The organism is Amycolatopsis sp. QT-25, from assembly GCF_029369745.1.
GTDB lineage: Bacteria > Actinomycetota > Actinomycetes > Mycobacteriales > Pseudonocardiaceae > Amycolatopsis.
Map to the genome: position 1 here is coordinate 7028543 of NZ_CP120210.1, position 115343 is coordinate 7143885.

Below are 115343 nucleotides of genomic sequence, written 5' to 3' on the forward strand. Positions count from 1 at the left end.
GCGGCAAACTCGTCGACGGCGGGCCGGGGCTGTTCCGCCGCGCGGAACTGATCTGCCACTGCCTTCTGCTGGAGACCGGCACCGGGCTCGTGCTCGTCGAAACCGGCGTCGGCACACCGGCCGTCAGCAGGCCCGCTCACTGGCTCGGTGCCGGTTTCGTCCGGCTCGTCCATCCCGACCGCGACGACGACCTGAGCGCCACCACCCAGATCCGCGAGCTCGGCTTCGACCCGGCCGACGTGCGCGACATCGTGCTCACCCACCTCGACCTCGACCACGCGGGCGGGCTCGTGGACTTCCCGCAGGCGCGGGTCCACGTCCACGCGCGCGAACTCCAGGCACTGGAGAAGCCGATCGACCGCAAGGAGGCGAGCCGCTACCGGAAGGTCCAGTTCAGTCACGGCCCGGACTGGAAGTCCTACCGGGCCGACGGCGAGCCGTGGTTCGGCTTCGACGCCGTCCGCGAGCTGGACGGGATCCCGGACGTCCTGATCATCCCCCTCGCCGGGCACACCCGCGGGCACGCCGGGGTCGCGGTCGACACCGGTGACGGCTGGCTCCTCAACGCCGGTGACGCCGTCTTCCACGGCGGCGAGCTGGACCGGAACCCGCACATCCCCTTCGCACTGGGCTTCTTCGAGTCGTACATGCAGACGGAGAAGACCGCACGACTGGACAACCAGCGCCGGCTGCGCGAACTTGTCAGTAACAACGGTGACGAGGTGACGGTCTTCGCCGCGCACGACGCCACCGCATTCGCACGGCTCAGCCAGAGGAGCAGGTCATGAAGGTGCACCACCTGAACTGCGGCACGATGCGCGCACCGGGAGGCAGGCTGCTCGACGGCCAGCCCGGTCTGCTGCGCCGCTCGGAGCTGGTGGCACACTGCCTGCTCATCGAGACCGGCGACGGCCTGGTGCTGGTGGACACCGGCTTCGGCCGCGAGGGCGTCGCGAATCCCGGTGCTTGGCTCGGTACGCCGTTCACGAAGATGGTCGGCGCGAAGCCCGTCGAGACGGAGACGGCGGCCCACCACGTCGAGGCGCTCGGCCACCAGCTCGAAGACGTGCGGCACATCGTCTGCACTCACCTCGACGTCGACCACGCGGGCGGGCTCGCGGACTTCCCGAACGCCGTCGTGCACGTCCGCACCGCGGAGCACGACGCGGCGACGTCCCCGTCCAACCAGAGCGAGAGGTTCCGGTTCCGCGCCAACCAGTTCGCCCACCGTCCCTTGTGGAGCCATTACGACGAGGCCGGGGACGAGTGGTTCGGCTTCCGGGCCGTCCGAGCACTCAAGGGGCTGCCGCCGGAGATCCTGCTGGTGCCACTCGCGGGACACACCAAGGGCCACACCGGGGTCGCGGTCGACACCGGCGACGGCTGGTTGCTGCACGCGGGCGACGCGTACTTCTTCCACGGTCAGCTGGATCCGGTGAAGCCGCACTGCCCGCCGGGGATGACCGCGTTCCAGAACCTGGTGCAGACCCTGCGCAAACCGCGACTGGAGAACGTCGAGCGGCTGCGGGAGCTGAGCCGGGACCACGCCGACGAGGTCACCGTGTTCTCGGCCCACAGTCCGGTGGAGTACCAGGCACTCAACCGCGGTCGTGGGTGATTCGGGTCGTCGGCTCCCTTCACCGCATCAGACACGGTGAAGGGAGCCGTCACCTCGGCCACGACCCGAAGCACCCACGACCCGGCGAGGTCAGCCGACCGGCGGTTCGAGGGGCTGCCGGTCCTCTTCCTGGTGCGTGGCCCGCATGACGAGCCAGTTGATCCCCCACAGCACGATGCCGACGCCGAGCAGGATCGCGGCGACCTTGTAGTCGCGTGCGGGCCGTCCGGACAGGGGCGTCACCAGGTAGAGACAGAAGATCGCGGCCAGCACCGGGATGATCGTCGGCGCCCGGAAATGCTTGTGCGTCACCTTCTCCTTGCGCAGTACCAGGACAGCGACATTGACGATGGCGAACACCGCCAGCAGGAGCAAGGCCGTCGTACCGCCGAGCACACTGATGTCCACGAAGGACACGAGACCGATGGCGATGACACTGGTGAACACGATCGCCACCCACGGGCTGCGGCGGAACGGGTGGACGGTGCCCAGCTGCTTCGGGATGATCCGCTGGTTCGCCATGCCGTAGAGCAGACGGCTGGCCATCAGCATGTTGATCAACGCCGAGTTGATGACCGCGAAGAGACCGATCGCGGAGAAGATCTCGCGCGGGAATCCGGGCGCCCCGACGTCGAGCACCTTCAGCAGCGCGCTGCTCTTGGCGGCCTCCAGTTCGTCGGCGGGCACCAGCAGCGAGGAGGTCACGGAGACCAGGATGTAGATGGTCGCGGCGATGACCATGCCCCACAGCATCGCCTTCGGGAAGATCCGGATCGGGTCCTTGCACTCCTCGGCCATGTTCACCGAGTCCTCGAAGCCGACCATCGCGAAGAACGCCAGCGACGTCGCCGAGGTGATCGCCACCAGCATCGTCTGGTTCTCGGTGTCGAACTCGACCAGCCGTGCGGCGTCCCCGTTGCCGTTGAGCACCGCCCACACCCCGACCCCGATGATGATCAGCAGACCGCCGATCTCGATGCAGGTCAGCACCACGTTGGTCTTCACCGATTCGGAGACCCCGCGGAAGTTGATCAGCGCGAGGCCGATCACGAACAGGATCGCCACCAGTGGCATCGGCGCGGTGATGAACTCCTTGAGGTAGGTGTCACCGAAGGCCTTCGCCGCCGACGAAGCCGACGTGATCCCCGAGCACATCACCGCGAACGCCACCATGAAGGTGAGGAACCGGATCTTGAACGCCTTGTGCGTGTAGAGCGCGGCCCCCGCCGCCTGCGGGTACTTCCCGACCAGTTCCAGGTAGCTGAACGCGGTCATGATCGCGACCACGAACGCGATCAGGAACGGCAGCCACAGCGCGCCGCCCACCCGGCCGGCCACCTGTCCGGTGAGCGCGTAGACGCCCGTGCCGATGATGTCCCCCACCACGAAGAACAGCAGGAGCTTGGAACCCATGACCCGTTTGAGGCTCGGCTGACCGGCCGGGCCGGTCTGTTCTGTTGTCATCGTGTCCGCCATGCGGCAAGAGTGTGCCGTATCACGTCAGTGGCCGACAGTCCGCTTTGGTCAGTTCTTCGTCACGGGTTGACGAAGAACGCCTATGGGTAGCTCGTTCAGTTGGCGTCGACCGCGGTCTTCACGAGCGGGGTCATCATTTCCCGCGTCATCTTCGCCGGGCCGGTGTAGTTGATCAGCACGGGCACGTCGCCCACGAGTTCGGCGGCCGCCAGCGTCGCGGTCTTGTTCTCGTCGACGTAGTAGAGAGCGCCCTCGCCGATACCGGTGACGTCCGTCGAACCCGCCTTCGCCTTCTTCATCGCGGCGACCATCTCGGCGGGCTTGAGCTTGTTGCCCTCGAACCGGGTCACCGCGAGCGCGCCGATCTGCTTTCCGGCGGACGAGTAGACGCAGCTCTTGGCCTTGCCACCGTTGGCGGCGTTGTCCTGCGCCGGGCCCGGCGCCGACGTCACGCCCTGAAGGGAGACCGCCTTGCCGACCGCCTCGGCGGGCAGCAGCGCGCACGGCTCCTTCGCATCGGCGCCACCGGTGGGAACGGCCGAAGAGCTCGGCGCGGCGGAGGAAGCGGGAGCCTGGCTCGACGGCTTGGCCGCGTTGTCCGGCTTCTCGTCCCCGGACGAACAGGCGGAGACGGTCGCGATGACAGCGACGAACAGGACGATCGCCCGTGAAATACGCATGGGCCCGACGATAGACCGGACAACTCAGTCCGCCGGGGCCCGGTACCGCCAGAACGACGGGATCAGGAAGGCCGCGGCGACGACCAGCACGATGACCAGCACCCCGCCCCCGGAGGCCGCGGCGGCGGTGCCGACACCGGCGGCGGCCCAGCCGTGGGTGAGGTCGGCGATCCGCGGACCGCCCGCGACGACGACGGTGAACACGCCTTGCAGCCGTCCGCGCATCTCGTCGGTGGTGGCGAGCTGAAGGATCGACATCCGGTAGATCGCGCTGACCATGTCGGCCGCACCGGCGAGTGCCATGAAGAAGACCGCGAGCCACAGCGAGTTCGCCAGGCCGAACCCGGCGACGGCGGCACCCCAGACACAGATCGAGACGATCACGCCGACACCCTGTTTGCGGATCCTGGTCAGCCAGCCGGAGAAGAGGCCGATCAGCATCGCGCCCGCCGGGAGCGCGGCGTAGAGCCAACCCAGCGCCGGACCGCCGCCGGGCGGGTCGCCGAAGGTGCGCTCCGCCATCTCCGGGATCAGCGCGCGCGGCATGCCCGCGACCATCGCGATGATGTCGACGAGGAACGAGGCCAGCAGGATCTTCCGCGTCGCCAGATACTGGAAACCGTCGATGATGTCGCGGAGCCCGGCCCGGCGCGCGATCTCGCCGAGCGGCGGGATCGGGGGCAGTTTCCAGACCGCGACGAGGGTCAAGGTCAATGCGATGACGTCGATCAGGTAGAGCGTCGAAAGACCGAGGACCGGGATCAGCGAACCGGCGAGCAGCGGGCCGAAAACCGCGCCGAAGGTGGCCATCGTGCTGCTCAACGCGGTCGCGGACGCGATCAGCTTGTCCGGCACCAGCCGGGCGACGACGGCGCCGCGGGTCGGCATGTTGATCGCGAAGAACGCCTGGTTGACCGCGAGCAGGCCCAGGACGAGCCAGACGGAGCCGAGGTTCAGGAACGCCTGGAGCCACAGGACCGCCGAAGTGACGGTGACGCCGACGTTGGTGACGAGCAGCAGTTTGCGGCGGTCGACGGCGTCGGCGATGGCGCCACCCCAAAGGCCGAAGACGAGCAACGGGACCAGGGCGACCAGGCCGGTCAGTCCGACGTACGCCGACGAGCCGGTGAGGTCGAAGACCTGTTTGGGGACCGCGACGGCGGTGAGCTGGCTGCCGACGGCGGTGACCGCGGTGGACAGCCAGAGCCGCCGGAACGCGGGGATCTTGAGCGGCCTGGTGTCGACGACGATGGAGCCGAACAGCTTGCGGACACCTTTGCGCTGGTCAACCCCCACGTCGTCACTCACAACCCGACAGCTTAGCCGCGCTAACTAACCTTCCGCGCGCGATTTACCTCACCCTCACCCCGAAGGCCGCCTGGGGACGCCGCGAAACACCCTCACGCACACCGCCGACCCGAACCTGAAGCCCGGTATCCGAAACCCCGGCGACCCCACGCTGACAACCACGCCCCACGCCAGCGACCCAACGGTCTCCCGGGAGCGCGCCGGCGCGACGGGGAGACTTCACCGTCGAGCGCCCTCTTTCGGGCCGAAGGCCCACGAAAACGCGATGAAGGGGCACCCTCCGCTCCCCACGCGAGTGGTAAGCGGCCCGAGTGCCCCTTCGGCGCGCTTTTCGTCAGCGCTCGACAGAGAACACAGCGCTCGACAGAGATCAGGGCGCGACGCGTTTGATCTGCCATCCGTCGTCGGTGCGGACGTAGCGGAGCCGGTCGTGCATGCGGTCTTCGCGGCCTTGCCAGAACTCGACGACGTCGGGCCGGATGCGCCAGCCGCCCCAGTGCGGCGGGGACGGGATGTTCTCGACGTCGGCGAAGCGGCGCTCGATGCCGTGAAGCGCGGTCTCGAGGGCGCGGCGGCCGTCGACGACGCGGGACTGCGGCGAGGCCCAGGCCCCGAGCTGCGAGCCCCGCGGGCGGGAGGCCCAGTACTCGGCGGTCTCGGCGACGTCGACCTTCTCGACCTCGCCGCGCACGTGGACCTGACGCTGCAGGGCGTACCAGGGGAAGGTGACCGACGCGTAACGCGTCGCGGTGAGGTCGTGGCTCTTGGTGGAGGTGTAGTTCGTGTAGAACACGACGCCGCGTTCGTCGAGGCCCTTGCACAGCACGGTCCGGGAGGACGGCCTGCCTTCGGGGTCGGCGGTGGCGAGCACCATCGCGTTCGGCTCGGGGATCCCGGCGGAGACGGCCTGGTTCAGCCAGTCCTGCAACTGGGCGGTCCAGTTCTCCGCCAACGCGGACTCGTCGAAGGCGGCGCCTTCGTAGGCCACCCGCATTCCGGGCAGGCGAACGACAGCGTCGCCAGCGTCCTCGACGCCGACAGCGCCGGCGGCGTCATTCTCGATCTCCGGCATCATCCGCCAAACCTCCGTACCCGATCGGGGCCATGACTTCGGCTTTGCCGCCGACGGTATTGCCTGGAACGCGGCGGCGGAACCCACTGAACGGTGACACCCGCCACCCCTGCCCGATCATCGGTGTGCAGTCACCGGACCGCAAGCCGTTACCTCCTGGTTACCTGGCCGAGCCTGATCGATCCAGGGCGAGGATCGGCCCCCCAGGCAGGCTCACCCGCCGACGAAATCGCGTTCGATCGCCCGAAGCGGACCCAATTCGCCCTTGCGGAAATAGGAAAAGGCCTGGACAGGCCCGGTCCAGGCTCGCCGAAAGGGAATTGCGGCCACCGAATACGACCCTGTTCTCATCGCCTTTTCGCACTATTCGAATTCGACGGCTCCGCATACTCGGCGGCCGCCCATCCGCCACCGGAGACAATTCTGTCGTTTGACAGAAATCAGTGGCGGCGGAAACCCCGCCGGCACACTTCCGAGAGATGTGCCAGAAGCGCGGCCGAGGCCGGCTCCGGGACGGCAATTGTGTCCCGAAACCGGCCTCCGCTTCTTCTGCCCGGTTGTCAGTTCGTGACGGTGAAGTCCGCGCGGACGATCCAGCCCCAGCAGTCGTACGACGCCGTGTACCGGCCCGGAGCCGTCCCGGCCGGACCGTCGCCCCGCAACGCGACACCGATGCCGCCGGTGCCGCCGTCTCCCACCACCCGCAAGGGAATCGGCGCGGCGAGACCGTCCGCGACCAGGGTCGTCGCGAGTTCGCCCGCCCCCGACGGGCGCAGGCAGTAGATGTCCGCGGTGACCGTCCCACCTGCGACGACGGCACTCGGGCGCAAGACCAGACTGGACGGTCTGGTCGCGTCCGCCTGCCCCGCACCGGCCAAGGTGGACAAGAGCGTGGCCCCCGCGACGCACGACACGGCCGATCGAAAATTCATCTTCTGCTCCCTCCAGAAGACGGGCGAAGTTTTCACCCGTCACCCGATGGACGCACGGCGCCGCGCGCGGGGTTGCCCACCACCCGAGACTCGGCCCATTGAGGCGAACGGCCGGATTCGGCGGAATGTGACCGTGAATCGGGCAAGAGCCGATGATCACACTAGGTAGACCTTGCGCCACTCGATAGGATCGCCGCCGAGAGCAACGGGGTGATCACCTCTATCCAGAGTTTCCGGAGGGTTTGTCGGGACGGCCGGGTGTGCGGCCGCTCCGTCCGCTATTGCCGGCCGGGCTTCCGCGAGGGAGCTCGACACCGGTCGATCAGTCCTGCGCTCGCACCGCCGGAACTTTCCACGCCCGTGTTACTCCCCTTCCCCAGGAGTGCGTTGTGATTTCCCGTTCCCGCCGTCTCATGACGGCGCTGTTGTGCGCCCTTTCGCTGGCAGGCGTGACCGCCCTTTCGGCTTGTTCCGGCAGCACGGCCGCCTCCGGCAACAAGGTCACCATCGGTTACAGCGCCTGGCCGGGCTGGTTCCCGTGGGCGGTCGCCCAGGAGAAGGGCCTGTTCGAGAAGAACGGCGTGAACGTCGACCTGAAGTGGTTCGACAGCTACACCGAGAGCATCAACGCCCTGTCCTCCGGCGCGATCGACGCGAACAGCCAGACCCTGAACGACACCCTCGCGTCGGTCAGCGGTGGCTCGAAGCTCTCGGTGGTGCTGGTCAACGACAACTCCACGGGCAACGACAAGATCATCGCCCGGCAGGGGATCACCGGCATCGCCGACCTCAAGGGCAAGAAGATCGCCGTCGAACAGGGCACCGTCGACCACTACCTCCTGCTGCTCGCGCTGCAGGAGGCGAAGCTGACCGAGAAGGACGTCGAAATCGTCCCGCTCCTGACCGACGCCGCCGCGGCCGCCTTCGTCGGTGAGCAGGTCGACGCCGTCGCCGCCTTCGCACCCTTCACCTCGAAGGCGCTCGAGCGTCCCGGCAGCCGCGCGATCGCGACGTCCGCCGAGTTCCCCGGCGCCATCCCGGACCACCTCGTCGTGTCCGAGCAGATGTCGAAGGAGCGCAAGGCGGAGGTCCAGGCGCTGGTGAGCACGTGGTTCGAGACGATCGGCTGGATCAAGCAGAACCGGGACGAGGCCGTGCGGATCATGGCCAAACGCGGTGCGGTTTCGATCGAGGAGTACCAGAGCTACGACGCGGGCACCACGATCTTCACCAAGCAGCAGAACCTCGACGCCTTCACCCCCGGCGTCACCCCCGCTCACCTGAACTTCCAGGCGGGCAAGATCGCCGACTTCATCGTCTCCAACGGGCTCGCCCAGCAGCGGCCGAACTTCGACGGGCTGTTCGACGACCAGTACGTGAAGGCGGTGAAGTGAGCACCACGGACGCGGCGAAGCAGGCCACTCGGCGGGCGGAAGCCGCTGACGAGGCCGAAGCACTCCGTCTCGAAGACGAGCAACGGCTCGCCGAAGCGCAGGAAGAACGGGGCGGCTCGCGGCCGGACTGGTCCCCGCTCCCCCGCCGGGCGGGCCTCAAGCCGAACGCGTCCCCGTTGTTCTCGCTCCGGACGCCGATCCCCGCGCGGTGGCGGTGGACGCTGGCGGTGGCCTCGTTCGTGATCCCGCTGCTGATCTGGGTGACGCTGAACGCGCTGGGCACCATCAAGCCCACGTTCCTGCCCACCCCGGTCGCGGTGTTCGACGCGCTGCTGAAGATGATCGAGTCGGGTGAGCTGTTCAGTGATCTCTGGGCCACCACCCAGCGAGTGCTGCTCGGTTTCGGGCTCGCGATCCTCGTCTCGGTGCCGCTCGGCATCGTGATGGGGACGTTCGACGCGGGACTGGCGCTGTTCGAGCCGGTCATCGCGATGCTGCGCTACCTGCCGGCGAGCGCGTTCGTCCCGCTGCTGATGATCTGGCTCGGCCTCGGCGAACCGTCGAAGGTCGCGGTCCTGTTCCTCGGCACGGTCTTCTTCAACACGCTGATGATCGCCGACGCCGTCCGCGGGGTGCCGCGGTCGCTGATCGACGTGTCGTACACGCTCGGCGCGCGGCGCGGCGAGGTCCTGCGCAAGGTGATCGTCCCGCACGCGCTGCCCGGCATCATCGACGCGACCCGCGTCAACGCCGCGGCCGCGTGGAACTTCGTGGTGGTCGCCGAACTGATCAACGCCACCGCCGGGCTCGGCCTGCGGATCATGCGGGCGCAGCGGTTCACCCAGACCGACCGGATCTTCGCGCTGCTGATCGTGATCGGCCTGCTGGGACTGGTCATCGACATCGCGCTCCGGCGGCTGCGGGCGCGCGTCGGGAAGTGGGCGGCATGACGCTGCGGCTGAAGGCCGTCGCCAAGGACTACCCGGTCCGCGACAAGACCACCCGCGCGCTCGACGGGATCGATCTGGACATCGCGCGCGGCGACTTCGTCTGCGTGGTCGGCGCGAGCGGATCCGGCAAGTCGACCCTGCTGTCGCTGATCGCGGGCCTGACCGAACCCACCGAAGGCCTGATCACCCTCGACGGCGACACCGTGACCGGGCCCGGCCCGGAACGCGGGCTGGTGTTCCAGCACGGCGCGCTGTACCCGTGGCGCACGGTGGAGGGCAATGTCGCGTTCGGACTCGAACTGCTGAACCTCGACAAGGCCGAACGCGCGCGCCGGGTCGACTGGTATCTCGAGGAGACCGGGCTGGGCCGGCTGCGGAAGTCGTTGCCCAAGCAGCTTTCCGGCGGGCAGAAGCAACGGGTCGCGATCGCGCGGGCGCTGGCGTGCGAGCCTGACGTGCTGCTGCTGGACGAACCTTTCGGCGCGTTGGACGTCCAGACCAAAGAGGACATGCAGGTCCTGATCCGCCGGATCTGGGCCGACACCCACACCACGGTGCTGATGGTGACCCACGACGTCGAAGAGGCCGTGTTCCTCGGCGGGCGGGTCGTGGTGCTGGCCTCGGATCCGGGCCGGGTCGCCGCCGACATCGTGGTCGACCTGCCCGATGACCGCGAACTCGCGGTCAAACGCGCGCCTGAGTTCGTCTCGCTGCGCGCGTCCATCGAAGATCTCGTCCGGGAGCAGCACCGCGGACACCTCGGGCGGAGCCGGGGAGAAAGGTGATCATGAGGCACGGGAAGACCCGGCCCGAACGCGGGTCGCGGTCCGGATTGCTCGGCAGGCTCGGCATCCGGGGCAAGCTCAACCTGCTCCTGATGTTGCCGCTGACCGCTGTGGTCCTGGTGTCGGTGCCCTACGTCGCCGGGGAGATCGACGACGCCCGGTCCGCGCGCACCACCGCCGACGTCGCGTCGCAGGCCCGCGCGCTCGGCACGCTGGCCTGGGAATTGCAGCGCGAACGGCTGCTGATGGCGCACTACATCGCGTCTTCGTCGGCAGGCAGTTCGGCGATGCTCAAGCAGCAGGGCGTCGTCGCGGAAACGGTGAACCGGATCCGGGCGCAGCTGAGCGCCGACGCGCCGGAAGAACTCGCCGCCGCGCTGGTGCGGATCGGGTCGCTGAACGAGATCCGGGAGAGCGCGCTCCGGCGCGGGGCCTCACTGGACAGCGTGGCGCGGACGTATCACGCGGTGATCGACGCGGTCGTCAACTCGCTCCGGCTCGTCCCGCAGCAGACCAGTGACGCGGCGGGCACCCAGCAGTTGACGGCGCTCGACGCGCTGCTGCGCGCGAACGAGGAGAACTCGTTGCGCGGTATGGCGTTGATCATCGTGCTGGTCACCCCCGAATCCGGGGCGCCGGTGCTGGCCGACGCGAAGCAGCAGTCGTCGCTGTTCCTCGAACGGTTCGTGCAGCAGGCCGAAGTCACCCAGGCCACGCAGGTCGTCGCGGTCGAGCAGGGCGAGACGGGCCGCCGGGTCGACGCGCTGGAGGCCAGGCTCCCGGAGGCCCGCGGCCCGCAGGCCGTGCAGAACCTGCTTCCGGACATCCTCGGCGCCGTCGACGCCCAGTCGAACCAGCGACGGCTCGCCCAGGACGCGGTCACCACCGGCATCACCGACGCCGCGACCGCGCGAGCCGACGCCGCGCAGAACCTGGCGTGGACGATCGGTATCGGCGCCGGCGTGTTGTTCCTGCTGGTCGGCGGGCTCGCGATCGCGGTCAGCCGGTCGATCGCGGATCCGCTGCGGAAGCTGACCACGGCGGCGACCTCGGTCGCCGACCTCGCGAGCACCGAACTGGTCCGCGTCACCGACACCGAGCAGGCCGAAGAGCTCGCGCCGCGGCTCGCCACCATCGACGTGTCCTCGCAGGACGAACTCGGCGAACTGGCCGAGGCGTTCAACCGCGTGCAGGCCACCGCGGCCGAACTGGTGGAGCGGCAGGCCGTCACGCGGCGCAACGTCGGGCTCATGTTCGCCAACGTCGCGAAGCGGACGCAGAACCTCGTGGGCAGGCAGCTGGCGCTGGTCGACGAACTGGAGCGCAACGAACAGGACGTCGCCCTGCTGGCCAGCCTCTACCGGCTCGACCACCTCTCCACCCGGTTGCGCCGGAACGCGGACAACCTCCTCGTCGTGTCCGGAAATCGCGACGAGGCACGGATTTCCGGTCCGATCGAGCTGTCGACGGCGCTGCGTTCGGCGCTCGCCGAGATCGAGGACTACCAGCGGGTGCGGCTCGGTTCGATGGGCGACGTCCTGCTGTCGTCGCCGTTCGGCTCCGATCTGGTGCTGATCTTCGCCGAGCTGCTGGAGAACGCGACGTCGTTCTCCCCACCGGAGTCCTTTGTGGACGTCAGCACGAAGATCCTGCCCGACGGCTCCTGCCTGATCGTGATCGTGGACCAGGGCATCGGCATGACCGCCGAACGGCTCGCCGAGGAGAACCGGCGGCTGGTCGAACGCGAGCGGCTCGAACTGGCGCCGACCAGTGTGCTCGGACTGTTCGTGGTCGGGCGGCTCGCGCGGCGGCACGGGCTCGAGGTCGAACTGACCGAGACCGAGCCGGGAGCGGGCATCACCGCGCGGCTCACCATCCCGCCGAACCTGCTGACCCTCCGGCAGCCCGCGCCGAAGTCCGTCCCGGCACCGCCGGTGTGGCCGACCGCGGAACCGGTCGACGAGCCGTCGCCGCCGTCCCTGCCCGCGCCGCGGGCGAAGAAGTCCGGGCAAGAGCCGCCGGCGCTGGCGATCGCCGGGATGATCCCGCGTGACGGTGTGCGCCCCAAGGACTTCCGGTGGTTCCGCAAGACCGACGGGGAGCTCTCGGAAGCCGCGCCCCCGGTACCGCCGCCGTCGCCCGCACCCGAACCGGTGCCCGCGTACCAGGCTCCCGCGCCGGCGCTCACCGCCGCCGATTCCGGGGAGACCCGAGGCGGGCTGCGGCGGCGGGTCAAGGGTGCGCAACTGCCGGGTGCCCCCGAAGCGCCGTCGCGGCTGAAGTCCAGGCATGATCCAGAAGCGGCCAAAGCGGCCTTCGACGGCTTCGAGGCCGGACTCGCGAAGGCCACCCCACCGCCGGCGGCCGCCCCGGCGCCGATGCCGGCCCCGACACCGGTGCCCGCCGCCTCGCGCGGTGGTCTCACCAGAAGGGTCCCCGGTGCGCAGCTGGCGCCGGGACTGGCGAAAGGACCGGCCGCGCGGCACCAGACCGCGCGGGCGGCGCTGAACACCACCAAGCCCAAGGGCATGCGTGACCCCGAGGCCGAGCGTGCCGCGTTCGACGCCTTCAGTGACGGGTTGGAGAAAGCCGTCAACCCGGAGATGGAACAGAGAGAGAAGAGCAAGAGATGACGACCGGAGTCAGCGTCGAAGCCCGGAACTTCAACTGGTTGGTGACGCGCTTCGCCCAGAACACGGCGAGCGCGATGGGCGCGATCGCCGTCTCGGCCGACGGCCTGCTGATCGCGATGTCGTCCGAGCTGGAACGGGCCAACGCCGACCGGCTGGCCGCGATCTGCTCGGCGATGCTCGGCCTGGCGCACGGTGTCTCCGAGAGCCACCCGCTCGGTTCGCCCGACAAGATCATCATCGAGCTGGAGCAGGGCTATCTGCTGGTCTGCACGATCAGCATCGGCTGTTCGCTCGGCGTGCTCGCCACCAAGCAGGCCAGCCTCGGCACGATCGCCTACGAGATGGCGATGTTCGCCAACCGGGCCACCGAGGTGCTCACCCCCGCGCTGATCGAAGAACTCAAGAAGAGCGTCGGCAGCTGAACTGACGAGGGGACAAGGGAATGAGCGACGACCAGGTACCTCAGCCGCGAGGCGCCGAACAGGGCATCTCGCCGCTACGCCCGTATCTGCTCACCGCCGGCCGTGCGCAGCCGGTGGACGGCACGCTCGAAATCGAGGCTCAGGTGCTCACGAGCAGGCTCGGCGCGGCTTCGCACCTGAGGCTGACCTTCGAACGACGGGAGATCGTTTCCCTTTGCCGGGACACGAAATCCGTCGCCGAAGTGGCGGCGATGCTCGGCCTGCACATCGGCGTGGCCCGTGTCCTCGTGGCGGATCTCGCCGCGCTCGGCTACGTCGTGCTCCGTCGCCCTGCCGGAGCCTTCACCCAGGACCTCGGCATGATCGAAAGGGTCATTCGTGGACTCGAATCAATTCGCTGAACCGGTGTCGCGCAAACCGCCGACACCGGTCAAGATCGTCATCGCCGGCGGGTTCGGCGTCGGCAAGACGACCACCGTCGGCGCGATCTCCGAGATCAAACCGCTGACCACCGAGGCGGCCATGACCTCGGCCGGCGCGGCCGTCGACGGCACCGGAGGGAACGTGCCGTCGAAGACCACCACCACGGTGGCGCTGGACTTCGGCTGCATCACCATCGACGAGGAGGTGAAGCTGTACCTCTTCGGCACGCCGGGGCAGGACCGGTTCGGGTTCATGTGGCACGACCTCGTGCTGGGGGCGCTGGGCGCGCTCGTCATCGTCGACACCCGCCGGCTCGACGACTGCTACCCGGCCGTCGACTACTTCGAGAAGGCCGGATTGCCGTTCGTGGTCGGGGTGAACGTCTTCGACGGCTCCCTCAAGCACGATCTCGAGGACGTGCGCTGGGCACTGGCGGTGGGCGAGGAAGTCCCGCTGATCACCTTCGACGCACGAGCTCGGCTGTCGGTCCGTGACGCGCTGCTCGCCGTACTGCACAACACCTTCCGGCGGGCTTCCGCCGCTTCCTGACCGGCCCCGCCCGCGCAATTCGGCACCTGCTTGCGGTGGTTCGAAGGCGAACCACCGCAAGCAGGTGCCGAATTGCGGCGGGGGTCCGGGGTTCAGGCGGGCCGGGTGATGGCGGCCAGCATGAGGGCGCGGAGTTCGGCGGCGACGTCGGCGACGGGCAGCGGCGGGGTGTGCGCCTGCCACTCGCGCAGCAGTCCGGTCGCCGCGCCGACGAGCGCGATCGCCGTCAGGTGGTAGTCGCGGTCCGGCGCCACGCCGTGCTCGGCGGCGTGCCGGGCCTCGGCTTCGATGAAGGCGGCCCACCGGTCGACCCATTCCCGGTGCTGCCTCTCCAAGGCGGCGCTGACCCCGACGGCCTCGACGTAGTTGAGCCGCGGCATCCGGGGATCCGAAGTCACCGTGCTGACGAAGACCTCCAGCAATGTCCCGATCCGGGTGACCGCGTCCGCGTCCGCCAGCCGTTCCAGTACGCCGGTGACGTGCTCCAGCGCGAGCGTGTTGATGCGCTCGTGCAGGGTCAGCAGCATCTTTTCCTTGCTCTCGAACTCCTCGTAGAAGTTGCGCGTCGAGACGCCGGCGCGGGCGCACAACTCGGTGATCTTCGCCTGCTGGTAGCCCGTCGACGTGAACAGGTCCAAGGCCGCGGCGAGCAGGCGTTCACGGCGTTCGGCGCGCCGTTGCTCGGGCGCGACCCCGCCGTAGGTGCGGGCCACTCGACCTCCTCCGATTCGGTAACAGGGATTGCCAGATGCTACCCACTCCACCTACATTGCGAAAATCGCAATTACCAAACTGGAGACGGCAATGACGCTTCGGACAGTTCTGGTCTCAGCCCTCACAGCCGCCCTGATGGGCGCGCCCGCCGCGCAAGCCGCGCCGAACGCCCCCGGGGATCTCGTCGATTACGAACCGGTCGTCGCCACCGCCCCGGCGAAGGCCTGGAAACTCGACTACCGCTCCACCTCGGCGACGGGACAGCCGAACACGGTGTCGGGCATCCTGCTGGTCCCGCACACGCCGTGGACGAAGGGCGCGCGCCCGTTGGTCAGCTACGCCGTCGGCACCCACGGCCTCGGGGACCACTGCGCTCCGTCGACCCGGCTGACGAACGGGTCCGAGAACGAAGTCCTTCTGATGAGCCAGGCGCTTTCGCGCGGCTGGGCGGTCGTCGTGACCGACTACGAAGGCCTCGGCACCCCTGGCACGCACACCTACGCCGTCGGCCAGTCCGAAGGCCGGGCCGTCCTCGACGCCGCCCGCGCCGCCTCGAACGTGCCCGAAGCGGGCCTGTCCAAGACCGGGCCGGTCGGCGTTTTCGGCTACTCCCAAGGCGGTCAGGCCGCCGCCTTCGCCGGTGAACTCCAGCCGTCCTACGCACCCGACGTCAACCTGGTCGGCGTCGCGGAAGGCGGTGTCCCGGCGGATCTGAACGCGGTCCTGAAGTTCAACGACGGCGGCCCGGCGTTCGGCCTGGTGCTCGGCGCCGCTGTCGGCTACGCGACGGCGTACCCCGAACTGCCGTTCGACGACGTGCTCACCGCGAAGGGCGAGAGGATGGTCGCGAGGGTCAAGGAAGCGTGCACCGTCGAACTCGGCGCGGCGGCGCCTTTCGCACGGCTCAACGACTTCACCACCGTGCCGGACGTTTCCTCGGACCCGCGCTGGCAGGCCCGGCTCGGCGAGAACCTCGCCGGCAAGACCAAACCGGGGGCGCCGGTCTACCTCTACCACGCGTCGCTGGACGAACTGATCCCGCTTTCGGTCGGCAAGGGCCTGCGCGACCGCTACCGCGCCCTCGGCGCCGACGTCACCTGGCAGGAATTCCCGCTGCTGGAGCACATCGGCGGTGTCGCGACGGGCGGACCGGTCGCGATGACCTGGCTGGGCACCAAGTTCTGACGTGGACCGAAAGGGCCTTTCAGCCCTCTTCGACCAACCGGAGCGCGGTCACGGCATCGGGCGCCAACGAAGTCGTGAGGGCCTCACCGGCGGCCAAAGGCGTCCGCGACCACCACTCACCCGAAGCCGCGAGGAGCACCGGCTCACCCACGACAAGGTCGGTCACCGGCCCCCGTCGTCCGGCGAGGTCGGCGAGGTCGGCGAGGTCGGAGTCCAAAGTGGAGTCCGGATCGCCGGTTTCCGCCCCGTGGATTCTCGAAACACGGGATCGACCTCGTCGATCGGTACACGCAAAGTGAACGTCGCTGTAACTCTTCGCGTACGAAGCGCGTTTTCACTGAATCGTTCTCGTAATCGTGACCGAAAGCACCACATCTTTCGATTGCCCCGGGCCCCGACGTGGAGCAAGGTTTGTCCATCCGTGCGATGAGGCGCGCCTACGCTGCGTGTATCCCGTCCACGCGTGAACACAAAGCCGGGGAATGCGCATCGAAAGGTTTCACCACAGTGAGTACCTCCACGATCAGCACCAATCAGCCGTCGGACGAGGTCGACGACGGTTTCCGACCGGGTCTCGAGGGCGTGGTCGCCTTCAAGACCGAAATCGCCGAGCCCGACCGGGACGGTGGCGCGCTGCGCTATCGCGGTGTCGACATCGAGGATCTCGCCGGCAAGGTGACCTTCGGTGACGTCTGGGGGCTTCTCGTCGACAGCCGCTTCGGGCACGGGCTACCGCCCGCCGAACCGTTCCCGCTGCCGGTGCACACCGGTGACGTCCGGGTCGACGTCCAGGCCGCGCTGGCCATGCTCGCCCCGATCTGGGGGTACCGGCCGCTGCTCGACATCACCGACGAGGAGGCGCGCGACCAGCTCGCCCGTGCCTCGGTGATGGCGCTTTCGTACGTCGCCCAGTCCGCGCGCGGCATCGGCCGGCCCGCCGTCCCGCAGACCCGGGTCGACGAAGCGCAGTCGATCACCGAACGCTTCATGGTCCGCTGGCGCGGTGAGCCCGACCCGGCCCACGTCAAGGCCATCGACGCCTACTGGGTCTCGGCCGCCGAGCACGGTCTCAACGCCTCCACCTTCACCGCCAGGGTCATCGCCTCGACCGGCGCCGACGTCGCCGCGGCGCTGTCCGGCGCGATCGGCGCCATGTCCGGCCCGCTGCACGGCGGCGCGCCGGCGCGAGTGCTGCCGATGATCGAAGAGGTCGAGAAGACCGGCGACGCGGTCGGCCTGGTCAAGGGCATCCTGGACCGCAAGGAACGGATGATGGGCTTCGGGCACCGCGTGTACCGTGCCGAGGACCCGCGGGCGCGCGTGCTGCGCCGCACCTGCCAGGAGCTCGGCGCGGCGCGTTACGAGGCGGCCGCGGAGCTGGAGCAGGTGGCGCTGAAGGAGCTGCGCGAGCGGCGTCCGGATCACCCGATCGAGACCAACGTCGAGTTCTGGGCGGCCGTGATCCTGGACTTCGCCCAGGTGCCGCCGCACATGATGCCCGCGATGTTCAGCTCGGCGCGCACCGCGGGCTGGGCCGCGCACATCCTGGAGCAGAAGAAGACCGGCCGCCTCGTGCGCCCGTCGGCGAAGTACGTCGGCCCGGAGCCGCGTAAGCCGGAGGACGTCGAAGGCTGGGACCTGGTCGCGAAGCAGTCCTAGCAGCGCGCTATGAAAGGTCCTTTCCTTGCGAAATTTGCCAGGAAAGGACCTTTCATAGCATCCGCGGGACCGAAGAATCGTGTCGCGCCGTCGCCGAAAGCATGGCCGTGAGCTGATCGACCAGCCACCCGTCGAGCATCTCGCGCGGCACGGCACGCTCCTGGAGCCAGCTCAGCAGCGAACCCTCCACCACCGCGGTCCAGCAGCGCAGGGTCAGCAGGAGCATGGGCGAGGGCTCCGACACTCCCAGCGCGTCGAGGATGAGCTCGACGGCACGATTGCGGACCTCGTCGATCGCCGCGTCCGTCTCCGAGGTCGCGATCACCGAACCGCTGCGCAACAAGGCGACGTAGCCCGCGCGATAGTGGTCGGCGACGTCGATCAGTCCGCGGACGGCGGCCCGCAGCCGCGTTTCGGGCGGCCCTTCCTCGAGTCCGGCAAGGCCGTCGATGAGCCCTTCGGTGACCGTTTTCAGTGCTTCGACCTGAAGTTCCCGCAGACTCGAGAAGTACCGGTAGAACAGCGGCCGCGAAACCTCGGCGTGGGCGATGATGTCGTCGACCGTGACGAGTTCGGGGGCGCGCGAACCGAACAGGTCCAGCGCGGCGCGGATCAAGTCCTCGCGGCGCGCTTCCGCCGACATCCGGCGAGGACGTCTGACAGAGGTCACGGGGTGACGTCCAGTTTCGCCGCCGCCCGCAGCAGTCCGGGGGTGAGCCGGGAGAGGACGAGCGCGGCCTTGGCCTCCGGCGTCGACGGCTGGATCGCCTTGTCCTTCTCGACGGCGCGCAGGATGTCGCGAGCGACCTTCTCCGGGCCGAAACCGCGTTTCGCGTACAGCTTGCTGCTCGACTTCTGGCGCCGCCTCTGTTCGACGTCGTCGACGCCGACGAAGCGAGTGGTGCTGGTGATGTTCGTGTTCACGATGCCGGGGCAGATCGCGGTGACGCCGATGTTCTCGGCGGCCAGCTCCGCCCGCAGGCACACGCTCAACGTCAGCACGGCCGATTTCGTGGTGGCGTAGGCCGAAAGGATCTTCGACGGCAGGTAGGCGGCGGCCGAGGCGACGTTGACGATCTGGCCGCCTTCGGCCCGCTCGCGCATCTGCCCGGCGAAGACGCGGCAGCCGTGGATGACGCCCCACAGGTTCACGTCGATGAGGCGTTCCCAGTCCTTGACCGTCGTGTCGAGGAACGGGCCGGACAGCCCGATCCCCGCGTTGTTCACGACGATGTCCGGGACCCCGAACTCCTTCTTGACCCGCAGGGCGAACTTCTCGACCGCCTCGGTGTCAGAGGAGTCCACTGTGTACTCCCCGACGGTGGCACCCTTGTCACGCAGCAGTTTCGCGGTCTCCGCCGCGGCCGGGCCGTCGATGTCGGTGATGATCAGGTCGGCGCCCTTGTCCGCGAACGCGAGCGCCGTCGCGCGGCCGATCCCGCTGCCGGCGCCGGTGACCACGACGAGCCTGTGCGCGAAACCTTTCGACCTGGCCCGCTTGAGCGCGCGGCTCTCTTCACCGCCTTCGACGTGGTCGATCAGCTCGGCGGTGGCGGCGGCGATCACCTGCGGCTTCTCGCGGACCACCCAGTGCGTGCCGACGATCCGGCGCACCCGCAGGTCCGGCGCCCAGCGCTCGATCTCGGTCTGCAAGGGTGTGGTGACGAACTTGTCGCCGGTGGGGGCGAGCACTTGCACCGGGATCTCGGCGTTACCCGGCCGGGGCCGGGAGAGCCGCGTGAACATGTTGGCGCGGTAGAGGTTGAGCCCGTACAGTCCGTCCGAAGTGGACGGTTTCGCGGCCGCTGGATCCATTCTGCCGATGAGCGCGCCCATCGCGCCGGTGCGCCACAACAGCTGCGGGATCAGCGGGAGCTGGAATCCGAGGATGTACGTCGAGTGCACTCCTTGCACGAGCGCGTTCTTGAGCCGCTTCGGGCTCGGGCGCAGCTGGGCGCGGAACCACGCTCCGGCGTGATCGAGACTCGGCCCGGAGATCGACGTGAAGGACGCGAGCCGTTGCCGCAGCCTTTCGCCGGTGACCGAATGCCACGTCTGGATGGAGCCCCAGTCGTGGGCGAGCAGATGAACCTTGCCCTCGGACTGGACCTCGTCGATCACCGAAGCGAGGTCATCGGACAGCTGGTCCAACTTGTAGGACACTCGTCCCGAAGGCTTGTCCGAGCGGCCGGCGCCGCGGACGTCGTAGACGACGACCCGATAGCGGCGCTCCAGCAGGGCGGCGACGCCGTCCCACATCGAGCCGTTGTCCGGGTATCCGTGGACGAGCACCACCGTGGGCGCGTCGTCGACCCCGGTCACCCGGACCGAGAGGCGGACACCGTCGCTGGCCGTCACCCACGTATGAGACATGGTGTCATGTTAGACAACATGTCAACAAGACGGCTTCTTCAGCAGCGCGCGACCGGCCGTCCATCCGGTGTCGATCACCAGGACGAAGGTCCAGATCCGGCCGAGGTTCAGCAGCCAGTGACCACTCGAGTTCCAGAACCAGTCGGCCGCGTGAGGGGCGCCGAACAACGCCTCGACGGGCCAGCTGTACCCGGTGACCGCCAACGCCGCCTGCGCGACGACGTACACCACGACATGGATCGTCCAGGCGCGGAGTGGATTCGAGCGCTTGTTCGCCTCCTCCGTCACCGATTCGGCCGCTTGCGGACGTTCCCCGATCGTGCGGGTGGCCGGCTTTTCCTTTTGTGACACCGTTTTTCGTGGTTCCACGGGAAACTCCGCAACTCCGACACGCCGTACGGCACCACGGACCACGAACGATCCGAAGAGCAGGAGCGCCGCCGCGCCGAAGCAGGCGACGCGCCATCCAGTATCCGAACCATAGAGCTGACCCGCCACGAAGGTCCCGGCCGTCGCTCCCAGTAGCGTCGCGCTCTCGTAGATGCCCATCGCCCGGCCGAGGCTGAGCCCGGCCGCCTCGGCGACCACCGCCTGCTCCACCGGAATGGCCGCCGCGAACGCCGCGGCGGACAGCACCCACATGACCGCGAGCATCGGCGGACTCGGTGCTAACGACAGGCCCGCGGCGAAGGTCGCGCTCGCCACCATCGCCAAGGCGAGCACGCGCGTCCGGCCGACCTTGCGGACGAAGCCGTGCAGATGGTCCGGCAGCAGGCTGTAGACGATGAAGCCGGGGATGAACACGGCGGCGATTTCGCCGAGTTGCAGTCGATGCCCGCGTTGCAGATGCATCAGGAGCAACAGGGCGACCCCGGCCTCGGCCATCGCGGTCAACGCGACCAGCGCCAGCATCGGGCGCATCCTCTTGCCCAACTGGGAAAGCCGTGGCGCGCCCGCTTCGCGCACCGGCGCGGACGGCGCGTTCAGCAGGACCACCGCGGCCACCGCACAGGCCGCCGCGCCGAGCCAGAACACGCCCCGGTAATCGATCCAGGCGATCGCGGTCAGCGCGACCACGAACGCGATCCACGTGCCGCCGCCCTCGGCCGCGAACAGCTTGCTGAACGCGCTGTCGTCCCTCGCGAGCCCTTCCCCCACCCGAGCTCGCAACGCGACCCAGAACAGCGCTCCACCCGTACCACCGAGAACCGCGGCCAGGTAAGCGACTTCGATGCCCGGGGTCACCGCGTATACCACAAAGGACAGTCCATACAGGATCGCGCCGATGGCCGAGATCCGGCCGCGGTCGAACCGGTCCGCGAGCGAGCCCGCGATCGGCCGGACCACGAACGACACCAGCGTCTCCACGGCGGTCAGCGCCCCGACCTCGGCCGCCGACGCGCCGAGCCGGCTTCCCACCCACAACGGCAGCAGGAAATCGAGAACCTCCGCCGGACCTTTGGTCAGCGCGGCGGCGAACCGGTTCTCCTCCGCCCGCCGCCGGTGTGCGATTTCTTCCACCCCGGTACCCCCTGTCGAATACGACTGTATTCCAAAGAGAGCCGGGTGGGCAAGGTGGCAGCCGAGGGGACCTCCGACGTCCGGGAGTCCGCACGGTCGCCAGTCCGGGGCCGAATTGCGGGAGGGTGACGGTCCGCGCCCGGACACGACACGTTCGCCCTCCGGCTCAACGACCTTCTCCATCGCTCACGACCCCCTCGCGAACGACACCGATCAGCCAAGTGGGGCACAGTTGCCCATCACGTCACCTTCGACCATCAGCCGAGCGAAGAGGAGGATGTGTCCGTGCCGAAGATCGTCGACCGGGCCGAACGCCGCCGGGAAATCGCCGGCGCCCTCCTGCGCATCGTCGCGCGCGAAGGCGTCGAGGCCGTGAGCGTGCGCTCGGTCGCCGTCGAAGCCGGGGTATCCGCGGGTGCGGTGCAGAAGTACTTCTCCACCAAGGAAGATCTGTTCCGCTTCGCCCTCGACATGACCAGCGAGTTCCTGGAGCAACGCTGGCAGAACCTCGATCGGTCCGGGAATCCGCTCGACCTGTTGCTGCGCCTGCTGATCGAAGCGATGCCGCTCGACGAGCAGCGCCGCGCGGAGGTGATCGTCGTCAACGCCTTCACCGCCCGCGCCGCCGTCCGGCCTTCATGGGCCGAGTTCGTCCGCACCGGCTACGACGAACTGCAGGAACTCACGACGCGGTACCTCAGGGAGGCGCAAACGTCCGGCCATGTCCGCGACGACCTCGCGGCGAGCGACCTGGCCGATGCCGTCCTCGCCCTGTCGGACGGCTTCGCGAACCGAATGCTCACCTCCGCCGATCCGGCTGCCCTCCTGCCCTCCCTCGAAACCTCCGTCCACACCCTGCTCGCGCCCACCCACCGCAATTAGTCACCTACTTGCGCCGGTGAAGCGAGGTGTCCACAGGCGAGGAGCGTTGTGGACAAGTGAGGCGGAATTGATCTTGAACCGGGCTCGCCGCCGGACGCGGATGGCATCGTCGGATCATGTCCAGAAGCCACTACGCGGAGGTCGCCGACTTCAACGGTCCCTTCCTGGGCAGCCGCGCCATCAGCGAAGGTGACATCACCCGCTCACAGCTCCGATCGGGGCCCTACGACCGGCTGTTCCAGAACGTCTACGTCCCCGTCCGCATCCCGCAGGATCATGTGCTCCGGTGCAAGGCGGCGATCCTCACCGCACCCGCCGGCGCGGTACTGACCGGCTGTTCGGCCGCGACAGTGCGCGGCTTCCCGTTCACCCTCGACAACGATCCGGTCGAGTTCGTCGTACCCGAGGAGGAAGGATTCCACTTCCAGCGTGGGATGCCTTTGAAACGATCCAGGTTGATCGGCGAGGATTTCGAGCCGTGGCGAGACGGCCGCATCGCGAGTCCGCCGCGCATGACCATGGACATCCTGGCCAACACCCGGCTCCGTCGCTCGTTTCCCCGGGTGGTCGGCCTGGTCGACGCGCTGCTTCATGCCGGATACATCGAACGTGAGCAGCTTGAAAACTACTTCGCGCACCGCCATGACCACGGCATCGTCAGAGCACGGAAAGCGCTGGCGCTCTCCGACGCGAGAGCCGAATCCATTCCCGAATCCGAGGTCCGGATCTGGCTGCGGATCCACGACATCGAGGCGGAGCCCCAGGTGGAGGTGTATCGCGGTCGACGGTTCCTCGGACGGCTCGACCTCGCGACCCGGGAGGCGAAACTCGCCATCGAGTACGACGGCGCTTGGCATCTCGAAGGAGAGCAACCCCTCTTCGACTCCGAACGACGGGCACTCATGGAAGCCGATGGCTGGACGTTCGTCGTGATCACGAAAGAAGAACTCTATGGTGATCCGAAGGGCGTGGTCGCTCGCGTCAAGACCGCACTCCGGGCAAGCCGACGCAAGTAGGTGACCAATTGCGAAGAGGGAGTGACACCGGCGACAACCGGGTTCAGCCCCGCGGAGCTGGCCGGTGCGATCCAGGCGGCGTCACGCGGCGAGACGGTTTTGGCGCCTTCGGTCGCCGGGAAGCTGGTGGACCGGGTGCGCGACCCGACGGCACCGCCGTTATCGGCGCGCGAGATCGAGGTGCTCCGGCTGGTGGCGAGGGGAACCACGAACGCCGACATCGGCCGGACGCTCCACATCGGCGAAGCGACCGTCGAGACCCACCTGCTCCGGACGTCCGGCGAACTGGACGTTTCGGACCGTACGGCCGCTGTGACCACCGCTATGCGACTGAGCCCGCTCGGGTAGGCAGAATGCGTCTCATGCTTGCCTCGACCGAATTGGCGCTGCTACGCCGCCTCGCGCACGAGCAATCCTCGTGCCGCGCCCCGTCCATCGTCGCCGCCGTCGTCCGCGACGGCGAAATCGCCTGGTCCGGAGGACGCGGACGCGTCGACGGCGAGACACCCGGGGACGACACGCAGTACCGCCTCGGCTCGATCACCAAGACACTCGTCGCGACGGCCGTCATGCGGCTGCGCGACGAAGGCAAGCTGGACCTCAACGACCCGCTCGAACAGCACCTTCCCGGCACCGCCTTCGGTTCGGCCACCATCGCGCAGCTGCTCTCCCACACCTCGGGCCTGACCGCGGAATCGCCCGGTTCCTGGTGGGAGCGCACGGCCGGGGCCGACTGGGACGCACTCGTCGAGAGTCTCAAGGACGGCGCGACACGGTTGCGGCCGGGCAGCAAGTTCCACTACAGCAACGTCGGCTACGGAGTACTCGGCGAGCTGGTCGCCCGGCACCGCGGTCAGTCGTGGCTCGACGTCGTCCGCGCCGAGATCCTCGGCCCGCTCGGCATGACCAGGACCTCTCCGCATCCCGAAGGCGCGCACGCGAACGGGTTCGCCGTGCACCCCTTCGCCGACCTCCTCATGCCGGAACCGTCGCCGGACGCGGGCGCGATGGCACCGGCCGGGCAGTTGTGGTCCACGGTCACCGACCTCGCCCGCTGGACGGCGTTCCTCGGCGGCCACACCGGCGGCGTGCTGAGCGAGCAGACCGTCACGGAGATGCGCGAAATGGTCACGGTGGACGACGGTGACGCCTGGACCACCGGATTCGGTCTCGGTGTCATGCTGGTCCGCACGGAGGGCAGGCGGCTGGCCGGGCACACCGGATCGATGCCGGGCTTCCTCGCCTGCTCGCTGGTCGACGGAGGCGCCGGTATCGGCGCCCTGGTGCTGACGAACTCGACAGCGGGCGTCGGCATCACGCAGCTGTGCCTCGACCTGATGAACCTGACCGAACAGCACGAGCCCTCCATGCCCGCGGAATGGCGACCATCCACGGTGGACCCCAAGTTGCTGGAGCTGACCGGGCTGTGGCACTGGGGCCCGACGCCGTACCACCTGCGGCTGCTCCCCGGCGGCCTGTTCTCCCTCGCGCCGGCCGACGGTGCCGGCCGCGCGTCGCGGTTCGCGCCGGTCGGCGAAGACACCTGGGTCGGTCTCGACGCCTACTACGCGGGCGAAACGCTGCGGGTCGGGCGGGACTCGACGGGGAAGCCGAACCATCTCGACCTCGCGACGTTCATCTTCTCGCGGACGCCGTTCGACCCGGCCGCGCCGATCCCCGGCGGCGTCGACCCCGACGGCTGGCGCTGACCGGTCCAGTGGGTCGTGAGTGGCGATTCGGGCCGGAACCCGAATCGCCACTCACGATCACGTCAAGCGGCCGGGGTGTGCCCGACCGCGACGCCGACGGCCGCGCTGAAGTTGCGTGCGATGCGCTTGCCCTCGCCCCAGTCGACGAAGCCGAACTTCAGGCTCGTCTGGATCGCCAGCCCGGAGCCCTCCTGCGTCCGCTCCACCTTCACGGTGACCGTCTGGCCGTAACTGAGCCAGCCCATCTTGGTCGAGAAGGTGACGTACCCGGCCGCGGCGTCGTAATAGGGGGCCTGCCCCTTGACCGCGTCGACCCCGTGCGGGAGGGCCTGCCACAACGCCTCGGGGGGCACGGGGAATCGTTCGTGCACTGTCGCCATGAGGCGAGAAGCTACCCGGCGGTCGGCACCGGTGGCAGCCGGTCCGCCCATCCCACATCCCGGACACGCGGCACCGTCTGTCAGCAGGGCCGTCCCGACCTGAGAGACTGGGCACATGACCGACGCACCTGAGTTGACCCTCCCTGCGGACCTGAAGCCTGCCGATGGCCGCTTCGGCTGCGGACCGTCCAAGGTCCGTGACGAGCAGCTCGCCAACCTGGCGAAATCCGGTGCCGCCTACCTCGGCACCTCGCACCGCCAGAAGCCGGTGAAGTCCCTCGTCGGCCGCGTGCGTGCGGGTCTGTCCGAATTGTTCTCCCTGCCCGAAGGCTACGAAGTGGTCCTCGGCAACGGCGGGACGACCGCGTTCTGGGACGCCGCCGCGTTCGGGCTCGTGCGGGAGCGGGCGCAGCACTTCACCTACGGCGAGTTCTCCTCGAAGTTCGCCACGGTGACCAAGGGCGCCCCCTTCCTCGCCGACCCGATCGTCGTCAAGGCCGACCCGGGCAGCGCGCCCGAGATCACCTACGAGGCCGGCGCCGACCTGGTCGGCTGGGCGCACAACGAGACTTCGACCGGTGTCGCGGTGCCGGTCCGCCGCCCCGAGAACCTCACAGCCAGTGATGGCGCGTTGGTCGCCATCGACGCCACCTCCGGCGCGGGTGGCCTGCCGGTCAAGGCCGAAGACTTCGACGTCTACTACTTCGCGCCCCAGAAGTCCTTCGCCTCCGACGGTGGCCTTTGGATCGCGCTGGCCTCGCCCGCCGCGGTCGAGCGCATCGGCGAGATCGGCGCGAGCGACCGTTGGATCCCCGAGTTCCTGTCGCTGACCACCGCGCTCGACAACTCCCGCAAGGACCAGACGTACAACACCCCGGCGGTGTCGACGCTGTTCCTGCTGGCCGACCAGATCGAGTGGATGAACTCGAACGGCGGCCTCGAGTGGACGACCGCGCGCACGCGCGATTCGTCGACCCGGCTGTACGAATGGGCCGAGAAGACCGGCTACACGACGCCGTTCGTCAGCGACCCGTCGCTGCGTTCGCAGGTGGTCGGCACCATCGACTTCGCCGACGAGGTGGACGCCTCGGCGGTCGCGAAGGTGCTGCGCGCCAACGGGATCGTCGACACCGAGCCCTACCGCAAGCTCGGCCGCAACCAGCTGCGCGTCGGCCTGTTCCCGGCCATCGACCCGGACGACGTCACGAAGCTGACCCAGAGCATCGAGTACGTCGTCGAGCGCCTGGGCTGACCTAGCTGTCCGTGAAGGCCTCCTTGAGGGTCCATCCATGCCCTCGCCGCCACCCTCAACGGGGACGCTGCGCGCCACTGCGTGGATTGAAGTCCATCGAGGAGGCCTTCACGGACTTATGGCAGACAGCGGCCAGCGTCAGCAGCAGAAGGCCATACAGCACGTAAGACTCCGTCGCCAGCCACCAGCCGAAGCTCCCGGCCGGCCGCGGCGCGAGCCACATCGGCGCGATCACGAACAGCGCCACCGTCCCGGCCGCGAGCGCGGCGGAAACGATCGTCCTGGTCCGGATCAGCAGCACGAGGACCGGCACGCACCAGATCCAGTGGTGCGTCCAGGACACCGGCGAGGCCAGCAGCCCGCCGAGCGCGCACGCCGTCAGCGCGAACACCGGCTCCGCGACGCGCACGATCACGAACGCGGTCAGCGCGACCACCACCAGCGCGGCCGGCACCCAGACGACGTCTTCCGCCGAGCCGAGTCCGAACCGCGCGAGCAGCCCGCGCAGCGACTGATTGCCCACGTAGCCGCGATCGCCGATCCGGCCGGTGTCGAAGAGGATGGTCGTCCAGAACTTCGCGGACGCGTCCGGCGCGGCCAGGAACATCAGCGCGCCCGCGCCGAGGAAGCCGGCCACGACCCGCGCGGCCGAGCGGAAATCCTTGCGGAACAAGAAGAACAGGATGAAGAAGGCCGGGGTCAGCTTGATCGCCGCGGCGACGCCGATCAGCAGGCCTTTCGTCCGCGCGCGGCCAGGGAGCAGAGCGTCGAGGACGACCGACAACATCAGCAGGGTGTTGATCTGACCGAAGCCGAGCGTCGAGCGGACCGGCTCCATGATCCCGCCGACGGCCTGCGCCCCGATCGCCGCCAGTACGGCGATGGCGCGGCCCCGTACCGCGGAACGGTCGGTGAGCGAGCCGTTGAGCGTCGCGACGAAGAGGTAGACGACGATCCCGCCCGCGATGATCGACGCCAGCCCGACCACCCTCGTGGCCAGCGCGGCGGACAGCAGTGTGCCGGGCAGGAACACCGCCGCCGCGAACGGTGTGTAGGTGAAGGGCAGCCAGCCCCCGTGCGTCTGCACCCACGTGCCGTACGGGTCGCCCGACTCGACGAGGAGCCGCGCGCCGCCGAGGTAGACCTCGAGGTCCTGGCCGTCGAACACCTTGGCCGCGAACAGCACACCGACCACGACGGCTTCGAGCGCGAACAACGCCCCCGCGAGTTTCCGCCCCGCCAATCCCACCAGCACCCGGCGAGATTACCCACCGCGACCACGCAATTCGGCACCTGGTTGCGGTAGTACGCGATGCGCACTTTCGCAATCAGGTGCCGAATTGCGTGGTCAGGCGAGGGCTTGGGTGGGTGGGAGCCGGGCCGCGCGCATCGCCGGGTAGGCGCCGGCCGCGGCACCGACCAACGCCGAGACCCCGACCCCGCCGAGCAGCGCGCCGACCGGGAGCACCGCGGGCCAGCCTTGGCTCAGCGCGTATCCGGCCGTCACGAGCACGCCGACCAGCACCCCGGCGATCCCGCCGAGCCCGGACAACAGCACCGACTCGGCCAAGAACTGGCCCCTCACCTGCCGTTTCGTCGCGCCGAGCGCGCGGCGGAGACCGATTTCCCGGCGCCGCTCCAGCACCGAGATCACCATCGTGTTGGCCACCCCGACGCCGCCGACCAGCAACGCCACCCCGCCGAGCCCGAGGAACAACGCGCTGTAGGTGCTCTCCGTCAGCTTCTGCGCCGCCAGGGCCTCCGACGGCCGACGCACCTCGACCTCGTTCGGCGCCTCCGGGTTCATCGTCTGCGCCAGCACCGAACGGACGTTCTCGACCTGGGAGTCCTCCGCCCGGACGTACACGGTGGTCGGATACCCCTCGAAGCCGAGGAGCCGCTTGGCGACGTCCCAGCCGACCAGCGCCGACCGCTCGATCTCGGGCGCCAGCGGCGTCGGCCCGAGGATGCCGTCCACGGTGAACCACTGACCGCCGACGAACACCTGCGGCGGCTCGGCCGGATCGATGTGGTCGATTCCGAGCCGCGCGGCCGCGACCGCCCCCAGCACGGTGACCGGATAGTCGCGGGTCGCGTCACGGAGGAAGCGCCCGGTGCGGACGGCACCGCCGATGACGTCGAGGAGATCCGGCGTCGCCGCGTAGACGGAGAGGCCGGACGTCTCGTCCGGGGCGATCTTGTCCGTGCGCCGCACCGTCCCGTCGGTGGTGCCGGTCGCGGACGCCGCCGTCACCGGGGCGATCCGCTTCGCCATCGGCACCGCGCTGTCCGGCAACGTGGCGTCGCCACCGAACATCGTCTTGCCCGGACCCGCCGAAAGCAGGTTCGTGCCGAGCGCGGCCAGCCGGTCTTGCAACGCCTTCGCGCCCGACGCCGGGATCGCGAGCACCGCCACCATCGCGGCGATCCCGATCCCGATGCCGAGCGCGGACAGCACCGCGCGCATCGGCCGGGTCCGCATCCCGTGCGCGCCGAGGTTCAGCACGTCACGCGGGCCGAGCCTGGCCGGATTCGGCGTCGGCGTCTTGTCGAGGACGGGGGCGCTCACCTCAGCACCCCCGTCCCGGTGTCGAGCCGGATCCGGCCGTCGCGCAGCTCGATCCGCCGCGGGACGCCCGCCGCGATCTCCCGGTCGTGCGTGATGAGCACGACCGTCGTCCCCTGCGCGCTCAGCGTGGCGAGCAGGGTGAGGATCGCCGCGCCGTTGCCCGTGTCGAGGTTCCCGGTCGGCTCGTCGGCCAGCAGGATCGACGGCGAGTTGACGACCGCCCGCGCGATCGCCACCCGCTGCCGTTCCCCGCCGGAGAGCTCGTTCGGGAAATGCCCGGCCCGATGCGCGAGGCCGACGCGGTCGAGCGCGGCCAGCGCCCGTTCGTGCCGTTTCCGCCGCGGCACCCCCGCGTACAGCAGTCCCGTCGCGACGTTGTCGACCGCGCTCACCCCCTCGCTGAGGAAGAACTGCTGGAACACGAAGCCGATCCACCGTGAGCGCAACGCGGAAAGCTTGCGGTCGGGCAGTTTCGCCACGTCGTGCCCGCACAGTTCGATGACGCCGCTGGTCGGCCGGTCGAGGGTGCCCATCAGCTGCAGCAGCGTCGACTTGCCGGAGCCGGACGGACCGACGATGGCGACCATCTCCCTGTCCTCGATGGACAGTGACACCTCGTGCAGTGCCCGCACCCCGCCGGGATAGGTGCGCGAGGCGGCGCGCACGTCCAGTACCGGGGTCATGAGGTGGTCACCACCCGCATCCCGGCGGCGAGGCCGGTGCCGGTGATTTCGACGCGGCCGCCAGAGAACAATCCGGTCTTCACCGCGACGAGGCGCCGATTGCCGCCTTCGTCGACCTCGACGGCGTATCCCCCTTCGGCGAGCGCGAGCAGCGCCCCGACGGGAACCGCCAGCACTCCACTGTGGAGTTCCTTGGTGAACCGCACCGAGACGGGTGTCGAATCGAGCGACCCCGCCGCGGCCGGATCGTCCAGCTTGATCTTCACCTTGATCTTCGGCTTGCCGTCGTCCTGTCCACCGGAATCCTTGCCGGTCTCCGCGACCTTGCCGACTTCGGTGATCACGCCGGTCGTGCGCTTGCCGCCGGTGATGTCGATCCCGACCTTGTCCCCTTCCTTCGCGATGGCCTGCTTGGCGGCGTCGAGCTCGACCTCGACGACGCGTTCGGTACCGGTGTACTTCAAGAGCTCGCCGCCCGCGGGGCCGCCGAGCTGCGCGGTGACCTGCGAGACCCGGATCTCCCCGGGGGCCAGGGCGGCGTCGCCCTGGCCGAAGGCGCCGGTCTGCTCGACACCCAGCGACTTCTGCCATTTCCCGATCGCGGCGGCGGTGGCCGAGGTGAACTTCTTGTCCGGGGTACCGAACCCGCCGAAACCGAGCGCCTTCAGGTTCTCTTCCAGCTGCTTGACGTCCGGGCCGTCCGCGGCCCCGTCCGCGAGGTCGCGGAAGAACGGCAACGTGCCGTGGAACAACGGCACCGGTCTGGCGTCGACGCCGTACACGGCCTTGCCGCGGGTGAGCACCGCGCCGGTGTCCGGCAGGGACGTGATGGTGCCCTGTTTCCGGCCGGTGAGGGAGCTTTCCGCGCCGTAACCCAGAGTCCCGTCCGCCTCTTCTTCCTCCTGCAGATCGGTCCTTTCCACCTTCGCGGTTTCGACCGGCGGCGGTGCCTGCCCGACCTGCTGGGCCTCGGAGGTGACCCTGGTCAGCACGACCACGGACATCGTCCCCGCCACGACGACGAGCACCGCCGCGACGACGAACCAGCGCGCCCGGCGCGAACGCCGTGCGCCGCCGGGTCCTTCGTGTTCGCTCATTTCGCCGGGGCCGCCCTCATGGTCATGCCGAGACCGCAGGCCTTCGCCGCTTCTTCGAACTTCTTGGAATCGGCCATGTCCATCGCGATGGCGCCCTTGCCGCCGGGATCGGGATCCGGGAAGTCGATACCGTGCTCGCGCATGCACTTCGCTTCCGTGCGCATCTTGTCGAGCTGTTCCGGCGTGGGCGGCTTGATCTCGCCACCGTTCGGCAGCAGCTTCCGGCACGCGTCGCTCGCGGCCTTCATCTTGTCCCCGTCGAGCCTGCTCTTGTCCGCCTCGATGGTGATGCCGCCCCGCTCGCCGCCGCCGGTCTTGGGGTCCGGCATGTCGATGCCGTGCTCGCGCATGCACTTCGCGAAGTCGCGCATCCTGTCCTCGTCGGACACGTTGTCGGCCTGTTTGCCGTCACCGGCGGCGCCGGAAGCCGGCGGTGACGAGATCGAGGCGACCTTGTCGCCGTCGTCCCCACCACCGCCGCAGCCGCCCACCAGCGCGAGGACCGTTCCGGCGATCAGTGCCGCCATCGGTCGTTTCCGCATCGCTGCTCCTTCGGTCGTCTTGGCACATCGATTTCTACGGAGCGGGCGATTCCGGCGCGGTAAGCGAAGTCGCTTATCCCGCGCTTACCCCCATCCGGGGCAGACTGGCCAGGTGAGAGTGCTGGTGGTGGAAGACGAGCGGCTCCTGGCGGACACGATCGCCGAGGGCCTGCGACGGTTCTCCATGGCCGTCGACGTCTGCTACGACGGCGCGCAGGCCCTGGACCGGGTGGGGGTGCACGGCTACGACGTCGTCGTGCTAGACCGGGATCTCCCCGTCGTGCACGGCGACGAGGTCTGTGCGGCGGTGCTGAGGACCGGCGGCGAGGCGCGGGTCCTGATGCTGACCGCGGCGGCCGACGTCGACGACCGGGTCGCCGGGCTCGGCCTCGGCGCCGACGACTACCTGACGAAACCGTTCGCGTTCGCCGAACTCGTCGCGCGGGTGCGGGCGCTGTCACGGCGCGCGCGGCCGGCGTTGCCGCCGGTGCTGGAACGCGGTGGTGTCGTGCTCGATCTGCCGCGTCACCAGGCGTCCCGCGACGGCCGGTTCCTTCCGCTGTCGCCCAAGGAGTTCGCGGTGCTGGAGGTGCTCATGCGCGCCGAAGGGACCGTGGTCAGCGCGGAGGAACTGCTGGAGAAGGCGTGGGACGAACACGCCGACCCGTTCACGAACGCCGTCCGGGTGGCGATGATGACGTTGCGGCGCAAGCTCGGTGAACCGCCGCTGATCGAGACGGTGCCCGGCGCCGGTTACCGGTTCGGATCGTGAAACCGCTCCGGCTCTCCGTCCGCACCAAGCTGACGGCGCTCTACGGCGGGGCGTTCCTGCTCGTCGGGCTCGCGTTGCTGGTCGTCAACTACCTGCTGGTGAGCTCGACGCTGCCGGATACGGCGGCGTTCGCGAGCAACGCCGCGGGGATCGCGGTCCAGCGCGCGTCTCCCTTCGACACGACGACCATCCTGCCCGCGAAGCGCGCCCAGGCCACGCAACTGGTCGCGACCTCGCTCACCGAGTACCGCTCGGACGTCCTGGCGACGCTGCTGTGGCAATCGCTGGTCGCGCTGGCGATCGCCGGCGCGCTCGCGGTGCTGCTCGGCTGGCTGATGGCGAGCCGCGTGCTGCGGCCGCTGCACCAGATCACTTCCACCGCGCGGAAACTCGAGGTCGAGAACCTCGACCGGCGTATCGATCTCGACGGCCCCGACGACGAACTCAAGGAACTCGCCGACACCTTCGACGGCATGCTCGACCGGCTCGCCGTGTCGTTCGACAGCCAGAAGCGTTTCGTCGCCAACGCTTCCCACGAACTGCGGACCCCGCTCGCGGTGCAGCGCACGCTGGTGGAGGTGGCGATGGCCGATCCCGACGTGAGCCCCGACCTCCGGAAAATCGGCGAGCACCTGATCTACACCAACGAACGCAGCGAACGGATGATCGAGGGTCTGCTCGTCCTCGCCCGCAGTGACCGCGGCCTGGCGGCGCGCGGCCCCGTCCGGCTGGACGAGGTCGCGACGACGGTGATCCGCTCGGTGGCGGCCATGGCCGAGGAAGCGGGGGTCACCGTAGAGTCGCGGCTGCGGCCGCGGACGGTGTCCGGCGATCCCGTGCTGCTGGAGCGGCTGGTCACGAACCTCGTGCACAACGCGATCACCTACAACCGCGAGGGCGGCTGGGTCCACGTCGACATCGGCGGCGCCCCGGCGCTCGTGGTGCGCAACACCGGCCCACAGGTGCCGTTGGACGCCGTCCCCGCCCTGTTCGAGCCGTTCCGGCGGCTTTCGGGCGACCGGACCGGCGACTCCCGCAACGCGGGGCTCGGGCTGTCGATCGTCCGGTCCATCGCGCAGGCGCACGGCGGGACCGCGGGCGCGGAACCGGGCGGACGCGGCGGCGGACTGGTCGTCCGCGTGCGGCTTCCGTAGATTCCCCCGATCGTGACTGTGCGTGTCCAGCGCGTCACGCGGCGAGCGGCGGGGCGCTGGTACAGAATGCACTTGCCGTCATGAAGAAGATGGTGGACAGGGCACGAGACCTCGGCGCGCCTCACACGTCAAGGCGACGCGCCGTTTTACCATGGACACCCACAAAGGTGAAGAAGTCGGGGAGGCGAGAATGCGAGCGCTACGGGTGGTCGGGCTGCACGAGGACGGTAAGTCCATCGTGTGTGAAGACCCGGCGAGCCGCACGCGTTTCCTGCTCCCCGCGGATGAGAGGCTGCGAGCGGCGGCGAGGGGTGACATCACCCGTCTCGGCCAGATCGAGATCGAGTCGGAGAGCCAAATGCGGCCACGCGAGATCCAGGCGCGAATCCGGGCCGGTGAGTCCGTGGAGCAGGTCGCGAGCAGCGCCGGCGTCACCGTGCAGCGCGTCGAGCGGTTCGCGTACCCGGTCCTGCTCGAACGATCCCGCACCGCCGAACTGGCCCAGCGGGCGCATCCGGTCCGCGAGGACGGGCCCGACGTGCAGACGCTCGGCGAGGTCGTGGCGCACTCCTTCGGACAGCGCGGGCACGACTACAGCCAGGCGACCTGGGACTCCTGGCGAGGCGACGACGGCAAGTGGGTCGTCGTGCTGAGCTGGAAGGCGGGCCGGTCGGACAACCGCGCGCACTGGTCGTTCTCGCCCGGTGCGCACGGCGGCACCGTGCAGGCCCTCGACGAGAACGCCGAAGTCCTGCTCAACCCCAACGCCTACCGCGCCCCGCGCACGGTCCGGGCGCTGGACCCCGGCAGGGAAGCGGTCGTCCAGCCCACTCTCGACTCGGCACCCGACGAGCCGGTCGCGAAGGTGATCGACGCGCCGATCACGGAACCCGAAGAAGACGTCGAGCCACCACTTCCGGCTGACGAGCCGGAGGAAGTGGCGGAGTCCGCTCCACGGGCGAAGGGGAAGAGAAGCCACCCCATCGTCCCATCCTGGGAAGACGTCCTATTGGGCGTCCGCTCCCAACGAGGTTGAATTCGCACGTGATGGCCCCTTCCGGTGGAGGGGCCATCACGTGCGTCCGGGTACCTGCGCGCTCGAGGCCGCCTGAGGGGAATCGGCCAGGGAGCCCACCCTAGAAGACGACGATCAGCACGCCGATCCACGCGATCACGATTCCCGCGGCCGCCCCGAAGGACGCCCACCGCACGATCGGCACCCGGCGCGCGAGCCACAGCGACGGCGTGATCCCGGCGGTGACGACGACGGACGCCAGCAGCGTGAGCCAGCCGTTGGTCTCCCGCGCGAGGGTGTTCGCCAGCGCCAGCATCGCCACGACGACCACGGCCGCGACGAACGCGGAGACGGTCAGCCCGGTCAGCCACGGCGTCGGTTCCCCGGCGGGATCCGGCGTGCCGAAAAGCCGCCGCGCGAGTTCGTTGCGGGGCGCGGGGGCGGGCGGGTCCACGATCACGCCGTCGCCGGAGACGGGGTCGACGTAGCGCACCGAGGTGCCCATCGTGGCGGCGACCCGCTGGGCGAGCTGGCGGCCCCGCTGGGAGACCACGGAAGCGGCCTCCGCGCCGGCGGAGCCGACGGCGGACGCGACACGGGCCCATTCGTGCAACGCCTGCGCGAGGTCCGAACCGAGGGCGAGTGAATGCGGGTCCACCTCGTGCGCGCTGTCGCCGCCTCGCCCGGCCAGCACCGCACGTCCCTCACGGATCCGCAATTCCATGGGTTCTCCTCGTGATCGGGTCGAGTGCTCACGATAGCGGTGGACGCGTCTCGTAGAACGCGATCGCGCCCGCCGTGGCGACATTCAGCGAATCGACGCCTTCGGGCATCGGGATCCGCACCGCGACGTCGGCGGCGGCGATGGCCTCCTCGGTCAAGCCGGGGCCCTCCGCGCCCAGCATCAGCGCCACCTTCTCCGGTGCCTGGTCGCGCAACCGGCGCAGCGAAACGGAATCCGCACGAGGAGTGAGGGCGGCGATACGGAAACCGCGCTCCCGAAGCAGTTCCAGGTCGCCCGGCCAAGACCCGAAGGCCGCGAACGGCACGCGCAGGACGTGCCCCATCGAAACGCGGACGCTGCGCCGGTACAGCGGGTCCGAGCAACCGGCGCCGAGAAGGACGCCGTCGACGCCGAGCGCGGCCGCGTTGCGGAACAGCGCACCGAGGTTCTCGTGGTCACCGACGCCTTCGAGGATGGCGAGCACTCGTGCGCCGTCGATGACGCCTTCGACCGTCGGCGGCGGGACCGGCCGGTCCGCGACGGCCAATATCCCGCGATTCAGGTGGAAACCGACCACGTCGGCCATCGTCTCGGCCGACGTCACGTAGCCGGGGACGTCGACTTGGTCCAGGTGCTCGCCCAAGTCCCGGAAGCGCCGGTCCACGCCGAGCAGGGCGCGGACCGGATAGCGGGAGTTCAGCAGGCGTTCGACCACGACGGTGCCTTCGGCGATCACGAAGCCCCGCCCACCCGGCCGGTCCGGTCGACGATCGGCGGTGGACAGGTCGCGGAAGTCGTCGAGCCGCGGGTCGCCGGAATCGTCGACGGTGATCAGTTGAGCCACCCGGAGAGTGTGTCATCGCACCCACCGCGCGCCGTTTGCGTCCGATCGTCGGCGGGTAGGTGCTGCGAACGGACGTATTTTGCTGTCAGTTAACCCCTAGTGACGGAGAGCACCAGTTTGGCCGCTAGCGAGGCGACAGCGAGGCGTGAAACCGTTGGGCCGCCTGGCAGTCCCGCCTGGATCCCGCGGAGCGTGGCCAATGAGGAGTTCGACGAACATGGGTAAGAAGCTTTCGGCGGACCCCTGCGAACCGCAGGATCGCGGACGTTATCGCCGGAAGGTCCAGCGCTGTCTCGACACCTTGGCCAGAATGCTCACCGATGGCAGTTTTTCCTTCCCCCGCAAGAATATCGGGCTCGAAGTGGAACTCAACCTGGTGGACGCGGAGCTGCGCCCGTCGATGACGAACACGACGGTGCTCGAGGCGCTGAACGACCCGTCGTTCACCACCGAACTCGGTCAGCACAACCTGGAGCTCAACGTGCCGCCGCGGCCGCTGGCCGGCGAGTCCGCGCTGCAACTGGAGGACGACCTCCACGCGTATCTGGGCGCCGCCTCGCGCAAGGCCGAGGAATCCGGCGCCTCGCTGGCGATGATCGGCATCCTCCCGACGCTGCGGCACGAGCATTTCGATCAGAAGTGGCTCACCAACAACGCGCGGTATTCGCTGCTCAACGACCGGATCTTCGCCGCGCGCGGTGAGCGCACCGTGCTCTCGATGGAGGGGGCGCCGCTGCCCGGCAGGCAGCCCGAGCGGCTGCGCAGTTACTCGGAATCGATCCTCCCCGAGGCCGCCTGCACCTCCGTCCAGCTGCATCTGCAGGTGGCGCCGGAGGAGTTCGCGGCGCACTGGAACGCGGCACAGGCACTGGCGGGCGTCCAGATCGCGGTGGGCGCGAATTCGCCGTTCCTGCTCGGCAAGGCGCTCTGGCACGAGACGCGGATCCCACTGTTCCTGCAGGCCACGGACACCCGGCCAGAGGAGCTGAAGAACCAGGGCGTGCGGCCGAGGGTGTGGTTCGGCGAGCGGTGGATCACCTCGATCTTCGACCTGTTCGAGGAGAACGTCCGGTACTTCCCCGGCCTGCTGCCCGAGACCGACCGCGAGGATCCGATCGAGGCGCTCGACTCCGGGCAGGCCCCGAAACTCACCGAACTGCGGATGCACAACGGCACCGTCTGGCGCTGGAACCGGCCGGTCTACGACGTCGTCGACGGCCTGCCGCATCTGCGGGTGGAGAACCGCGTGCTGCCCGCGGGCCCGACCGTCGTCGACATGGTCGCCAACGCCGCCTTCTTCTACGGCGCGCAACGGGCCCTCGCCGAGGCCGACCGTCCAGTGTGGACACAGATGTCGTTCCAGGCGGCCGAGGAGAACATGTACGCGGGGGCGCGCCGGGGTTTCGACGCGCAGCTCTACTGGCCGGGTATCGGCTGGATCCCGCCGGACGAGCTGGTGCTGCGGGTCCTGTTGCCGCTGGCGCACGAGGGACTACGCCGATCGGATGTTTCGGACCAGGCGAGAGAGCGTTATCTGGGCATCATCGAGCAGCGCTGCCTCACCCGGCGGACCGGCGCGGCGTGGCAGCGGGAGTACGTCCTGCGCGCGGAGGAGCGCGGCGCCGAGCGGGAAACCGCGCTGAACCGGATGTTGGGCCGGTACCTGGAGCTGTCGGCCACCGAGACGCCGGTGCACACCTGGTCGCTGGAGGCTTAGAGTCATCTCCCAGGGAGGTGGCTCGTGCCCAAGATCATCGGCCGGTCGCTGGAGGAGCACCGGCGCGAGGTCCGCAGCAGGGTGTTCGACGTCCTGCGCGGGCAGCTGTACGAGCGCGGCTTCGACGCGATCACGCTCGCGGGTGTCGCCGCCGAAGCGGGCCTCGGCCGGACGGCGATGTACAACCACTTCCCGGACAAGGAAAGCCTGCTGGTCGCCTTCGTCGAGGATGAGGCGACGCGGTACGTCGAACGGTTGAAGGCGGCCGTCGCGACGGCCAACACCCCGGTCGCGAAGCTTGCGACGTTCGTCCGCCTGCAACTACGGGTGCTGGCCGAGTACCACCTGCCGCCGGGGACGGCGCTCGCGTCGGCGCTGGCGCCCGCCGCGTACCGGCGGATCAGCGCGCACGCCGATCCCATCACCGGCCAGCTTCGCGAGATCCTCGCCGAGGGCGTCCCGGAAGAGGACCCCGACGTGCTGATCCCGATGATCACCGCCGCGCTCGGCAGCCGCCAGGTCGTCGACGTGCCTCCCGAACGGCTGGACGACGCGATCGAGGGAGCGGTCCGGTTCGTGCTCAGAGCGGTCGGGATGACGGAGGACTGAGGAAAATTAGGGTAGCCTAACTCGTAGTTGTGCCTTACGCTCTTTCTGACAGCATGTCAGATCGATGCTTGGAGGCTCTGTCCATGCCGGTGACCACCGACGTCGAATCCGGGCCGTTCTCCGCGACCCTGCGCGCCTCCACCTTGCCCGCCCACGAGCGGGCCAACCATTCCGAGTACATGAACGCGCTGCTCGGCGGCGAACTCTCGCTCGAGGGGTACACCCGGCTGGCGATCCAGTACTACTTCATCTACCAGGCCATCGAGCGGTCCGCCGACAAGCTGGCGACGGATCCGGTGGCGGGCAGGTTCGTCTTCGAGGAACTGCGGCGGGTGCCGAGCCTCGAACGCGACCTCGAACACCTCGTCGGCCCGGACTGGCGGGAGACCGTCCGCCCGCTGCCCTCGACCGAGCGGTACGCGCGGCGCGTCGCCGAGGCGTCGGACTGGTCCGGCGGGTTCGTCGCCCACCACTACACGCGCTACCTCGGCGACATCGCCGGCGGCCAGATCATCCGGCGGCTGCTGGAGCGCAAGTACGAGCTCAGCGAGGCGGGCTCGTTGTTCTACCACTTCGACCAGCTGGGCAGCGCCCCCAAGTTCCGGGACGACTACCGCGAACGGCTGAACTCGGCGCCGTGGAACGAGGACGAGCGCGCGCGGCTGATCGAAGAGGCGATCGTGGCCTTCGAGTGCAACATCGCGGTGTTCGACGAGCTGGCGAGCGAGCTGGACGCGTACCGGGCCGTTTGACCTGCCGCGCGAAAGGACAATCGGAGCCGACTGCGTCTCGGCGCTGTGCGCGGGTGGCGGTTTCGGGTGACTGGATGGACGACACACGTGATCAGGCGGACGACTCGCGGCGGAACCCGACCGTGCGCGCGCCGTCCATCCAGTCACGCGTGTCCGCCTGATCACGCGCGCCGTCCGTCTGATCACGCGAAACCTGGCGCCGCGGGCGGTGAAACACCCCGCCAGGACCACCTGCACGGTGGTTTCCGCGGCCTTGGCGGTCGGGCTGCCCTACCTGCCTCGATGATCGCCGTCACATCGCCTTGACCTCCAGCTGACTGGAGCTAGCAAAGTGAGGTTCCAGGCGGCGGTTCCTACAGGTACAGCCGCCGCGAACGGGTCGTTCCACCTGGGGGGAAACGCGGCGCCCCCGGTCGCCGCGAACGGGTGAAGACGACTAAGTTCGTCCTTGGAAACCTGTGTCGAAGACAGAAGGAGGGCCGATGGCCCGCTACGTGCTCCCCGATCTCGACTATGACTACAGCGCTCTGGCGCCGCACATCTCCGGTGAGATCAACGAGCTGCACCACAGCAAGCACCACGCGACCTACGTCAAGGGCGCGAATGACACGCTCGACAAGATCGCCGAGGCCCGCGAAGCCGGCAACTTCGGCGACATCGTCGGCCTGCAGACCACGCTGGCGTTCCACCTCGCCGGGCACGCCAACCACGTCGTGTGGTGGAAGATCCTCTCCCCGGAAGGCGGCGACAAGCCGACCGGCGAGCTGGCCTCCGCGATCGACGAGGCGTTCGGCTCCTTCGACAAGTTCAAGGCGCAGTTCACCGCGGTCGCCACCACGATCCAGGGCAACGGCTGGGCCGCGCTCTCCTGGGACCCGATCGGCAAGACGCTGATCACCCAGCAGCTGCGCGACCACCACAACAACCTGGTCCTGCCGACCACGCCGATCCTGCTGGTCGACGTCTGGGAGCACGCGTTCTACCTGGACTACAAGAACGTGAAGCCGAAGTACGTCGAGGCCCTGTGGAACATCTTCAACTGGGCCGAGATCTCCAAGCGGTTCGACAACGCCGTCGCCGGTGGCAACGGCCTGCTGCTCGGCTGACCTCTCGCCACGACACGGGGCTCTCCCAGCCGGGAGGGCCCCGTTTTTCGATGGCCACCGCAAGGTTTCGAACTCGCCCGGGTGCCGGGACGACCTTGACCGGATCACCGGGGTCCTCGACCATGAACCCGCCGGAATGAACGAAGCCCCGCCGCCGGGGGTGACCCGGTTGCGGGGCTTCGTCCGTTCCCGAACTGACTGCCGCTCCCACCACGAAGCGGACTTGCATGAGGTTAGCCTAACCTCATCTGCTCCGGCAAGAGGTACGGTCGAGAGACGCCGATCTCACTCTTCCGGGTGATGGCAGCCTGGGGAAGGACGTCGAAGCGGGGCTCTCGGACGAGGTCGCGACGGAGCTCACGCGCTGGGCGGCGAGCTGCGGGAGGCGCTGGGGCCGCCTCCCCCGGCCAGGTGGATGTGACCGTTTCGAGTCGCCGACCGGCGCTGATCCGCTAGCGTGCGCGCGTGACCAGATGGGGTGTCAAAAGTTTCCTGGCGATCGTGATCGCCGGGCTCTGCGCGGGGTGCATGACGAAGGCCGGCACCTACGAGGAAGGGCTCGGGCCGAAAGGACTGCCCAAGGAGTGGCCGACGGCGAACGGCCGTCCGCTGCGCCCGGTGCCGATGCCGTCCGGGGAGTTCCTGCTGGCGCTGCCGCGGGAGACCACGGCCCAGGTGCTGTGCCAGGCGACCCCGGCGGAGCGCTGGAAGGAGCTGATGGGCGGCGATGTCGCGCGCGAGGTGGAGCACGGCGAATCGTGCCACGCCGTCGGCATGGACAGCTGGGTGCGGATCTCCTTGAACCGGACCGCCGTGGCCGGCTCGACCGGGCTGGGCACCCGCAAGGAGGTGACCGTCGCGGGGCGCCCGGCGACGGTCGTCCTGGGCGGCTCACCGTCCCTTGTGGAGGTCAAGCCGTCCGGCACCGATGCGCACGTGCTGCGGATCGAGACCGGCTGGACCCGCGTCCCGCCGCGCGACGATCAGGGCGAAGGCAGGCTGCTCGGGCTGGCCGAGTCGGTACTCGCCGGCGCTTTCGGCCCCGGCCCGAAACTGCCCGCCGCGGACGAACGCGACGTCATCGAACGGAAGACCGTCGAGCCGGGCGCGGGTATCCTCGACGCCTCGCTGCCCGAGATCTCGTGGAAACTGTGCACGGGGATCCAGCGCGCGCTGGGCCTCCCCGCCGCGGCCACGGAGCCGTACTCCGACGGGAAATGCACGGCCACCGCGACGGACGACTCGCCCATCCGGGTCGAACACGCCGTCCTCCGGACGGAGCCGCGAGGTGAGCCGGTGGCGGGCCGCCCGGCTTCGGAGAGCGGCGGGCAGTTGAGCGTCCTGTTGACGGACAACGGTTCCGGACAAGGGCTGCGGTTCTCGTGGCGGGATCGTTCGGAGGCGGAGCTGCGGGAGCTGGCGGGGAAGCTCTTGCCGCCGCTGCTGGGCGGTTGACCGGCGATCCGGGCGGCGGCGGATGCTCCGCGTTCACCCATCGGGTCGGCGGTTCTCCGGACAGCGGGCGGCCGACGAGCTAGCTTCTCCTCGTGGCCACCCCGAACGACTACCGCGCCATCGCGCGCAGGACCGACCGTCCGATGTGGATCTGGGCGGGCTGCGCGCTGACCGGTGTCCTGCTGTTGTTCGGGGTGGGGATCGTCGTCGCCATCACGCTCCTGAACGAAAGCAGCGAGGAGCCCGAGGCCGAGTTGCCCGCGGTCTGGCCGTCCAAGTCCGGGCAGGCGCTCCGCCCGGTACCGATGCCGACGGGTGAGATGATCGCCGCGCTGACGGACGAAACCGGCGCGCAGGTGCTGTGCCAGGCGATCCCGGAGCGGCGCTGGGAGGAGCTTCTCGGCGGCCGCACGCTGCGGGAGGCGGGAACCGCCTGCCACGCGGTCACCACGAAACTCGACGTCAGCGCGCAGATGATCCCCGCGCTGCCCGAGGACACGAGCCGGGGCGTGCCCGTGAAGACCACGGTCGCCGGCAAGCTCGCGGTCGTCGCCACGGACAAGGACGGCACCAGCCTGAGCGTCGAACTCGTCGAGGTCGCGCCGCACCACGGCGCCTCGCCGGTGCTGCACGTGACGCTTCGCAGCAGAATCGTCGAGAGCCCCGAAACCGAGCAGAAGGCGAGGGCACTCGCCGAGGCGCTCATCGCCGGTGCGACACCGCCTGGGCCGAAGTTGCCGAAAATCGGCGAAGACGGCGAGATCGCCTGGGAGAAGACCGAGCCCGGCCCGATCGAGGACCGGCCGCTCCCGGTGATCTCGTGGCTGCTGTGCGGAGAACTCGGCCGCGCGCTCGGCGTGTCCGCAGACAAGGCGAAACCGACCTTCTTCGCCGCGTGCGAGCTGAACGGCGTGATCGCGGACTACAGCGAACGGTCCGCCGCCGTCGCCCCGACCACGACCATCGCGGGGCTCCCCGCTCAGGTCGACGGGCGGGGCGTCGTCGTGCAGCTCACCGCCGATCCGGTGGGGCAGACGCTGAAGTTCAAGGGCACCGGCGATCTCCCGGCGCTCGCCGAGAAGACGGTGCCGCCGCTGCTCGGTCGTTAGACCTGTTCCCGCTTCAGCACCCGCAGTCCGTTCCCGAACCGCCGCACCGGCAGGCGCACCCCGCCGCGCCGGATCAGCACGACGGCGCAGACCACCGCGGCGACCGCCGAGACCGCGCCGCCGATGTAGAACGGCGAGCGGCCGCCGAAGGCGTCGGCCAGCCAACCGGTCATCGGGCCGCCGATGGGGTTGCCGCCGATCAGGACCAGCACGTACAGGCCCATCACGCGGCCGCGCATCTGCGGGCCGACCGCGGTCTGCACCAGCGCGTTCGCCGTGTTCAGGAAGGTGATCGTGGCGAAGCCGAGCGGGATCAGCGCGAGGCCGAAGGCCAGGTACGTCGGCATGAACCCGGTGAGCACCTCGAACGCGCCGAGCAGGAACGCCGAGAGCAGCAGCAACCGCACGCGAGGGCCGCCACGGGTGTTGCGGCGGGCCGACATCAGCGCGCCGGTGAAGGTGCCGACAGCGACCAGTGTCGACAGCAGGCCGTAGCCGTCGGCGTCGGTGTGGAAGACGTTCGCGGCCACGATCGGCAACGAGGTGAAGTACGTGATGCCGAACGTGCTCACGAAGAACACCAGCACCATCACGGTCACCAGGTCACTGCGCCGCCGGACGTACCGCAGCCCCTCGACGAGCTGCCCCTTCTCGCGCGGGATGGCCGGGCCGCGGAAGAGCTTGGCCGGGTTCATCATCACCAGCGCGGCGATGACGGCGCCCGTGCTCACCGCGTTCGCCATGAACAGCCAGCCGGTGCCGACCCAGGTGATCGCGAAGCCCGCGATGGCCGGGCCGACGATGCGGGCCATGTTGAAGATCGACGAGTTGAGCGCGACGGCGTTGGTGACCTTGTCCCTGCCGACCATCTCGGCGACGAACGACTGCCGGGCGGGTACCTCCAGCGACGCCGTCACGCCGAGGGTGAAGCAGAGGAGGTAGACGTGCCAGAGCGCCGCGACCCCGCTCAGATCGAGGGCGCCGAGAACGACCGCCTGCGCCAGCACGGCGATCTGGATGCCGATCAGCAGCCGCCGCTTGTCGACGCGGTCGGCCAGCACCCCGGCCCACAACGAGAGGAACAGCGTCGGCACGAACTGCAGGGCGACCGCGACGCCGAGCGCGATCGGGTCGTTGCCGCTGAGGGTGAACACCAGCCAGTCCTGTGCGATGCGCTGCATCCAGGTGCCGATGTTCGAGATGACCTGGCCGGTGAAGAACAGCCGGTAGTTACGGACCTTCAGCGAGGAGAACATGCTCCCGCGCGGCTTCTCGCGCGCGGGCGACGGAGGCGGAGCGGGTTCCCGGGTAACGGTGGTCTTGGAAGGACACTGTGTTTCGTTACCCGTGGTCGTCACCGCTGTTAGTTCCCCGCCATCCTGTCGATGATCTCGGCGGCGCGAGAGAGCACTTCGCGTTCTTCGGCGCTCAACTCCGCCAATTGCTTGTCCAGCCAGATCTCCCGCGCGGTGATCTGCTCGATCACGTAGGCCCGGCCGCGATCGGACAACTCGACGATGGCCTGACGGCCGTCGGTCGGATGCGGCCTGCGCTCGACGTAACCCATCTCCTCGAGCGCGGCGATCACCCTCGTCATCGAGGGCGGCTGGACGCCTTCCTTCGCGGCGAGCTGGCCAGGGGTCAGCGCACCGCATTTGTGCAGCGTCGACAACGCGGAAACCTGGGTCAGCGAGATGCCGTCACCGACCCGCTGGGCCCGCAGCCGTCGATTGAGCCGCACCACCGCGAGACGCAGGCGGCTCGCCAATGAGCGCTCGTGCGTGTCTCCGGACATATAGTTAGCTTACCTCACGATCGGATCGACGGCCCGTGAGATCGCCCACGGCCGACCTGACCAGCAGGTATGGTCTCACGAAGGGCGCTCGGCGCCCGGCTGGGACTTCACCGATCGCGCCTCTTTCGGCCGAAGGCCACACGAATGCGGTAGCGGGGCACCTGCTCGCGAAGGCGACGTCCTCACCGGACGGCCCCGCTGACGTGTTCGGGTCAGCGCGATCAAGTAAACGCGGCCTGGATCGGCCCGACCGCGAAGTAGGCCACGAACATCAGCGCGATGCCCCACATCAGCGGGTGCACGCCTTTCGCCTTTCCGGTGACCGCGCGGATGACGACGTAGCTGACGAAGCCGGCGCCGATGCCGTTCGCGATCGAGTAGGTGAACGGCATGATCACGATGGTCAGGAACGCGGGCAGCGCGATGGTGAAGTCGGCGAAGTCGATCTCCTTGACCTGGCTCATCATCAGCGCGCCGACGACGACGAGCGCCGGAGCGGCGGCCTCGACCGGGACGACCTGGTAGAGCGGGGTCAGGAACATGGCCGCGATGAAGAGCACGCCGGTGACCACGTTCGCCAGCCCGGTCCGGGCGCCCTCGGCGATACCGGACGCGGACTCGACGAAGACGGTGTTCGAACTGGACGACGCGAAGCCACCCGCCACCGCGGCGGTGCCGTCGACGAACAGGGCCTTGCCGACGTTCGGGAGTTTGCCGTCCGGCGGCAGCAGGTCGCCTTCCTTCGCCAGGCCGGTCATCGAACCCATGGTGTCGAAGAAATCCGCCAGCACCAGCGTGAACACCAGCAGCACGACGGTGATGATCGGCAGCCTCGTCCAGGCACCGAAGGAGATGTCGCCGACCAGCGAGAGGTCCGGCAGGCCGAGGACCTGATCCGGCAGCGCCGGGTAGCCGAGGTTCCAGCCCAGCGGGTCGACACCCTTCGACGGGCCGACCCCGGTGATCGCCTCGACGACGATCGCCAGCACGGTCGAGGCGAGCACACCGATCAGGATCGCGCCCTTGACCCGCTTCGCCACCAGGATGCCGGTGACCAGCAGGCCGACCACGAACACCAGCGTCGGCCACGAAGCGATCGACCCGTTGATGCCCAGCCCGACCGGCACGGTGGTCTTCGCGTCGTCCGGGACGCGGCGGACGAATCCGGCGTCGACCAGGCCGATCAGGCAGATGAACAGGCCGATGCCGACCGCGATCGCGGATTTCAGCGGCGGCGGCACGGCGTTGAACACCGCCGTCCGGATGCCCGCGAACACCAGCAGGACGATGACCAGGCCTTCGATCACCACCAGGCCCATCGCCTCGGGCCAGGTCATCTGGGCGGCGAAGGTGACCGCGATCAGGCTGTTGATGCCGAGGCCGGTGGCGATGGCGAACGGATAGTTCGCGACCAGCCCCATGACGATGGTCAGCACCCCGGCGACCAGCGCGGTCACCGCGGCGACCTGGGGGACGGGGAGGATGTTGCCGAGGACGTCCTTGTGCGCGCCCGCGTCTTCGGCGGAGAAGCTGCCGAGGATCAGCGGGTTGAGGACGACGATGTAGGCCATCGTGAAGAAGGTGACGATCCCGCCGCGGATCTCCCGCCCCGGTGTCGAGCCGCGCTCGCTGATCTTGAAGAACCGGTCCAGTGTGGACCGGGTGCGCTGCTCCGCCATCGCGTACCACCCTTCGCCCGTTGCCGGGTACCCTTGCCCACGTGGGCGATTCGATCAATGCCGGGAAAGTGAACGGCTCCTTGCGGCCGACGCCGGAGCTGCCGAAGCGGCTGACCGACCTGACGCCGGTCGTGATCGTAGGTACCTCGCTCTGGGCGGTCGCGACCGTGGTCCTGTTCTTTGTGACCGACGGCATCTGGGTGCAGACGGCGTGCTCCGGCGTCGTGCTCGGCTTCGTCGGGCTCGCGATCATCGCCTGGCAGCGCGCCGCCGCCCGCCGGGGCTCGAAGAGCGCCCAACGCTTCTGAATTCCCCCGCAATTCGTCACCTGCCTGCGATGGGTGCGGAGCGCACTCATCGCAAGCAGGTGACGAATTGCGTCAGTTGAGCAGGGCCGAAGGCGAGGGGTCCTCGAGCAGGGCCGTGAGGACGTGGCGGTCGGCCCACCGGTCGGTGGCCCAGGCGAAGGCGCGGCCGAGGCCTTCGGGGGTGTCTGCGGCGTGCAGCGTGCCGTCGGACCACCAGGCGACTTCGTGCTCGGCGTCTTCGAAGGTCACCGTCAGCGACTCGTGCAGCAGCACGCCGCCGTCGGGCAGTTCGACGCCCAGCTGATCGGCGGCCAGCCGGAGCGCGGAAAGCTCCGTCCACGGCACGTACTCGCCGCCTTCGGTGACCTTGGCGTCCAGCCCGCTCGCCACCGGCAGGTCGAGCAGTTCCGCCAGCGCGGCGGCGCCGCTCGCCGAGACGACCATCCGCTCCGGCTTCAGCACGGCGGCGAACCACGGCACGTCCAGCACGACGGCGTTCCCGGCGGCGACGGCCGAACCGTCGGCGGCCCGGACGCGATCCGGCGGCGTGACGTCCACTGTGTACTCGGCGAGTGCGGCGTGCGCCAGGGAAGCCAGGCCGGGGCGCACCTCGCGCTCGGGATCGCCCAGCCGCTCCAGGAGATCTTCGACGTCTTCGGCGTCCGTTCCCAGCTCTGTGCGCACCCCGGCGGCGAGCAGGATTTCCCTGCTCAGCCCCGAATCCGGGACGACGTCGTAGAGCCCGGCCAGCGCGGCGGCCTCCGGCATCCGCCAATCGAGCGGCGCGTGCCCGTCCAGCAGCGCGTACCGCGCGAGCCACCAGCCGGTGTGCCCGCCGGGTTCGGTGAGGGCACGCCAGGTCTCGGGGCGGGACGCGAGCAAGCGCAGCGCCTCCGGCCAGACGTCGTCGCCGACGAGGTCGAGATCGCGCACGGCGAGCACCCGCGACGGCGGCCGCTCCCGCGAATCCCACCAGTCGTGCTCGTCGGGCAGGCCGTGCTCGGGTTCCAGCGGCTCGTCGTCGGTGACGATCGCGAAGGAATCGAGTACGCCGACCGCGACGAGCGTGCTCGCCGGCCAGTCCTCGGCGAATTCCTCGTCCAGTACGGACAAGGCGCCGTCTTCCTCGAACACCTCGGGGTCGAAGAGGTCACCCAGCGGCGAGGTGGGCAGGACGAGTTCGTCCGCGCGCCGCCAGCCGTCCTCGCTCGGCAACGCCAGCGCGCCCGCCCATTCGGGCGCTTCGTCGCCGACTTCGGCGATCAGTCGGAGCACCGCGCCGGCGAGCGCCGTACCGTCCAAACCGGACCGGACGTCTTCGACGCTGCGCTCGACGGCGGCGCTCAACGCGTCGGCTTCGAGCAGGTCACTCGCCTCGGCGTGCTTGGCGCCCAAGCGTTCCAGCAACGGATGCGCGGCGGCCGGATGTACGAGCCGCAGGCCGATGATGTCCACATCGGACAGGAGTTCGAGCAGTTCCGCCGAGCCACCGACGAGCAACGCGTCGCGGACGCCGGGCAACGTGCGGCCGTCCGACATCGGCACCGGCAAGGCGCCGAGGTCGTCCTTGGCGAGGTCGTGGGCTTCGAGGGCCGGGAGCAGCACGTCGTAGAGCGAGCGCCACCACGAGGGCTCGCGCTGGACCCCGGTCAGCAGCTCGACGGCCTCGGCGGGCGACAGCGACCGCGCACCCACGGCGCGAAGGTCCACCCCGGACAAAGAAAGCAGTCCGGGCACGACATCGGCCAGCAACGGCGCCAATCCCGGCACGTCCACCGACAGGACACGCGCCCGACGCCCCGGCAATTCGTCACCTGCTTGCGCGGGAAGCCAGGGCGAGTCGGTGAGGTTTTCGAGGATGGCTTCCCGCAGCGTTCCGTCCACGGTGGAACGCGGGAAGCCCCCACCGGGCACGAGCGACAGGCGTTCCTCGGCGGGCAAGGAACGGACGAGAGAGACGTACTCCCGCGCGGCGTTCTTCAGCGCCGCGGTCAGCTCCGGCCCCGGCAGCGCGCGACGGCGTGACGGCTCGATGGGCAGCGTCGCGATCAGCCTCGCGGGCAGGGAAAGCTCGTCATCGGTGGGGGTCGGCGCGTGCAGCACGTCTTCGCCGAGCGGTCGCGGCGAACCGGCTCCGTCCAGCGGGACGGCCCAGACGACGTCGCCGCGATGGACCTGCCAGTGCTCGGACCCTTCCGGCGACGAGAGCGCGACGACACCGTCACCGAGATCGGACCGGCGCCAGACACCGCCCTCGACCTCGATGGTCTCCAGCCAGGACAAGGTGAGCAGGAGGTCGCCGATGTCGTTCTTCAGTTCCGCCAGCACCGCTCGACCGTCGACGCCCTCGCGCAGCGGCAATCGGACCTCGGTGGTGAAACCTTCGGGCACGGGAGGTTCGTCGTCCGCGACCGGCCACGGAAGCCGGAGCACGGGAACCTCGCCGGTGCGGCCGGCTTCGGCCCGCGTGCGTGCCGCGGAGAACGCGACCCCACCGGTCGCGGAAACGATCCGCGGCTCGGCGGAAACGGTGAGCACGGCGGCGAACCCGACGCCGAACCGGCCGACGGTCTCCTCCCCCTTGCCGGAAGCACGAAGGGAGGCAAGGGATTCGACACCGCGCGCGTCCAGCGGCGCGCCCGTGTTGGCGAACCTCAGCTCACCGTCCACAAAGGACACCCGGAGTGTGCCGCGGGCACCGGCGGCCAAGGCCGCGTCGGCGGCGTTCTGCGCCAGTTCGACGAACAGCCGGTCACGGTAGCCGCCGACGCGCAGGTCGTTCTCGGTGTTCGTGTCCTCGGTGAACCGTGTCGGCGAATCGGCCCACGCGCGCAGGACGGCGGCGCGCAGCCGCTCGGTGCCGAACGGGTCAGTGCTCACTGGCGCTTTCGGCTTCGACCTGCGCTTCGTCGGCGGTGTCCTGCTCGACGGCCTCCGGCTCGACCTCCGGCTGGACCTCGGCGGTCTCGGGCACCTCGGCGACCGGGGCCTCGGACTCGTCGACGACCGTGGCCTCGGCGGGCTCGGGCCCAGTGGTTTCCGGCCCAGTGGTTTCCGGCTCAGTGGCGTCGGACTCGGTGGCGTTGGACTCGGTGGCGTCGGACTCGGTGGCGTCGGACTCGGTGGCGTCGGACTCGGTGGCGTCGGTGGCCGCTTCCGGCATCGGCTCGAAGTCCATCAGCGAGTCGTCGTAGACCAGTTCCGCCACCGGCACCGACGAGGTGACCTCGACCTCGATCTCGGAGTGCGCGCCGCAGCCGTACTCGACGTCGACGACGTGGCCGTCCGCCGGGGAGATGTCGTTGGTGCACGCGCCGAAGGCCGCGCTGAGCGACCCCGCGAGCGGCACGAAGAAGCCGCAGCTCCCGCAGACGTCCGGCGCGCTGCGCGCCATGTCCGACCGCGGGCCGAACTCGCCGCTGTGCCAGCGGGCGGCGGCGTCGAGCCTGCCGTGCCGGGACAGCACGTGGACCCGGCCGAGGCCGGCCTCCTTGGCGACCGCTTCGACCGCGGGGTCGTCGGACTGCAGGTACGCCGGGGCGAGCCGCGGGTCGTCCTTCTCCGCCGGGAAGATGTCGCCGACGCCGAGGTCACCCGCCTGGACGCGGCGATCCCACGGCACCCACGCCGGGGCGACGCGCGCTTCCGGGCCGGGGATCAGCACGACCTCGCTGACCGTGATCGGCTCTTCCTCACCGGCGAGCGCGACCGTGACCGACCAGCGCCAACCGCGATAACCCGACACGGTCGCCTCGAACAGATGGCTCGCGGAGACCGCGTCCTCGGAGTTCACGCCGACGTGCGCGCCGACCTGTTCGGCACCGGCGTCCTCCAGCACCGCGGCGCGGGCGAGCTCGACCGCCTCGGCGAGTTTGCGCTGGATGGAGCCGTCGTCCAGGGTCAACAGCAGGGTCATGCCCCCATTCTGCCGCACGCGATCTCGCGGTCCGTGTCAGGCTGTCCGCGTGCGCACGCCGATGACCATGTCGCTCCTGCTGGCCGCCGTCCTCGGTGGCTGCGCCGCCGCGCCGGCGAGCGACGCCGCCCCGCCCGCACCCGAGCAGCTCGAGGTGCGGGTGCTCTCGTCCCTGCCGCACGATCCGGCCGCCTTCACCCAGGGCCTCGAGTTCTCCGGCGAGACGCTGTACGAGGGCACCGGCCTGGTCGGCAAGTCGTCGATGCGGGCCGGGCCCGCGGGCGCGGCGCCGAAGGTCCGCCGGGAGCTGCCCGGCCTGTTCGGCGAGGGCATCACCGTGCTCGGGCCGACGGTCTGGCAGATCACCTGGCAGGACGGCGTCGCGATCGAACGCGACGCCAAGACGCTGGCCGAACTCAGGCGGGTGAACTACTCCGGCGAGGGCTGGGGCCTCTGCCACCGCGAGGGCACCGGGCAGCTGGTGATGAGCGACGGCTCGGCGAGGCTGACCTTCCGCGACCCCGTGACCTTCGCGCCGACGGGCGGCGTCGACGTCGGACGTGACCGGCTGAACGAGCTGGAATGCGTCGGGGACTCGGTGTACGCGAACGTCTGGCAGACGGACCGGATCCTACGGATCGACGCCGCGACCGGGCGGGTCACCGGTGAGGTCGACGCCTCAGGGCTGCTCGGGCAGGCCGAGCGGGGCTCCGCCGACGTCCTCAACGGCATCGCGGCGGTGCCCGGAACCGACGAGTTCGTGCTCACCGGCAAGCTCTGGCCCAGGATGTTCCGCGTGAAATTCGTCCCTGCCGCCTAGAAAGCAGTGGTGAACGCGCGAAGCGGGTCTCGCTTAAGGCAGGATTGCAGGGTGGGAATCTTCGGCTCGAACTCTGGACGCGACGGCACGCCTTCCGGCAAGCCGGGCAAGGAGCGTGGCCGCAAGAGCAAGCGGAAGTGGACGCCGGAGCCCGGCGCCGCCCAGGCGCGCAACTGGTCCGCGCCGCCGCCGACGAAGGTCGACCAGCAGCCGGTCCCGCCCGCTCCGCCGCGCGCGGCCCGTCCCCAGCCGCAGCACCACCCCCACCACCGGCCGCATCCGGCCGGACCGACCGCGGACGAGGCGCGCACCAGCGCGATCCCGATGGGTCACCACCAGCCACCGCCCCCACCCCCACCACCACCGCCGCGGACGCCTCCCCGTGGCGCTCGGCCGTATCCGGATCCCTCGCAGCGGCAGACCGAACCCGTCCGGCCTCGTCCGGGCGGGTTCTACGACGACCACCCGCCGGGCAGCGGCGAGTACGAGCACTACGACACCGGTGGTTACGCGGGCGAGCCGCGCTACGCCGAGGGGCCGCCGCAGGAACACCCGACGACCGCGGTCCCGCCGCGGGCGGGCCCCCTGCCGAAGATGCCGAAGAAGATCACGGTCACCCGGGTCGCGGCGATGCGCAGCCGTCAGCTCACCGGACAGGCCGTCGGCGCGTTCCAGCGCGCCACGAAGGCGGACGGCGCCGACAAGTCGGGCCTGACTTCGCTGACGTACGCGGTGATGTTGAACTACGCCAGCGACGCGGCGATGGCGATCGCGCTGGCCAACACCTTGTTCTTCGCCGCCACCAGCGGGGAGAGCAAGGGCAAGGTCGCGCTCTACCTGCTCATCACGATCGCCCCGTTCGCGCTGGTCGCGCCGGTGATCGGCCCGGCGCTGGACAAGATCCAGCGCGGCCGCCGGCTCGCCATGTGCGTGTCTTCGGCCGGTCAGGCGCTGATGGCGATCGTGATGGCACTGCACTTCGACGACTGGCTCCTGTACCCGGCGGCACTGGGCATGATGGTGCTTTCGAAGTCGTTCACCGTGCTCAAGGCCGCGGTCACCCCACGGGTGCTGCCGCCCGAGATCACCCTGTCGAAGACGAACGCGCGGCTCACCGTGTTCGGCCTGATCGCCGCCGGCGCGTTCGGTGCGCTGGCGAGCGGGGTCAACGCGATCTGGGGCTCGCAGGGCGCGCTGTGGTTCACCATGCTGATCTGCGTCGCGGCCGCGGTGCAGTCGATGCGCATCCCGTCCTGGGTCGAAAAGACCGAAGGCGAAGTGCCTGCTTCGCTGTCCGCGCACCCCGAACGGCGGGTCAAGAAACAGCGGCAGCCGATGGGACGGCAGATCGTCGTCTCGTTGTGGGGCAACGGCACCGTCCGCGTGCTGACCGGGTTCCTGATGATGTTCTCCGCGTTCGCGGTGAAGGCGCAGGCCGAGGGCAGCGGGCAGAGCCCGTTCGACCAGTTGCTGCTGCTCGGCATCATCGGCGCCGCGGCCGGTGCCGGTGGTTTCCTGGGCAACGCGCTCGGCTCCCGGCTGCACTTCGGCAAACCTGATCAGGTGATCCTGGCCTGTGTCGGAGCCTGTCTGGGCATCGCGGTCGTCGCCACCGTGGCGGCCGGGCTGGCGACGGCGGCGATCGTCGCGCTCGTCGGCGCGACCGCGAGCGCGCTGGCGAAGATCAGCCTCGACGCCGTCATCCAGGAAGACCTGCCGGAAGAGTCGCGCGCGTCGGCGTTCGGCCGGTCGGAGACCGTGCTGCAGATGTCCTGGTGCTTCGGCGGTGCCGTCGGCCTGCTGCTGCCGCCGACGTACTGGATCGGCTTCCTGGTGCTTTCGATCCTGCTGGCGGTCGGCTTCACGCAGACGTTCCTGGTCCGGCGCGGCACTTCGCTGATCCCGGGACTCGGCGGTGACCGGCCGCTGCGGCCGGAGCCGACCAGCGAATCGCCGATCCCCTCGCGGGCCGGTGACTCCCGGTGGCGGCCGGACTCGTAATCTGCACGTATGCGGCGACTTCGTAGTTTGGCCCTGCTCGCGGCGGGTGGTCTCGTGGTGGCCGGTTGTTCGGCCCCGGGCCCCGAAGAGGTGACCTTCTTCGCCGACGGCAAGACGGTGAACGTCGCCCCGCTGGCGTCCTGCGACATCAAGAGCGCCCAGTGCACGACCAAACCCGACGCCGCCGGCAAGCTGCGCGTCCGGCCGGGGAAGCCGGTGCAGATCTCCGTGCCGAGCGCGATCGCGGAAACGCCGTGGAAGGTCACGGTGCAGTACGTGAACGGCAAGGGCGAGCCGCAGGAACTCAAGCAGGACATCATCACGTCGCTGGACCGGTTCGCCCACACCGTGACGACACCCCGGCCCGACGACCAGATCCTCGTCGTCGAGGTCGCGCAGGCTTCGGTGATCAGCCGGACCGGACGTCCGGAGGACGCCGAGGCGGTCACGACGGCGATCTGGTCGCTGCAGATCGAGCCGCCTGCCGCCTGAGGGAGCAAGGGACCTTTGCTATCGCGCGGGCGGGGCTTTCACGCGCTGTCGTGGTGGCGGCGGGGCCTCTGTGTGCCTACCTCGAACGTAGTGAGGCCTCCTGACTCCGATCACGCTTCAGAGCCCAGCAGAGGCACCCAACGCACCGTGAACGCCATGAAAGGTCCTTTCCTTGCGAATTTTGCAAGGAAAGGACCTTTCATGGCGCTTGCCGGAGACGGCGCCGATCAGGGATCGAGGTCCCGGGCGACGGCGCGCATGATCTCGGCGATCTGCTTGGTGTTCTTGCGGTCCGGGTAGCGGTTGCGCCGCAGGTCCGGCTGCACCTTGAGCTCGAGCAGCTTGATCATGTCCTCGATGAGCCCGTGCAGCTCCTCGGCGGGACGGCGGCGCGCCTCGGCGACCGAGGGCGGCGGGTCCAGCAGCCGGACGGAGAGCGCTTGCGGCCCGCGGCGGCCGTCGGCGACACCGAACTCGAGGCGCTGCCCGGCCTTGAGTCCTTCGACGCCCTGTGGCAGCGCGGCTTTGCGGATGTAGACGTCGGCGCCCCCATCCTGGGTGACGAAACCGAAACCCTTCTCCGCGTCGTACCACTTGACCTTGCCGGTCGGCACTTCCCTCACCAATCCTTTGCTGTCCCGCTCACAACGAACGCGCCCGGGGGCGTACCCAGGGCGCGCGTCCCTCAAGCGTATCTCGACACAGGCCCGGTGGAGAAGCGGATACCCTCTGCTTCATGGAGACCGCAGTAAAGGAGGCCGCTGTGGCCGTGCCCGAAAAGCCCGGCAAACCGATCCTGATGCGGGTGGGCATCGGCCTGTTCGCCCTCGGCATGATCGCCGTCACAGCGGTGTTCGTCCTGTTCGCCGCCGGACTGGAGAACCTGCCGGTGTGGCTGTCCGCCGCGGCGGGTGTCGTCACTCCGCTGGGGCTGGCCCTCGGCCTGATCGCCCTGGTTCGCGAGGCTCGCCGAAAGAGCTGAACCAGCCGGGGAATTCGGTCAGCGAGTCGAACACCACGTCGGCTCCTTCCGCGAGCAATTCGTCCTTGGTGCACGGGCCCGTCGTGACCCCGATCGGGACGGCGCCCGCCGCCAGCGCGCCGCGGATGTCGCCGAGGTGGTCCCCGACGTAGACGCGGGCGCCGTGCTCGGTGAGCGCGGCGGCCTTCTCCGTCGACCACAGCTCTCCGACCAGGACGTCGACCTCGAACCCGAGGGCGTCCAGGTGGAGTTTCGCGTTGGGGCCGTATTTGCCGGTGACGACGACCGTGCGCCCGCCCGCCTCGCGGACCGCGTGCAGTGCTTCGGCCGCTCCCGGCAGCGCGACCGTCACCGGCACGACGGTCTCCGGGTACATCGCGCGGAACCGGGTCACCAGCTCCGGGATGCGTTCCTCCGGCGCCCCGAAGCCGCGCAGGCTGTCGTCGAGCGGCGGGCCGAGGTTGGCCGCGAAGAACTCGCCGTCCAGCGGCAGGCCGGATTCCACGCCGAGCGCGTTCATCACCGCGACCATGCCCGGCCGCGGATCGATCAAGGTCATGTCGAGGTCGAACCCCACCGTGATGCCCACCCGATCACGGTAGCCGCCACCACGACCGATTTACACCGGATGGATGCTCGTCAACTTCTTTGACGTCGATGTGATCTGTGTCAAGCTGACACCGTGGGCGAGATCACGAGCTTCTCCGATCGGACCAAGGCTTCCCTGCGGGAGGCGTTGCTCGACGCGGCCACCGAGCTGCTCACCGAACACGGCTTCACGGCCCTGCGGATGGCGGACGTCGCCGCACGCGCCGGGGTGAGCAGGCAGACCGTGTACAACGAGTTCGGCACCAAGCCCGCGCTCGCGCGGGCCGTGGTCTTGCGGACCACGGCGGAATTCCTGGAGGGCATCCGGCAGCGCGTCCAGCACGCGCGGGACCTGCGCGACGGGATCCGCGAAGCGGTCGTTTACACGATCGAGCACGCCCGCGAGAACCGGCTCGTCGCCACCACGCTGGGCACCGAAGCAGGCGAAGACCTCCTTCCCCTGCTCACCACCAAGGGCGAACCGATCCTGACCGCGGCCACCGAGGTCACGGCCGGGCAGTACCGCGAGTTCGAGCCGTCGCTCTCGCCGGAGTCCGCCGCGCTGCTGGCGGAGACCGTGGTGCGGCTTTCCCTGTCCCATCTCGTCATGCCGACGCATTCGGCCGACGGGGCGGCGGCTTCAGTCGTCGCCGTGCTGGCGCCCGCGATACGGGCGCTGACCACCGATTCGAAGGGGACGTCATGACCGACACTCTTTCCGAGCTGCGGACCGGTTTTTCCGCACTGCGCAAGGGCGGGCTGAACTGGGACTCGTTCCCGCTGCGGCTGTTCGTCAAGGGCAACGCCAAGTTCTGGAACCCCGCCGACATCGACTTCTCCCGTGAACGCGAGGGCTGGGACACCCTCGACGCGGAGCAGGGGCGGTCGGCGACCTATCTGGTGGCGCAGTTCATCGCGGGGGAAGAGGCCGTCACCGAAGACATCCAGCCGTTCATGCGGGCGATGTCCGCGACGGGCCGCTTCGGTGACGAGATGTACCTGACCCAGTTCTGTTTCGAGGAGGCCAAGCACACCGAGGTGTTCCGCCGCTGGATGGACGCCGTCGGGCTCACCGAGGACCTGCACTCGTACGTCGCCGAAAATCCCCACTATCGCAAGCTTTTCTACGAGGAGTTGCCGCGGTCGCTGCGGGCGCTCGAGGACGATCCCAGTCCGCTCAACCAGATCCGCGCGAGTGTCACCTACAACCACGTCATCGAAGGCAGTCTCGCGCTGACCGGGTACTACTCGTGGCAGCTGATCTGCGCCCAGTACGACATCCTGCCGGGGATGCAGGAACTGGTACGCCGCATCGGCGACGACGAACGCCGCCACATGGCCTGGGGCACCTTCACCTGCCGCCGTCACGTCGCCGCGGACGACTCGCTGTGGGACGCGGTGCAGCAGCGGATGGGCGAGCTGCTTCCCCACGCGCTGGGCATGATCCAGTGGGTGCAGGACCAGTTCGAGGAGATCCCGTTCGACAACGATCCGGAGGAGATCCTCCAGTACGCGGCGGACCGGGCGCAGCGGCGCCTCGGCGCGATCGAGTCCGCGCGCGGGATGCCGGTGGAGCGGATCGACCTCGACTATTCGCCGGAGAACCTCGAAGAGGCCTTCGGCGAAGAAGACGCGAAGGCGATCGCCGCGGCTGCCGCCACCACGGCCTAGCGCGTCGACCCTGTGACAGGGTGCCCCGAAGTGTCAGAGGCGTTCGGTGGCGGTCGACTTGGCCGGCCCGAGGATGCTGATCGACTCCGCGCGCATCTCGACCTTGCGCACCTTTCCGGTGACCGTCATGGGGAATTCCTCGACGACATGGACGTACCGCGGGATCTTGTGGCGCGCCAGCTTTCCCTCGCAGAATTCCCGCACCGCTTCGGCCGTCAGCGGTTCCGCGCCCTCGCGCATGCGGACCCACGCCATCAGTTCCTCGCCGTACTTCTCGTCCGGGACGCCGATGACCTGCGCGTCGAGGATGTCCGGGTGGGTGTAGAGGAATTCCTCGATCTCGCGTGGGTACAGGTTCTCGCCGCCGCGGATGACCATGTCCTTGATGCGGCCGGTGATGGTGACGTAGCCGTCGGCGTCCATGATCGCGAGGTCGCCGGTGTGCATCCACCGCGCCGCGTCGATCACCTCGGCCGTCTTGTCGGCCTGCTCCCAATAACCGAGCATCACCGAGTACCCGCGGGTGCAGAGCTCACCCGGTTCGCCACGCGGCACGGTCAGCCGGGTCTCCGGATCGACGACCTTGACCTCCAGATGCGGTCCCACCCGCCCGACCGTCGACACCCGCCGCTCCACCGAATCGTCCGCGCGCGTCTGCGTGGACACCGGCGACGTCTCGGTCATGCCGTAGCAGATCGACACCTCCGCCATGCCCATCCGGCCGATGACCTGCTTCATCACCTCGACCGGGCAGGGCGAGCCCGCCATGATCCCGGTGCGCAGCGAGGACAGGTCGTGGGAAGCGAAATCCGGGTCGGCCAGTTCGGCGATGAACATCGTCGGCACCCCGTACAGGGACGTGCATTTCTCGGCCGCGACGGCTTCGAGGGTGGCCTTCGGCTCGAACGCGGGCGCCGGGATGACCATGCACGCGCCGTGGGACGTCGCCGCGAGATTGCCCATCACCATGCCGAAACAGTGGTAGAAGGGCACGGGGATGCAGATCTTGTCGGCTTCGGTGTAGCCGCAGAGTTCCCCGACGAAGTAGCCGTTGTTGAGGATGTTGTGATGGCTCAGCGTGGCGCCCTTGGGGAAACCCGTGGTGCCGGAGGTGTACTGGATGTTGATCGGGTCGTCCGGAGACAGCGCCGCCTGCCTCTCGGCCAGCGCCGCGCGGTCGGCTTTGCCGCCGGCCTCCAGCAGCGACACCCACGCGGGGCCGTCGAGCAGCACGACGTGTTCCAGCGCCGGGCATTTCGGCCCCGCTTCGGCGATCATGCCCGCGTAGTCCGAGGTCTTGAACGCGTTCGCGGCCACGATGAGCTTGATCCCGGCCTGGTTCAGCACGTACTCGAGTTCGTGCGAGCGGTACGCCGGGTTGATGGTGACCAGGATCGCGCCGATCTTCGCGGTGGCGTACTGGACGCAGGTCCACTCCCACCGGTTCGGCGACCAGACGCCGACGCGGTCGCCCTTGGCGATCCCGAGGTCCAGCAGACCCAGCGCGAGCGCGTTCACCTCGGCGGCGAGTTCGTCGTAGGTCCAGCGTTTCCCCGCGGCGCGATCGACGAGCGCCTCCCGGTCGCCGAAGGCGGCGACGGTGCGATCGAAGTCGTCCCCGATGGTGTCCCCCAGCAGCGGGGTGTCCGAGATTCCCGACGCGTAACTCGATGAAGCCTGCACTGCGGGGACGTCGGGCATGGCGACTCCTGCGTTCGGCGGCAGCGACGCGTCGAGTCTAGGAACCCGGCGTGACCACGGCCACCCGCGAAGGGAGACCACCTCGGGGAAAACCCGGAGGCCGGGTATGGCCGTGGCCGATATCGTCGGGAGCATGCGCCTCTACATCGTCGATGCCTTCACCTCCGAAGCCTTCGCCGGTAACTCCGCCGGAGTCGTGCTGCTGGACTCACCGGGTGACGCGGGCTGGATGCAGTCGGTCGCCGCCGAACTGAAGCACGCCGAGACGGCTTTCGTCGAGGTCGGCGGCGAAGGCCCGAAGTCGCTTCGCTGGTTCACGCCGGAGACCGAAGTCGACCTGTGCGGGCACGCGACGCTGGCGACCACGCACGTCCTCGGCGGCGAGCAGGCCTTCATGACGAGAAGCGGTGAATTGCGCTGCCGCGCCGAAGACGGCTGGGTGTCGATGGACTTCCCGTCGGATCCGCCCCGTGAATCGGACGACGACCTGTCGTCGATCCTGCCGGGCGTGGAGTTCGAGTACGTCGGGCGCAGCAAGGCCAACCTGTTCGCGGTGGTGAACGACGCGTCCGTGGTGCGCTCGCTCGCACCGGACCTGGCCGCGCTGCGCGCGCACTGGAACGGGCGGCTGATGGTCACCGCCCCCGGCGACGTCGACGGGATCGACTGCGTCACCCGGTTCTTCGCGCCGGGCGTCGGCGTCGACGAAGATCCGGTCACCGGCTCCGCGCACTGCGTCCTCGCGCCGTACTGGGCCGCTCGCCTCGGCCGGGACGAGCTCGTCGGCGAACAGGCGTCGGCCCGCGGCGGCATCGTCCGGATGAGTCTCGAAGGCGACCGCGTCCTGCTGTCGGGACAGGCGGTCACCGTGGCCAGCGGGGAGTTGCACGTCTGATGCGCTTGCTCCTGAACGTCATCTGGCTCGTGCTGTGCGGTCTGTGGATGGCGCTCGGCTACGTCGTCGCCGGCGTCATCTGCTGCATCCTGATCGTCACCATCCCGTTCGGGCTGGCTTCGTTCCGGATCGCGGCCTACGCGCTCTGGCCGTTCGGCCGCACGGTGGTGGACCGGCGCGACGCCGGGGCCGCGTCCACGATCGGCAACGTCATCTGGTTCCTCTTCGCCGGGCTTTGGCTCGCCATCGGGCACGTGCTGACCGGGGTGGCGCTCTGCGTCACGATCATCGGGATCCCACTGGGCGTGGCGAACTTCAAGATGATCCCGGTCTCGCTGATGCCGCTGGGCAAGGAGATCGTGGAGTTGCCGTGAGGCGCCCCGGCCGCCAGGAGACTCAGTCTTCGGGCTCCCACGGCAGCGAGACGATGAGGCAGGGACCGCCGACGAACAACCCGCCGTCGATCCCCAGCGCCTTCCCGCCCGCGTAGAGGTACGGCCCCTCGATCTGTGCGGGGTGGATGCCGAGCTGGTCGGCGATGACGCTGTGCCCGTGCACGATCCGCTCGCCACCGAGCCGGTCCATGAGTTGTTGCGCGACGTCGGCGCCTTCGGGGCCGCGGAAGGCGTAGCGCGTGGTCATCCGCCGCCACACGTCCCACCAGGCCTGGATGTCGCTGCCTTCGAGGATCTCGCGGCCACGGGCGTTGATCCCGTCGATGTCCTCGCCCCAGCCGAGGTACTCGAGGGTGTCCGAATGCATCAGCAGGTGGTTCGCGGCCAGCGTGAGCATCGGGCGTGAAGTCAGCCATTCGATGTGCTGCGGCGTGAGCCGGTCCTGGTCTTCGAGCAGTCCGCCGTTGATCTCCCAGCTGCGGGCGAAGCTGCGGGGCCCGAAGTCGGACGGCACCTCCGTGTCGCCGAAGTGGTACATCCCGAGCAGCAGGATCTCGTGGTTGCCCAGCAGGGTCCCGCAGCGCCCGCCCGCCGCGGCGGCCTGCCTTTCCAGCCGCATCACCAGGTCGATCACGCCGACGCCGTCGGGCCCCCGGTCGACGAAGTCGCCGAGGAACCACAGGGTCGCTTCGCCACCGGCCCAGTCGTCGTCGGAGTCGAGCAGCCCCTTCTTCCGGAGCGTCTCGGCCAGCTCGTCCCGGTGTCCGTGCACGTCCCCGACCACATAGGTCGGGGACGTGGGCTGATCGTCGTGCATCTTCTGACGATAGGCCCTTCGCATACGGATGTGCCGCTCAGCCTTCACCGAACGGGTCGCCGGTGCGCCCGACCAGATCGGCGATCGAGTCGATGATCTTGGTCGGCCGGTACGGGTAGTGCTCGGCGCTTTCCCGCGAAGAGATGCCGGTCAGCACCAGGATCGTCTGCAAGCCGGCTTCGATTCCGGAGTGGACGTCGGTGTCCATCCGGTCGCCGATCATCAGCGTCGACTCCGAATGCGCGCCGAGCCGCCGCAGCGCCGAACGCATCATCAGCGGGTTCGGCTTGCCGACGTAGTACGGCGAGCGGCCGGTGGCCTTTTCGATCAGCGCGGCGACCGAGCCGGTGGCGGGCATCGAGCCCTCCATGCTCGGGCCGGTGGCGTCGGGGTTGGTGGCGATGAACTTCGCGCCGCCCTCGATCAGCCTGATCGCACGGGTTATCGCGCTGAAGCTGTACGTGCGCGTCTCACCGAGGACGACGTAGTCCGGGTCGCGTTCGGTCAGCACGTAGCCGACCTCGTGCAGCGCCGTGGTGAGCCCGGCTTCGCCGATCACGAACGCCGAGCCGTTCGGCCGCTGCGACGCGAGGAACTTCGCGGTCGCCAGCGCGGAGGTCCAGATGGCCTCCTCGGGAATGTCGAGACCGGTCCGCTCGAGCCTCGCCCGCAGGTCGCGGGGGGTGTAGATCGAGTTGTTGGTCAGCACCAGGAAGCCGATGTCGTTGGCCCGCAGCTCCTTGAGGAACTCGTCCGCGCCGGGTACGAGGTGCTCCTCCTTGACCAGCACGCCATCCATGTCGCTGAGGTAGGTCCACCGGCGCTCGTTCATGGGTCCCACCCTAATGATCGGAGACGGCGTGAACAGCCACGGACGCCGCCTTGACCGAAAGAGCGACCGGTGTCCCGGGTTCGAGCGCCAGTTCGGCGACCGCGGCCGGGGTCAGGTCGGCGGTGAGACCCACCGCCCAGTCGTCACCGCGGGTCCGGACGCGGATCACCGGTCCGTGTGGTTCGAGCGCGTCGACGAACCCCTCGACGGTGTTGCGCGGGCTGCCCCGGTGCGCGCCGTCCCGCAGGTACACCGCGACGGCGCTGGGGGCGAAGACGGCGACCGCGGCCTCGTCGACGACGACGTCCTCCGCCGGGATCCCGGCCAGCGACAACCCGCCCGACGTGCGCAAACCGCCCTCGACGGCGATACCCGGCACCAGGTTGAGCCCGGCGATCCGCGCGGTGAACGCCGTGCGCGGCGCGGACAGCACCTTGCGGGTCTCGCCGCGTTCGACGATCCGGCCGTCACCGAGGACCGCCACGTGCTCGGCCAGCGCCAGCGCGTCGAGCGGGTCGTGGGTGACCAGCACGGTCGGCGGCCCGGAACGCAGCACCCGCCGAAGCAGGCCGCGGATGGCGGGTGCCGCGTCGACGTCCAGCGCGGCGAAGGGCTCGTCGAGCAGCAGAAGTCCCGGCTCCGCCGCCAGTGCCCGCGCGATGGCGACCCGCTGCGCCTGCCCGCCGGACAGGTGCGCGGGCCGCCGTCCGGCCAGTTCGAGCGCGTCCACTTCGGTCAGCCACTTCCGCGCGAGCCGCTTCGCCTCGGCGCGTCCGGCGCCGGTCGAGCGTGGCGCGAAGGCGACGTTGTCCAAAGCGGACAGATGCGGGAAGAGCAGGGCGTCCTGGGAGAGCAGGCCGATCCCGCGCGCGTGCGGCGGCAGGCCCGCCAGACCCCGGCCGCCGAGGGTGATCCGCGCCCGGTCGGGCCGGAGCAGACCGGCGAGGCAACCGAGCACACTGGACTTCCCCGACCCGTTCGGGCCGAGCAGCGCGAGTACGCCGCCGTCCGGGACTTCGAAGGCGACGTCCAAGGTGAACTCGCCACGCCGGAGGGTGATCTCCGCCGAAAGGGTCACGACCGGACCCCTTCGAGCGCGCGCGGCCGGGCGAGCGCGATCACCGCGACGGCGACCAGGATGAGCAGCAACGCGAGCGCCACCGCGCTGTCGACGTCGACCTCGGCCTGCGTGTAGACCTCCAGCGGCAGGGTCCGGGTCACCCCTTCCAGGCTGCCGGCGAAGGTGATCGTCGCGCCGAACTCGCCCAGCGCCCGCGCGAAGCTCAGCACGATGCCCGAACCGAGCGCGGGCAGCAGCAGTGGCAGGGTGACCCGGCGGAACACCGTCCACGGCTTGGCGCCCAGCGTCGAGGCGATCCTTTCGTACCGGTCACCGGCACCGCGGAGGGCTCCTTCGAGGCTGACCACGAGGAACGGCATCGCGACGAACGTCTGCGCGATGATCACCGCGGCCGTGGTGAACGGCACCTGCTCACCGGTCAGCGTGGTCACCAAGATACCCAGGAAACCCTTGCGGCCCAGCAAGTACAGCAGTGCCAGTCCGCCGACCACCGGCGGCAGGACCAGCGGCAGCAGCACCACCGCGCGCAGCAAACGGACGCCGCGCGCCCGCGAGCGCGCGAGCACCACGGCGAGCGGGACGCCGAGCAGTACACAGGCCACAGTGGACAGTCCGGCGGTGAGCAACGAGAGCTTGAGCGCGTTCAGCGAGGACGTCGAGGTGATGAGGCCCGGGAAGCGGGTCAGATCCGAGCGCACCAGCAGCCCGACGACCGGCAGCACCACCAGCGCCAGCGCGCACACCGCCGGTGGCCACAGCACCCACGGCACCGCTCCCCCCGCGAGTCGGTGCCGTCTCGCGGTACTCGCGCGCACATCCCTCGCAAGCAGGTGACTGGTTGCGGGGTCAGGGCGGGCCAAAACCGACCTTCGCGAGCTCTTTCCTGCCTTCCTCGCCGAGGACGAAGTCTCTGAACAGTCCGGCGAGCTGAGCCTGCGCAGCGCCCTTCACCACCGCGATCGGATAGTCGTTGATCGCACCCGCGGCCTCGGGGAAGTCCACTTTGTCCACCTTCGCGGTCGCCGAGGTGGCGTCGGTGACGTAGACGAGCCCGGCGTCGGCGTCGCCCGACCGCACCTTCGCGAGCACCGACTTGACGTCCTGCTCCTCGCTCGACGGCTCGAGCGTGACCCCGGACGTCTGCTGCACCTTCTTCGCCGCCGACCCACAGGGCACCTGCGGCGCGCAGACGACCACGGTCAGTCCGTCCCGCGCGAGATCCGCCAGGCCCTCGACGCCCTGGGGGTTGCCCTTGCCGACCGCGATGGCGAGCCGGTTGGTGGCGAACACCGACGGCTGACCGTCGAGCACGTCGCCCTTGGCGGCCTTGTCCATATTGTCCTGGTCCGCGGCCGCGAAGACGTCCGCTTTCGCGCCCTGGGTCAGCTTCCGGGCCAACGCCGACGAGCCTTCGAAGCTGAATTTCACCGACACCCCGGAGTTCTGTGCCTCGAACCGCTTGCCCAGCGCCCCGAACGACTCGGTCAGCGACGCCGCCGCGAACACGGTCAACGTCCTCGACTCGACGGTCGCGGTGGCGGACCCGTCCGAACCGCAGGCCGTCGCGGTCAGCGTCAGGGCCAGCAGGACGGGAGCGAGCTTCCTCATCGGGTTCCGTCCGGGGTTTCGATCACGACGGTGGTCGCCTTGACGACGGCGACCGCGAGCACCCCCGGCCGCAGTCCGAGTTCGCGGACGGCCTCGGCGCTCATCAGCGAGACCACGCGATGCGGGCCGCACTGCAGCTCGACCTGTGCCATCACCTTGTCCGTGAGCACCTCGGTGACGAGCCCGACGAACCGGTTCCGCGCGGAGCGGCCGACGCTCGACGGGTCCTCGGGCTGCCCGGCCTGCGCCTTGGCGAACGCGGCGAGTTCGGCGCCGTCGACGACCTTGCGGCCCGCCGGGTCGTCGAACGCGGTCAACTGGCCCGCGCGCACCCAGCGACGGACGGTGTCGTCGCTGACACCGAGCAGGCGAGCGGCCTCGGACAACCGGAATTGCGGCATGTCCGGCAGATTACTTCCGCACTTGCGGAAAAGCTATGGCGCAGTGGCATCGCCGGGGAGCTTCGCGCGGAGTCTTCGACGTGCCGTCTTCCCCTGCCGAGCTGGGCGAACCGGGCCGGTTCCCCCGCCGAGAACGGGTATTTCGCCATCCGGAAACCTTTTCGGAACGAAACCAGGCCACCCGGCGATTCGGTACGAATGCATTCCGGACAGTCGGTTTCTCCCACTTCAGGGTTAGTCTGGTGGTAATGACAGCAGTCGATCTCGGGTTTCCCCGTGTCCCCGGTACACGCGGTGGCCCAACCGTGCCCAGGCCGGACGATCCCGCGCTGATCGACACCTTCGGCCGGGTGGCGACCGATCTGCGGGTGTCGCTCACCGACAAGTGCAATCTGCGCTGCACCTACTGCATGCCCGCCGAGGGGCTGGAATGGATGCCGAGCGCGGACGTGCTGACCGACGACGAACTCGTGCTCCTGCTGCGGATCGCCGTCGAGCGGCTCGGCGTCACCGACATCCGGCTCACCGGCGGCGAACCGCTGTTGCGCCAGGGGCTGGAGAAGATCGTCGAGCGCGTCGCGGCACTCGAACCGCGGCCGCGGCTTTCCATGACCACCAACGGGATCGGGCTCGCGAAGCGCGCGAAGTCGCTCGCCGATGCCGGCTTGGACCGGATCAACGTCTCGCTGGACACCGTCGACCGCGCGCTGTTCGAGACGATCACTCGCCGCGACAGGCTTTCCCACGTGCTCGCCGGCATGGCCGCCGCGAGGGAGGCAGGCCTGGACCCGGTGAAGGTCAACGCGGTGCTCATGCGCGGGCTGAACGAAGACCAGGCCGTGCCGCTGCTGAAGTTCTGCCTCGCCGAGGGCTATCACCTGCGGTTCATCGAGCAGATGCCGCTGGACGCGCAGCACGGCTGGAACCGGGCCGACATGATCACCGCCGAGGAGATCCTCGGCATGCTCGGCGCGGAGTTCTCGCTGTCGCCGTTCCCCGCCGCGCGGGGCGGGGCGCCCGCCGAACGCTGGCTGGTCGACGGCGGGCCGGGCGACGTCGGCGTGATCGCGTCGGTGACCCGGCCCTTCTGCGGCGCCTGCGAGCGCACCCGGCTGACCGCGGACGGCGCGGTGCGCTCGTGCCTGTTCAGCAACGACGAGACCGACCTGCGCGCCCTCGTGCGCGCGGGCGCGCGCGAAGAAGAGGTGGCGGACGCCTGGCGGGCGACCATGTGGGGCAAACTCGCCGGGCACGAGATCAACGAGGCCGGGTTCGCGCAGCCGATCCGGCCGATGAGCGCGATCGGCGGCTGACATGGTGACCATCGTGGTGCGGTACTTCGCCTCGGCTCGCGCCGCCACCGGCCTCGACGAGGAGAAGGTGACACTGCCGGACGGCGCCCGCGTCGCCGACGCCGTCGCCCACTTGCGTGAACTTCATCCGGAGAAGCTGGCGAAGCTGCTCGACGCGGTCTCGTACCTGCTGGACGGTGTCGCCGTGCGGGATCCCACGCGGCCGCTGACCGAGGGCGCCGAACTGGACGTCCTGCCGCCGTTCGCGGGCGGCTGACCTGCGCGAACGCGGGAAAGTGAGAGCAAAGGTCCCTTGCTCCCCCGCGAGCCGTTCCGGGGCCTTTGACCTGCGGTCCGCCCGGAATTCACCGGCCGGTCGCCGGGGCGGCCGAGGATGCGCCAGTGATCACTCCCCGCCGTGTCCTCGCCGCGCTGCTCGCCGCGGTCGCCGCCACGAGCCTCGCGACCGCCCCCGCCTCCGCCCACGAGCGCGGCGTCCGGCCGCTGCCGCGGGCGCACAGCCACAACGACTACGAGCACCCGCGTCCGCTGCACGACGCGCTCGATCAGGGTTTCACCAGCGTCGAAGCGGACATCCACCTGGTGGACGGGCAGTTGCTGGTCGCGCACGACCTCGCCGACACGCGCCCGGACCGCACCCTCGAGTCGCTCTACCTGGAGCCGCTGCGCAAGCGTGTCCTGGCCAACCACGGCGTCGGCGTCTACCGGCAGCGGACATCCTTCGACGCACGCTTTCCCGCCGGGAAGGCATCGACGGAGTTCCAGCTGCTGATCGACGTCAAAGGGGACGCGAACAGCACCTACGCGGCGCTGGAGAAGCGGCTGTACGACCCGCGCTACTCCTTCCTCTTCTCTCTGTATGCGTTCGGGCACGTACAGAAGCGAGCCGTCACCGCGGTGATCTCGGGCGGGCGGCCGAAGGACGTGCTGCTCGGGCAGAAGTTCCGGCTGGCCTTCTACGACGGCCGCGTCAAGGACCAGAACGACCTCGGCATCGGCTCGGACCACCGGCTGACCCCGTTGGTCTCGGACTCCTGGAGCGGATTGTTCACCTGGACCGGCGAGGGCCCTTTCCCGGCCGGGGAGCGGGCGAAACTACACGAAATCGTCAAAAGCGCCCACGCCGCGGGCCAGCGAGTGCGCTTCTGGGCGACGCCGGATGCCGACGGCCCGGCGCGTGACGCGCTTTGGAAAGAACTGGTCGCCGCCGGGGTCGACCACCTGAATACGGATGATCTGCCTGGGCTGGCGAACTTCTTGAGGGCTCGCTAAAGTGCCCGGCTTCCTGGCGCGCGAAGGCGCACGAATGGTCCAGTCAACGCTTAATCCACGTGATGCAAGCCTCACGATCCGTGAATTATCTCGGCCAGGAAACGGTCCGGTAACGGCCCTCTGACCTGCAGAAACACCGGGATCGCCCGGGGTTGCGTGCCGTTACTGTGATGCAGGTCACAGCTCGAATAATTTCCGCTCCGGCCGTTCGTTACGTACCGTCGCTTTTCGGTTGGCCCCGACCGACCACGCAACACCGGGAACCCGTAGCGCCGAGCCTTGTCCAACGGATTCCCGGACCCAACCCCGAGCGAAAGCATTTCCGGACAAGGACGAGGGGACAGAGCCGACGCGTCGTGCGTCCGGCGAAGTCAGCCGGCCTGAGACGGCCGGCCAGGACCCACGGGTCTTTCCCTCAGCACAGACTCGTAGGCGCAGGGAGCGAGATTCATTCACATGTCGTACCGAGGCAAGCACCGCAAGATGTCCGCCGCCACCCGCCACATCGCTCGCGTCGCCATTGCGGGCGTCGCGGTCGGCGCCCCCCTCGCCATCGCCGCGACCCCCGCGTCGGCGACCAACTGGGACGCCATCGCGCAGTGCGAGAGCAGCGGCAACTGGAACACCAACACCGGCAACGGCTACTACGGTGGTCTGCAGTTCTCGCAGAGCACCTGGCGCGCCTACGGCGGCACCGGCAGCGCGCACAACGCGTCGCGTGAGCAGCAGATCGCCGTCGCCGAGCGGGTCCTCCAGGGCCAGGGCATCGGCGCGTGGCCGCACTGTGGCAAGAAGGGCGGCTCCGCCAGCCCCGCCAAGGCCAAGTCGTCGTCCGCCCCGAAGGCCGCCAAGAAGGTGACCCCGAAGAAGTCGACCGCTCCGGTCACCAAGCAGCAGGCTTCGGCTCCCGCCCCGGCCCCGGCCCCGGCCGCCGCCAATGTCGCGAACTCGAACCCGGCGGGTGACTACACCGTCGTGGCCGGCGACACGCTGTCCAAGATCGCCTCCAAGTTCAACGTCCAGGGCGGCTTCCAGAAGTTGCAGAAGCTGAACAAGGACTACGTGCCGAACGCCGACTTCATCGTCGTCGGACAGAAGCTCGCCACCAAGTGAGCTCTTGAGCACCGCTGAGTCGTGATGCCCGCGGGATTCCCCGCGCGGCCACGTCACGACTGACAAGGCCCCACCGCGCATTCCCCCGGCGGTGGGGCCTTGTCGTGTCCGGGGCCGATCGCGTTCACCGGCCGAGCCCCGCTACGGCGAGTTGACCCACTCGTCGCTGCCGTCGCTGAAGTGCTGGTGCTTCCACACCGGCAACCGCGCCTTGACCTCGTCGACCAGCTCCGAACAGGCGGCGAAGGCCTGCCCCCGGTGCTCGGCCGCCACGGCACAGGCCAGCGCGACGTCGCCGATGGCCAACGCGCCCAGCCGGTGGCTGACGGCGACCGCGCGCACGCCGGTCCACTTTCCCGAGAGATCCGAAACGACCTCCGCGAGCACGTCGGCGGCGCTGGGGTGGCCTTCGTAGGCGAGCCGTTCCACCGAACGCCCGCCGTCGTGGTCCCGCACGACCCCGCCGAAGGTGACGACGGCCCCCGCGGCCGCGTCGTCCACCAGCCGGGCGTGTTCCTCGACCGAGAGCGGCTCGTCGACCACCGCGATCCGTGCGACCCGAACGCTCACTGCTGTGCCTCCCGTGGGTGGTCGCCGCCCGCCAGCTGGTCGACGGCGTGGTCGAGGATGCCGTCCAGTACGCCCAGGCCGTCCTTCACGCCGCCGCGTGAGCCGGGCAGGTTCACCACCAGGGTCCGGCCCGCGACGCCGGCGATCCCGCGGGAGAGCACGGCCGTGGGCACCTTGGGCAGTCCGGCGGCCCGGATCGCGTCCGCGACACCGGGGAGCTCGTAGTCGAGGACGGCGCGGGTGACGTCCGGGGTGCGGTCCGTCGGCGAGATGCCGGTGCCGCCGGTCGTCACGATCACCTGGACCCCGGCCGCCACGGCGTCCCGCAACGCCTCGCCGACGGGATCCCCGTCCTCGACGACCACGGGCCCGGGCACGTCCCAGCCGCGTGCGGTCAGCCAGTCCGTGATGACCGGACCGGTCGTGTCCTCGTAGACGCCCTTCGCGGCGCGGTTCGACGCCACGATCACCCTCGCGACGCGGTTCACGGCCGCTCCCAGGTCCCGGTCTTGCCGCCGTCCTTGCGGATCAGGCGGACGTCGTCGAGGGTCGCCGCGGGATCGACGGCCTTGATCATGTCGTGCAGGGTCAGCCCGGCGACGGCGACGGCGGTCAGCGCCTCCATCTCCACGCCGGTCCGGTCGTTCGTCTTCGCGGTCGCGGTGATGTGCACGGCGGTCTCGGCGAGAGCGAACTCGACCTTCACCCCGGACAGCGCGATCTGGTGGCACAGCGGAATCAGCTCGGGCACCTTCTTCGCACCCATGATGCCCGCGATCCGGGCGGTCGCGAGGGCGTCGCCCTTGGGGAGCCCGTCCGTCGCCAGCAGGCCGAGCACCTCAGCCGTGGTGCGCACGGTGCCCCCCGCCAGCGCGGTGCGGGCGGTGGACGTCTTGCCGGAAACGTCGACCATCCGGGCGGCACCCGTATGGTCGACGTGGCTGAGTTCACTCACGCCCAGCAGGTTAGCCCTCAGAACACGCGCTGCTTCGAGCGAACCTCGTCGAGCGCCTTCTCGCGTTCCTGCCGCTGCTCCGGCGTCATCGCAGCGAAGAACCCGCCCCTGTCCGCGGCACAGGCCGTGTCGCGCGCGGGGCGCTCGCCGTCCACGAGGAACCGGTTGACGGCGTTGTTGCCGCATGCGTTCTCGTCGCTCAGCCAGACGCCGTGCCCGCCCTCGTCCACGGTCACGATCCGCGCCCGGTCACCGAGCGCGCGGCGCATCTCCTTCGCCCCGCTCAGCGGAGTCGCCGGGTCACGCAGGTTCTGCACCATCAGGATGTTCGACGGCCCCCGGTCGCCGATCCGCACCGGCGGCTCGATCGACTCGGACGGCCAGTACGCGCAGGCCCAGATGTTCGCCCCGGCCGCGCCGAACATCGGGTACCTCACCCGGTCCTTCGCGACGTTGCGCTGGTAGGTCGCGACGTCCTCCGGCCAGTTCCCGTCGTTGCAGACCACGTGCAACTGGCCGGCCAGCAGCTGCGCCGGGTCGATCTGTGCCGTCTCGGCGGTCTGCTTCAGGACACCTTCATCGTCGAGCGCCTGCCACTGCTGCGCCAGCACCGGGAAGGTCTTGGTCGCGTAGAGCGCGCCGAAGGTGCCCATCCGGAACGCCGCGCCGTCCACGCCCGGGACCGCGCCGCCGTCGAGCTTGGCGGCGAGTTCGTGGAACTTCGCCGTCACCTGCCGCGGCGTACGGCCCAGCCCGTAGCTCCCGTGCCGCGCCGCCGCCCACTTCGCGAAGTCCGGGAAGCGGTCCTCGAACCCCTCCGCCAGGCGACGCGAGGTGACCGGATCGAGCCCGCCCGGGCCGGTCACGCTGTCGATCACGACGCGATCGGTCTGCCGCGGGAACAGCGTCGAGTACACCGCGCCCAGGTAACTGCCGTACGAGACGCCGTAGTACGAGAGCTTCTTCTCGCCGAGGGCTTCGCGGATGCGGTCCATGTCGCGGGCGGTGTTGGCCGTGGTGATGTACGGCAGGTTCGCGGCGGTCTTCGACTCACCGCACTGCTTGGCGATACCGGCCACGTACGTCGCCCGCTCGGCCACCGCGGCCGCGTCACGCGCGTACGGCGGGACGTTGCTCACCTGCTGCTCGGGCTCGAGATCGCAGGTGACCGGCGTGCTGCGCCCGATCCCGCGCGGATCGAACCCGATGACGTCGTACGCGTCGAGCACACTCGACGGCATACCGGCCGCCCGCAGCCCGGCGGGCATGGACTGTCCCGGCCCGCCGGGGCCGCCCGGATTCGTCAGCAGGATCCCGCGCCGCTTCGACGGCTTGGTGCTGGCGAGTTTCGAAACGGCGATGTCGATGGTGGCGCCATCGGGCTTCCGGTAGTCGAGCGGAACCCGCAAGGTGCCGCATTCGACCCCCGGCGCGGCCACGTCTTCCGGACACGGCCCCCAGCGCACGGACGAGACCGCGGCGGACGCCGTGGCCGGTACGAGTACCGCCACCGTCGCCGCCGCGGCCGTGAGTGTCCCGATCCTGCTCAGGACAGAACGCTTCATCCCCAACCCCCGTCATGATCGACTTCTTGGTCGGGATCGAGCCTAGGAGCGGGCCGGGGGCGGAGTCGTCACCCTGAAGGCGGCCACGAGGTCGGCCTCAGTGATGACGATGCCTCCGAACGGAGCAAGGGACCTTTGCTGTCACGTCCGATGGACGGGCCCCCGGAAACACGACGAAGGGGCTCGTCAATGCGGTCAGTGCTCGGCGGACCGAGCGGCCTTGGCCGCCTTCTTGACGGCGTCCGCCACGGCGGGGGCGACGGCGCTGTCGAACACGCTCGGCACGATGAACGACGCGTTCAGCTTGCCGTTGTCCACGACGTCCGCGATGGCGCCGGCGGCCGCGAGGAGCATCGAGTCGTCGATGTGGTGCGCCTGCGCGTCGAGCAGGCCGCGGAAGACGCCGGGGAACGCGAGCACGTTGTTGATCTGGTTCGGGAAGTCGCTGCGGCCGGTGGCGACCACGGCGGCGTGCTGCTGCGCTTCCAGCGGGTCGATCTCCGGGTCCGGGTTGGCGAGCGCGAACACGACGGCGTCGGGCTTCATGGTCGCGACCTGCTCGGCGCCGAACAGGTTCGGCGCGGAGACACCGATGAACACGTCGGCGCCGACGAGCGCCTCGTGCAGCGTGCCCGCCTGCTGCGCGGAGTTCGTGTGCTCGGCGATCCAGGTCAGGTTCTCGTCGAGGTTGCCGCGCGCGGAGTGCACGATGCCGTCGATGTCGGCGGCCACGATGTCGCCCGGGTTCTTGCGCAGCAGCAGGCGGATGATCGCCGAGCCCGCCGCGCCGACGCCGCTGATGACGATCTTGCAGTCTTCGATGTTCTTGCCGACCACGCGCAGGGCGTTGCGCAGCGCGGCGACCACGACGATCGCGGTGCCGTGCTGGTCGTCGTGGAACACCGGGATGTCGAGCTGTTCACGCAGGCGCTTCTCGATCTCGAAACAGCGCGGTGCGGCGATGTCCTCGAGGTTGATGCCCGCGTAGACCGGCGCGAGCGCCTTCGCGATCATGATGATCTCTTCGGTGTCCTGGGTGTCCAGGCAGACCGGCCACGCGTCGACGTCGGCGAACTTCTTGAACAGCGCCGCCTTGCCCTCCATCACCGGGAGCGCGGCGGCCGGGCCGATGTTGCCGAGACCCAGCACCGCGGAACCGTCGGTGAGCACCGCGACGGTGTTGCGCTTGATGGTCAGGCGGCGCGCGTCCTCGGGGTTCGCCGCGATCGCCTGGCAGACGCGGGCGACGCCCGGCGTGTACGCGCGGGAGAGGTCGTCACGGTTGCGGAGCGCGACCTTGGGGCTGACCTCGATCTTGCCGCCGAGGTGGATCAGGAACGTCCGGTCGGAGACCTTGCGCACGCGCACGCCCGGCAGCGAGTCCAGGGTCTGCGTGATGTCCTGCGCGTGGTTCTCCGACAGGGCGTTGGCGCTGATGTCGACGACGATCGACTCGGGGTGCGACTCGACGACGTCGAACGCGGTCAGCACGCCGCCGACCCGGCCGACCGCGGTCGTCAGATCACCCGCCGCGGTGGACGACGCGGGGGCCTCCACCCGGACGGTGATCGAATATCCGGGACCGGGAACCGGCATGGCACTACCCCCGCTGAGGAACGCTCGAATAGGTCGAGCGAAAACCTACTCCCGTGACGACCGCCACGGCTCCTCGCCGGGGTAACCGGCGAGTAGCTTCGCTACCGGTTGATTTCGGTCTCGGGGTGCACGTAAGGCACGCTCTCGAGCGGGAAGGTCACATCGCCGAACGGGGACAGCGCGCCCTGCCGATCGGACGCGAGCTCGGTGACGGGGTGCTCCCCGTCCTCACCGGGCCACGTGGGGTCGATGCCCGCGCGCTTCTTGTTATCGCCCTTCGCCACAACGTCCTCCAGAGCATGGTCAAGCTGTTCTCACGGGACAGTCTGCCCGAACGCGGCTGGCGGGCCACCACCCGCCCGGTATCCTGGTCGTCTATGCCCGCGCCATCCCTGGCGGACTGGCTGCGCCAGGAGTCCGACGACGCCCTCGCCGCACTGCTGCGCACGCGTCGCGACCTGTCCACGCCGCCCCCGTCCGACACCATCGTGCTCGCCACCCGGGCCGGCACGCCGGGCTCCGTCGCGCGTGCTTGCGAAGACCTCGACACCTTCACTCTCTCCGTCCTCGACGCTCTCCTGCTGGCCGGCGCGGACACCGATCCGGCCCCCGCGGCCGAGGTCGCGCGGCTCGTCGGCGCGGAGATCGGCGAGCCGCTGGCGCTGTTGCGCAAGCGGGCACTGGTCTGGGGCGAGGACGAGGCGTTGCGCGTCCCGCCGTCGGCCCGCGACGCGCTCGGCCCTTTCCCCGCCGGGCTCGGGTCGTCTTCGCCCTCGCTCGCCGGAACGGACATCGAGGCCGCGCTCGCGGAGGTCGGCGAGGACGAGCGGGCCCTGCTGACGACGCTGGCCGCCGGGCCGCCGATCGGCCGCACCCGTGACGCGTCGGCCGACGTCCCGCTGGAGCGGGCACAGAACCCGGTCCAGCGCCTGCTCGCGCGCGGACTGCTGCTGCGCCGCGACGACCAGACCGTCGAGCTGCCGCGTGAGATCGGGATCGCGCTGCGCGGCGGGTCGGTGTTCGACCGGGCGTCGCTGCGCGAACCGGAACTTCCCACGCATCCGCATCAGCCGTCCACAGTGGACATGACGGCGGCCGGTGAGGCGATGGAGTTCCTGCGCCAGACCGAAAGCATGCTTCGCACGTGGTCGCAGGCGCCGCCGCCGGTGCTGAAGTCCGGCGGGCTCGGGGTCCGGGAACTGAAGAAGCTCGCCAAGGATCTCGATGTCGACGAGACCCGGGTGACCCTGCTGGCGGAGATCGCGGTCGGTGCCGGACTGGTGGCCGACAGCGAAGCGACCACCCCGGAATGGGTGCCGACGACGCTCACGGATTCGTGGCTCGCGTCGCCCACCGCGCAGCGCTGGATGACGGTCGCGCAGGCCTGGCTCGAACTGCCCCGGCTGCCCGGTCTCGCCGGCGGGCGGGACGCGAAGGACAAGCCGATCGCCCCGCTGTCGGAGGATTTGCGCCGTCCGCTGGCGCCCACTTCGCGGCGGCGGATCCTCCTCGCCCTCGCCGCCCTACCCGAGGGGGCGGGCGTGAAGAGCACTGACGAACTGGTCGCCGCGCTCGCCTGGCGCGCGCCGCGCCGGGGCGGGCGGCTGCGGGACGAGACCGTGCGCTGGACGATGGCCGAGGGGGCGGCGCTCGGCCTGCTCGGGCTCGGCGGGCTCACCACGGCGACCCGGGCGCTGCTGGCCGGCGACCGGTCCGGAGCGGTCGAGGCGATGATCGGCGCACTGCCGCGGCCAGTGGACCACGTCCTGGTCCAGGCCGATCTGACCGTGGTCGCGCCGGGGCCGCTGGAGGCCGAACTCGCGGCCGAGATGACCGCCGTCGCCGACATCGAATCCTCCGGGCACGCGACCGTGTACCGGATCACCGAGACGTCCGTGCGGCGCGCGCTCGACACCGGGCGGACCGCGGGCGAACTGCACCAGCTGTTCGAGACGCGGTCGGCGACGCCGGTGCCCCAATCGCTGAGCTACCTGATCGACGACGTCGCCCGGCGGCACGGACGGCTGCGCGGCGGGGCCGCCGAGTCGTTCCTGCGCTGCGACGACGCGTCGCTGCTCGCCGAGGTCCTGGGCAACCCGGTCGCGACGGAATACGGCCTGCGCATGATCGCGCCGACAGTGCTCATCACCGCGTATCCGCTCGCCGAAGTCCTCGACGCGCTCCGCGCCGCCGGGTTCGCTCCGGCCGCCGAAGGTCCCGACGGGCGCGTCATGGACATCAGGCCCTCCGGACGTCGCCTGCCCGCGAAGGCGCGTGCCGCGCGCCGGGCGCCCGGAGAGCCCGCCGGGCTGACCGACGACCAGGTCGGCAAGATCGTCGCGCACGTCCGGGCCGGTGACGCCGCTTCGGCGCGCCGCCGGGGCGAGACGGTGCGCGCGCCGCAGGGGGGCGGCGCCGGGGACACGTCCGCGACGCTGGCCTTGCTGTCCCAGGCGACCATGGAGCGCCGCGAGGTGTGGATCGGCTTCGTCGACTCACGCGGGACGGCGAGCCAGCGGGTGGTGCGGCCGCTGCGGGTCGGCGGCGGGGTCCTCGAAGGAACCGACCACGAGCGGTACCCGCTGCACCGGATCACCTCGGCCGCCCTCGTCGAGGACTGACCCCCGCAATCACGACGTGCTTCACCGCGATGACTGATCTACACTGTGTTCGGAGCGTGACGTCGCGGACGTCACGCGAGTCGCAGGGCCAGGTGCACCCGGGGCAGACCGGGACCCTGGCCTTACGCACATCCGTCAACAGTCGGTCTCGACGGCGATCTCGTGCACGAAATCCTCGATCAGCCGACAGTGGCCGGAGCCCTTGTCCTTCCTGGCTCTGATCGCGCCGGCGACGATGTCCGCGGCCCAGAGCAGGGGTTCGTCCTTGCCTCGCTCGTGGGCGACCCGGAACGGGGTGCCCTTGGGCAGAGTGAATCTGGCGCCCTTCACCGTCTCGACATCCCGAGCGTCCAACGTGGCCGTGCGCGATTCGAGCACGAACATCTCCACGTCGAACGCGGCGAGTTCGAGCACCAAGCGCCGCAGGCAGCAGGCCCGGGCACGTGCCTGCCGCCGACGGGGTACCGGTGATCCGACCGCGACGAGGTGGAATCCGTCCAGATCGGCGAGGGTTTGACGGCGGCCTCTTGCTCCGCCGGATCCATCTCGTTCCAATGGAGTTTCGGAATACGCCGCCGTCCTCGGAGCTTCGACATGACGGTACGGATTTCGTCGTGCACCGCTTGATCGAAGACGGCCGCGGCGAGTACGTAGAGCCCGTCGCCGTCGGATTCCTTGAAGGACTCGTCACCGAACGCACGGATCGGGAACCGGCCCCTTGATGACATGGCGTGATCTTATGTCACGCCATGAAACCAAAGACCCCCGCAATTAGTCACCTACTTGCGGGGCTCAAGGCGCGACTAGGCCAGCTACTCGGTACGGAGGTCCTTCGACACCATGAATAAAGCTTCACCGTGGGCAGGCCAGTCCGGTGTGCCGATCCCCGCCGAATGCAGCGCGGCACGGACGGCGGCGTGTCCCTCCGCGATGGCCCGGGAAAGGTCGTCACCGGAAATATCGGCTTCGATCCCCATCACCGCGCGCGCCGCGTCCGCGGAGGCCGCGCTGTCGACGAACCCGTCGAGGCAGCGTTCTTGGTGAAGCAGCGCCCGCATCACCTTGTCGCGGTAATCGAAGAGACCACCGTCGCCGTCAGCGACGAAGACCCAGTGCGCGTGGACCCGCACACCCATCAGGAACCCCCTTCGATCTCGTGACAAGGTTGACGGAGCAACCAGGACACCGAGATTCTTTCGCTTGGCGTGGGCGACGCAACCGGATACGCAAGTAGGTGACTGATTGCGGGCTTTCAGAGGGAGCGAAGGCCTTGAAGCACCCGCTCCATGAAAGCGCGCGAAGAAGAGTCGCCCATGATCAGTTCCGTCTGGTGGATCAGGACGAGACCGGCGTCCGCCATGTCGCCGATGAGTACCTTCACCACGCCCAGCGGCAGCCGCAGATGCGCGGCGATCTCCGCGATCGACCGGGTGTCCAGGCAGAGGTCGCAGATCTGCCGGTGTTCGGGGGTCCGCACGCCGCGGTACCGGCGGCCGTCGTCACTGGTCGAGACCAGTGCCTCCAGCGCGAGGTCGTGCGCGGTGCGGGTGCGTCCGCCGGTACGGGTGTAGGGCCGGACCCGCGAGCCCGGCGACGGCGGCATGTAGACCGAAGCGGGCGCGGCGTCGGCGGCGGTGACGCGCGGCGGCGGCGATGAGCGGAGCGGCGAGGGCATCGACGCGGGCGCGGGGGCCGGGTCGGCCGGGCGGCGCGGCATGACCGTGCTGATCGAGCTCAGCTCGAAGCGGCTCGGGGAATCGAAGGCCTCGCGTTCGGTGCCCTGGTAGAGGGAGTCCCAGCCGGAGGGCTCCGGTTCGGTGAATCCGGTGATCTTCATCGGCGCTTACCCACGTACGCCGCCCTGGAGCTGCGCGCGCAGCTCGGGCGTGATCTGCTGGCCGACCCGCTCCACGAGCAGGGTCATCTCGTAGGCCACGGTGCCGATGTCACAGGTCGGCGCGGCCAGTACGGCGAGTGAGGAGCCGTCGGCGACCGACATGAGGAAGAGGTAGCCGCGTTCCATCTCGACGACGGTCTGGTTGACCCCGCCCGCGTCGAAGCAGCGGGCGGCGCCGGCGGTGAGGCTGATCAGTCCGGAGGCGACCGCCGAAAGCTGTTCGGCCCGCTCCTGGGGCAACCCTTCCGAGGGCGCGAGGAGAAGGCCGTCCGCCGAGACCAGCACGGCGTGCGCGGCACCGGGAACCCGGCGCGCGAAATCCGTGATGAGCCAGCCGAACGAACTCTGCTGTCCGGATGCCGTCACAAGTCCCTCCTCGCTGCGTCAAGACCACCTGGGCGGCGTGGTCCGGTCGACTTCCCCCGACCAGCACCGATCCCGGTACCGGCGGCCCGAAAGACGCCCCCACCCAGCGTATTCGTCCTGTGGATCGTGTCGAGCCCGCCACCCGGCCGCCGACGTTGACCGAACGTGAACGTCCGGCCGCGCACCGCGTCGACCCATCGCCAACCACGCATTCGTGGGTCACCCCGTGGTGGCCCGGCGCGACCAGGTGTGCTGCGGGGTCCACGCAGGTCATCGGCCTTGCAACCACCCGATCGGGTGGCTCAATCACCGGAACGCGTGAAAGGGATCACCCCGCGTCCGATCCGGTCGGTGGCGCCACTCCCCGAAGCGGGTGAAGCCTGCCGAGTTCACTCCAACGGCCGCATCCGCTTCGGGTTTTCGCCTGTTCCTATCCCGCGCGCAACGCCGAATCGTGGGCGATGGCGTGCTGCACGACCGAGATCAACACCTGCTTGGCGGACTCACGTTCCCGGGCGTCACAGGCCATGATCGGCACGGACGGCGAAATCGTCAGCGCGTGCCGGACGTCCTCGATCTGGTGGTGCAGCAGCCGGTCGAAGCAGTTGATCGCCACGACGTAGGGCAGCTTCCGGTTCTCGAAGAAGTCGATCGAGGGGAACGCGTCGGCGAGCCGCCGCGTGTCGACCAGCACGACGGCACCGATGGCGCCGACCGCGAGGTCGTCCCACATGAACCAGAACCGGTGCTGGCCCGGCGTACCGAACACGTACAGCACCAGGTCCGAGTCCAGCGAAATCCGGCCGAAGTCCATGGCAACGGTCGTCGTCGACTTGTTCGGGGTGGCCGAATTGTCGTCGACGCCGGTACTGGCCTCGGTCATCATGGCCTCGGTGGTCAGCGGATCGATCTCCGAAACCGCTCCGACCAGCGTGGTCTTCCCCGAGCCGAATCCGCCAGCGACCACGATCTTGGCCGACGAAGTCGGTCCGGTCACCTGCGGCGCATTCGCGTCGGAGTCAAATTCTCCGAAGCCCACTGAGCACCCTCTCCATGAACTCGATACTGGGCCGGTCGCCCACGTTCTGGCTGGCGGTGTGCACCAGGACCAGGCCGAGGCCGGCCACGTCTCCGATCAGCACCCGGACCACGCCGAGCGGCAGGCGCAACAGCGCCGCGACTTCGGCGACGGACCGGGTGTCCAGGCAAAGGTCGCAGATCGACCGGTGTTCGGGGACGCGTACCCGGTCGAGCACACGTCCCTGTTCGCTGGTCGAGATCAACGCCTCGATGGCAAGGTCGTACGTCGGCTTGGTCCGTCCCCGCGTGCGGAAGTACGGCCGGACCAGGCCGGATGATTCGACGTCGGTGGTGTACTGCTCGTCGACGTATTCGTTCTGTGCCTGCTGCGGCAGTGCCGCGGCGAGCGGATCCGCGGCGGCGGCCGCCGCCGCCCGGCGTTCCTCCTCCTTGTCGAAGGAGAACTTGGCGAACTCGCCGGAATCGTAGAGCGGGCCGCTGCCACCACCGAACAGTTCGGCCCCCGGCCCGCCGAGCAGGCGTTCCCGGTAGTCCGTGACGCTGAAATCGGCGGGTCCGCCGCCCGCTTGGGAATCGGTCAGCCAGCGGGAGGCCTCGTCCGGGGACACGGGATCGTTGTCCGACCCCTGTGTCCGCCGCGATCGCCATTCGCGGTCGACCCGGTCCCGGAAGGACGTCCAGTCCTCCCGGCCGTCGTCACGTTCCGACCACCCGCCGGAGAAGTCGTCACCGAGCCGGCCATCGCCCCTCAAGCGCCCGTCGTCCACGGCATTCTCCTCGGTTCCCGGTCGCTCAGCGGCGGACCGACGCGCCCTGCAGCTGCGCGCGCATCTCCGGTGTCAGCTGTTGCCCCACCCGTTCCACCAGCAGGGTCATTTCGTAGACGACCAGGCCGATGTCACTCTCCGGCGACCCGAGGACCGCCAGGCAGGAACCGTCGGACACCGACATCAGGAAGAGGAAGCCGTTGGCCATCTCGACCACCGTCTGCGCGACCGTGCCGCCTTCGAACACTTTCGCCGCACCGCGCGCGAGGCTCGTGAGCCCCGACGCGACCGCGGCCAGCTGATCGGCCCTGTCCTTGGGAAGTCCCTTCGAAGAGGCCAGCAGCAAACCGTCCGCCGACACCACCACGGCATGCGCCGCGCCCGGGACCCGGTGCACGAAATCCGTGATCAGCCAGGCAAAGCTGCTCGTGTGTCCTTTACCCTGCGCCTGGCCGCCAGGCTGCGCCGGACCACCCGGCTGCATCGCACCCGCCCGTGTCACTGTCACTCCTTACTGCTGTCATCGGCGGAGGAACCTCCGCCGGTCACCGGAACGCCGTTGTCATCCAGCGCGTCGATCGGACGTTCCTTCAACGCGTGCCGTCCCGACTTGTAGCCCTGCTGGAAGCTTGCCATCCGACTCCTGGCCGCCGTCGCCGAGCGGGCGATCGCACCCGTTCCCGGCATTCCGGAGGTCTTGTCGGCGAACGAGTCTTCCTTCTTCGGCTCGTCCCCGCCGATCGAGCCGGGGACGAGGTACTGGTTCGGCACCCGTTTGGGCAGGCCTGCCGGGGTGATCTCGTCGTTCCGGTCTTCGTACAGGACCTGCGCCGCCTGCCAGCCGTCGTCCGACGCGCTGCGCCAGCCATTGTCTCCGAGCACGGTCTCCGGCGGAACACTCCGGGGGGTCCGAGTGGGCAATGCCTCTTCGGCAGGGTCCTCGGCGGCGGGGTCCGCCGCGGCGGGGGCGGTGTCGCGGGTGTGCTCGGGCAGGTCGGACTCGACCGGCTCCGTGTAGGTGGTCGGGGTGTCGCCGCCGGCCTCGTCGCCTTCGCTGAACCAGCGGGACAGCACCGACTGGTAGATCGGCAGCCGCCGGGTGGGCACGTCGTCGTCGAGCGCGGACTTGCCGCTGTCCGAAGACTCCCTGGACTCCTCTGCCCTGCTCGGCGTTTCGACCGGGGTGTACTTCGGCTCCCGCTTCGGCAGCACCAGCGACGCGAACTGGGTCTCCGTGCCGCTGGAGGCGCCGTCGCCGTTCGGCGGCGAGAGGTCGTCGGCCGTCGGCCACGCCGGGGACTCCTCGGCGGAAGCCGCGGGGCTGAGGAACGGTCCGGCCGCGTTCTTGCCCGCGACCAGGTCGTCGAGGCTGATCGGCTGGTCGAGCGGGACGAGCCCGCCCTGCTGCGCGATCGGCTGCGGAACCGGGGGCTTCGACGGCGGCGGCGGGGTCATCTCCAGGCCGCGGTCGGAAGCGGGGATGTTCGGCAGCGAAGTCGACATCTCGGACGCCGACGGCACCGACGGCATTGATGGCATCGACGTTTCCGAGCGGCTCGGCGGCGGGGGGTTGCGCACGCCGGGCCGTATCTGCGTGAGCAGCTCGGCGGGCACGACGACCCGCGCGATCACGCCGCCCTCGATGTCCTCGTTCTCCCGCAGCCGGACCTCGATGCCGTGGCGGCGCGCCAGGCGCGCGACCACGTACAGGCCCATCCGCCGGGTCACCGAGACGTCCAGGTCCGGCGGCTCGGCCAGGCGCTGGTTCACCTCGGCGAGCCGCTCCTCGGTCATGCCGACACCGTGGTCGGTGACCTGGATGGCGAGTGCCTTCTTGCGGGTGATCACCGCGCGGACGGTCACCTTCGTCTCCGGCTCGGAGAAGTAGGTGGCGTTGTCCAGCAGTTCCGCGAGCACGTGCACGAGGTCGTGGATCGTCAGCCCCTGGACGGCGACCTCGGGGACGATCCCGATCTCGATCCGGGCGTACTGCTCGATCTCCGACACCGCGGCACCGATGACGTCGGCGGCGGGCACCGGCTTGGGCACCGACTTCGCGAGGCCGGCGCCCGAGAGCACCAGGAGGCTTTCACCGTTGCGGCGCAGCCGCGTGGCGAGGTGGTCGAGCTCGAACAGGCTGGCCAAGTGGTCCGGGTCCTGCTCGTCGGCCTCGAGCCGGTCGATCACCCCGAGCTGGCGTTCCACCAGCCGCTGCGACCGGCGGGAGAGGTTCACGAAGATGCCGTTGACGTTCTCGCGCAGGAGGGCCTGTTCGGCGGCCATCTTGACGGCCTGCGCGTGGACGACGTCGAACGAACGCGCCACTTCACCGATCTCGTCACGGGAAGTGACGGGCACCGGCTCGACCGACCGCTTCGAGGCGTTGACCGGGTCCGGGTCGTCCAGGATGGCTTGCACGGTTTCCGGCAACCGGGTGTACGCGACGTCGAGCGCCGTCTTCCGCAGCACCCGCAGCGGGCGCAGCATCAGCCGGGCGATGACGAGCATCAGGAACAGCGCCGCGAGCAGGGCCAGCAGCACGATCGCGCCGCCGATCCAGGCCGAGTTGATCGCGTCGGTGGCCAGTTCGTCGGCCTGTGCCCGCAGCTGGCCGAGCAGGTTGGTCTCGACCGCGCGCAGTTTGTCCAGTGCGACCCGGCTGTCGTTGCCGAGCGCGACGTTGTCGATCGACGGCGGCTCGTTCTGCTGGTGCAGCGAGAACGCCATCGTGGTGATCCGGCGGCGGTCGTCGACCTCGGGACCGGAGAAGGTGTCCGAGTAGAGCTGCCGCTGTTCGGGGCTGGCGTTGGCGAGGAAGGCCGCCGTCGAGGCGTCGCCGCTCGCGACCGCCGAACGGGCCTGGTCGAACAGGTCGCCGGGGAACGAGGAGCGGAAGGAGGCGATCAGCAGCGCCGCGTCGCCGCGGGCGATGAACTCCTTGCTTTCACTGACGGCCTGCACGGTGACACCGAGCCGGAGCACGTCGCGGTTCGCCACCGCGGTGGTCACCTCGCGGCCGAGCTGGACCAGCGAGTCGAGGACGCCGGAGTAGGCGATGAGGACGGGGGTGTCGCCCAGCAGCGAGGTGTTCATCGCGCCGCGCAGCGGGCGCAGGGCGTCGAGCCGCTGCAGGCCACGCGAGTAGCGGTCCCTCGTGTCCTGGTCGTCCGGGTTGATCTGGTTCGCCGAAGCGCGCAGGTCGTCGACGGCGCGATCGACCTTGGCGATCTGCGCGTCGAGACCGGCTTGGCGCGACGGGTCGTCGGCGGCGATGTTGGCGACGGCGAGCGCGCGTTCGCTCTGCAGCTCGTGCACCACGAGCGTGATCTTGTCGGCGAACGCGACCTGATCGGCGGTGTCCTGGAATCTCGCCGCCTCGCTGCTGTCGTCGATCACGCGCAGCGTGCCGAGCACGAGCGCGGTCAGCGTCGGGATGATCAGAACGGCCGCGAGCTTCGATCGCAGACGCCAGTTACGCAGGCCCAGGAACGACCCGGCCTTCCCGCCAGGACCGTCTCCGGTATCCCGCGCAGGGGCCCCTCCCACCCCCGCGGTGTCTTCGTTCGGCACCGCCGCACCACCATCATCTTCATCCGGGCCGGAAAAGCCCATTTTGGACATGCCGTTCTCGAACTGGCCGTACTGCTGCTGTCTGGGTCGGTTGTCGGAGACCACTACCCGCCCACTCCCGTCACCCGGGAGGGTCGTACACGGCGTGCGTGTCCACTCCTGGAAATGCGGAAGTCGTCTTCGACGCGGTCTCTCAAGTGCACTTGACCGAAACCCTGCCCGACGCCATTGGTCTATTCGGCCCAACCCGCCAGCGCACGGGCACGTACCAGTGAAGCACGGACGTGTTCACCGTATTCGACGCGTGCGACACAGAGTGCCTTGCACCTCGGGAAGGTCCAGAACGTTCGGCCATCCAAGGCACTCTCTCTCACTACATCAGTGGTCCACACCTCACTACCGGTGCATGAGGGTAGCGAACGGAGGGGCCAGATGTAACCCTTCGGTCAAGACATGCAAGAAGACTCCGGACGGGTCTTGACCGTGGGCGCTCAGTTGTCAACAAGTCCCTGCCTCGAACACGCCCTGTTGTGTTCACTTTTGACAAACAACCTGTTCGGATGAGCGTAACCACTTGGGATCATAGGATGACCACCCATTGTGAGCACTGTGTCCGTTCTCTACAGTGGGCCCGTGACTCGACAAAGAGTCCCTTCCGAATTCCATATCAGGCCACGTCATCACGTGACCCTCCCCTTGATCAGGAGCACCCCTTTGCTTGGCTCTGCAAGCTCGAAGAAGGCCTTGAGCGTCAGCCTGGGTCGGCGTGGAGCCCTCGCCTTCGCGATGGCGGCCGTCGTTTCGGTATCGGTCAGCGGTTGCGGCCTCCTCGGCGGCGACGATTCGTCCTCCTCCTCCGGCGGTTCGGGGAACCTCGAGAAGACGAAGATCAAGGTCGCCGTGATGTCGACCATCGACCTTGCCCCGCTGCGCCTCGCGCAGGACGGTGGCTACTTCAAGAACGAAGGTCTCGATGTCGAGGCCGTCGAAGCCGCGACCGGCCAGGTCTCGCTGACCAAGCTGATCGGCGGCGAGGTCGACATCGCGTACGCGAGCTACACGCCGTTCTTCATCGCGGCGAGCAAGGGCACCGCCGACATCAAGCTGGTCGCGGACGCCTCCTCCGCCGGTCCGAAGAGCACGATGCTGGTCACCCTGCCGACGTCGACGGTGAAGAGCGTCAGTGACCTGGCCGGCAAGAAGATCGGCATCACCGCCCCGAACACCGTGTCGGACACACTGTCCAAATCGGTCATGAAGGACCACGGCGTCGACGCGAGCAAGGTGCAGTGGGTGCCGATCCCGCTGCCGAACATCGGGAGCGCGCTCAAGAACGGTGACATCGATGCCGGCTTCCTGACCGAGCCGTTCATCACCCAGACCGCGAAGCAGGCGGGCACCGTCCCGGTCGTGGACACCGCCACCGGCGCCACCCAGGACTTCCCCACCGCGGGCTACGGCTCGCTCGGCAAGTTCGTGACCGAGAACCCGAAGACCGTGGCCGCCTTCCAGCGCGCCATGCAGAAGGCGACCCGGGACGCGGCGGACCGCTCCAAGATCGAGCCGCTGCTGGTCAAGTACGCCAGGATCGATCAAGACACCGCCGCGCTGACCACGCTGCTGACCTTCCAGTCCACTCTGGACCCCCGCCGCATCCAGCGGGTCCCGGACCTGCTCCTGCAGATGGGTGCCATCCAGACCAAGCTCGACGTCGGCCCGATGATCGCGCCGCAGGCCAACAGTTGATGACACGCGGTTACTCCGAATTGCGACTCCACCAGTAATTCGATCACTGAAAGTAATCTGTCCAAGCGGGTGATCAGACGATCGGGCGAATGGCCTAAAATGATCGCCCGCTCACGACACCCATTGTGAGCAGGTGGGCAAATCTCTAAGGTGACCGCGTGCCTGGCGAAGCAAAGCCACGACACGGATGAAAAAACCCCAACGGTGATTCATTGTTTCCGAGGAGCTGGCTTTGTTTCGAAACACCATGAGCAGGAGTGGTGCGCGTAGAGGCCGAGGTGCCATCGGCGTCGCCCTGAGCGCGCTCATGCTGGCCACATTGGGCGCCTGTGGTGCCCTCGGCGGCGACGACACGTCCAAGGCGTCCGGTGGTGGTGACGGCGCACTGGAGAAGCCGAAGATCAAGGTGGCCCTGTTGCCCGTCGTCGACCTCGCGCCGCTGCGGCTGGCGCAGGAAGGCGGCTACTTCAAGGCCGAGGGTCTCGAGGTCGAAGCGGTCGACGCCCCCAGCGGTCAGGCGTCGATGACCAAGATGATCGGCGGCGAGGTCGACATCGCCTTCTCCACTTACATGCCGTTCTTCGTCGCGAAGAGCAAGGGCGCCGCCGACATCCGGCTCGTCGCCGACTCGGTTTCGGCCAGCCCCAAGAGCAACGCGGTCGTCACGGTGCCGAACTCGCCGGTCAGGACGATCGGCGACCTCGCGGGCAAGAAGATCGCGATCACCGACAAGAACACCGCCTCCCACCTGCTCACCGTCTCGGTGATGAAGGACCACAGCGTCGACACCAGCAAGGTCCAGTGGGTGCCGATGGCGCTGCCGAACATCGTCGCCGCGCTCTCTTCCGGCCAGGTCGACGCGGGCTACCTGCCCGAGCCGTTCCTGACCCAGGCCTCCAAGGTCGCCGGCGCCACCCCGGTCGTCGACATCGCGACCGGCGCCACCCAGGACTTCCCCCTGGCAGGCTTCGGCGCTCTCGGCTCCTTCGTGGACAAGAACCCCAAGACGCTGGCCGCGTTCCAGCGCGCGCTGGGCAAGGCCGTGCGCGACGCGGCGGACCGTTCCAAGATCGAACCGATGATCGTCAAGTACGCCAGGGTCGACGCCGAAACCGCTTCACTGCTCACGCTGCCGACGTTCGGGGCCACCTTGGACGCCCGTCGCCTGCAGCGCGTACCGGATCTGCTGCTGCAGACCGGTGTGATCTCGGCCAAGCTCGACGCCGCTCCGATGCTCGCCCCTCAAGCTGGATAAAGGTCAAGGTGCCACGACTTCTCCGTGCCCTGGCCGGTCTGGCCGGTTTCTTCCTCGTTTGGGAAGTGATCGTCCAGGCCGGCCTGGTCCGTAAAGAGTTCTTTCCCCCGCCGACCGTCGTCCTCGTGACGATCTTCGAACAGTTCGGCGAGACACAGTTCGTCCGGGACCTGATCGCGACGTTCCTCGCTTGGGCGATCGCCCTGCTCATCGCGGTCGCCGTCGCCGTACCCGCCGGTCTGCTGCTGGGCAGCATTCCCGGGCTGCGCACCGCGACCGCGGTGGTCGTCGAATTCCTGCGGCCGATCCCCGCCGTCGCGCTGATCCCGCTGGTGCTCCTGCTGATCGGCGGCGGGCCCGAAGCGAAGATCACGCTGGCCGTGTACGCGTCGTTGTGGCCCATCATGTTCAACACGATCTACGCGCTCGGCGAGATCGACCCCATTCTGCAGGAGACCGCGAAAGCCTGCGGTACCAGCAGATTCCGGACGCTGACGTCGGTGGCGCTGCCGCATACCGCGCCGTTCGTGTTCACCGGGGTGCGGCTGTCGGCCAACATCGCGCTGATCGCGGTGGTCAGCACCGAGTTCCTCGCCGGGGCCAAACTCGGCATCGGCAACTTCATCATGCAGGCCAGCACCGGCTCCACCAGGTTCGACCTCGTCCTCGCGGGCACCGTGGTGGTCGGCGTGCTCGGCTTCCTCATCAACGGCGGACTCGAGATGATCGGCAGGCGGGCCTTCCGCTGGAGCACGGTCGACCGGGAGGCGGTCTCGTGACGACCCTCACGCTGACCAGCCGCGTCGGCAGGCGCGTGGGCCGGGGTATCGGCATCCTCGTCCGCAACTGGCTGCTCTTCTTCGCCCTGCTCGGGATCTGGGAACTCGCGACCCGGCTCGGCCAGAGCCCGTTCTTCCCGCCGCCGACCGAAATCCTGACCACGTCGGGGAAACTGTGGTTCTCCGGTCCGGCCGCACAGCTGTTCCTGACCGACACCGTGTTCGCCAACGTCCTGCCGAGCCTCGGCCGGACGCTCGGTGGCTGGCTGCTGGCCGGTGCCCTCGGCGTCGCGCTGGGGGTCATGCTGGGCCGGTCCAAGACCGGGATGGACTACGTCGGACCGCTTTTCGCGTTCTTCCGCTCGGTGCCGCCGCCCGCGCTGATCCCGGTGTTCATCGTCCTGTTCGGACTCGGGCCGGGTATGCAGACCGGGTCGATCATCTTCGGCGCGATCTGGCCGGTACTGCTCAACACCGTCGACGGTGTCCGGTCGGTGGACCAGGTGAAGATCGACACCGCGAAGTCGTTCCGGACCCCGCGGTCGCACTGGGTGCGCTCGATCGTGCTGCCCGCCGCCGGGCCGAAGATCTTCGCGGGCCTGCGGCTGAGCCTGTCCATTTCCCTGCTGCTGATGGTGATCTCGGAACTGGTCGGCTCCTACAACGGCATCGGCCGGTCCCTGATGGACGCCCAGCAGGCGTTCGATTTCCCGCTCATGTGGTCGTGGCTGGTCCTGCTCGGGCTCCTCGGCTTCGGGTTCAACGCGGCCTTCCTCGCGGTGGAGCAAAGAGTGCTTCGCTGGCAGCCCACCCGCAACGGCCGTCTCTAGTTTCGAAGGGTCAGCAAGATGTCAACCATGCTCGAAGTCTCCGGGCTGAACCACCGGTACGGCGCGGGAGAAAAAGCGCACATCGCGGTCGACGATCTGTCGTTCACCGTGGAAGCGGGACAGCTCGCGAGCATCGTCGGCCCGTCGGGCTGCGGCAAGTCGACGCTGTTGCGCTGCATCGCCGGGCTGATCAAGCCGACGTCCGGCCGCGTCAGCCTGCACGGCGACGACGTCTCCGCCGGGGTGCCGGAGGATCTGGCCGTGGTGTTCCAGGACTACAGCCGCTCACTGTTCCCGTGGCTCTCGGTCGCGAAGAACGTCGAGTTCCCCTTGCGGTGGCGTGACTTGAGCCGCTCGGAGCGCCGGACGCGGGCGCAGGAGGCGCTGGAGTCGGTCGGCCTGTCCGGGGTCGGCTCGAAGTTCCCGTGGCAGCTCTCGGGCGGTATGCAGCAGCGCGTGTCGATCGCGCGAGCGCTGGCCAGCAGGCCCGCCCTGCTGCTGATGGACGAGCCGTTCGCGTCGGTCGACGCGCAGACGCGCTTCGAACTCGAGGACCTGACCCGGCGCGTGCAGCGCGAGAACGGGAGCACGGTCCTCGTGGTCACGCACGACATCGACGAGAGCGTCTACCTGTCGGACCGGGTGCTGGTGCTGTCGAAGTCACCCGCCAAGATCGTCGCGGATCTGCCGGTCGGGCTGCCCGCGGAGCGGGACCAGATCACCACGCGCGAGTCCGCCGAGTTCGTGACGCTGCGCGGCGAGGTGGCTCGCCTGCTGCACGGTGGTGCCCCGGAAGCGGCCGCCGCCGCTTCGGACGCGGCCGAGTACGAACTCGCGCAGCAGGAGGCAGCCGCCGACGCCGCTGCCTCCGACGCACACGCGAAAAGCTGAGCCCCCGGCCCCCGCCGGAAGGCGGGCTCAGTACAGCGTGCGCGGGTTCGCGTCGATGCGGACGTGCACCAGATGCGGCCGCGCGTCCGGCAGCGCGGCCTCCAGCGTCGGCTTGAGGTCTTCGGCCTTCTCGACGACCGACGTCCCCAGCCCCAGGCTCTTCGCCAGCGCGGGGAAATCGATGCCGCCGAGGTCGACGCCCGGCACCTTCTCGCCGCCCGCGGCCTCGCCGAGGATGCGCACGGCGGCGTACTGCGAGTTGTCGAAGATCACGAACGTCACCGGCAGCTCGTGCTGTGCCGCCGTCCACAGTGCCTGGACGCAGTACATGCTCGACCCGTCGCCGAGGATGGCGACGACCTTGCGGTCCGGGCGGGCCAGCGCGACGCCGACGGCGGCGGGCAGACCGTAGCCAAGGGTGCCGCTGGCGACGGTGAAGAAGCCCGAGTCGGTGGACTTGATCGGCAGGTGGTCGTGCAGTTCGTTGCGGTGACTCGGGGTCTCCTCGACGACGATCGCGTTGTCCGGCAGGACTTCCGAGATCACCGAGTAGGCGAAGCCCGGCGTGATCGGGGTGACCGCGGCGGGCTTTTCCAGCCGGGTGCGGGATTTCGGCGCCTCCCGCGGTGCGGCGCGTTCCAGCAGCGCGCGGATGGCGAGCTTCGGCGTCGCGCGGACGCCGGTGCCCGCCTCGGCCCTGGCGAGGACCTGCTCGTCGGCGTTGACCAGGAACAGCGGCGGCATCGAGATCTCCGACTCGCCCCGGTACACGTGGTAGATGAACGCCGGGGCGCCGATGACGACCACGAGGTCGTGGTCGATCAGCGCGCTCGCGAGCGCTTTGCGTTCCGGCTGCAGGAAACCGAAGAACTGCGGGTGGTCCTCGGGAAACGAGCAGCGCGCGGCCATCGGCGACGCCCAGACGCCCGCGCCGACCTTCTCGGCCAGCTCGACGAGATCCGGCACGGCGTCCTCGTCGTCGACACCCGCGCCGACCACGATCGCCGGGTGCTCGGCGGCGTCCAAAGCGGACACCAATTCGTCCAAAGCGGACGGATCGGGCGCGAAACCGCGGATCGCCGGCCGGGAGACGATCGGCTTCGTGGTCTCGACATCCCAGTCGTCCACGGGCACCGAGACGAACACCGGGCCCATCGGTGCCTGCGTCGCGACGTGATACGCCCGTGCCAGCGCCGCCGGGACGTCCTCCGCCCTCGCCGGTTCGCAGCTCCACTTCACGTACGGTTTGGGGAAGTTCGCCGCCTCGACGGCACCGAGGAACGGGTCGTCCGGCAGCAGCGACCTGGTCTGCTGACCGGCGAGGATGATCAGCGGGGCGTTGTTGCGGTACGCGGTGAAGATGTGCCCGAGCGCGTGGCCGACCCCACCGGCGGAATGCAGGTTCACCAACGTCGCCCGCCGCGTCGCACGCGCGTATCCGTCGGCCATCGCGACGACGGACGCTTCGTGGAGCGCGAGCACGTAGGTGAAGTCGTCCGGCCACTCCGTCAGGAAGGCGATCTCGGTGGTGCCGGGATTGCCGAAGACGGTGGTCAGGCCCAGATCGCGCAGCAGTTCCCTGGTCGCGTCACGTACGGTGCGGGTAGCCATGGCCACACGCTATCTGGTCGGCACCCGATAGTTGAAGATGCAACCTCATATCATTTCCGGTGGTCTGGACCTGACCCCCGGCGCACGGTCTAGTCCTTGACCAGGGCCGCCCACTCGCGAACGGCCGCGACATCCACGGTGTCCATGCCGGACTCCCAGCCGCCGGGACGGACCGCGCTGCCGACGTGGAACGCGTCCACCCCGCCCGCCCGCAGCAGATGCACCTGCTGCGGGCGCAGGCCGCCGCCGACCAGCAACCGCGGCCCGTCCGAGCGGCGGGCGAGCCGCTGCAGCACCGAGAGGCCGTGCGCCACACCGTGCGGATGCCCGGCCGCGAGCACCGTGTCACAGCCGAGCGCGGCCAGCCGGTCGTAGGCGCGCAACGGGTCCCGCGCGCGGTCGATGGCGCGATGGAAGGTCCACGGCAGCCCGTCGAGCTCCTTGACCAGGGTCTCGCAGGCGTCGACGTCGATCTCGCTTTCCAGGTCCAGGAACCCGAGCACGAACTCCCGCGCGCCCGCCTCGATCAGCCGCCCGGCGTCCGCGCGCAGTCCGTCGAGGTCGCCGGCGGCGAAGGACATGTTGTCGCGCAGCATGACCCGCACCGGAAGGTCGGTGGCGGCGAGTACTTCGCGCAGCGTCCCGACCGACGGCGTCAGGCCGTCGCTGGCCATGTCGCTGACCAGTTCGAGGCGATCGGCCCCGCCCTCCTGTGCGCGCTCCGCGTCCGCCGCGGTCAGCGCGATCACTTCCAGCAGGCCGGTTTTCGGGCTCATGGACCTTCCAATTCGCTCAATCCGAGGGGTTTTCGTCACCCCTGGCGTGGCGACCGCGCCGGAATCCGCCTTGCAGGCTGGTCATCCGTTCGCGGACCGCTTCGGGGGAAAGTGAGAGTATCGGCCTCTCCCCTCGCGGCTTCTCCGGCCTGTCGTCCTGCGACCGGGCCTCGGGAACGACGGCGGGGAGCACCGGCCAGGTCTCCTCCGCCCCGTCCTCTTGCTCCAGCTCGGCGGGGGTCGGCCAAGCGGGCTCCGGCTCCGGCGCCTTTTCCTTCGGCCGCACCGGCTTCAGCGTCGGCTCGGTCGGCTCGTCCGGATCCTGCGCGGACTCCTCCCGCGCGGCACTCTCCTCGGCCGCCTTCACCGGTTCGAACGAGGGCAAGGAAGGCGGGCCGGGTTCGGCGGGCGAAGGCCCCTCGCGCGGGCCGCCGTGGTCGAACCACTGCGAAAGCACGCTCTGGTACTTGGGCATCCGCTCGGTCGGCGAGTCCAGCTCGAGATGGTCGACGGCGTCGTCGTCCGAAGACGGCCACTCCGGCTGGGGCTCGCGTTCGACGACGGGAGCGCGCCGCAGCGGCCCGGGATCCAGCACGGGCGCGAACCGCGACTCCTCGACACTCTCCTGGGGTTCGGGCAGCGGCGGGACTTCCAGCGGCGGCTCGGGTTCCGGCTCGGGAACGACCACGACGGACGGTGGCTCCGGCATCGGGGCGGGCTGGGGCGCTTCGACGATGAGCGCGGCGGGCACGACGACCACCGCGGTGATCCCGCCGCCGTCGGCGGACCGCAGGCGGACGTCGATCCGGTGCCGGACGGCCAGCGTCGCGACCACGAACAGGCCCATCCGCCGGGAGACCTCGACGTCGACGTCCGGCGGGTTCGCCAGCCGCGCGTTGGTGCGGTCGATCTCCGCCTGCGGCATCCCGGCGCCGTGGTCGGTGATCTCGATCTGCCATTCGCCGCGTTCGGTCTCGTGCCCTTCGACCTGCACCATCGTGCTCCGGTCCGAATAGCGGGTCGCGTTCTCCAGCAGTTCGGAGACCACGTGCACGAGATCGTTGACGGCCTCGCCGCGCACCGCGATCCGTGGCGCGGCGCCGAGTTCGATCCGCTGGTAGTGCTCGACCTCCGAGAGCGCGGCGCCGATGATCTCGTCGGCGACGACGGCGCCGCCGTCCTCACGGACGACGTCGGTTCCGGAGAGCACCAGCAGGTTCTCGCTGTTGCGGCGCATCCGCGTGGCGAGGTGGTCGAGTTCGAAGAGCCCGGCGAGGGTGTCGGGATCCTGTTCGTCGGCCTCCATGCGGTCCAGAACGGACAGTTGCCGCTCGACCAGATCCTGGCTTCGCTGCGACAGGTTCACGAACATCGCGTTGATGTTCTCCCGCAGCATGGCCTGTTCCCCGGCGAGCCGGACGGCCTCACCGTGCACCGCGTCGAACGCGCGCGCCACCTGGCCGAGTTCCTCGCGGCTGAACACCGGGACCGGCGCGACGGCCAGCCGTCGCCGCAGGTTCTCCGGCTGCGGTTCGGGATCGCTGAGCAGGCCTTCGACCGCCGCCGGGAGCTGGTGTTCGGCGACCTGGAGCGCGCTGCGGCGCAGGATCCGCAGCGGCCGCAACAGCGAACGCGCGATGATCACCGAGAGCACCCCGGCGACGACCAGAACGCCGAGCACGATGCCGCCGTCCCAGATCGCGGACGTTCTCGCCTGTGCGGCGAGGGCGTCGGTGCGCTCCTGCAGCTGGACGAGCAGCGCCTGCTGCACCTGGTGGGCCAGGTTGACGGTGTAGGTGGCGGAGGTGTCCCACTGGTTCGGGTCCAGCCCGCCGAGCCCCTGATCGTTCTCGGCGCGGATGAGCGCCGACTCCACCAGGTCGTTGCCGATGTCGACGATCAGGCCGATCACCGTGTCGTCGTACATCCGCTGCTGCTCGGGTGTCGCGAAGGTGCGGTAGTCGTTGCGGGCGGCGGCCAGTTCGGCCTCCGCGCCGAGCAGCGCGCGGGTCCGGTCCCGGTTGAGACCGCCCTGGGCGAGCGCGGCCGCCATGATCGCGCGCTTGACCGACATCTGGTCCTTGACCCGTGCGAGCGCGTTGCCCGCGAGGCGGAGCTTCCCCAGATCCGGATCGGACACGTCGGCGGCGGTGGCGTCGCTGATGTCGAGCAGGCCGGAGATCAGCTCGCTGTAGGAGCGCAACACCGCGTCGGCGGGAAAAGCCGAGTGTTCCGCGGAAAACCGGAGCCCGGTGAGCACACGCAGGCGGTCGCTGGTCAGTTGCAGACTCGTCGCGGCCTTTTCACCGAGCCTGTTCTTGCTTTCGCCGAGGGTGCGATCGAAGGTGCCGATGGCCTCGTCGGCGCGCTTGCGCTGCTCGGCCAGTTCGGAGAGGTCGCCCTTGCGCTCGCCCGCGACGAACCGGACGGTGAGGTCGCGTTCACGCTGGAGCTGGTGCACGGCCTCGGCGACGGTGCTGTCGACCCGGCCGCGGGTGGCGAATTCGGCGAGCTGCCGGGCATCGCGCAGATCCGAGTCGACCCGGAGCCCGACGAGGGCGACCACCGCGAGCGCGGGGATCAGGAGTACCACGAAGAGTTTGGTACGCAGGTGCCAGTTCCGGAGCCGCCAGCGCCCGCCGACACGCGGATGCCGTTCCGCCGCGTCACCCCCACGGGGACGCTTGCCGCGACGGACCACCTGGTTTCCTTTTCCCACCACGGGACCCTTTCCCATGGCTGACATCGGGGACGAGAGCCCGAACCTACTGTAGAGTAACAAGGTTCGAGAACTATCGAAAGCCGCGCCATCCGGCGTCTCCCGCAGGCGATCGTATGGGGCACGGACCATACGATCCAGAAGGAGGAGCACATTCTCTCGGTAGGTGAGCGGTGACGAAGATGCGCGTCTTGGCGATTCCGCTGGTAGCGGCCCTGCTGGCGATCGCCGGTTGCGGAGTGTTTTCCCGTGGTGACGCAAGCACCGACGCGCCACTCGAACGGGCGGAACTGCGCGTCGGCGTCGGAAGCCCCATCGACACGGCACCCCTGCGGGTCGCCGTCGCCGCCGGGAAGTTCACCGCCGCGGGCCTTTCCGTCACCCTCGTCGACGTTCCCGGCGACCAGGCGATCGACAAGCTCGCCGCGGGCGAAGTCGACATAGCGTTCGCCAGCGACGTCTCGATCTTCCGCGCCGCCGCGGCCGGGACGCCACTGCAACTCCAGGGCGAGGCCTACACCGCCGGCCGCAACACCATGTCGCTCGTCACCCTCCCCGGCTCCGAGTACACCGAGCCGACGCTCAAGAAGGCACCGAAGATCGCGGTGAACATGCTCGACGACGTCGGGGTGCTGGCCGCCCGCTCGGTCCTCGGGACCGCGGGCGTCGACGTGACGCGGATCCAGTTCAAGCGGCATCCGTTCGACCGGATGCCGCAGGCGCTGCAGAGCGGCGAAGTCGACGCCGCGTGGATGGTCGAGCCGTACATCACCAGGGCCGAAAAGGAACTGGGGGCGAGCATCCTCGCCGACGGCGCCCGCGGCGCGACGTTGGACTTCCCGATGTCGGCCTACGTCTCGACAGGAGCCTTCGGCCAGGGCAACGCCCGCACGCTCGCGGTGTTCCGGAAAGTGCTCGGCGAGGCACAGGTGCGGGCCGCCGACCCGGCCGTGGTCCGCGACGCGCTGCCGACGTTCTCCGACATCGACCGGACCACGGCTTCGCTGATCTCGCTCGGGACCTACCCGGTCTCCCTCAACGGCATCCGGCTGCAACGCGTCGCCGACCTGATGCACACCTCGGGCATGATCGGCGCCCGGCTCGACGTGCAGGCGCTGGTGCCGCGACCCTGATCCCTTGACGGACGGGCGTCGCCTGGCCGCTAGATGTTCTCCCCGGTCGGGCGCAGGCAGACCGTGCGCACGGGCGGCCCGGTGTAGCGCAGCTCGGTGTCCTCCGGCATGCAGACGGCCGACGATCCACTCATCACCGTCGCCCGCGCCTCCGCGCTGATGTCGGTGCAGCGGACCTTCGCGATCCGCGTCTCGTGCACGACGTCGCGCAAGCAGTCACCGGTCTCGACGTTCAGCGCCAGGCAGAGCGTCTTTTCGGCCCTCTTGCTCGAGGAACTGGCGTACAACTCGAACTGGACGTAGTCGGCACTACGGCAGTCGGAAGAGCCCGTCCGCACCTCGTCGACGCGGAAGGTCGCGCGGCTCGACGTGCAGCCGGCGGTCGTGTAGCCCTGGTTGCCGCCCGCCTCGTCGGTCAGGTACAGGCACTTGCCCGCTTCGACCGCGGCGAACCCGCTCGACCGCGAAATCCCCCAGGCGGCCAGGCTTCCCAGGCCCAGCGCGGCGACGACGCCGAGCACGATCGAAACCTTGGCCGGCACACTGAGCGGTCGTGGCTTCGGGAACGGTGCCGGTCGTCCCACCTCCGGCATCGGGGGCGGCGGCGCGGGCGCGATGAACGGGTCGTACTCGGGCGTCCCGCCGGTCGGTGTCGTCGTCAAAGTCCCTCCAGTCACCTCCCGCACATCCTTCCACCAGCGGTGCCGCGACGGGGGCGGATGTGGCCGGAACGTATAAAGGACGGTGTGACCGATGGCCCGCTGATCGTCCAATCCGACAAGACCGTGCTCCTCGAGGTCGACAACAGCCAGGCCGACGACGCGCGGATCGCCATCGCGCCGTTCGCCGAACTGGAACGCGCGCCCGAGCACGTCCACACCTACCGGATCACGCCGCTGGCGTTGTGGAACGCCCGCGCGGCAGGCCACGACGCCGAACAGGTCGTCGACGCGCTGACGACCTACTCGCGGTTCCCCGTGCCCCAGCCGCTGCTCATCGACATCGTCGACACGATGGGCCGGTTCGGCCGGTTGCAGATCGCCAACCACCCGGCGCACGGCCTGGTCATGTCGACCATCGACCGCGCGGTGCTGGAGGAGATCCTCCGGCACAAGAAGATCAGCCCGATGCTGGGCACGCGCATCGACGAGGACACCGTGATCGTGCACCCGTCCGAACGCGGACGGCTCAAGCAGGCGCTGCTGAAGGTCGGCTGGCCCGCGGAGGACCTCGCGGGTTATGTCGACGGCGAGGCACACCCGATCGACCTGGCCGAGGTCGACTGGGAGCTGCGCGACTACCAGCGCAAGGCCGCCGAGGCGTTCTGGGCGGGCGGGTCCGGCGTCGTCGTGCTGCCGTGCGGCGCGGGCAAGACCCTGGTCGGTGCCGCGGCCATGTCGCACGCGAAGGCGACCACCCTGATCCTGGTGACGAACACCGTCGCCGGACGGCAGTGGAAGCGGGAACTGATCGCGCGCACCTCGCTCACCGAGGAGGAGATCGGCGAATACTCCGGGGAGAAGAAGGAGATCCGGCCGGTCACCATCGCGACCTACCAGGTGGTCACGCGCAAGACCAAGGGCGAGTACCGGCATCTGGACCTGTTCGACTCCCGCGACTGGGGCCTGGTGGTCTACGACGAGGTCCACCTGCTGCCCGCGCCGGTGTTCCGGATGACCGCGGACCTCCAGTCGCGGCGGCGGCTCGGGCTGACGGCGACCCTGGTGCGCGAAGACGGGCGCGAAGGCGACGTGTTCTCCCTGATCGGCCCGAAGCGGTACGACGTCCCCTGGCGCGACATCGAGGCGCAGGGCTGGATCGCGCCGGCGGAATGCACCGAGGTCCGGGTGACCCTCACGGACGCCGAAAGGCTCGCGTACGCGACTGCCGAGGCCGAGGAGCGGTACAAACTGGCGGCGACCGCGGACACCAAGACCAAGGTGATCAAAGCGCTGGTCGACCGGCATCCGGGCGAGCCGACACTGGTCATCGGGGCCTATCTCGACCAGCTGGAGATGATCGGCGACGAACTCGACGCGCCGGTGATCCAGGGCGCCACACGGAACAAGGAACGCGAGGAACTGTTCGACGCGTTCCGGCGCGGTGAGATCAGGACGCTGGTCGTCTCGAAGGTCGCGAACTTCTCGATCGACCTGCCGGAGGCCTCGGTCGCGATCCAGATCTCCGGGACGTTCGGCTCGCGGCAGGAGGAGGCCCAGCGGCTCGGGCGGCTGCTGCGGCCCAAGGGCGACGGACGGCAGGCGCACTTCTACTCGGTCGTCTCGCGGGACACCGTCGACACGGAATACGCGGCGCACCGGCAGCGGTTCCTGGCCGAACAGGGTTACGCGTACCGGATCGTGGACGCGGACGACCTGCTGCGCCCCCTGTAGGGACCGGCCCGGCCTGCGAAAAGAGAGCAAGGGACCTTTGCTGTCGCTTCCGGGCCCTGCCCTGCGGCTCCAAGGTCCGTGAAGGCCTCCTTGAGGGACCCTGGGTCCCTCAAGGAGGCCTTCACGGAAAGTCGGCACCAAGAGCGCGAGAGTCCATTGTGGACAGCTTCTGTGACCGTTGTGACACCAGGGACGCATGAGGCGACAGCCTCGACATCCCGCGAACGGGGTCTCGAAAACTGTCGGTGCTTCGAACTAGTGTTCGGGTAGAGTCGACCGAACACCAGTTCGAGGGGAAGCCGATGACGATCGCACCGTTCCGCCCGGGTACACCGCCCGTCCAGACCCTGCCGCCCGGCCGGTGGCACGGCCGGATCTGGGTTTCGGATCTGCCGTTGGCCAGGCCGGAGCGCTACACCGGCTGCGTCGCCGAGTTCGACCGCTCCGGGCTGTGGCCGGTGCTGATCCCGCACGACCAGCGTTTCGCGGCCAACGGCGAGGACTGGATCGACGACCGCGGCAGGCTCGCCCCGGCCGAGCACCGGATCTCCTCGGTGGATCCGGCGGAGGTGCTGGCCCGCTGGTGGGACACGTCGTGCTGCGACGGCGCCTGCCTGCGCCCCTTCGGCGCGAAGTTCCCCGGGCTGGCCCGCCGTCCGGCGCGCCGGGCGGATCCGCTGGCCGAGGCGGGCAACACCGGCTCGATTCTCGCCGCGCGCGGGCAGCATCGGCTGGCGCTGGTGCAGACCGAGCGGCCCGCCGACATCCCGGCGATCCTCGGCTGGACGGGCATGATCAAGGCGACCGATCAGGTCCACGAGCTGTCCGCGGTCCTGCGCAGCTGGGAAGACCGCTTCGGCGCGACGCTCACGGTGCTGGGCTTCGATTCGATGGAGCTGTCGGTGGCCGCGCCACCGCGCACCCAGGGCCGCGCGCTCACGGTCGCCGCCGAGCACCGTTCGTTCTGCCTGCCCGCCTTCGCCGGTCAGCCGGGCAACCTGCGCGAGTTCGCCTCCAGCCTGGTCCAGACGCGCCGGTGGCAGTTCTCGTGGGCATGAGGGCGCGTTTGCGCGCGCGAGAGAGGGGGAATCAGGGCACCGCGGGAAGGCGGTGATCGACGTCGCGGAGCTGAGGATCGGCACTTCGGGCTGGCGTTACCCACCCTGGCGCGGGGACTTCTATCCTCGCGGCCTGGTACAGCGGCGCGAGCTGGAGTACCTGTCGTCCCGGATGAACTCGGCGGAGATCAACGGCTCGTTCTACTCACTGCAGCGTCCCGAGCGGTACCGGGCGTGGGTCGAGCAGACACCGGACGACTTCGTCTTCGCCGTCAAGGGCGGCCGCTTCATCACGCATATGAAGCAGCTACGGGACGTCGAGACGCCGCTGGCGAACTTCTTCGCCTCCGGGGTGCTGGCGCTCGGCCGGAAACTGGGGCCGTTCCTCTGGCAGCTGCCACCGCGGCTGGCGTTCGACGCGGAGCGGATCGAGGGGTTCTTCGAGCTGTTGCCGCGCACCAGTCACGCCGCCGCCGAGCTCGCGCACAAGCACGACGACAAGCTGAAGGCCGAACCGCACACCGATCCGAAGCCTCGCCGGAAGCTCCGGCACGCCGTCGAAGTACGGCATCCGAGCTTCGCCGAGCCCGAAAGTCTCGCACTGTTCCGGAAACACGGCATCGCGCTCGTGGTCGCCGACACCGCGGGCAAGTTCCCGTTCATCGACGAGATGACCAGCGACGAGTTCGCGTACGTCCGCTTGCACGGCGACGAGGAACTGTACGTCAGCGGGTACGGCGACGAGGCCTTGCGGAAGTGGGCCCGGAAGATCGAGGGCTGGCGCCGCGACACGTACGTCTACTTCGACAACGACGTCAAGGTCGAGGCGCCCAAGAACGCGATCGCCCTCGCGGAACTCCTGGCTTGACCGCGCACGCTGCACAGTCAGCGCGCAGTGAGCGGTGTCCTGTTGAGTAACGCCTGAGGTCACGGGCGTACTCGCCTGCTGCGACTGGGGGTCGGCACGCCGGTCGCCCGTGCCTCACTCCACCTTGACCGAGTCGCCCACGAGCGAGGCCAGCTTCGCGCGGACGTCCTCGGCGTCCGGATGCGACAGTTCGGTCAGCACCCGGACCGAACGCAGCCAGCAGGCCCGCGCCGCCGGGGGATCGCCGCGCCGCAGATGGATTCCGCCGAGCTGGGCCAGTACGTCGGCCGCCTCGTAGAGCTCGCCGTGGGCGAAGAACATCTCGACGGCTTGCCGCATGCACGCGATGCCCTCGTCGCCGCGGCCGAGCCCCACGAGCGCGATGCCCTTGGTGTGCAAGGTGAAGCGGGCTTCGTCGGGGAGCGCGTGCGCCTCCAGCGCCAAGGCCTGGTCGGCGAGGTCGAGCGCCTGCCCGAAGCGGCCTGCCTGGGCGCAGATGTCGCCGAGGGCCTGCAACGCGCTGGCCTCCATGCCCGAACCGACGTTGCTCTCCCGGATGAGCCGCAACGCTCGCGTCCCGTACTCCCACCCCGTGTCGGGGTCCTGGCTGGCCAGCGTGAGGTTGTAGAGCGCGCGCGCCTCGCCCTGCCGGTCGCCGACCTGGCGCTGCAGTTCGACGACCTGCTCCAGGTAGGCGATGCTGTCCTCGTATTGGCGGGCGACCCCACACGCCACTCCGAGTCCACTGAGGATGGCGGCCTCACCGGAGCGATCCCCCATGCCGCGGGCGGCCCGGAGCGCCACGCCGAACACCGAACGCCAGTCCTCCAGCCGGGATCGCACGATGAAGTACGACTGCAACAGCCACGCCAGCTGCCAGCACTCCCGGTACCGCCGCTCCCGGTACGCGATGTTCACCGCGGCGATGAGGTTGCCCGCCTCCTCGTCGAGCCAGTCGAGTGCCTGTTCGTAGTGCCCGAACTTCAGCCCGGCGCCGTCGAACCGCTCCGGCTCGACGAGCCGGTAGTGCCGGTCCGAGCGCAAGAGCCGCGACGCGTTCAGCGCCGAAGCGAGCAACGCGTGGAGAAGCCTGTCCAGCACACCCTTCCGCGCCTCGGGTCCGTCCAGTTTCGCCGAGAGTTCGGCCGCGTACGCGCGAATGAGGTCGTGGAACTGGTACCGGCCTGGCCTGGATCGCGCGATCAGGTGCGCGGAAGCCAGTTTCGCCAGATCCTCGTGCGCTTCCGCGACGTCGACCCCGGCCACCGCCGCGGCCGCGGGCACGCTGAAGTCGCCGCCGGTGGGCAGGCCGAGGAGCCGTAGCATCCGCGCGGCTCGTTCGTCGAGCGCCCGGTACGAGTACGAGAAGACGGCCCGGATGTTCGTCTCGTCGCCGTCGGCGAGGTCGAACGAGCCCAACCTGTCCTGTTCGGCTTCGAGCAGCCGGACGAATTCCCGCAGCGGAAGGTCCGGGAACTGCGCCGCCCGCACGGCGAGGATCCGGATGGCCAGCGGCAACCCGCCGCAGTACCGGACGAATCGCTCGGTGGCTTCGGGGTCTTCGGTGACCCTGTCCAGCCCGATCGTCGAAGCGACGAGGGCGATCGCGTCCTCGTCCGGCAGCTCCCCCAGCGCGACGCGCCGGGCGCCGTGAGTCGCCACGAGCGCCTGCAACTGCCATCGGCTGGTCACCAGCACCAGACAGCCGGGGCCGGGCAGCAGCGGCCGGATCTGTTCGGTGCTCGCGGCGTTGTCGAGCAGGATCAGCATCCGGCGGCCCGCGCTGTGGGTGCGCCAGGTGGCCGCGCGGTCGTCGACGCCGGCGGGGATCCGATCGGCGGGGACACCGACGGAGACGAGCATGGTTTCGAGCGCGGCGGCGGCTTCGACCGGCTCACCGGGACCGTATCCGCGCAGGTTGAGGTACACCTGTCCACCGGGGAAACGGTCGCCGACCTCGTGCGCGAAATGGACGGCGAGGGTCGTCTTGCCGATGCCTCCCATGCCTTCGATCGACGCGATGGACGTCGACCGCTCGGTGTCCAGCGCCTCCGGGACGAGTTCGTGCAGTGTCTTGAGGTCACGCTGCCGTCCGGAAAACGCCCGCTGATCCGCCGGGAGCTGACGCGGGATCAGCGGTTCGGAGCCGAGCCGGTACCGCGTCAGCTCGGAGTCCAAGGTGGTCTCGCCGGACTCTTCGCCGGTCAGGATCGCCTGGTGCGCCCGCCGGAGCGACGCGCCGGGGTCCAGGCCGAGTTCTTCGGCCAGCACCGCGCCGATCCGGCGGTAGACGTCGAGTGCCTCGGCCTGCCTGCCGGAGTGATAGAGCGCGATCATCAACTGCTCGTGCAGCCGCTCCCGCAGCGGGTTCTCGCGGCACAGCCTGGTCAGCTCGAGAACGACGGTGGCGTGCTCGCCGAGGGCGATGAGCGCGTCGGCCCACTGTTCACGGACGCGTAGCCGCTCTTCGCCCAACTGGTCGGCTTCGTCTCGAAGCAGCGCTTCGGAGTGGACATTCTGCAGCGCGGGGCCGCGCCATTCGGCCAGCGCGGCGGCGAACCGGTCGGCGGCGCGGCGCGGGTCGCCGTCTCGCGCGGCCCGCGCTCCTTCCGCGGCGAGCGCGCGAAAGCGGGCGAGGTCGAGCAGCCTTTCGTCGAGTTCGAGCAGGTAACCGCCGCGTTCGGTGCGGAGGGTGACCTCGTCGCCGAGCGCGCGGCGGACCCGCAGGATGTAGGTCTGCAGGGCGCCTTTGGACCGCCGCCGGTCGTCAGGCCACAGCCAGCGGCCCAGTTCCTCGACCGGCACCACCGTGTTCGCGCGCAGCAACAGGCCTGCCAGCACGATGAGCGGCCTGCTGCCGCCCAACGGAACCGGCAGCCCGTCGGCCGTGACCTCGGTGGGTCCCAGCACGCGAAAGTCGAGTGCCACGTCGCTCATTCTGTCCGTTGTCGCGGGAATCGGCACAGATTTCCGGCGGTGGCATGATCGGTGTCGATGGACGTCTACGCGATCCCCCTCCGCACCCGGTTCCGCGGTATCACCGTCCGTGAAGGACTGCTGATCCGCGGTGACGCGGGCTGGGGCGAGTTCTGCCCGTTCTCCGACTACTCCGACGCCGAAAGCGCGCCGTGGCTCGCCTGCGCGCTGGAGGCGAGCGAACGCGGATGGCCGTCGCCGGTGCGGGAGAGCGTCGAGGTGAACGCGACCGTCCCGGTGGTGCCGGCGGACGAGGCGTACGAACTCGTGTCCGCGTCGGGTTGCCGCACGGCGAAGGTGAAGGTCGCCGACCCGCGGGTGAGCCTCGCCGAAGACTGCGCCCGGGTGGAGGCGGTGCGGGCCGCGCTGGGTCCGCGGGGCGCGGTGCGCGTCGACGCGAACATGGCCTGGGACGTGGACACCGCCGTCAAGGCCATCGGCGCACTGGACCGCGCGGCGGGCGGGCTCGAGTACGTCGAGCAGCCGTGCCCCTCGATCGGCGAACTGGCGGACGTCCGGCGCCGGGTCGGCGTGCGGATCGCCGCGGACGAATCGATCCGCCGGGCCGAAGACCCGCTCAAGGTGGCCGTGGCGGGGGCGGCCGACATCGCCGTGCTGAAGGTCGCGCCACTGGGCGGGGTCCGGCGCGCGCTGGAGGTCGCCGAAGCCTGCGGCCTGCCGTGCGTGGTGTCCTCCGCCGTCGAGACGAGCGTCGGGCTCGCCGCCGGGCTGGCCCTCGCGGGCGCACTGCCCACTTTGGACTTCGCCTGCGGGCTGGGCACGATGTCCTTGCTGACCGGGGACGTCTGCGATACCTCACTGTCCCCTGTGGACGGACGTCTGCCGGTGCCGCCGCGGGCTCCCGTCCCGGACCTGTTCGGCGCGCACGCCGCCACCCCGGAGGTCCGCGCGGCCTGGGAAGCCCGCTTCACCCGCGTCCGCGCCCACCTCCGGACGCCATGAAAGGTCCCTTCCTTGCGAAATTTGCCAGGAAGGGACCTTTCATGGCGTTCGAGCAGACGATCAGCCGCAGTGCTCCAGCGGAGACTCGTAGCCGGCGGACCCTGCCGAGCCGCCCCACTTGACGCACTTCGCACCGGCGGCCGCGCTCACCGGACCCGCGTAGTACTCGAAGCTGCCGGAATCACTCTTGCGCGCCGAACCCTCCACTTCGAGGAAGGCCGAGACCGCGCTGCCCGTGCCGACCGAGGTGGACTTGATGGTGGTGACGCAGTTGTTCTTGTTCGTGGCGTTGTACAGCAGGTACGTCGTCGCCGCGCTGCCGAGCGCCTGCGAGTCGATCACCTTGTAGCCGTCGCCGCACACCTCGACGGCGTCGTACGGGTTGGGGTTCCCGTTGCCGCTGCAGGTGTTCTTGGAGGTGACGTTGGCGTTGGGGTAGCCGAACTTCACCCCGTTGAAGTACGCGGGCTTGATGTTGCCCGGCCACGACGAGTCGTTGGTGCGGACTTCGTAGTGCAGGTGGGGGCTGATGTTGTTGCCCGGCTTGGAGGTGTTGCCGACTTCGCCGATCTTCTGTCCCTGCGCGACCTGCGCGTTCAGCGCGACCGAGCGGACCTTCAGATGCGCGTAGTAGGTCGACCATCCCCCACCGTGGTCGATCTTCACCAGGTTGCCGAAGCCGTTCTCCGAGCCCTGGTGTGCCGAGGTGACGACCTTGCCCGCCGCGGCCGCGACCACGGTGTCGCCGAGGTCCGCCCCCGCCGAACCGCCGCGGTTGAAGTCGATCTCGTAGGCCCGGTGCGCGCTGCTGTTGTCGTTGTCCCCGTTCCACACCTGGTTGCAGGGGAACGGAAGCTGGAAGTTGGGCCGCGGTCCGATCGCGGCCTCGGCCGACGTCGCGGTGATCGCCAGCCCGGCCATGCCCAGCAAGGCGGTGGCGGCCGCCGTGACCACTCGTCTGAATCTCATCGGATGTCCTTTCTCGGCGTTTCGCGAGAAGCGTCCCGAAAGGGCGTACAAGCGAGATACAAACGACCACGAGCCCTCCTGGCCGAGGGGACCAGGAGGACTCGCGTCGCCTCCGCGCCGGAACCGTCCGCGTCTAACCCGTTCCGGTGCGGATGTCTCAGCAGACCCGCTCGATGATGGCCGGGCGGGTCAGGAATTTCCCCGGTCCGGAGTGCTGACCGCGCACATCACCGCGACGACGGCGGCCAACTCGAAAACGGACGCGATGCCGATCGTCGCCCGTTCGCGGTGTTTCCCGGCGCTGTTCGTCATCGGTGTCTTCCTCCGGTCCGAGTCCTCCTCACCTACAACCAGGGATACGGATGGGCAACGGATTTGGTTCACCCGAGCGAGGCTTTCGCGATCCGCGCGTAGGTGCCGTCGTTCACCGCGAGGTGCAGTCACTGGTCGGCCCACTCCTCGAACACGACGTCACGCGGCAGGAGATACGCCTTCTCCGAAAAGGTCCCCCGTCGAACACACGCGGAACTCGCCTTGGGCCTGCACGACGTCCGAGCCTGCTCCGCGCGTCAAGGCCTTCGGGCACGGCACCGGCCGTGCCGATGCCGTGCACACCCCGAAGACGAGCGCCCCACCTTGATCGTCAGCAAGGCATCGCCCACGCCCCGAGGTATCCCGGGCAGCCGGTTTCGCGCCCCTCAGGGTCGGATCCCAGGGTCCGGCCGGGGCCGTTCCCCGATGTGCCGGGGGTCGTCCCGGGACGAACATGGAGCCATGACGAACAGCGTGGTCACCAAGAAGCTCTACCGCAGCCGTACCGACAAGATGCTCGCGGGCGTCGCCGGCGGCTGGGCCGCCTACCTCGGCGTCGACGCCGCGATCCTGCGCATCGCCCTCGTGGCGAGCGTCTTCTTCACCGCCGGGTTCGCGATCCCGTGCTACGCCGCCGCGTGGCTGCTGACTCCGGAACGGCCCGGCGAATCCTGAGTGTGGGCGGACGCCGTGCGCAGGGGGCGTGGCGTCCGCCGGATCGCGTTTGGCCCGCCGAACGCGATCCGAGGGGCAGGGGGACGAGGTGAAGGGCCCGGACAGGGAATGTCCGGGCCTTTCGCTTTTCCACCGGTTCGGCCGCGCGGCCGCATGTTCACCGTTACACTCCCCATGACTTTGTCACAGGGAGCGGGAAGCGGGGGCCGCCATGGCCGGCAAGTATCTGACCCTCAGCGAGTACAAGAGGATGCTCGACGGCGCGCTGGACGACTTCCACAAGGCGCTCACCAAGCGCTGGATGGAAGACGCCGTCGACGCGATGACGCGGCTCTCGACCACCGTCCCGTGCTCGGCGGAGCCGTGGGCCTGGCAGTGGCCCGCCGAATCGTACGGTCACCTGGCGGGGGCCGACGACATCTGCGGCTATCTCACCTGGGTCATGGACGGCATGCTCGGCCATTACAAGGACGTCCACTGCCAGGGCTGGAATCCGCAGACCCAGAAGTACGTCGAGTGCCATGCCGAACGGAACCTGGCCCAGATCGAGCGGCTGGCCTGGCAGCGGCGGCAGGACGTCGCCCGGTTCGTCCCGCAACTGGAAGGGCCCGATCTCACGAAACTGGAGATCGCCCACAACACGTTCCTGAACGTCGCGGGCAACCTCGGCTTCCAGGACAAGAACGGACGGGTGACCGAACTGCTCGGACAGGGCGAGGTCGTCCGGAACGTCGAGTGGCTGGACGGTACGACCAGCGCGAACGAGGAATGGTTCATCGAATGGACCGGCCTCGCCGCCCAAGCCTTCAGAGCCGGGTTCTTCGCCTCGATCGCGCCGACCATCCTGAACCAGGCACTCATCCTCGCCAGCCTGTCCACCCTGTACTCCACGCGGGCCACGACGATCCAGGTGACCCGGCTCAACATCGTCAAACGACTCAACTGGGCCACCCGGAAACTGGACGAAAAGGTCACCCTCACGATCTCCACCGCGGACGCGATCCTGGAGAAGCTCGATCGGGCAACGGCGATCCACGGGATCGTGAGCAACCTGCTGTCCGCCGGGGCGAAGCTCAGCAAGGTCGTGGATTCCGTCAACGAAGCGGGCGGGAAGGTCCTCGGTCCGGTCGGCGCCGTGCTCACCTTGGCGGGCTTCGTCGGCGGAGCCCTCAAGAGCCACACCGTCGAGCAGGACGCCATGTCCCTCCAGGACATCCTGCAGAAACTCACCACCTCGATCCAAGAAGAGCACAACGCGTTGAGCGGCCTCGAAGACGACTTCGGCGGCGACGTGCTGGCTCTGCAAAAGGCGATCGCGGGCGTGCACAGCTACAACCTCGAACTCTACGACCTCACCGCGAACACGCTGCCGAACCAGACCGACCGCGCGAAGTACCAGGGGATCCGGGTCGAGGTCCACTTCCTGCTGAGGGTGGCGCAAACCTGCTTCGAGGCGGCCGACGCCTATTCGGCACAACTGCGGATTCTCGCCGCCGCCGACGTCGCCGACCGGCACCTCGCGGGCCGTGACGGGCAGACGTGCACCGGCGACGACACGACCTTGGAGCTCCGCGACGCCGTCGAACAGTTCATGAGGACGAGCTGCGCTCGGTTCCTCCTCGCCGGCGAGCAGCTCAGGAAGGCTGCCGAGGCCTACGCGAAAACGGACGGCGAGCTTTCGGACGACCTCAAGAAGCTGTTCGCCGCGTGGGAAAGCGCCAACAAGGACCGGGGGAAGATCGACCCCGATCCCGAGACGGTGGAAACGGAAAGCGCGGCCGGGGAGGCGGGCAAAACCGACCGGACGGGCCTCGAGCCGCGGAAGGCTTCGGAGCCGAACTCCCTCGACCCGTACGAGAAAGACCGCCGGCGGCAAGGCGGCAAGTACGTGGTGGACGGACAGCGGTAGGCCGTCGCTCCTCGGCGACGAGCGCCTCGGGCACGTACTGCCGGGTGCGCGGGTGGCGATGTCACGTGACTGGAGGGACGACGCACGTGATCCGGCGGACGACACGCGAAACCGCCGTCACGACGACAGCGCGTGAAAGGCCCCATCTTGCGCCTGAGTGCAGGAAGGGGCCTTCATGTACTTCCACCCGAGCACGAGGCAAAGGAAAAGCCCGGACGCGCGAGGCGCGTCCGGGCTTTCCGGTGTTACGGGCTCGAACTCAGAAGTCCATGCCGCCCATGCCACCGGACGGGTCGGCGGGAGCGGCCGAGGCCTTCTCCGGCTTGTCCGCCACGACGGCTTCGGTGGTCAGGAACAGCGCCGCGATGGAAGCGGCGTTCTGCAGCGCGGAGCGGGTGACCTTCGTGGGGTCCGGCACGCCGGCGGCGAGCAGGTCCTCGTAGACACCGGTGGCGGCGTTGAGGCCGTGACCCTGCGGGAGGGACTTGACCTTCTCCGCCACGACGCCGCCTTCGAGGCCGGCGTTGATCGCGATCTGCTTGAGCGGCGCCTCGACGGCGACCTTGACGATGTTGGCACCAGTGGCCTCGTCGCCCTCGAGCTTCAGACCGGCGAAGGCGGCCTCGGCGGCCTGGATGAGAGCGACGCCACCACCGGCGACGATGCCCTCTTCGACGGCGGCCTTGGCATTGCGCACCGCGTCCTCGATGCGGTGCTTGCGCTCCTTCAGCTCGACCTCGGTGGCGGCACCGGCCTTGATGACGGCCACGCCGCCGGCCAGCTTCGCCAGTCGCTCCTGGAGCTTCTCGCGGTCGTAGTCCGAGTCCGAGTTGTCGATCTCGGCACGGATCTGGTTGACGCGACCCTGGATCTGGTCGGCGTCGCCCGCACCCTCGACGATGGTGGTCTCGTCCTTGGTGATGACGGCCTTGCGCGCCTTGCCCAGCAGGGAAAGGTCCGCGTTCTCCAGCTTGAGGCCGACGTCCTCGGAGATGACCTGGCCACCGGTCAGGATCGCGATGTCCTGCAGGATCGCCTTGCGGCGGTCACCGAAGCCCGGAGCCTTGACGGCGACGGACTTGAAGGTGCCACGCATCTTGTTGACGATGAGGGTGGCCAGGGCCTCGCCCTCGACGTCCTCGGCGATGATCAGCAGCGGCTTGCCGGACTGGATGACCTTCTCCAGCAGCGGCAGGACGTCCTTGACGGTGGAGATCTTGGAACCGAAGAGGAGGACGTACGGGTCCTCGAGCTCGGCTTCCTGACGCTCCGGGTCGGTCACGAAGTAACCGGAGATGTAGCCCTTGTCGAAGCGCATACCCTCGGTGAGCTCGAGCTCGAGCCCGAAGGTGTTGCTCTCCTCGACGGTGACGACGCCTTCCTTGCCGACCTTGTCCAGCGCCTCGGCGATGAGCTCGCCGATGGTGCGGTCAGCGGCCGAGATCGAGGCGGTGGCAGCGATCTGCTCCTTGGTCTCGATCTGCACGGCCATCTTGTGCAGCTGCTCGGTGATGGCCTCGACGGCCGCCTCGATGCCGCGCTTCAGGCTGATGGGGTCGGCCCCGGCGGCGACGTTGCGCAGACCCTCGCGGACGAGAGCCTGGGCGAGCACGGTGGCGGTGGTGGTGCCGTCACCCGCGACGTCGTCGGTCTTCTTGGCAACTTCCTTGACGAGCTCGGCCCCGATCTTCTCCCACGGGTCCTCGAGCTCGATCTCCTTGGCGATGGAGACACCGTCGTTGGTGATCGTCGGCGCGCCCCACTTCTTTTCGAGCACGACGTTCCGGCCCCGCGGGCCGAGGGTCACCTTGACGGCTTCGGCGAGGGTGTTCAAGCCGCGCTCAAGACCGCGGCGGGCGTCCTCGTCGAACGCGATCAGTTTGGCCATTGCGGTGTGGTCCTCCGGTATTGGGCGCCGCCGCACGCCTGCTACAGCGCGGCGGCAGGACTCTTCCTCGGCCAGGCTCGGTGCCCGCGACGGACGACCCACCCGATCAAGGGTGCGGCCTCACCGTCCCGACCTTCAGGCGAGCGGTCTGGTGACCGCCCTGCCTGGCACTCGACGGCGTCGAGTGCCAATGTCGTGTTTAGCACTCTCCAGGGTCGAGTGCAAGAACCGCAGGTCAGCGCGGTGGTATCAGTTACTCGGCTTGATGGGAATCGAGGAGGGCGGCGGCTTCAGCGACGATCCGGGAGCCTGCGACTGCGAGCCGCCGGGGCCGACCGGGATGTTCGGCGCGGTGGTCTGCGGGCCGTTTCCGCTGTTCGAGTCGCCGAAGACGAGGATCGCCGCGACGATCGCGCCCGCCACCACGAGGGCGCCGACGACGATCCAGATCCACTTGGCACCGCCGCCCTTCTTGGGCTGCTGCTGGAAACCGCCCTGCTGCGGCGGGCCGTAACCGGGAGGCGGCCCCTGCTGGTACCCGCCCTGCTGGAAACCGCCCTGATGCTGCGGCGGACCGTAACCGGGAGGCGGCCCCTGCTGATACCCACCCTGCTGGAAACCGCCCCCCTGATGCTGCGGCGGGCCATAGCCGGGTGGCGGGCCCTGGGGCGGAGGCCCCTGCGGTCCCGGTCCCTGCTGGCCGTAGCCGGGCTGCTGTCCTCCGTACGGGTGCACGGGGCCCCCCTCTCCCTGTGGCGGCGTGTTCTGCCGTGACGCCTGCTGCGGCGCGGTCTGCCGGACCGGCGCCGCGGCCCCGGGCGGGCCGGGTGGCTCGTGCGAAGTCGCGAGCGGACCGAGGGCGCGCCTGGCGGCCGCGATCATCTCGACACAGTCGGGGTAGCGATCGGCGGGATTCTTCGCCATTCCCTTCCGGACGACCTCGTCGATCCCGGCGGGCAGGCCGACGATCCGCGAGATGGCCGGGGGCTCCCCGTTCAGATGCCCTTTGATGACCGTCTGCACGTCGCCCTTGAAGGGCGGGCTGCCGGTCAGGCAGGCGTAGAGGACACAGGTGAGCGCGTACTGGTCGGTGCGGCCGTCGAGCGGCTCGCCGCGCAGGTGCTCGGGGGCCGCGTACGTGGGCGAGCCGAGGAAGTCCCCGCCGCGGGTGCGGTGCCCGGTGGCGCCGCGGCGGGTCAGGCCGAAGTCGGCGACGTAGACGTGTTCGCGCGAGGTCTCCTTGCTGGTGACCAGGACGTTGGCCGGTTTGACGTCGAGGTGCACGAGACCGCGGTTGTGCAGGGTGTCGAGCGCGTCGGCGACCTGGTCGAGCATGGTCAGCGCGCGGGCGGGCGCGATCGGGCCGCCGGAGATCAGCCCGGCGAGATCACCGCCGTCGACCATCCGCATGGCGATGTAGAGCATGCCTTCGAGCTCGCCGAAGTCGTACAAGGGCACGACGTTGGCGTGGTCGATCGCGGACGTGTTCCGCGCCTCGTCGACGAAGCGTTCGCGGAACTCGGCGTCGGCCCCGAGGTGATCACCGATGACCTTCAGTGCCACCTTGCGTCCGAGCCGCACGTCCGTGGCCTTGTAGGTCACGCTCATGCCGCCCTTGCCGAGCACACCGTCGATGCGGTAGTTGCCCAGCCGGCGACCGGTCAGGTCCCCCGACTCATCGCCTGTCACGCAGCGAAGCGTAACGCGCCTGTTCCGGAGGCCGCCGGGGGTCGGCCGAACTCTTCCTAGGAGACCTTGCGCACGTCCGCCGCCTGACTCCGCCCGTCCCGCCCGGACTGGACTTCGAATTCCACGCGATCACCCTCGTCGAGCGTCCGGAATCCGTCGGCCTGAATGGCCGAGTAGTGGACGAAGACGTCGGGCCCTTCGGTGGATTCGATGAATCCGTAGCCCTTTTCCGAGTTGAACCATTTGACGGTGCCGACTGCCACGACGCACTCCCTCAGCACAGGATCCGCCGCCTCGCCTGCCCCGGACGGCGGTTTCGAGTGCAGTTCACGCTACCCGAATCACCGGCGTCGGCAATGCTCAATTCGTCTTAAGGTCATCCGCGAGAAAGCCGCCTGTTGCGCGCTTGCACGAGGACGCGACCCGGTCCCGCGAAGTCCAGCGCGAGCCCTTCGCCGGTGCGGACCGACTGCGGGCCGGACTGGTCGACCGCGCGCAGCCGGCATTGCACCGTGTCCGGGTAGGCGAGCAGGAAGTCCGGCCGCACGGTGACGAGTTCGCCCGCGGTGAGTTCGAAGGCGTCCACCGGGCCGTGCGCTGCCAGCACGAGCGGACCGGTTCCGCTGTAGTGCTCCAGGAAACCGGAGTCGGCTCCGAAGAGTTTCCGCAGCGGCGCCCAGCCGGGATCGAGCCGGACGGTCGCCGGCCGGGCGAGGATCGCCTCCCGGCTCACGCACCAGCCCGTCCCGCCGGTGAACTCCAAGGGGTGGACGTCACCCGCGGTCAGCGGCGCGAAGTCGATCCAGCCGCCGCCCTCCGGCGCGTTGAATACCGAAGGCGCGGCCTTGCCCGCCCGTGAACCACCGCGGGCGGGAACGGTTTCGGTGATGCCGAAACTGCTGGCCAGCATGGTGTCCCCGGCGGCCTGGACGGCCTCGCCGGGGGACAGCAGCACGCGTGCGACCCCGAAGTTCGGGGTGTGCCTCGTCTGGACCCGCATGCGCTCAGCGAGAGGGGACCTGGGCGATCACCCAGGCGGACAGCGCCGACGGGTTGCGGGTCTGGGTGAGCAACTGGCCCGGACCGGCGAAGTCGAAGACGAGGCCTTCACCGCTCTTCATCGACTGGATGACGCCGGTGCTGACCTTGCGGCTCTGGTACTGCAGGGTGTCGGCGAACGCGACGACGTGCCCGGTGTCGATGGTGATCACCTCGCCCTGCTGCAGGGTGACCGTCTCCAGCGCGCCGTAGCAGGCCACGACCAGCGGGCCCTGTCCCGTCGCGTGGGTCAGGAAGCCGCCTTCGCCGCCGACGAGGTTCTTGAGCCCGCCCCATTTGGTCTCGGTCTGCACGCCGTGCGACGACGCGAGCCACGAGCCGCGGGTGACGCACCAGCCGGTGCGGCCGTCGAGGTTGATGATCTGCAGGTCGCCCGGCAGGTTCGCGGCGACGTCGACCCAGCCGCCGTTCTGCGGGGCGGTGTAGGTGGAGATGAAGAAGGACTCGCCGGAGAGGAAGGCGCGGCCGAGGCCCTTCATGATGCCGCCCTGTGCCTGGGACTGCACCTGCACGCCGTAGCTCGTCGCCATCATCGCGCCCGACTCCACCTGCGCCGGTTCGCCCGGAGCGAGGACGAGCCTCGCCACCGCGAACGATGGCTGGTGACGGATCTGCACCTGCATGTCTTCTTCTCCCCGGTGATCGTCGTGACGGGCAGAGTCTTGCACGCGCCCCCCGACCGAGGAGGATGGTCGGCGTGATCTCCGTCGACGCCCACCGTGCGACCGTCACCGGCCTGCTCGGAACCGCCCCTGTCCTCCGCCTTCCGCTCGCCTCCGCCGCCGGGCTCGTCCTCGCGGAAGACGTGCGCGCGGGGATTTCGCTGCCGCCGTTCGACAACTCGGCGATGGACGGTTACGCCGTCCGTGCGGCCGACGTCGCGGAAGCGCCGCTGACGCTGCCCGTCGCCGAGGACATCCCGGCCGGCCGCGTCGACGGCACGAAACTGGAGCCGGGCACCGCGCACCGGATCATGACCGGCGCCCCGCTCCCGCCCGGCGCCGACGCGGTGGTGATGGTGGAACACACCGACGGTGGTGTGACGGACGTCCGGATTCTCGGGACGGTTGTCCCGGGCACGCACATCCGACGCCGGGGTGAAGACGTCGTCGAGGGCACGGTGGCGCTTTCGGCCGGAACCGTGCTCGGCCCCGCGCAGCTGGGCCTCGCGGCGGCCGTCGGACTCGCCGAGGTTCCCGTGTTCAGGCCGGTGAAGGTGCTCGTCGTGTCCACCGGGACCGAACTCGTCGACGCGCCGGAACCCTTGCGGCACGGGCAGATCTACGAGTCGAACAGCATCATGCTGGCGTCCGCGATCCGCGCGCTGGGTGGCGAGGCCGAAGTCGTGCGCAGTGTCGTCGACGACGTGGACGAGTTCCGCGCGGTGATCGAGCCGCGGCTGGCGGACGTGGATCTGCTGGTGACCTCGGGCGGGGTCAGCGCGGGGGCGTACGAAGTGGTGAAGGACGCGCTGACCGGGCAGGGCGTGGAGTTCCGGAAGGTCGCGATGCAACCGGGCGGGCCGCAGGGCTGCGGACGGTGGAACGGCGTGCCGGTGGTGACGTTGCCGGGCAACCCGGTGAGCGTGCTCGTCTCCTTCGAAGCGTTCCTGCGGCCGGCGTTGCTCGCGGCGATGGGGCACGCGGGCGTCGACCGGCAGCAGGTGCGGGCCCGGCTGACCGAGGCGATGACCTCCCCCGCCGGACGGCGTCAGTTCCGGCGCGGCTTCTACACGCATTCCGAGGGCGAGGTCACCGGGATCGTCGGGCCGCGCGGCGGGCCGGGATCGCATCTGCTGGCGTCGTTCACGCGGGCGAACTGCCTGATCGTCCTGCCGGAGGACGTGGTTTCGGTCGAGCAGGGCGACGAGGTGACCGTCCTGCTCCTGTGACGTCGCCCCCTACCGCAATTCGTCACCTGCTTGCGTCCGGAGACCTCGCAAGCAGGTGACGAATTGCGGCAGGGGTCAGGCCGGGAAGTCGCGGCACCGGCCGATCGGCGTGAACAGCAGGGCGAAGACGGCGGCCACCTCGAGTCCGGCCATCAGGCCCAGTGTCTGCCGCACGCCCGCGGTCTCACCGAGGATTCCGCCGAGCAGACCGCCCAGCGCGATCGCGCCGAAGCTGAGCACCGACATGCTCGCGGTGACCCGGCCGAACATCGCCGCCGGGACATATCGCTGCTTGAAGGTGGCGTTGAGGACGTTCGAGCCGACCACCCCGGCGCTGAGCGCGAACCCGGCGGCCACGAAGAACGCGAGCCCCCAGCCACCTTGGGCGAGCGGTCCGAGCAGCATCATCAGCGCCCCGAAGGCCTCAGCGAGCACGAAGGCGCGCGCGGTGCCGATCCGCGCGGCGAGCTTGCCCGACAGCGCGGCACCGGCGACACCACCCGCGCCGACGAGCGCGAGCACGAGTCCGACGGTCGCCTCTCCCACCCCGAGGTCACGGGCGAGGAAGACGACCTCGATGGACTGGTAGCCCATGAGCGCGACGTTCGAGACCGCGCCGAAGACCGCCAAGACGAGCAAATACCGGTCGTGGACCACGAAAGCGAGGCCCTCGCGGATCTCGTCCCGCAGTCGCGACCGCCTCGTCGCCGGGCGCTCCGGCTCGCGATGGCGGACGGACCGCAGGCACAGTACGGAGATCCCGAAACTGACGGCGTCGGCGAGCACCCCGGCGACGGCGCCGAAACCCTGCGCCAGCAGTCCGGCGAGACCGGGTCCGCCGATCTGCGCGGCGGACTCGCTGCCCTGCAACTTTTCGTTGGCTTCCTGGAGGTCCTTCTTCTCGACCAGCGAAGGCAGGTACGCGCGGTACGCGACGTTGAAGAACACCTTCGCGACCCCGCCCGCCAAGGCGACGACGAGCAATTGGGTCATCGTGAGCAACCCGAACCAGGCGGCGACCGGGACGCTCAGGAACACGAGCATGGAGACGGTGTTGCAGGCCAGCATGATCGGGCGTTTCGGCCGTCTGTCCACCCAGGCACCGGCGGGCAGGCCGATCAGCAGCCACGGCAGCCAGGCCACCGCGGTCAGCAGCCCGACCGCGAACGTACTCGCCTGAAGCGTGACCACCGCGACGAGCGGCAGCGCGACGACGGCGATGGAACTGCCGAGCACGCTGGTCG

Annotated in this window: 108 protein-coding genes and 2 pseudogenes (2 of these 110 running past the window's edge); 52 read left to right on the forward strand and 58 right to left on the reverse strand. The window is 69.4% G+C overall.

Features of this window, described 5'->3' with window-relative positions:
* Together P3102_RS32915 and P3102_RS32920 are read left to right on the forward strand one after the other, a co-directional pair.
* Positions 1-788 carry the 3' portion of an MBL fold metallo-hydrolase gene (locus tag P3102_RS32915; protein ID WP_276364544.1) on the forward strand. The gene continues 43 nt to the left of window position 1, outside the view, so only the last 788 of its 831 coding nucleotides appear in the window; its start codon lies off the left edge, out of view; its stop codon occupies positions 786-788.
* On the forward strand, positions 785-1618 hold the full coding sequence (locus P3102_RS32920) for an MBL fold metallo-hydrolase (protein WP_276364547.1): 834 nt from the start codon (positions 785-787) through the stop codon (positions 1616-1618). The genes P3102_RS32915 and P3102_RS32920 overlap by 4 nt, the downstream gene beginning before the upstream one ends.
* Before the next feature lie 90 nt (positions 1619-1708).
* Here the strand turns inward: P3102_RS32920 and P3102_RS32925 are convergent, their stop codons facing one another.
* From P3102_RS32925 to P3102_RS32945, 5 genes are all read right to left on the reverse strand, one after another.
* Positions 1709-3094 (reverse strand): APC family permease, encoded by a 1386-nt coding sequence (locus P3102_RS32925; protein WP_276364549.1) that lies wholly within the window; start codon positions 3092-3094, stop codon positions 1709-1711.
* Positions 3095-3189: 95 nt separating this feature from the next.
* Entirely contained in the window at positions 3190-3774 is a 585-nt protein-coding gene (locus P3102_RS32930) for a DUF3558 domain-containing protein (RefSeq protein ID WP_276364551.1), read from the reverse strand.
* Positions 3775-3798: 24 nt separating this feature from the next.
* Complete coding sequence (locus P3102_RS32935) at positions 3799-5082, reverse strand: MFS transporter (protein WP_276364553.1); 1284 nt, start codon at positions 5080-5082, stop codon at positions 3799-3801.
* Positions 5083-5452: 370 nt separating this feature from the next.
* Positions 5453-6157 (reverse strand): pyridoxamine 5'-phosphate oxidase, encoded by a 705-nt coding sequence (gene pdxH / locus P3102_RS32940; protein ID WP_276364554.1) that lies wholly within the window; start codon positions 6155-6157, stop codon positions 5453-5455.
* Positions 6158-6714: 557 nt separating this feature from the next.
* Positions 6715-7086, reverse strand: coding sequence for a hypothetical protein (locus P3102_RS32945; protein ID WP_276364556.1), 372 nt, complete (start codon positions 7084-7086; stop codon positions 6715-6717).
* 389 nt (positions 7087-7475) lie between these two features.
* Here P3102_RS32945 and P3102_RS32950 point away from each other — a divergent pair, with 389 nt between their 5' ends.
* The 7 genes from P3102_RS32950 to P3102_RS32980 are packed head-to-tail and all read left to right on the forward strand — an operon-like array spanning position 7476 to position 14242.
* Complete coding sequence (locus tag P3102_RS32950; protein WP_276364557.1) at positions 7476-8480, forward strand: ABC transporter substrate-binding protein; 1005 nt, start codon at positions 7476-7478, stop codon at positions 8478-8480.
* Entirely contained in the window at positions 8477-9430 is a 954-nt protein-coding gene (locus tag P3102_RS32955) for an ABC transporter permease (RefSeq protein ID WP_276364559.1), read from the forward strand. The genes P3102_RS32950 and P3102_RS32955 overlap by 4 nt, the downstream gene beginning before the upstream one ends.
* Entirely contained in the window at positions 9427-10215 is a 789-nt protein-coding gene (locus P3102_RS32960; protein ID WP_276364560.1) for an ABC transporter ATP-binding protein, read from the forward strand. The genes P3102_RS32955 and P3102_RS32960 overlap by 4 nt, the downstream gene beginning before the upstream one ends.
* 2 nt (positions 10216-10217) lie before the next feature.
* Entirely contained in the window at positions 10218-12848 is a 2631-nt protein-coding gene (locus P3102_RS32965; protein WP_276364562.1) for a nitrate- and nitrite sensing domain-containing protein, read from the forward strand.
* Positions 12845-13270, forward strand: coding sequence for a roadblock/LC7 domain-containing protein (locus P3102_RS32970; RefSeq protein ID WP_005156032.1), 426 nt, complete (start codon positions 12845-12847; stop codon positions 13268-13270). Before P3102_RS32965 ends, P3102_RS32970 begins: the two co-directional genes overlap by 4 nt.
* Before the next feature lie 20 nt (positions 13271-13290).
* A complete protein-coding gene (locus tag P3102_RS32975; RefSeq protein ID WP_276364568.1) occupies positions 13291-13671 on the forward strand; it encodes a DUF742 domain-containing protein in 381 nt (126 codons plus the stop codon).
* The gene (locus tag P3102_RS32980; protein ID WP_276364570.1) at positions 13649-14242 is read left to right on the forward strand and encodes an ATP/GTP-binding protein; all 594 of its coding nucleotides are present in this window, start codon (positions 13649-13651) and stop codon (positions 14240-14242) included. The genes P3102_RS32975 and P3102_RS32980 overlap by 23 nt, the downstream gene beginning before the upstream one ends.
* A gap of 92 nt (positions 14243-14334) precedes the next feature.
* On the opposite strand, the gene P3102_RS32985 is transcribed toward P3102_RS32980, so the two are convergent.
* Positions 14335-14955 (reverse strand): TetR/AcrR family transcriptional regulator, encoded by a 621-nt coding sequence (locus tag P3102_RS32985; protein ID WP_276364572.1) that lies wholly within the window; start codon positions 14953-14955, stop codon positions 14335-14337.
* A gap of 91 nt (positions 14956-15046) precedes the next feature.
* Between P3102_RS32985 and P3102_RS32990 the strand changes: the two genes are divergently transcribed.
* Positions 15047-16141: a lipase family protein gene (locus P3102_RS32990; protein WP_276364574.1), complete on the forward strand. Its 1095-nt coding sequence runs from the start codon at positions 15047-15049 to the stop codon at positions 16139-16141.
* 19 nt (positions 16142-16160) lie between these two features.
* On the opposite strand, the gene P3102_RS32995 is transcribed toward P3102_RS32990, so the two are convergent.
* Positions 16161-16358, reverse strand: coding sequence for a hypothetical protein (locus P3102_RS32995; RefSeq protein WP_346660150.1), 198 nt, complete (start codon positions 16356-16358; stop codon positions 16161-16163).
* Positions 16359-16648: 290 nt separating this feature from the next.
* Between P3102_RS32995 and P3102_RS33000 the strand changes: the two genes are divergently transcribed.
* Positions 16649-17800, forward strand: coding sequence for a citrate synthase 2 (locus tag P3102_RS33000; RefSeq protein WP_276364576.1), 1152 nt, complete (start codon positions 16649-16651; stop codon positions 17798-17800).
* 52 nt (positions 17801-17852) lie between these two features.
* On the opposite strand, the gene P3102_RS33005 is transcribed toward P3102_RS33000, so the two are convergent.
* The 3 genes from P3102_RS33005 to P3102_RS33015 are packed head-to-tail and all read right to left on the reverse strand — an operon-like array spanning position 17853 to position 21694.
* Positions 17853-18443: a TetR/AcrR family transcriptional regulator gene (locus tag P3102_RS33005; protein ID WP_276364577.1), complete on the reverse strand. Its 591-nt coding sequence runs from the start codon at positions 18441-18443 to the stop codon at positions 17853-17855.
* Positions 18444-18466: 23 nt separating this feature from the next.
* Positions 18467-20158 (reverse strand): SDR family oxidoreductase, encoded by a 1692-nt coding sequence (locus P3102_RS33010; RefSeq protein ID WP_276371463.1) that lies wholly within the window; start codon positions 20156-20158, stop codon positions 18467-18469.
* Between the two features lie 36 nt (positions 20159-20194).
* Positions 20195-21694: an MFS transporter gene (locus P3102_RS33015; RefSeq protein WP_276364579.1), complete on the reverse strand. Its 1500-nt coding sequence runs from the start codon at positions 21692-21694 to the stop codon at positions 20195-20197.
* Between the two features lie 285 nt (positions 21695-21979).
* Between P3102_RS33015 and P3102_RS33020 the strand changes: the two genes are divergently transcribed.
* From P3102_RS33020 to P3102_RS33035, 4 genes and pseudogenes are all read left to right on the forward strand, one after another.
* Positions 21980-22576, forward strand: a complete 597-nt coding sequence (locus P3102_RS33020) for a TetR/AcrR family transcriptional regulator (protein ID WP_276364580.1) — start codon at positions 21980-21982, stop codon at positions 22574-22576.
* Between the two features lie 116 nt (positions 22577-22692).
* The gene (locus P3102_RS33025) at positions 22693-23592 is read left to right on the forward strand and encodes a DUF559 domain-containing protein (protein ID WP_276364582.1); all 900 of its coding nucleotides are present in this window, start codon (positions 22693-22695) and stop codon (positions 23590-23592) included.
* Positions 23593-23646: 54 nt separating this feature from the next.
* A pseudogene (locus P3102_RS33030) lies at positions 23647-23940 on the forward strand (response regulator transcription factor); the annotation flags it as partial.
* Between the two features lie 14 nt (positions 23941-23954).
* A complete protein-coding gene (locus P3102_RS33035; RefSeq protein ID WP_276364583.1) occupies positions 23955-25301 on the forward strand; it encodes a serine hydrolase domain-containing protein in 1347 nt (448 codons plus the stop codon).
* A 62-nt stretch (positions 25302-25363) separates the two neighbouring features.
* Here the strand turns inward: P3102_RS33035 and P3102_RS33040 are convergent, their stop codons facing one another.
* Positions 25364-25681, reverse strand: coding sequence for a hypothetical protein (locus P3102_RS33040; RefSeq protein WP_276364584.1), 318 nt, complete (start codon positions 25679-25681; stop codon positions 25364-25366).
* A gap of 115 nt (positions 25682-25796) precedes the next feature.
* On the opposite strand from P3102_RS33040, the gene serC reads away from it, so the two are divergent.
* Positions 25797-26933, forward strand: coding sequence for a phosphoserine transaminase (serC, locus tag P3102_RS33045; protein ID WP_276364585.1), 1137 nt, complete (start codon positions 25797-25799; stop codon positions 26931-26933).
* Positions 26934-26988: 55 nt separating this feature from the next.
* On the opposite strand, the gene P3102_RS33050 is transcribed toward serC, so the two are convergent.
* From P3102_RS33050 to P3102_RS33070, 5 genes are all read right to left on the reverse strand, one after another.
* On the reverse strand, positions 26989-28188 hold the full coding sequence (locus P3102_RS33050; RefSeq protein ID WP_276364586.1) for a glycosyltransferase 87 family protein: 1200 nt from the start codon (positions 28186-28188) through the stop codon (positions 26989-26991).
* 93 nt (positions 28189-28281) lie between these two features.
* A complete protein-coding gene (locus tag P3102_RS33055) occupies positions 28282-29502 on the reverse strand; it encodes an ABC transporter permease (protein ID WP_276364587.1) in 1221 nt (406 codons plus the stop codon).
* Positions 29499-30185, reverse strand: coding sequence for an ABC transporter ATP-binding protein (locus P3102_RS33060; RefSeq protein ID WP_276364588.1), 687 nt, complete (start codon positions 30183-30185; stop codon positions 29499-29501). Before P3102_RS33060 ends, P3102_RS33055 begins: the two co-directional genes overlap by 4 nt.
* Entirely contained in the window at positions 30182-31282 is a 1101-nt protein-coding gene (locus P3102_RS33065) for a peptidoglycan-binding protein (protein WP_276364589.1), read from the reverse strand. The genes P3102_RS33060 and P3102_RS33065 overlap by 4 nt, the downstream gene beginning before the upstream one ends.
* A complete protein-coding gene (locus tag P3102_RS33070; protein WP_276364590.1) occupies positions 31279-31824 on the reverse strand; it encodes a hypothetical protein in 546 nt (181 codons plus the stop codon). Before P3102_RS33070 ends, P3102_RS33065 begins: the two co-directional genes overlap by 4 nt.
* Before the next feature lie 112 nt (positions 31825-31936).
* On the opposite strand from P3102_RS33070, the gene P3102_RS33075 reads away from it, so the two are divergent.
* The 3 genes from P3102_RS33075 to sepH all read left to right on the forward strand — a co-directional run bounded on the left by P3102_RS33075 (position 31937) and on the right by sepH (position 34786).
* Positions 31937-32596: a response regulator transcription factor gene (locus P3102_RS33075; protein ID WP_276364591.1), complete on the forward strand. Its 660-nt coding sequence runs from the start codon at positions 31937-31939 to the stop codon at positions 32594-32596.
* Complete coding sequence (locus P3102_RS33080; protein ID WP_276364592.1) at positions 32593-33750, forward strand: ATP-binding protein; 1158 nt, start codon at positions 32593-32595, stop codon at positions 33748-33750. Before P3102_RS33075 ends, P3102_RS33080 begins: the two co-directional genes overlap by 4 nt.
* Before the next feature lie 190 nt (positions 33751-33940).
* On the forward strand, positions 33941-34786 hold the full coding sequence (gene sepH / locus P3102_RS33085) for a septation protein SepH (protein WP_276364593.1): 846 nt from the start codon (positions 33941-33943) through the stop codon (positions 34784-34786).
* A gap of 100 nt (positions 34787-34886) precedes the next feature.
* On the opposite strand, the gene P3102_RS33090 is transcribed toward sepH, so the two are convergent.
* Together P3102_RS33090 and P3102_RS33095 are read right to left on the reverse strand one after the other, a co-directional pair.
* Positions 34887-35489 (reverse strand): DUF2537 domain-containing protein, encoded by a 603-nt coding sequence (locus P3102_RS33090; protein ID WP_276364594.1) that lies wholly within the window; start codon positions 35487-35489, stop codon positions 34887-34889.
* A 28-nt stretch (positions 35490-35517) separates the two neighbouring features.
* Positions 35518-36333, reverse strand: a complete 816-nt coding sequence (locus P3102_RS33095) for an RNA methyltransferase (protein ID WP_276364595.1) — start codon at positions 36331-36333, stop codon at positions 35518-35520.
* A 217-nt stretch (positions 36334-36550) separates the two neighbouring features.
* Between P3102_RS33095 and P3102_RS33100 the strand changes: the two genes are divergently transcribed.
* The 6 genes from P3102_RS33100 to P3102_RS33125 all read left to right on the forward strand — a co-directional run bounded on the left by P3102_RS33100 (position 36551) and on the right by P3102_RS33125 (position 43081).
* Entirely contained in the window at positions 36551-38050 is a 1500-nt protein-coding gene (locus P3102_RS33100; protein WP_276364596.1) for a glutamate-cysteine ligase family protein, read from the forward strand.
* Positions 38051-38074: 24 nt separating this feature from the next.
* Positions 38075-38659 (forward strand): TetR/AcrR family transcriptional regulator, encoded by a 585-nt coding sequence (locus tag P3102_RS33105; protein ID WP_276364597.1) that lies wholly within the window; start codon positions 38075-38077, stop codon positions 38657-38659.
* Positions 38660-38742: 83 nt separating this feature from the next.
* Positions 38743-39411, forward strand: coding sequence for a biliverdin-producing heme oxygenase (locus P3102_RS33110; protein WP_276364598.1), 669 nt, complete (start codon positions 38743-38745; stop codon positions 39409-39411).
* Between the two features lie 482 nt (positions 39412-39893).
* Positions 39894-40517, forward strand: coding sequence for a superoxide dismutase (locus tag P3102_RS33115; protein ID WP_037317970.1), 624 nt, complete (start codon positions 39894-39896; stop codon positions 40515-40517).
* A gap of 465 nt (positions 40518-40982) precedes the next feature.
* Entirely contained in the window at positions 40983-41972 is a 990-nt protein-coding gene (locus tag P3102_RS33120) for a hypothetical protein (RefSeq protein ID WP_276364599.1), read from the forward strand.
* A 92-nt stretch (positions 41973-42064) separates the two neighbouring features.
* The gene (locus P3102_RS33125) at positions 42065-43081 is read left to right on the forward strand and encodes a hypothetical protein (RefSeq protein WP_276364600.1); all 1017 of its coding nucleotides are present in this window, start codon (positions 42065-42067) and stop codon (positions 43079-43081) included.
* Here the strand turns inward: P3102_RS33125 and P3102_RS33130 are convergent.
* From P3102_RS33130 to P3102_RS33140, 3 genes are all read right to left on the reverse strand, one after another.
* On the reverse strand, positions 43078-44337 hold the full coding sequence (locus tag P3102_RS33130) for an MFS transporter (RefSeq protein WP_276364601.1): 1260 nt from the start codon (positions 44335-44337) through the stop codon (positions 43078-43080). The genes P3102_RS33125 and P3102_RS33130 overlap by 4 nt on opposite strands.
* A 107-nt stretch (positions 44338-44444) precedes the next feature.
* Positions 44445-44876: a MarR family transcriptional regulator gene (locus P3102_RS33135; RefSeq protein WP_276364602.1), complete on the reverse strand. Its 432-nt coding sequence runs from the start codon at positions 44874-44876 to the stop codon at positions 44445-44447.
* Between the two features lie 221 nt (positions 44877-45097).
* A complete protein-coding gene (locus tag P3102_RS33140; RefSeq protein ID WP_276364603.1) occupies positions 45098-46555 on the reverse strand; it encodes an NCS2 family permease in 1458 nt (485 codons plus the stop codon).
* Between the two features lie 80 nt (positions 46556-46635).
* Here P3102_RS33140 and P3102_RS33145 point away from each other — a divergent pair, with 80 nt between their 5' ends.
* Positions 46636-46863, forward strand: coding sequence for a DUF2530 domain-containing protein (locus tag P3102_RS33145; RefSeq protein WP_276371465.1), 228 nt, complete (start codon positions 46636-46638; stop codon positions 46861-46863).
* A gap of 72 nt (positions 46864-46935) precedes the next feature.
* Here P3102_RS33145 and P3102_RS33150 read toward each other — a convergent pair whose 3' ends face one another.
* Together P3102_RS33150 and P3102_RS33155 are read right to left on the reverse strand one after the other, a co-directional pair.
* Complete coding sequence (locus P3102_RS33150; protein WP_276364604.1) at positions 46936-49743, reverse strand: molecular chaperone Hsp90; 2808 nt, start codon at positions 49741-49743, stop codon at positions 46936-46938.
* A complete protein-coding gene (locus P3102_RS33155) occupies positions 49733-50779 on the reverse strand; it encodes a DUF3027 domain-containing protein (protein WP_276364605.1) in 1047 nt (348 codons plus the stop codon). The genes P3102_RS33150 and P3102_RS33155 overlap by 11 nt, the downstream gene beginning before the upstream one ends.
* Before the next feature lie 49 nt (positions 50780-50828).
* Here P3102_RS33155 and P3102_RS33160 point away from each other — a divergent pair, with 49 nt between their 5' ends.
* The 3 genes from P3102_RS33160 to P3102_RS33170 are packed head-to-tail and all read left to right on the forward strand — an operon-like array spanning position 50829 to position 54092.
* Positions 50829-51599: a glutaminyl-peptide cyclotransferase gene (locus P3102_RS33160; protein ID WP_276364606.1), complete on the forward strand. Its 771-nt coding sequence runs from the start codon at positions 50829-50831 to the stop codon at positions 51597-51599.
* Positions 51600-51650: 51 nt separating this feature from the next.
* Positions 51651-53600 (forward strand): MFS transporter, encoded by a 1950-nt coding sequence (locus P3102_RS33165; RefSeq protein ID WP_276364607.1) that lies wholly within the window; start codon positions 51651-51653, stop codon positions 53598-53600.
* Between the two features lie 9 nt (positions 53601-53609).
* The gene (locus tag P3102_RS33170; protein WP_276364608.1) at positions 53610-54092 is read left to right on the forward strand and encodes a DUF2771 family protein; all 483 of its coding nucleotides are present in this window, start codon (positions 53610-53612) and stop codon (positions 54090-54092) included.
* Between the two features lie 227 nt (positions 54093-54319).
* Here P3102_RS33170 and P3102_RS33175 read toward each other — a convergent pair whose 3' ends face one another.
* Positions 54320-54706 carry a cold-shock protein gene (locus tag P3102_RS33175; protein WP_016337551.1) on the reverse strand — a complete coding sequence of 129 codons (387 nt, stop codon included), beginning with the start codon at positions 54704-54706 and terminating at the stop codon, positions 54320-54322.
* 122 nt (positions 54707-54828) lie between these two features.
* On the opposite strand from P3102_RS33175, the gene P3102_RS33180 reads away from it, so the two are divergent.
* The gene (locus P3102_RS33180) at positions 54829-55074 is read left to right on the forward strand and encodes a hypothetical protein (RefSeq protein ID WP_276364609.1); all 246 of its coding nucleotides are present in this window, start codon (positions 54829-54831) and stop codon (positions 55072-55074) included.
* Here P3102_RS33180 and P3102_RS33185 read toward each other — a convergent pair.
* Complete coding sequence (locus P3102_RS33185) at positions 55010-55663, reverse strand: HAD family hydrolase (protein WP_276364610.1); 654 nt, start codon at positions 55661-55663, stop codon at positions 55010-55012. The genes P3102_RS33180 and P3102_RS33185 overlap by 65 nt on opposite strands.
* A gap of 93 nt (positions 55664-55756) precedes the next feature.
* On the opposite strand from P3102_RS33185, the gene P3102_RS33190 reads away from it, so the two are divergent.
* Positions 55757-56368, forward strand: a complete 612-nt coding sequence (locus tag P3102_RS33190) for a TetR family transcriptional regulator (RefSeq protein ID WP_276364611.1) — start codon at positions 55757-55759, stop codon at positions 56366-56368.
* Entirely contained in the window at positions 56365-57333 is a 969-nt protein-coding gene (locus P3102_RS33195) for a R2-like ligand-binding oxidase (protein ID WP_276364612.1), read from the forward strand. The genes P3102_RS33190 and P3102_RS33195 overlap by 4 nt, the downstream gene beginning before the upstream one ends.
* Positions 57334-57366: 33 nt before the next feature.
* On the opposite strand, the gene P3102_RS33200 is transcribed toward P3102_RS33195, so the two are convergent.
* Entirely contained in the window at positions 57367-59034 is a 1668-nt protein-coding gene (locus tag P3102_RS33200) for an AMP-binding protein (protein WP_276364613.1), read from the reverse strand.
* Positions 59035-59167: 133 nt separating this feature from the next.
* Between P3102_RS33200 and P3102_RS33205 the strand changes: the two genes are divergently transcribed.
* Positions 59168-59929 carry a PhzF family phenazine biosynthesis protein gene (locus tag P3102_RS33205; protein WP_276364614.1) on the forward strand — a complete coding sequence of 254 codons (762 nt, stop codon included), beginning with the start codon at positions 59168-59170 and terminating at the stop codon, positions 59927-59929.
* Entirely contained in the window at positions 59929-60303 is a 375-nt protein-coding gene (locus tag P3102_RS33210) for a YccF domain-containing protein (RefSeq protein ID WP_276364615.1), read from the forward strand. The genes P3102_RS33205 and P3102_RS33210 overlap by 1 nt, the downstream gene beginning before the upstream one ends.
* A 22-nt stretch (positions 60304-60325) precedes the next feature.
* On the opposite strand, the gene P3102_RS33215 is transcribed toward P3102_RS33210, so the two are convergent.
* The 6 genes from P3102_RS33215 to P3102_RS33240 all read right to left on the reverse strand — a co-directional run bounded on the left by P3102_RS33215 (position 60326) and on the right by P3102_RS33240 (position 65063).
* A complete protein-coding gene (locus P3102_RS33215) occupies positions 60326-61141 on the reverse strand; it encodes a metallophosphoesterase (protein WP_276364616.1) in 816 nt (271 codons plus the stop codon).
* A gap of 37 nt (positions 61142-61178) precedes the next feature.
* Positions 61179-61973, reverse strand: a complete 795-nt coding sequence (locus P3102_RS33220) for an HAD-IIA family hydrolase (protein ID WP_276364617.1) — start codon at positions 61971-61973, stop codon at positions 61179-61181.
* 10 nt (positions 61974-61983) lie between these two features.
* Positions 61984-63051: an ABC transporter ATP-binding protein gene (locus tag P3102_RS33225; protein WP_276364618.1), complete on the reverse strand. Its 1068-nt coding sequence runs from the start codon at positions 63049-63051 to the stop codon at positions 61984-61986.
* Positions 63048-63815 (reverse strand): ABC transporter permease, encoded by a 768-nt coding sequence (locus P3102_RS33230; RefSeq protein WP_276364619.1) that lies wholly within the window; start codon positions 63813-63815, stop codon positions 63048-63050. The genes P3102_RS33225 and P3102_RS33230 overlap by 4 nt, the downstream gene beginning before the upstream one ends.
* An 85-nt stretch (positions 63816-63900) precedes the next feature.
* Entirely contained in the window at positions 63901-64662 is a 762-nt protein-coding gene (modA, locus tag P3102_RS33235; protein ID WP_276364620.1) for a molybdate ABC transporter substrate-binding protein, read from the reverse strand.
* The gene (locus tag P3102_RS33240; protein WP_276364621.1) at positions 64659-65063 is read right to left on the reverse strand and encodes a helix-turn-helix transcriptional regulator; all 405 of its coding nucleotides are present in this window, start codon (positions 65061-65063) and stop codon (positions 64659-64661) included. Before P3102_RS33240 ends, modA begins: the two co-directional genes overlap by 4 nt.
* 305 nt (positions 65064-65368) lie before the next feature.
* On the opposite strand from P3102_RS33240, the gene moaA reads away from it, so the two are divergent.
* The 4 genes from moaA to P3102_RS33260 all read left to right on the forward strand — a co-directional run bounded on the left by moaA (position 65369) and on the right by P3102_RS33260 (position 68761).
* Positions 65369-66376 carry a GTP 3',8-cyclase MoaA gene (moaA, locus tag P3102_RS33245; protein ID WP_276364622.1) on the forward strand — a complete coding sequence of 336 codons (1008 nt, stop codon included), beginning with the start codon at positions 65369-65371 and terminating at the stop codon, positions 66374-66376.
* A gap of 1 nt (position 66377) precedes the next feature.
* A complete protein-coding gene (locus P3102_RS33250) occupies positions 66378-66632 on the forward strand; it encodes a MoaD/ThiS family protein (RefSeq protein WP_276364623.1) in 255 nt (84 codons plus the stop codon).
* Positions 66633-66757: 125 nt separating this feature from the next.
* On the forward strand, positions 66758-67648 hold the full coding sequence (locus P3102_RS33255) for a phosphatidylinositol-specific phospholipase C/glycerophosphodiester phosphodiesterase family protein (protein WP_276364624.1): 891 nt from the start codon (positions 66758-66760) through the stop codon (positions 67646-67648).
* A gap of 456 nt (positions 67649-68104) precedes the next feature.
* A complete protein-coding gene (locus P3102_RS33260) occupies positions 68105-68761 on the forward strand; it encodes a transglycosylase family protein (RefSeq protein WP_276364625.1) in 657 nt (218 codons plus the stop codon).
* 141 nt (positions 68762-68902) lie between these two features.
* Here P3102_RS33260 and P3102_RS33265 read toward each other — a convergent pair.
* From P3102_RS33265 to P3102_RS33285, 5 genes and pseudogenes are all read right to left on the reverse strand, one after another.
* Positions 68903-69819, reverse strand: a pseudogene (locus P3102_RS33265) (molybdenum cofactor biosynthesis protein MoaE).
* Positions 69816-70286: a cyclic pyranopterin monophosphate synthase MoaC gene (moaC, locus tag P3102_RS33270; RefSeq protein ID WP_276364626.1), complete on the reverse strand. Its 471-nt coding sequence runs from the start codon at positions 70284-70286 to the stop codon at positions 69816-69818. Before moaC ends, P3102_RS33265 begins: the two are co-directional and overlap by 4 nt.
* Before the next feature lie 17 nt (positions 70287-70303).
* A complete protein-coding gene (locus tag P3102_RS33275; protein ID WP_276364627.1) occupies positions 70304-71851 on the reverse strand; it encodes an alpha/beta hydrolase in 1548 nt (515 codons plus the stop codon).
* A 195-nt stretch (positions 71852-72046) separates the two neighbouring features.
* Positions 72047-73447: an NAD-dependent malic enzyme gene (locus tag P3102_RS33280; RefSeq protein ID WP_276364628.1), complete on the reverse strand. Its 1401-nt coding sequence runs from the start codon at positions 73445-73447 to the stop codon at positions 72047-72049.
* Between the two features lie 101 nt (positions 73448-73548).
* Positions 73549-73731 carry a hypothetical protein gene (locus P3102_RS33285; protein ID WP_007033389.1) on the reverse strand — a complete coding sequence of 61 codons (183 nt, stop codon included), beginning with the start codon at positions 73729-73731 and terminating at the stop codon, positions 73549-73551.
* Between the two features lie 93 nt (positions 73732-73824).
* Here P3102_RS33285 and P3102_RS33290 point away from each other — a divergent pair, with 93 nt between their 5' ends.
* Complete coding sequence (locus P3102_RS33290; protein WP_276364629.1) at positions 73825-76068, forward strand: helicase-associated domain-containing protein; 2244 nt, start codon at positions 73825-73827, stop codon at positions 76066-76068.
* Positions 76069-76203: 135 nt separating this feature from the next.
* Here the strand turns inward: P3102_RS33290 and P3102_RS33295 are convergent, their stop codons facing one another.
* The 8 genes from P3102_RS33295 to P3102_RS33330 form a co-directional block, all read right to left on the reverse strand.
* Positions 76204-76485 (reverse strand): hypothetical protein, encoded by a 282-nt coding sequence (locus tag P3102_RS33295; protein ID WP_276364630.1) that lies wholly within the window; start codon positions 76483-76485, stop codon positions 76204-76206.
* Between the two features lie 395 nt (positions 76486-76880).
* Positions 76881-77204 carry a hypothetical protein gene (locus P3102_RS33300; RefSeq protein WP_276364631.1) on the reverse strand — a complete coding sequence of 108 codons (324 nt, stop codon included), beginning with the start codon at positions 77202-77204 and terminating at the stop codon, positions 76881-76883.
* Positions 77205-77320: 116 nt separating this feature from the next.
* Complete coding sequence (locus tag P3102_RS33305) at positions 77321-77905, reverse strand: DUF742 domain-containing protein (protein WP_276364632.1); 585 nt, start codon at positions 77903-77905, stop codon at positions 77321-77323.
* 6 nt (positions 77906-77911) lie between these two features.
* A complete protein-coding gene (locus P3102_RS33310; protein ID WP_038507851.1) occupies positions 77912-78331 on the reverse strand; it encodes a roadblock/LC7 domain-containing protein in 420 nt (139 codons plus the stop codon).
* Positions 78332-78761: 430 nt separating this feature from the next.
* On the reverse strand, positions 78762-79370 hold the full coding sequence (locus P3102_RS33315; protein WP_007033392.1) for an ATP/GTP-binding protein: 609 nt from the start codon (positions 79368-79370) through the stop codon (positions 78762-78764).
* On the reverse strand, positions 79351-80139 hold the full coding sequence (locus P3102_RS33320) for a DUF742 domain-containing protein (RefSeq protein WP_276364633.1): 789 nt from the start codon (positions 80137-80139) through the stop codon (positions 79351-79353). Before P3102_RS33320 ends, P3102_RS33315 begins: the two co-directional genes overlap by 20 nt.
* A 25-nt stretch (positions 80140-80164) precedes the next feature.
* A complete protein-coding gene (locus tag P3102_RS33325) occupies positions 80165-80623 on the reverse strand; it encodes a roadblock/LC7 domain-containing protein (protein WP_085939650.1) in 459 nt (152 codons plus the stop codon).
* A gap of 20 nt (positions 80624-80643) precedes the next feature.
* Complete coding sequence (locus P3102_RS33330) at positions 80644-83760, reverse strand: nitrate- and nitrite sensing domain-containing protein (protein ID WP_276371468.1); 3117 nt, start codon at positions 83758-83760, stop codon at positions 80644-80646.
* 735 nt (positions 83761-84495) lie between these two features.
* Here P3102_RS33330 and P3102_RS33335 point away from each other — a divergent pair.
* From P3102_RS33335 to P3102_RS33355, 5 genes are all read left to right on the forward strand, one after another.
* A complete protein-coding gene (locus P3102_RS33335; protein ID WP_276371470.1) occupies positions 84496-85455 on the forward strand; it encodes an ABC transporter substrate-binding protein in 960 nt (319 codons plus the stop codon).
* A gap of 307 nt (positions 85456-85762) precedes the next feature.
* Entirely contained in the window at positions 85763-86710 is a 948-nt protein-coding gene (locus tag P3102_RS33340; RefSeq protein ID WP_276371471.1) for an ABC transporter substrate-binding protein, read from the forward strand.
* An 8-nt stretch (positions 86711-86718) separates the two neighbouring features.
* Positions 86719-87489, forward strand: coding sequence for an ABC transporter permease (locus tag P3102_RS33345; RefSeq protein ID WP_276364634.1), 771 nt, complete (start codon positions 86719-86721; stop codon positions 87487-87489).
* Positions 87486-88319, forward strand: coding sequence for an ABC transporter permease (locus P3102_RS33350; RefSeq protein ID WP_276364635.1), 834 nt, complete (start codon positions 87486-87488; stop codon positions 88317-88319). The genes P3102_RS33345 and P3102_RS33350 overlap by 4 nt, the downstream gene beginning before the upstream one ends.
* 18 nt (positions 88320-88337) lie before the next feature.
* On the forward strand, positions 88338-89210 hold the full coding sequence (locus P3102_RS33355; RefSeq protein ID WP_276364636.1) for an ABC transporter ATP-binding protein: 873 nt from the start codon (positions 88338-88340) through the stop codon (positions 89208-89210).
* 27 nt (positions 89211-89237) lie between these two features.
* Here the strand turns inward: P3102_RS33355 and mdlC are convergent, their stop codons facing one another.
* The 3 genes from mdlC to P3102_RS33370 all read right to left on the reverse strand — a co-directional run bounded on the left by mdlC (position 89238) and on the right by P3102_RS33370 (position 94298).
* Positions 89238-90821, reverse strand: a complete 1584-nt coding sequence (mdlC, locus tag P3102_RS33360) for a benzoylformate decarboxylase (RefSeq protein WP_276364637.1) — start codon at positions 90819-90821, stop codon at positions 89238-89240.
* Between the two features lie 89 nt (positions 90822-90910).
* Positions 90911-91597 (reverse strand): copper homeostasis protein CutC, encoded by a 687-nt coding sequence (locus P3102_RS33365; protein WP_276364638.1) that lies wholly within the window; start codon positions 91595-91597, stop codon positions 90911-90913.
* A 16-nt stretch (positions 91598-91613) separates the two neighbouring features.
* Positions 91614-94298 carry a nitrate- and nitrite sensing domain-containing protein gene (locus P3102_RS33370; RefSeq protein WP_276364639.1) on the reverse strand — a complete coding sequence of 895 codons (2685 nt, stop codon included), beginning with the start codon at positions 94296-94298 and terminating at the stop codon, positions 91614-91616.
* 191 nt (positions 94299-94489) lie between these two features.
* Between P3102_RS33370 and P3102_RS33375 the strand changes: the two genes are divergently transcribed.
* Positions 94490-95449: an ABC transporter substrate-binding protein gene (locus P3102_RS33375; RefSeq protein WP_276364640.1), complete on the forward strand. Its 960-nt coding sequence runs from the start codon at positions 94490-94492 to the stop codon at positions 95447-95449.
* 29 nt (positions 95450-95478) lie between these two features.
* On the opposite strand, the gene P3102_RS33380 is transcribed toward P3102_RS33375, so the two are convergent.
* Positions 95479-96111 carry a hypothetical protein gene (locus P3102_RS33380; protein WP_276364641.1) on the reverse strand — a complete coding sequence of 211 codons (633 nt, stop codon included), beginning with the start codon at positions 96109-96111 and terminating at the stop codon, positions 95479-95481.
* An 84-nt stretch (positions 96112-96195) separates the two neighbouring features.
* Here P3102_RS33380 and P3102_RS33385 point away from each other — a divergent pair, with 84 nt between their 5' ends.
* From P3102_RS33385 to P3102_RS33395, 3 genes are all read left to right on the forward strand, one after another.
* Positions 96196-97842, forward strand: coding sequence for a DNA repair helicase XPB (locus P3102_RS33385; RefSeq protein ID WP_276364642.1), 1647 nt, complete (start codon positions 96196-96198; stop codon positions 97840-97842).
* A 302-nt stretch (positions 97843-98144) separates the two neighbouring features.
* Positions 98145-98900, forward strand: coding sequence for a DUF4253 domain-containing protein (locus P3102_RS33390; RefSeq protein ID WP_276364643.1), 756 nt, complete (start codon positions 98145-98147; stop codon positions 98898-98900).
* A 52-nt stretch (positions 98901-98952) separates the two neighbouring features.
* The gene (locus tag P3102_RS33395) at positions 98953-99768 is read left to right on the forward strand and encodes a DUF72 domain-containing protein (protein WP_276364644.1); all 816 of its coding nucleotides are present in this window, start codon (positions 98953-98955) and stop codon (positions 99766-99768) included.
* 114 nt (positions 99769-99882) lie between these two features.
* On the opposite strand, the gene P3102_RS33400 is transcribed toward P3102_RS33395, so the two are convergent.
* Complete coding sequence (locus P3102_RS33400; protein WP_276364645.1) at positions 99883-102705, reverse strand: BTAD domain-containing putative transcriptional regulator; 2823 nt, start codon at positions 102703-102705, stop codon at positions 99883-99885.
* A gap of 57 nt (positions 102706-102762) precedes the next feature.
* Here P3102_RS33400 and P3102_RS33405 point away from each other — a divergent pair, with 57 nt between their 5' ends.
* Positions 102763-103707: an o-succinylbenzoate synthase gene (locus P3102_RS33405; RefSeq protein ID WP_276364646.1), complete on the forward strand. Its 945-nt coding sequence runs from the start codon at positions 102763-102765 to the stop codon at positions 103705-103707.
* 60 nt (positions 103708-103767) lie between these two features.
* On the opposite strand, the gene P3102_RS33410 is transcribed toward P3102_RS33405, so the two are convergent.
* Positions 103768-104676, reverse strand: coding sequence for a M23 family metallopeptidase (locus P3102_RS33410; RefSeq protein WP_276364647.1), 909 nt, complete (start codon positions 104674-104676; stop codon positions 103768-103770).
* A gap of 189 nt (positions 104677-104865) precedes the next feature.
* The gene (locus P3102_RS33415; RefSeq protein WP_276364648.1) at positions 104866-104988 is read right to left on the reverse strand and encodes a hypothetical protein; all 123 of its coding nucleotides are present in this window, start codon (positions 104986-104988) and stop codon (positions 104866-104868) included.
* Positions 104989-105450: 462 nt separating this feature from the next.
* Here P3102_RS33415 and P3102_RS33420 point away from each other — a divergent pair, with 462 nt between their 5' ends.
* Together P3102_RS33420 and P3102_RS33425 are read left to right on the forward strand one after the other, a co-directional pair.
* The gene (locus tag P3102_RS33420) at positions 105451-105663 is read left to right on the forward strand and encodes a PspC domain-containing protein (RefSeq protein ID WP_276364649.1); all 213 of its coding nucleotides are present in this window, start codon (positions 105451-105453) and stop codon (positions 105661-105663) included.
* Positions 105664-105874: 211 nt separating this feature from the next.
* Entirely contained in the window at positions 105875-107572 is a 1698-nt protein-coding gene (locus P3102_RS33425) for a hypothetical protein (protein WP_276364650.1), read from the forward strand.
* 259 nt (positions 107573-107831) lie between these two features.
* Here the strand turns inward: P3102_RS33425 and groL are convergent, their stop codons facing one another.
* The 5 genes from groL to P3102_RS33450 all read right to left on the reverse strand — a co-directional run bounded on the left by groL (position 107832) and on the right by P3102_RS33450 (position 112831).
* On the reverse strand, positions 107832-109460 hold the full coding sequence (gene groL / locus P3102_RS33430; RefSeq protein WP_034308290.1) for a chaperonin GroEL: 1629 nt from the start codon (positions 109458-109460) through the stop codon (positions 107832-107834).
* 249 nt (positions 109461-109709) lie between these two features.
* A complete protein-coding gene (locus tag P3102_RS33435; RefSeq protein WP_276364651.1) occupies positions 109710-111149 on the reverse strand; it encodes a serine/threonine-protein kinase in 1440 nt (479 codons plus the stop codon).
* A gap of 56 nt (positions 111150-111205) precedes the next feature.
* A complete protein-coding gene (locus P3102_RS33440) occupies positions 111206-111412 on the reverse strand; it encodes a cold-shock protein (protein WP_005164266.1) in 207 nt (68 codons plus the stop codon).
* A 113-nt stretch (positions 111413-111525) separates the two neighbouring features.
* Complete coding sequence (locus P3102_RS33445) at positions 111526-112149, reverse strand: AIM24 family protein (protein WP_276364652.1); 624 nt, start codon at positions 112147-112149, stop codon at positions 111526-111528.
* A gap of 4 nt (positions 112150-112153) precedes the next feature.
* Positions 112154-112831 (reverse strand): TIGR00266 family protein, encoded by a 678-nt coding sequence (locus P3102_RS33450; RefSeq protein WP_276364653.1) that lies wholly within the window; start codon positions 112829-112831, stop codon positions 112154-112156.
* A gap of 74 nt (positions 112832-112905) precedes the next feature.
* On the opposite strand from P3102_RS33450, the gene glp reads away from it, so the two are divergent.
* Complete coding sequence (gene glp, locus P3102_RS33455) at positions 112906-114099, forward strand: gephyrin-like molybdotransferase Glp (RefSeq protein WP_276364654.1); 1194 nt, start codon at positions 112906-112908, stop codon at positions 114097-114099.
* 75 nt (positions 114100-114174) lie between these two features.
* On the opposite strand, the gene P3102_RS33460 is transcribed toward glp, so the two are convergent.
* A protein-coding gene (locus tag P3102_RS33460; protein WP_276364655.1) for an MFS transporter crosses the window boundary here: on the reverse strand, positions 114175-115343 show its 3' portion. Its footprint extends 67 nt past the window's final position; 1169 of the gene's 1236 nt are visible here — the last part of the coding sequence; its start codon lies beyond the right edge, outside the window; it ends in the stop codon at positions 114175-114177.

Excerpts from the sequence above, each read along its gene's own strand:
- P3102_RS32920 (WP_276364547.1), top strand. The coding sequence starts at position 785 with ATGAAGGTGCACCACCTGAACTGCGGCACGATGCGCGCACCGGGAGGC.
- P3102_RS32925 (WP_276364549.1), bottom strand. The coding sequence starts at position 3,094 with ATGGCGGACACGATGACAACAGAACAGACCGGCCCGGCCGGTCAGCCG.
- P3102_RS32930 (WP_276364551.1), bottom strand. The coding sequence starts at position 3,774 with ATGCGTATTTCACGGGCGATCGTCCTGTTCGTCGCTGTCATCGCGACC.
- pdxH (WP_276364554.1), bottom strand. The coding sequence starts at position 6,157 with ATGATGCCGGAGATCGAGAATGACGCCGCCGGCGCTGTCGGCGTCGAG.
- P3102_RS32945 (WP_276364556.1), bottom strand. The coding sequence starts at position 7,086 with ATGAATTTTCGATCGGCCGTGTCGTGCGTCGCGGGGGCCACGCTCTTG.
- P3102_RS32960 (WP_276364560.1), top strand. The coding sequence starts at position 9,427 with ATGACGCTGCGGCTGAAGGCCGTCGCCAAGGACTACCCGGTCCGCGAC.
- P3102_RS32965 (WP_276364562.1), top strand. The coding sequence starts at position 10,218 with ATGAGGCACGGGAAGACCCGGCCCGAACGCGGGTCGCGGTCCGGATTG.
- P3102_RS32970 (WP_005156032.1), top strand. The coding sequence starts at position 12,845 with ATGACGACCGGAGTCAGCGTCGAAGCCCGGAACTTCAACTGGTTGGTG.
- P3102_RS32975 (WP_276364568.1), top strand. The coding sequence starts at position 13,291 with ATGAGCGACGACCAGGTACCTCAGCCGCGAGGCGCCGAACAGGGCATC.
- P3102_RS32990 (WP_276364574.1), top strand. The coding sequence starts at position 15,047 with ATGACGCTTCGGACAGTTCTGGTCTCAGCCCTCACAGCCGCCCTGATG.
- P3102_RS33005 (WP_276364577.1), bottom strand. The coding sequence starts at position 18,443 with ATGTCGGCGGAAGCGCGCCGCGAGGACTTGATCCGCGCCGCGCTGGAC.
- P3102_RS33025 (WP_276364582.1), top strand. The coding sequence starts at position 22,693 with ATGTCCAGAAGCCACTACGCGGAGGTCGCCGACTTCAACGGTCCCTTC.
- P3102_RS33035 (WP_276364583.1), top strand. The coding sequence starts at position 23,955 with ATGCTTGCCTCGACCGAATTGGCGCTGCTACGCCGCCTCGCGCACGAG.
- P3102_RS33040 (WP_276364584.1), bottom strand. The coding sequence starts at position 25,681 with ATGGCGACAGTGCACGAACGATTCCCCGTGCCCCCCGAGGCGTTGTGG.
- serC (WP_276364585.1), top strand. The coding sequence starts at position 25,797 with ATGACCGACGCACCTGAGTTGACCCTCCCTGCGGACCTGAAGCCTGCC.
- P3102_RS33060 (WP_276364588.1), bottom strand. The coding sequence starts at position 30,185 with ATGACCCCGGTACTGGACGTGCGCGCCGCCTCGCGCACCTATCCCGGC.
- P3102_RS33065 (WP_276364589.1), bottom strand. The coding sequence starts at position 31,282 with ATGAGCGAACACGAAGGACCCGGCGGCGCACGGCGTTCGCGCCGGGCG.
- P3102_RS33070 (WP_276364590.1), bottom strand. The coding sequence starts at position 31,824 with ATGCGGAAACGACCGATGGCGGCACTGATCGCCGGAACGGTCCTCGCG.
- sepH (WP_276364593.1), top strand. The coding sequence starts at position 33,941 with ATGCGAGCGCTACGGGTGGTCGGGCTGCACGAGGACGGTAAGTCCATC.
- P3102_RS33090 (WP_276364594.1), bottom strand. The coding sequence starts at position 35,489 with ATGGAATTGCGGATCCGTGAGGGACGTGCGGTGCTGGCCGGGCGAGGC.
- P3102_RS33100 (WP_276364596.1), top strand. The coding sequence starts at position 36,551 with ATGGGTAAGAAGCTTTCGGCGGACCCCTGCGAACCGCAGGATCGCGGA.
- P3102_RS33110 (WP_276364598.1), top strand. The coding sequence starts at position 38,743 with ATGCCGGTGACCACCGACGTCGAATCCGGGCCGTTCTCCGCGACCCTG.
- P3102_RS33115 (WP_037317970.1), top strand. The coding sequence starts at position 39,894 with ATGGCCCGCTACGTGCTCCCCGATCTCGACTATGACTACAGCGCTCTG.
- P3102_RS33130 (WP_276364601.1), bottom strand. The coding sequence starts at position 44,337 with ATGTTCTCCTCGCTGAAGGTCCGTAACTACCGGCTGTTCTTCACCGGC.
- P3102_RS33135 (WP_276364602.1), bottom strand. The coding sequence starts at position 44,876 with ATGTCCGGAGACACGCACGAGCGCTCATTGGCGAGCCGCCTGCGTCTC.
- P3102_RS33140 (WP_276364603.1), bottom strand. The coding sequence starts at position 46,555 with ATGGCGGAGCAGCGCACCCGGTCCACACTGGACCGGTTCTTCAAGATC.
- P3102_RS33155 (WP_276364605.1), bottom strand. The coding sequence starts at position 50,779 with ATGACCCTGCTGTTGACCCTGGACGACGGCTCCATCCAGCGCAAACTC.
- P3102_RS33170 (WP_276364608.1), top strand. The coding sequence starts at position 53,610 with ATGCGGCGACTTCGTAGTTTGGCCCTGCTCGCGGCGGGTGGTCTCGTG.
- P3102_RS33180 (WP_276364609.1), top strand. The coding sequence starts at position 54,829 with ATGGAGACCGCAGTAAAGGAGGCCGCTGTGGCCGTGCCCGAAAAGCCC.
- P3102_RS33195 (WP_276364612.1), top strand. The coding sequence starts at position 56,365 with ATGACCGACACTCTTTCCGAGCTGCGGACCGGTTTTTCCGCACTGCGC.
- P3102_RS33200 (WP_276364613.1), bottom strand. The coding sequence starts at position 59,034 with ATGCCCGACGTCCCCGCAGTGCAGGCTTCATCGAGTTACGCGTCGGGA.
- P3102_RS33205 (WP_276364614.1), top strand. The coding sequence starts at position 59,168 with ATGCGCCTCTACATCGTCGATGCCTTCACCTCCGAAGCCTTCGCCGGT.
- P3102_RS33210 (WP_276364615.1), top strand. The coding sequence starts at position 59,929 with ATGCGCTTGCTCCTGAACGTCATCTGGCTCGTGCTGTGCGGTCTGTGG.
- P3102_RS33215 (WP_276364616.1), bottom strand. The coding sequence starts at position 61,141 with ATGCACGACGATCAGCCCACGTCCCCGACCTATGTGGTCGGGGACGTG.
- P3102_RS33220 (WP_276364617.1), bottom strand. The coding sequence starts at position 61,973 with ATGAACGAGCGCCGGTGGACCTACCTCAGCGACATGGATGGCGTGCTG.
- modA (WP_276364620.1), bottom strand. The coding sequence starts at position 64,662 with ATGAGGAAGCTCGCTCCCGTCCTGCTGGCCCTGACGCTGACCGCGACG.
- P3102_RS33240 (WP_276364621.1), bottom strand. The coding sequence starts at position 65,063 with ATGCCGCAATTCCGGTTGTCCGAGGCCGCTCGCCTGCTCGGTGTCAGC.
- P3102_RS33250 (WP_276364623.1), top strand. The coding sequence starts at position 66,378 with ATGGTGACCATCGTGGTGCGGTACTTCGCCTCGGCTCGCGCCGCCACC.
- P3102_RS33260 (WP_276364625.1), top strand. The coding sequence starts at position 68,105 with ATGTCGTACCGAGGCAAGCACCGCAAGATGTCCGCCGCCACCCGCCAC.
- P3102_RS33275 (WP_276364627.1), bottom strand. The coding sequence starts at position 71,851 with ATGAAGCGTTCTGTCCTGAGCAGGATCGGGACACTCACGGCCGCGGCG.
- P3102_RS33280 (WP_276364628.1), bottom strand. The coding sequence starts at position 73,447 with ATGCCGGTTCCCGGTCCCGGATATTCGATCACCGTCCGGGTGGAGGCC.
- P3102_RS33290 (WP_276364629.1), top strand. The coding sequence starts at position 73,825 with ATGCCCGCGCCATCCCTGGCGGACTGGCTGCGCCAGGAGTCCGACGAC.
- P3102_RS33300 (WP_276364631.1), bottom strand. The coding sequence starts at position 77,204 with ATGGGTGTGCGGGTCCACGCGCACTGGGTCTTCGTCGCTGACGGCGAC.
- P3102_RS33305 (WP_276364632.1), bottom strand. The coding sequence starts at position 77,905 with ATGAAGATCACCGGATTCACCGAACCGGAGCCCTCCGGCTGGGACTCC.
- P3102_RS33325 (WP_085939650.1), bottom strand. The coding sequence starts at position 80,623 with ATGCAGCCGGGTGGTCCGGCGCAGCCTGGCGGCCAGGCGCAGGGTAAA.
- P3102_RS33330 (WP_276371468.1), bottom strand. The coding sequence starts at position 83,760 with ATGTCCAAAATGGGCTTTTCCGGCCCGGATGAAGATGATGGTGGTGCG.
- P3102_RS33335 (WP_276371470.1), top strand. The coding sequence starts at position 84,496 with ATGGCGGCCGTCGTTTCGGTATCGGTCAGCGGTTGCGGCCTCCTCGGC.
- P3102_RS33340 (WP_276371471.1), top strand. The coding sequence starts at position 85,763 with ATGCTGGCCACATTGGGCGCCTGTGGTGCCCTCGGCGGCGACGACACG.
- P3102_RS33355 (WP_276364636.1), top strand. The coding sequence starts at position 88,338 with ATGTCAACCATGCTCGAAGTCTCCGGGCTGAACCACCGGTACGGCGCG.
- mdlC (WP_276364637.1), bottom strand. The coding sequence starts at position 90,821 with ATGGCTACCCGCACCGTACGTGACGCGACCAGGGAACTGCTGCGCGAT.
- P3102_RS33365 (WP_276364638.1), bottom strand. The coding sequence starts at position 91,597 with ATGAGCCCGAAAACCGGCCTGCTGGAAGTGATCGCGCTGACCGCGGCG.
- P3102_RS33390 (WP_276364643.1), top strand. The coding sequence starts at position 98,145 with ATGACGATCGCACCGTTCCGCCCGGGTACACCGCCCGTCCAGACCCTG.
- P3102_RS33400 (WP_276364645.1), bottom strand. The coding sequence starts at position 102,705 with ATGAGCGACGTGGCACTCGACTTTCGCGTGCTGGGACCCACCGAGGTC.
- P3102_RS33405 (WP_276364646.1), top strand. The coding sequence starts at position 102,763 with ATGGACGTCTACGCGATCCCCCTCCGCACCCGGTTCCGCGGTATCACC.
- P3102_RS33410 (WP_276364647.1), bottom strand. The coding sequence starts at position 104,676 with ATGAGATTCAGACGAGTGGTCACGGCGGCCGCCACCGCCTTGCTGGGC.
- P3102_RS33415 (WP_276364648.1), bottom strand. The coding sequence starts at position 104,988 with ATGACGAACAGCGCCGGGAAACACCGCGAACGGGCGACGATCGGCATC.
- P3102_RS33420 (WP_276364649.1), top strand. The coding sequence starts at position 105,451 with ATGACGAACAGCGTGGTCACCAAGAAGCTCTACCGCAGCCGTACCGAC.
- P3102_RS33425 (WP_276364650.1), top strand. The coding sequence starts at position 105,875 with ATGGCCGGCAAGTATCTGACCCTCAGCGAGTACAAGAGGATGCTCGAC.
- groL (WP_034308290.1), bottom strand. The coding sequence starts at position 109,460 with ATGGCCAAACTGATCGCGTTCGACGAGGACGCCCGCCGCGGTCTTGAG.
- P3102_RS33445 (WP_276364652.1), bottom strand. The coding sequence starts at position 112,149 with ATGCGGGTCCAGACGAGGCACACCCCGAACTTCGGGGTCGCACGCGTG.
- P3102_RS33450 (WP_276364653.1), bottom strand. The coding sequence starts at position 112,831 with ATGCAGGTGCAGATCCGTCACCAGCCATCGTTCGCGGTGGCGAGGCTC.